Annotated in this window: 117 protein-coding genes, 1 riboswitch and 2 other annotated features (2 of these 120 only partly in view); of the genes, 32 read left to right on the top strand and 85 right to left on the bottom strand. The window is 48.5% G+C overall.

Translation table 11 applies throughout. The features are described from left to right. From recA to EXIG_RS05375, 17 genes are all read right to left on the bottom strand, one after another. Window positions 1–568: the 5' portion of a recombinase RecA gene (recA, locus tag EXIG_RS05455; RefSeq protein WP_012369929.1), read on the bottom strand. Its footprint begins 476 nt before the window's first position; 568 of the gene's 1,044 nt are visible here — the first part of the coding sequence; its start codon is at window positions 566–568; its stop codon lies off the left edge, out of view. 101 nt (window positions 569–669) lie between these two features. Then, the gene (locus EXIG_RS05450) at window positions 670–1,914 is read right to left on the bottom strand and encodes a competence/damage-inducible protein A (protein WP_012369928.1); all 1,245 of its coding nucleotides are present in this window, start codon (window positions 1,912–1,914) and stop codon (window positions 670–672) included. A 70-nt stretch (window positions 1,915–1,984) separates the two neighbouring features. After that, window positions 1,985–2,563: a CDP-diacylglycerol--glycerol-3-phosphate 3-phosphatidyltransferase gene (pgsA, locus tag EXIG_RS05445; protein ID WP_012369927.1), complete on the bottom strand. Its 579-nt coding sequence runs from the start codon at window positions 2,561–2,563 to the stop codon at window positions 1,985–1,987. A gap of 61 nt (window positions 2,564–2,624) precedes the next feature. Beyond that, window positions 2,625–3,515, bottom strand: a complete 891-nt coding sequence (locus tag EXIG_RS05440; RefSeq protein WP_012369926.1) for a helix-turn-helix domain-containing protein — start codon at window positions 3,513–3,515, stop codon at window positions 2,625–2,627. Window positions 3,516–3,542: 27 nt separating this feature from the next. Further along, entirely contained in the window at window positions 3,543–4,358 is an 816-nt protein-coding gene (locus EXIG_RS05435; RefSeq protein WP_251135835.1) for a DUF3388 domain-containing protein, read from the bottom strand. A gap of 61 nt (window positions 4,359–4,419) precedes the next feature. Further along, complete coding sequence (gene ymfI / locus EXIG_RS05430) at window positions 4,420–5,124, bottom strand: elongation factor P 5-aminopentanone reductase (RefSeq protein WP_012369924.1); 705 nt, start codon at window positions 5,122–5,124, stop codon at window positions 4,420–4,422. A 3-nt stretch (window positions 5,125–5,127) separates the two neighbouring features. Further along, window positions 5,128–6,396 carry an EF-P 5-aminopentanol modification-associated protein YfmH gene (gene yfmH, locus EXIG_RS05425; protein ID WP_012369923.1) on the bottom strand — a complete coding sequence of 423 codons (1,269 nt, stop codon included), beginning with the start codon at window positions 6,394–6,396 and terminating at the stop codon, window positions 5,128–5,130. After that, window positions 6,396–7,649, bottom strand: a complete 1,254-nt coding sequence (gene yfmF, locus EXIG_RS05420; RefSeq protein WP_012369922.1) for an EF-P 5-aminopentanol modification-associated protein YfmF — start codon at window positions 7,647–7,649, stop codon at window positions 6,396–6,398. The genes yfmH and yfmF overlap by 1 nt, the downstream gene beginning before the upstream one ends. After that, window positions 7,646–8,197, bottom strand: coding sequence for a cob(I)yrinic acid a,c-diamide adenosyltransferase (locus EXIG_RS05415; protein ID WP_012369921.1), 552 nt, complete (start codon window positions 8,195–8,197; stop codon window positions 7,646–7,648). Before EXIG_RS05415 ends, yfmF begins: the two co-directional genes overlap by 4 nt. A gap of 31 nt (window positions 8,198–8,228) precedes the next feature. Next, on the bottom strand, window positions 8,229–9,956 hold the full coding sequence (locus EXIG_RS05410; RefSeq protein WP_012369920.1) for a sensor histidine kinase: 1,728 nt from the start codon (window positions 9,954–9,956) through the stop codon (window positions 8,229–8,231). A gap of 2 nt (window positions 9,957–9,958) precedes the next feature. Beyond that, window positions 9,959–10,675 (bottom strand): response regulator transcription factor, encoded by a 717-nt coding sequence (locus EXIG_RS05405; protein ID WP_012369919.1) that lies wholly within the window; start codon window positions 10,673–10,675, stop codon window positions 9,959–9,961. A 188-nt stretch (window positions 10,676–10,863) separates the two neighbouring features. After that, window positions 10,864–12,030, bottom strand: a complete 1,167-nt coding sequence (gene ccsB, locus EXIG_RS05400) for a c-type cytochrome biogenesis protein CcsB (protein ID WP_012369918.1) — start codon at window positions 12,028–12,030, stop codon at window positions 10,864–10,866. Continuing rightward, a complete protein-coding gene (gene resB, locus EXIG_RS05395) occupies window positions 12,027–13,568 on the bottom strand; it encodes a cytochrome c biogenesis protein ResB (RefSeq protein WP_234944581.1) in 1,542 nt (513 codons plus the stop codon). The genes ccsB and resB overlap by 4 nt, the downstream gene beginning before the upstream one ends. A 21-nt stretch (window positions 13,569–13,589) precedes the next feature. After that, window positions 13,590–14,180 (bottom strand): redoxin domain-containing protein, encoded by a 591-nt coding sequence (locus tag EXIG_RS05390; protein WP_012369916.1) that lies wholly within the window; start codon window positions 14,178–14,180, stop codon window positions 13,590–13,592. Window positions 14,181–14,306: 126 nt separating this feature from the next. Further along, on the bottom strand, window positions 14,307–15,068 hold the full coding sequence (locus tag EXIG_RS05385) for a pseudouridine synthase (protein ID WP_012369915.1): 762 nt from the start codon (window positions 15,066–15,068) through the stop codon (window positions 14,307–14,309). Further along, window positions 15,068–15,640 carry an SMC-Scp complex subunit ScpB gene (gene scpB / locus EXIG_RS05380; RefSeq protein WP_012369914.1) on the bottom strand — a complete coding sequence of 191 codons (573 nt, stop codon included), beginning with the start codon at window positions 15,638–15,640 and terminating at the stop codon, window positions 15,068–15,070. Before scpB ends, EXIG_RS05385 begins: the two co-directional genes overlap by 1 nt. Beyond that, window positions 15,630–16,385 carry a segregation/condensation protein A gene (locus EXIG_RS05375; RefSeq protein ID WP_012369913.1) on the bottom strand — a complete coding sequence of 252 codons (756 nt, stop codon included), beginning with the start codon at window positions 16,383–16,385 and terminating at the stop codon, window positions 15,630–15,632. Before EXIG_RS05375 ends, scpB begins: the two co-directional genes overlap by 11 nt. 94 nt (window positions 16,386–16,479) lie before the next feature. Between EXIG_RS05375 and EXIG_RS05370 the strand changes: the two genes are divergently transcribed. Beyond that, complete coding sequence (locus EXIG_RS05370; RefSeq protein ID WP_012369912.1) at window positions 16,480–16,944, top strand: DUF309 domain-containing protein; 465 nt, start codon at window positions 16,480–16,482, stop codon at window positions 16,942–16,944. Between the two features lie 32 nt (window positions 16,945–16,976). On the opposite strand, the gene EXIG_RS05365 is transcribed toward EXIG_RS05370, so the two are convergent. The 10 genes from EXIG_RS05365 to EXIG_RS05320 form a co-directional block, all read right to left on the bottom strand. Continuing rightward, entirely contained in the window at window positions 16,977–17,303 is a 327-nt protein-coding gene (locus tag EXIG_RS05365; protein ID WP_234944580.1) for a GNAT family N-acetyltransferase, read from the bottom strand. 251 nt (window positions 17,304–17,554) lie between these two features. Further along, the gene (locus tag EXIG_RS05360) at window positions 17,555–18,082 is read right to left on the bottom strand and encodes a type 1 glutamine amidotransferase domain-containing protein (RefSeq protein ID WP_041261530.1); all 528 of its coding nucleotides are present in this window, start codon (window positions 18,080–18,082) and stop codon (window positions 17,555–17,557) included. Between the two features lie 97 nt (window positions 18,083–18,179). Next, entirely contained in the window at window positions 18,180–18,617 is a 438-nt protein-coding gene (locus EXIG_RS05355) for a peptidylprolyl isomerase (protein ID WP_012369909.1), read from the bottom strand. Between the two features lie 104 nt (window positions 18,618–18,721). Next, window positions 18,722–19,726, bottom strand: coding sequence for a S66 family peptidase (locus tag EXIG_RS05350; RefSeq protein WP_012369908.1), 1,005 nt, complete (start codon window positions 19,724–19,726; stop codon window positions 18,722–18,724). Window positions 19,727–19,812: 86 nt separating this feature from the next. Beyond that, entirely contained in the window at window positions 19,813–21,114 is a 1,302-nt protein-coding gene (locus tag EXIG_RS05345) for a pyrimidine-nucleoside phosphorylase (protein WP_012369907.1), read from the bottom strand. A gap of 51 nt (window positions 21,115–21,165) precedes the next feature. Then, entirely contained in the window at window positions 21,166–21,978 is an 813-nt protein-coding gene (locus EXIG_RS05340) for a purine-nucleoside phosphorylase (protein WP_012369906.1), read from the bottom strand. Between the two features lie 19 nt (window positions 21,979–21,997). Beyond that, window positions 21,998–23,170, bottom strand: a complete 1,173-nt coding sequence (gene deoB, locus EXIG_RS05335; RefSeq protein WP_012369905.1) for a phosphopentomutase — start codon at window positions 23,168–23,170, stop codon at window positions 21,998–22,000. Window positions 23,171–23,293: 123 nt separating this feature from the next. Further along, a complete protein-coding gene (xerD, locus tag EXIG_RS05330; protein WP_012369904.1) occupies window positions 23,294–24,178 on the bottom strand; it encodes a site-specific tyrosine recombinase XerD in 885 nt (294 codons plus the stop codon). A 125-nt stretch (window positions 24,179–24,303) separates the two neighbouring features. Further along, a complete protein-coding gene (fur, locus tag EXIG_RS05325) occupies window positions 24,304–24,786 on the bottom strand; it encodes a ferric iron uptake transcriptional regulator (protein WP_012369903.1) in 483 nt (160 codons plus the stop codon). A gap of 96 nt (window positions 24,787–24,882) precedes the next feature. Further along, the gene (locus EXIG_RS05320) at window positions 24,883–25,419 is read right to left on the bottom strand and encodes an NUDIX domain-containing protein (protein WP_012369902.1); all 537 of its coding nucleotides are present in this window, start codon (window positions 25,417–25,419) and stop codon (window positions 24,883–24,885) included. Window positions 25,420–25,603: 184 nt separating this feature from the next. On the opposite strand from EXIG_RS05320, the gene EXIG_RS05315 reads away from it, so the two are divergent. Together EXIG_RS05315 and EXIG_RS05310 are read left to right on the top strand one after the other, a co-directional pair. Further along, the gene (locus EXIG_RS05315) at window positions 25,604–26,458 is read left to right on the top strand and encodes an aldo/keto reductase (protein ID WP_012369901.1); all 855 of its coding nucleotides are present in this window, start codon (window positions 25,604–25,606) and stop codon (window positions 26,456–26,458) included. A 68-nt stretch (window positions 26,459–26,526) separates the two neighbouring features. Next, window positions 26,527–27,183 (top strand): type 1 glutamine amidotransferase domain-containing protein, encoded by a 657-nt coding sequence (locus tag EXIG_RS05310; RefSeq protein ID WP_012369900.1) that lies wholly within the window; start codon window positions 26,527–26,529, stop codon window positions 27,181–27,183. Window positions 27,184–27,251: 68 nt separating this feature from the next. Here the strand turns inward: EXIG_RS05310 and EXIG_RS05305 are convergent, their stop codons facing one another. The 11 genes from EXIG_RS05305 to EXIG_RS05255 all read right to left on the bottom strand — a co-directional run bounded on the left by EXIG_RS05305 (window position 27,252) and on the right by EXIG_RS05255 (window position 36,760). Then, on the bottom strand, window positions 27,252–27,875 hold the full coding sequence (locus EXIG_RS05305) for a hypothetical protein (protein WP_012369899.1): 624 nt from the start codon (window positions 27,873–27,875) through the stop codon (window positions 27,252–27,254). Window positions 27,876–28,005: 130 nt separating this feature from the next. After that, window positions 28,006–28,542 (bottom strand): PadR family transcriptional regulator, encoded by a 537-nt coding sequence (locus tag EXIG_RS05300; RefSeq protein WP_012369898.1) that lies wholly within the window; start codon window positions 28,540–28,542, stop codon window positions 28,006–28,008. A gap of 133 nt (window positions 28,543–28,675) precedes the next feature. Next, complete coding sequence (locus EXIG_RS05295) at window positions 28,676–29,269, bottom strand: NUDIX hydrolase (protein ID WP_012369897.1); 594 nt, start codon at window positions 29,267–29,269, stop codon at window positions 28,676–28,678. After that, entirely contained in the window at window positions 29,266–29,847 is a 582-nt protein-coding gene (locus tag EXIG_RS05290) for a CDP-alcohol phosphatidyltransferase family protein (RefSeq protein WP_012369896.1), read from the bottom strand. Before EXIG_RS05290 ends, EXIG_RS05295 begins: the two co-directional genes overlap by 4 nt. A 1-nt stretch (window position 29,848) precedes the next feature. Then, window positions 29,849–30,739, bottom strand: a complete 891-nt coding sequence (locus EXIG_RS05285) for an ABC transporter ATP-binding protein (protein ID WP_012369895.1) — start codon at window positions 30,737–30,739, stop codon at window positions 29,849–29,851. Further along, window positions 30,711–31,457: an ABC transporter permease subunit gene (locus tag EXIG_RS05280; RefSeq protein WP_012369894.1), complete on the bottom strand. Its 747-nt coding sequence runs from the start codon at window positions 31,455–31,457 to the stop codon at window positions 30,711–30,713. The genes EXIG_RS05285 and EXIG_RS05280 overlap by 29 nt, the downstream gene beginning before the upstream one ends. Then, window positions 31,454–32,218, bottom strand: a complete 765-nt coding sequence (locus EXIG_RS05275) for an ABC transporter permease family protein (RefSeq protein ID WP_012369893.1) — start codon at window positions 32,216–32,218, stop codon at window positions 31,454–31,456. The genes EXIG_RS05280 and EXIG_RS05275 overlap by 4 nt, the downstream gene beginning before the upstream one ends. Further along, the gene (locus EXIG_RS05270) at window positions 32,205–33,398 is read right to left on the bottom strand and encodes an ABC transporter substrate-binding protein (RefSeq protein ID WP_012369892.1); all 1,194 of its coding nucleotides are present in this window, start codon (window positions 33,396–33,398) and stop codon (window positions 32,205–32,207) included. The genes EXIG_RS05275 and EXIG_RS05270 overlap by 14 nt, the downstream gene beginning before the upstream one ends. Before the next feature lie 15 nt (window positions 33,399–33,413). Beyond that, on the bottom strand, window positions 33,414–34,172 hold the full coding sequence (locus EXIG_RS05265) for an SDR family NAD(P)-dependent oxidoreductase (RefSeq protein ID WP_012369891.1): 759 nt from the start codon (window positions 34,170–34,172) through the stop codon (window positions 33,414–33,416). Beyond that, on the bottom strand, window positions 34,156–35,142 hold the full coding sequence (locus tag EXIG_RS05260) for an MBL fold metallo-hydrolase (RefSeq protein WP_012369890.1): 987 nt from the start codon (window positions 35,140–35,142) through the stop codon (window positions 34,156–34,158). Before EXIG_RS05260 ends, EXIG_RS05265 begins: the two co-directional genes overlap by 17 nt. 178 nt (window positions 35,143–35,320) lie before the next feature. Beyond that, on the bottom strand, window positions 35,321–36,760 hold the full coding sequence (locus EXIG_RS05255; protein ID WP_012369889.1) for an NADP-dependent glyceraldehyde-3-phosphate dehydrogenase: 1,440 nt from the start codon (window positions 36,758–36,760) through the stop codon (window positions 35,321–35,323). Window positions 36,761–36,975: 215 nt separating this feature from the next. Here EXIG_RS05255 and EXIG_RS05250 point away from each other — a divergent pair, with 215 nt between their 5' ends. Then, the gene (locus tag EXIG_RS05250; protein ID WP_041261525.1) at window positions 36,976–37,854 is read left to right on the top strand and encodes a chemotaxis protein CheV; all 879 of its coding nucleotides are present in this window, start codon (window positions 36,976–36,978) and stop codon (window positions 37,852–37,854) included. A gap of 85 nt (window positions 37,855–37,939) precedes the next feature. Here the strand turns inward: EXIG_RS05250 and EXIG_RS05245 are convergent, their stop codons facing one another. Together EXIG_RS05245 and EXIG_RS05240 are read right to left on the bottom strand one after the other, a co-directional pair. Then, window positions 37,940–38,878, bottom strand: coding sequence for an IS30 family transposase (locus EXIG_RS05245; RefSeq protein WP_012369167.1), 939 nt, complete (start codon window positions 38,876–38,878; stop codon window positions 37,940–37,942). A gap of 116 nt (window positions 38,879–38,994) precedes the next feature. Next, on the bottom strand, window positions 38,995–39,351 hold the full coding sequence (locus EXIG_RS05240) for an Hpt domain-containing protein (protein WP_012369887.1): 357 nt from the start codon (window positions 39,349–39,351) through the stop codon (window positions 38,995–38,997). A gap of 120 nt (window positions 39,352–39,471) precedes the next feature. Here EXIG_RS05240 and EXIG_RS05235 point away from each other — a divergent pair, with 120 nt between their 5' ends. Next, the gene (locus EXIG_RS05235) at window positions 39,472–40,407 is read left to right on the top strand and encodes a magnesium transporter CorA family protein (RefSeq protein WP_012369886.1); all 936 of its coding nucleotides are present in this window, start codon (window positions 39,472–39,474) and stop codon (window positions 40,405–40,407) included. A gap of 139 nt (window positions 40,408–40,546) precedes the next feature. On the opposite strand, the gene EXIG_RS05230 is transcribed toward EXIG_RS05235, so the two are convergent. After that, window positions 40,547–41,650, bottom strand: a complete 1,104-nt coding sequence (locus EXIG_RS05230) for a PP2C family protein-serine/threonine phosphatase (protein WP_012369885.1) — start codon at window positions 41,648–41,650, stop codon at window positions 40,547–40,549. Window positions 41,651–41,771: 121 nt separating this feature from the next. On the opposite strand from EXIG_RS05230, the gene ytzI reads away from it, so the two are divergent. Both ytzI and EXIG_RS05225 read left to right on the top strand, forming a co-directional pair. Next, complete coding sequence (gene ytzI, locus EXIG_RS15820) at window positions 41,772–41,942, top strand: YtzI protein (RefSeq protein WP_012369884.1); 171 nt, start codon at window positions 41,772–41,774, stop codon at window positions 41,940–41,942. Window positions 41,943–42,073: 131 nt separating this feature from the next. Further along, window positions 42,074–42,631, top strand: coding sequence for a hypothetical protein (locus EXIG_RS05225; RefSeq protein WP_012369883.1), 558 nt, complete (start codon window positions 42,074–42,076; stop codon window positions 42,629–42,631). Between the two features lie 38 nt (window positions 42,632–42,669). Here EXIG_RS05225 and EXIG_RS05220 read toward each other — a convergent pair whose 3' ends face one another. Both EXIG_RS05220 and EXIG_RS05215 read right to left on the bottom strand, forming a co-directional pair. Further along, window positions 42,670–43,257 carry a YdcF family protein gene (locus EXIG_RS05220; protein WP_012369882.1) on the bottom strand — a complete coding sequence of 196 codons (588 nt, stop codon included), beginning with the start codon at window positions 43,255–43,257 and terminating at the stop codon, window positions 42,670–42,672. 154 nt (window positions 43,258–43,411) lie between these two features. Continuing rightward, a complete protein-coding gene (locus EXIG_RS05215) occupies window positions 43,412–44,233 on the bottom strand; it encodes an endonuclease I family protein (protein WP_012369881.1) in 822 nt (273 codons plus the stop codon). 335 nt (window positions 44,234–44,568) lie between these two features. On the opposite strand from EXIG_RS05215, the gene amyS reads away from it, so the two are divergent. After that, the gene (gene amyS, locus EXIG_RS05210; protein WP_012369880.1) at window positions 44,569–46,110 is read left to right on the top strand and encodes an alpha-amylase; all 1,542 of its coding nucleotides are present in this window, start codon (window positions 44,569–44,571) and stop codon (window positions 46,108–46,110) included. Window positions 46,111–46,169: 59 nt separating this feature from the next. On the opposite strand, the gene EXIG_RS05205 is transcribed toward amyS, so the two are convergent. Further along, entirely contained in the window at window positions 46,170–46,784 is a 615-nt protein-coding gene (locus tag EXIG_RS05205) for an NAD(P)-dependent oxidoreductase (RefSeq protein ID WP_012369879.1), read from the bottom strand. A 226-nt stretch (window positions 46,785–47,010) separates the two neighbouring features. On the opposite strand from EXIG_RS05205, the gene EXIG_RS05200 reads away from it, so the two are divergent. The 9 genes from EXIG_RS05200 (at window position 47,011) to EXIG_RS05160 (ending at window position 56,130) form a co-directional block, all read left to right on the top strand. Further along, on the top strand, window positions 47,011–47,934 hold the full coding sequence (locus EXIG_RS05200) for an AAA family ATPase (RefSeq protein ID WP_012369878.1): 924 nt from the start codon (window positions 47,011–47,013) through the stop codon (window positions 47,932–47,934). Between the two features lie 4 nt (window positions 47,935–47,938). Beyond that, window positions 47,939–49,006 carry a DUF58 domain-containing protein gene (locus tag EXIG_RS05195; protein WP_012369877.1) on the top strand — a complete coding sequence of 356 codons (1,068 nt, stop codon included), beginning with the start codon at window positions 47,939–47,941 and terminating at the stop codon, window positions 49,004–49,006. A gap of 23 nt (window positions 49,007–49,029) precedes the next feature. Then, window positions 49,030–49,896, top strand: a complete 867-nt coding sequence (locus EXIG_RS05190; RefSeq protein WP_012369876.1) for an ABC transporter permease subunit — start codon at window positions 49,030–49,032, stop codon at window positions 49,894–49,896. Then, window positions 49,893–50,915, top strand: coding sequence for an ABC transporter permease (locus EXIG_RS05185; protein WP_012369875.1), 1,023 nt, complete (start codon window positions 49,893–49,895; stop codon window positions 50,913–50,915). The genes EXIG_RS05190 and EXIG_RS05185 overlap by 4 nt, the downstream gene beginning before the upstream one ends. 8 nt (window positions 50,916–50,923) lie before the next feature. Next, window positions 50,924–52,351, top strand: coding sequence for an FAD-binding oxidoreductase (locus EXIG_RS05180; protein ID WP_012369874.1), 1,428 nt, complete (start codon window positions 50,924–50,926; stop codon window positions 52,349–52,351). Window positions 52,352–52,361: 10 nt separating this feature from the next. After that, window positions 52,362–52,958, top strand: a complete 597-nt coding sequence (locus EXIG_RS05175) for an MFS transporter (protein ID WP_012369873.1) — start codon at window positions 52,362–52,364, stop codon at window positions 52,956–52,958. A 15-nt stretch (window positions 52,959–52,973) separates the two neighbouring features. Next, the gene (locus tag EXIG_RS05170) at window positions 52,974–53,675 is read left to right on the top strand and encodes an ABC transporter ATP-binding protein (RefSeq protein WP_012369872.1); all 702 of its coding nucleotides are present in this window, start codon (window positions 52,974–52,976) and stop codon (window positions 53,673–53,675) included. After that, a complete protein-coding gene (locus EXIG_RS05165) occupies window positions 53,675–54,805 on the top strand; it encodes an ABC transporter permease (RefSeq protein WP_012369871.1) in 1,131 nt (376 codons plus the stop codon). The genes EXIG_RS05170 and EXIG_RS05165 overlap by 1 nt, the downstream gene beginning before the upstream one ends. Before the next feature lie 146 nt (window positions 54,806–54,951). Then, the gene (locus EXIG_RS05160; RefSeq protein WP_012369870.1) at window positions 54,952–56,130 is read left to right on the top strand and encodes an MFS transporter; all 1,179 of its coding nucleotides are present in this window, start codon (window positions 54,952–54,954) and stop codon (window positions 56,128–56,130) included. 73 nt (window positions 56,131–56,203) lie between these two features. On the opposite strand, the gene EXIG_RS05155 is transcribed toward EXIG_RS05160, so the two are convergent. The 5 genes from EXIG_RS05155 to EXIG_RS05135 form a co-directional block, all read right to left on the bottom strand. Continuing rightward, a complete protein-coding gene (locus tag EXIG_RS05155; protein WP_012369869.1) occupies window positions 56,204–57,298 on the bottom strand; it encodes an MFS transporter in 1,095 nt (364 codons plus the stop codon). Between the two features lie 203 nt (window positions 57,299–57,501). After that, a complete protein-coding gene (locus EXIG_RS05150) occupies window positions 57,502–60,072 on the bottom strand; it encodes a HAMP domain-containing sensor histidine kinase (protein ID WP_012369868.1) in 2,571 nt (856 codons plus the stop codon). A 394-nt stretch (window positions 60,073–60,466) separates the two neighbouring features. Beyond that, window positions 60,467–61,000, bottom strand: a complete 534-nt coding sequence (locus EXIG_RS05145; protein ID WP_012369867.1) for a hypothetical protein — start codon at window positions 60,998–61,000, stop codon at window positions 60,467–60,469. A gap of 70 nt (window positions 61,001–61,070) precedes the next feature. After that, window positions 61,071–61,487: a hypothetical protein gene (locus EXIG_RS05140; RefSeq protein WP_012369866.1), complete on the bottom strand. Its 417-nt coding sequence runs from the start codon at window positions 61,485–61,487 to the stop codon at window positions 61,071–61,073. Beyond that, a complete protein-coding gene (locus EXIG_RS05135) occupies window positions 61,487–63,604 on the bottom strand; it encodes a DNA topoisomerase III (RefSeq protein WP_012369865.1) in 2,118 nt (705 codons plus the stop codon). The genes EXIG_RS05140 and EXIG_RS05135 overlap by 1 nt, the downstream gene beginning before the upstream one ends. Here EXIG_RS05135 and EXIG_RS05130 point away from each other — a divergent pair. Beyond that, window positions 63,591–64,541, top strand: a complete 951-nt coding sequence (locus EXIG_RS05130; RefSeq protein WP_326930244.1) for a DMT family transporter — start codon at window positions 63,591–63,593, stop codon at window positions 64,539–64,541. The genes EXIG_RS05135 and EXIG_RS05130 overlap by 14 nt on opposite strands. 54 nt (window positions 64,542–64,595) lie before the next feature. Here the strand turns inward: EXIG_RS05130 and EXIG_RS05125 are convergent, their stop codons facing one another. Then, window positions 64,596–66,056: an MDR family MFS transporter gene (locus EXIG_RS05125; RefSeq protein WP_012369863.1), complete on the bottom strand. Its 1,461-nt coding sequence runs from the start codon at window positions 66,054–66,056 to the stop codon at window positions 64,596–64,598. A gap of 156 nt (window positions 66,057–66,212) precedes the next feature. On the opposite strand from EXIG_RS05125, the gene EXIG_RS05120 reads away from it, so the two are divergent. Beyond that, a complete protein-coding gene (locus EXIG_RS05120; protein WP_012369862.1) occupies window positions 66,213–67,025 on the top strand; it encodes an SDR family NAD(P)-dependent oxidoreductase in 813 nt (270 codons plus the stop codon). 66 nt (window positions 67,026–67,091) lie between these two features. Here EXIG_RS05120 and EXIG_RS05115 read toward each other — a convergent pair whose 3' ends face one another. The 7 genes from EXIG_RS05115 to rnz are packed head-to-tail and all read right to left on the bottom strand — an operon-like array spanning window position 67,092 to window position 71,874. Next, window positions 67,092–67,466, bottom strand: coding sequence for a hypothetical protein (locus EXIG_RS05115; RefSeq protein ID WP_012369861.1), 375 nt, complete (start codon window positions 67,464–67,466; stop codon window positions 67,092–67,094). A 32-nt stretch (window positions 67,467–67,498) separates the two neighbouring features. Further along, window positions 67,499–68,065, bottom strand: coding sequence for an ECF transporter S component (locus EXIG_RS05110; RefSeq protein ID WP_012369860.1), 567 nt, complete (start codon window positions 68,063–68,065; stop codon window positions 67,499–67,501). After that, window positions 68,056–69,021, bottom strand: a complete 966-nt coding sequence (locus EXIG_RS05105; RefSeq protein ID WP_012369859.1) for an ATP-binding cassette domain-containing protein — start codon at window positions 69,019–69,021, stop codon at window positions 68,056–68,058. Before EXIG_RS05105 ends, EXIG_RS05110 begins: the two co-directional genes overlap by 10 nt. Further along, window positions 68,984–69,682, bottom strand: coding sequence for a hypothetical protein (locus EXIG_RS05100; RefSeq protein WP_012369858.1), 699 nt, complete (start codon window positions 69,680–69,682; stop codon window positions 68,984–68,986). The genes EXIG_RS05105 and EXIG_RS05100 overlap by 38 nt, the downstream gene beginning before the upstream one ends. Then, window positions 69,660–70,070: a DUF4430 domain-containing protein gene (locus EXIG_RS05095; protein ID WP_012369857.1), complete on the bottom strand. Its 411-nt coding sequence runs from the start codon at window positions 70,068–70,070 to the stop codon at window positions 69,660–69,662. Before EXIG_RS05095 ends, EXIG_RS05100 begins: the two co-directional genes overlap by 23 nt. After that, complete coding sequence (locus tag EXIG_RS05090; protein ID WP_012369856.1) at window positions 70,067–70,963, bottom strand: hypothetical protein; 897 nt, start codon at window positions 70,961–70,963, stop codon at window positions 70,067–70,069. Before EXIG_RS05090 ends, EXIG_RS05095 begins: the two co-directional genes overlap by 4 nt. A 5-nt stretch (window positions 70,964–70,968) precedes the next feature. Then, window positions 70,969–71,874: a ribonuclease Z gene (rnz, locus tag EXIG_RS05085; RefSeq protein ID WP_012369855.1), complete on the bottom strand. Its 906-nt coding sequence runs from the start codon at window positions 71,872–71,874 to the stop codon at window positions 70,969–70,971. A 108-nt stretch (window positions 71,875–71,982) separates the two neighbouring features. On the opposite strand from rnz, the gene EXIG_RS05080 reads away from it, so the two are divergent. Next, complete coding sequence (locus EXIG_RS05080; protein ID WP_012369854.1) at window positions 71,983–72,162, top strand: hypothetical protein; 180 nt, start codon at window positions 71,983–71,985, stop codon at window positions 72,160–72,162. Window positions 72,163–72,219: 57 nt separating this feature from the next. On the opposite strand, the gene EXIG_RS05075 is transcribed toward EXIG_RS05080, so the two are convergent. Together EXIG_RS05075 and EXIG_RS05070 are read right to left on the bottom strand one after the other, a co-directional pair. Continuing rightward, entirely contained in the window at window positions 72,220–73,344 is a 1,125-nt protein-coding gene (locus EXIG_RS05075) for a M20/M25/M40 family metallo-hydrolase (RefSeq protein WP_012369853.1), read from the bottom strand. A 228-nt stretch (window positions 73,345–73,572) separates the two neighbouring features. Next, window positions 73,573–74,526 (bottom strand): aromatic acid exporter family protein, encoded by a 954-nt coding sequence (locus EXIG_RS05070; protein ID WP_012369851.1) that lies wholly within the window; start codon window positions 74,524–74,526, stop codon window positions 73,573–73,575. Between the two features lie 78 nt (window positions 74,527–74,604). On the opposite strand from EXIG_RS05070, the gene EXIG_RS05065 reads away from it, so the two are divergent. The 4 genes from EXIG_RS05065 (at window position 74,605) to EXIG_RS05050 (ending at window position 78,399) form a co-directional block, all read left to right on the top strand. Further along, entirely contained in the window at window positions 74,605–75,690 is a 1,086-nt protein-coding gene (locus EXIG_RS05065) for an N-acetylglucosaminidase (protein ID WP_012369850.1), read from the top strand. Window positions 75,691–75,746: 56 nt separating this feature from the next. Next, window positions 75,747–76,682 (top strand): manganese-dependent inorganic pyrophosphatase, encoded by a 936-nt coding sequence (locus EXIG_RS05060; protein ID WP_012369849.1) that lies wholly within the window; start codon window positions 75,747–75,749, stop codon window positions 76,680–76,682. A gap of 88 nt (window positions 76,683–76,770) precedes the next feature. Beyond that, entirely contained in the window at window positions 76,771–77,535 is a 765-nt protein-coding gene (fadH, locus tag EXIG_RS05055; RefSeq protein ID WP_012369848.1) for a 2,4-dienoyl-CoA reductase, read from the top strand. Window positions 77,536–77,685: 150 nt separating this feature from the next. Beyond that, entirely contained in the window at window positions 77,686–78,399 is a 714-nt protein-coding gene (locus EXIG_RS05050) for a ZIP family metal transporter (RefSeq protein ID WP_012369847.1), read from the top strand. 45 nt (window positions 78,400–78,444) lie between these two features. On the opposite strand, the gene EXIG_RS05045 is transcribed toward EXIG_RS05050, so the two are convergent. From EXIG_RS05045 to EXIG_RS05020, 6 genes are all read right to left on the bottom strand, one after another. Beyond that, window positions 78,445–79,050, bottom strand: coding sequence for an HD domain-containing protein (locus tag EXIG_RS05045; RefSeq protein ID WP_012369846.1), 606 nt, complete (start codon window positions 79,048–79,050; stop codon window positions 78,445–78,447). 59 nt (window positions 79,051–79,109) lie between these two features. Beyond that, a complete protein-coding gene (locus tag EXIG_RS05040) occupies window positions 79,110–79,832 on the bottom strand; it encodes an amino acid ABC transporter ATP-binding protein (protein WP_041261856.1) in 723 nt (240 codons plus the stop codon). Window positions 79,833–79,845: 13 nt separating this feature from the next. Continuing rightward, entirely contained in the window at window positions 79,846–80,502 is a 657-nt protein-coding gene (locus EXIG_RS05035) for an amino acid ABC transporter permease (protein WP_012369844.1), read from the bottom strand. A 60-nt stretch (window positions 80,503–80,562) separates the two neighbouring features. Further along, window positions 80,563–81,339 carry a transporter substrate-binding domain-containing protein gene (locus EXIG_RS05030; RefSeq protein ID WP_012369843.1) on the bottom strand — a complete coding sequence of 259 codons (777 nt, stop codon included), beginning with the start codon at window positions 81,337–81,339 and terminating at the stop codon, window positions 80,563–80,565. Window positions 81,340–81,643: 304 nt separating this feature from the next. Then, window positions 81,644–82,069: a BrxA/BrxB family bacilliredoxin gene (locus EXIG_RS05025; RefSeq protein WP_012369842.1), complete on the bottom strand. Its 426-nt coding sequence runs from the start codon at window positions 82,067–82,069 to the stop codon at window positions 81,644–81,646. Window positions 82,070–82,103: 34 nt separating this feature from the next. After that, entirely contained in the window at window positions 82,104–83,288 is a 1,185-nt protein-coding gene (locus EXIG_RS05020; RefSeq protein ID WP_012369841.1) for a class I SAM-dependent methyltransferase, read from the bottom strand. Between the two features lie 116 nt (window positions 83,289–83,404). Here EXIG_RS05020 and EXIG_RS05015 point away from each other — a divergent pair, with 116 nt between their 5' ends. Beyond that, window positions 83,405–84,178 (top strand): sporulation protein, encoded by a 774-nt coding sequence (locus EXIG_RS05015; RefSeq protein ID WP_012369840.1) that lies wholly within the window; start codon window positions 83,405–83,407, stop codon window positions 84,176–84,178. Between the two features lie 67 nt (window positions 84,179–84,245). Here the strand turns inward: EXIG_RS05015 and tenA are convergent, their stop codons facing one another. Beyond that, window positions 84,246–84,941: a thiaminase II gene (tenA, locus tag EXIG_RS05010; RefSeq protein WP_012369839.1), complete on the bottom strand. Its 696-nt coding sequence runs from the start codon at window positions 84,939–84,941 to the stop codon at window positions 84,246–84,248. 73 nt (window positions 84,942–85,014) lie between these two features. Further along, window positions 85,015–85,120: riboswitch (TPP riboswitch) on the bottom strand. 191 nt (window positions 85,121–85,311) lie between these two features. On the opposite strand from tenA, the gene EXIG_RS05005 reads away from it, so the two are divergent. From EXIG_RS05005 to EXIG_RS04980, 6 genes are all read left to right on the top strand, one after another. Next, the gene (locus EXIG_RS05005) at window positions 85,312–86,193 is read left to right on the top strand and encodes a DUF1002 domain-containing protein (protein ID WP_012369838.1); all 882 of its coding nucleotides are present in this window, start codon (window positions 85,312–85,314) and stop codon (window positions 86,191–86,193) included. A 279-nt stretch (window positions 86,194–86,472) separates the two neighbouring features. Next, the gene (gene abc-f / locus EXIG_RS05000) at window positions 86,473–88,338 is read left to right on the top strand and encodes a ribosomal protection-like ABC-F family protein (protein ID WP_012369837.1); all 1,866 of its coding nucleotides are present in this window, start codon (window positions 86,473–86,475) and stop codon (window positions 88,336–88,338) included. 214 nt (window positions 88,339–88,552) lie between these two features. Then, window positions 88,553–90,028 (top strand): alanine/glycine:cation symporter family protein, encoded by a 1,476-nt coding sequence (locus EXIG_RS04995; RefSeq protein WP_012369836.1) that lies wholly within the window; start codon window positions 88,553–88,555, stop codon window positions 90,026–90,028. Window positions 90,029–90,145: 117 nt separating this feature from the next. Then, the gene (locus EXIG_RS04990) at window positions 90,146–91,036 is read left to right on the top strand and encodes a diacylglycerol/lipid kinase family protein (RefSeq protein WP_012369835.1); all 891 of its coding nucleotides are present in this window, start codon (window positions 90,146–90,148) and stop codon (window positions 91,034–91,036) included. A 325-nt stretch (window positions 91,037–91,361) separates the two neighbouring features. After that, window positions 91,362–92,078 carry an SH3 domain-containing M23 family metallopeptidase gene (locus EXIG_RS04985; protein ID WP_012369834.1) on the top strand — a complete coding sequence of 239 codons (717 nt, stop codon included), beginning with the start codon at window positions 91,362–91,364 and terminating at the stop codon, window positions 92,076–92,078. 125 nt (window positions 92,079–92,203) lie between these two features. After that, window positions 92,204–94,192, top strand: a complete 1,989-nt coding sequence (locus EXIG_RS04980; RefSeq protein WP_012369833.1) for a penicillin-binding transpeptidase domain-containing protein — start codon at window positions 92,204–92,206, stop codon at window positions 94,190–94,192. A gap of 68 nt (window positions 94,193–94,260) precedes the next feature. Here the strand turns inward: EXIG_RS04980 and trpA are convergent, their stop codons facing one another. The 15 genes from trpA to EXIG_RS04905 form a co-directional block, all read right to left on the bottom strand. Continuing rightward, entirely contained in the window at window positions 94,261–95,040 is a 780-nt protein-coding gene (gene trpA, locus EXIG_RS04975) for a tryptophan synthase subunit alpha (RefSeq protein ID WP_012369832.1), read from the bottom strand. Continuing rightward, window positions 95,040–96,239: a tryptophan synthase subunit beta gene (gene trpB / locus EXIG_RS04970; RefSeq protein WP_012369831.1), complete on the bottom strand. Its 1,200-nt coding sequence runs from the start codon at window positions 96,237–96,239 to the stop codon at window positions 95,040–95,042. Before trpB ends, trpA begins: the two co-directional genes overlap by 1 nt. Continuing rightward, entirely contained in the window at window positions 96,239–96,814 is a 576-nt protein-coding gene (locus tag EXIG_RS04965; protein WP_012369830.1) for a phosphoribosylanthranilate isomerase, read from the bottom strand. Before EXIG_RS04965 ends, trpB begins: the two co-directional genes overlap by 1 nt. Further along, entirely contained in the window at window positions 96,801–97,577 is a 777-nt protein-coding gene (gene trpC / locus EXIG_RS04960; protein WP_012369829.1) for an indole-3-glycerol phosphate synthase TrpC, read from the bottom strand. Before trpC ends, EXIG_RS04965 begins: the two co-directional genes overlap by 14 nt. Next, window positions 97,574–98,593, bottom strand: coding sequence for an anthranilate phosphoribosyltransferase (gene trpD, locus EXIG_RS04955; protein ID WP_012369828.1), 1,020 nt, complete (start codon window positions 98,591–98,593; stop codon window positions 97,574–97,576). Before trpD ends, trpC begins: the two co-directional genes overlap by 4 nt. 5 nt (window positions 98,594–98,598) lie before the next feature. After that, on the bottom strand, window positions 98,599–99,165 hold the full coding sequence (locus EXIG_RS04950) for an anthranilate synthase component II (protein WP_012369827.1): 567 nt from the start codon (window positions 99,163–99,165) through the stop codon (window positions 98,599–98,601). Further along, a complete protein-coding gene (gene trpE, locus EXIG_RS04945) occupies window positions 99,162–100,556 on the bottom strand; it encodes an anthranilate synthase component I (protein WP_012369826.1) in 1,395 nt (464 codons plus the stop codon). The genes EXIG_RS04950 and trpE overlap by 4 nt, the downstream gene beginning before the upstream one ends. A gap of 49 nt (window positions 100,557–100,605) precedes the next feature. After that, window positions 100,606–100,849 (bottom strand) — a binding site (T-box leader). A 47-nt stretch (window positions 100,850–100,896) separates the two neighbouring features. Beyond that, window positions 100,897–101,129, bottom strand: a binding site (T-box leader). 61 nt (window positions 101,130–101,190) lie between these two features. Further along, the gene (locus tag EXIG_RS04940) at window positions 101,191–102,474 is read right to left on the bottom strand and encodes a dihydrolipoamide acetyltransferase family protein (RefSeq protein ID WP_012369825.1); all 1,284 of its coding nucleotides are present in this window, start codon (window positions 102,472–102,474) and stop codon (window positions 101,191–101,193) included. A gap of 13 nt (window positions 102,475–102,487) precedes the next feature. Further along, window positions 102,488–103,471, bottom strand: a complete 984-nt coding sequence (locus tag EXIG_RS04935; protein WP_012369824.1) for an alpha-ketoacid dehydrogenase subunit beta — start codon at window positions 103,469–103,471, stop codon at window positions 102,488–102,490. Continuing rightward, complete coding sequence (locus tag EXIG_RS04930; protein ID WP_012369823.1) at window positions 103,468–104,481, bottom strand: thiamine pyrophosphate-dependent dehydrogenase E1 component subunit alpha; 1,014 nt, start codon at window positions 104,479–104,481, stop codon at window positions 103,468–103,470. Before EXIG_RS04930 ends, EXIG_RS04935 begins: the two co-directional genes overlap by 4 nt. Before the next feature lie 13 nt (window positions 104,482–104,494). Continuing rightward, entirely contained in the window at window positions 104,495–105,916 is a 1,422-nt protein-coding gene (lpdA, locus tag EXIG_RS04925; RefSeq protein ID WP_012369822.1) for a dihydrolipoyl dehydrogenase, read from the bottom strand. Beyond that, on the bottom strand, window positions 105,886–106,989 hold the full coding sequence (gene buk, locus EXIG_RS04920; protein ID WP_012369821.1) for a butyrate kinase: 1,104 nt from the start codon (window positions 106,987–106,989) through the stop codon (window positions 105,886–105,888). Before buk ends, lpdA begins: the two co-directional genes overlap by 31 nt. A gap of 16 nt (window positions 106,990–107,005) precedes the next feature. Next, window positions 107,006–108,130, bottom strand: a complete 1,125-nt coding sequence (locus tag EXIG_RS04915) for a Leu/Phe/Val dehydrogenase (RefSeq protein ID WP_012369820.1) — start codon at window positions 108,128–108,130, stop codon at window positions 107,006–107,008. 13 nt (window positions 108,131–108,143) lie between these two features. Then, complete coding sequence (yqiS, locus tag EXIG_RS04910) at window positions 108,144–109,064, bottom strand: phosphate butyryltransferase (RefSeq protein ID WP_041261518.1); 921 nt, start codon at window positions 109,062–109,064, stop codon at window positions 108,144–108,146. A gap of 145 nt (window positions 109,065–109,209) precedes the next feature. Beyond that, window positions 109,210–110,865: a sigma-54-dependent Fis family transcriptional regulator gene (locus EXIG_RS04905; RefSeq protein ID WP_012369818.1), complete on the bottom strand. Its 1,656-nt coding sequence runs from the start codon at window positions 110,863–110,865 to the stop codon at window positions 109,210–109,212. A 121-nt stretch (window positions 110,866–110,986) separates the two neighbouring features. On the opposite strand from EXIG_RS04905, the gene EXIG_RS04900 reads away from it, so the two are divergent. Beyond that, window positions 110,987–111,241, top strand: a complete 255-nt coding sequence (locus EXIG_RS04900; protein WP_012369817.1) for a DUF2627 family protein — start codon at window positions 110,987–110,989, stop codon at window positions 111,239–111,241. An 886-nt stretch (window positions 111,242–112,127) separates the two neighbouring features. On the opposite strand, the gene spo0A is transcribed toward EXIG_RS04900, so the two are convergent. From spo0A to EXIG_RS04880, 4 genes are all read right to left on the bottom strand, one after another. Then, window positions 112,128–112,841 (bottom strand): sporulation transcription factor Spo0A, encoded by a 714-nt coding sequence (gene spo0A / locus EXIG_RS04895; protein ID WP_081432739.1) that lies wholly within the window; start codon window positions 112,839–112,841, stop codon window positions 112,128–112,130. A 3-nt stretch (window positions 112,842–112,844) separates the two neighbouring features. Next, window positions 112,845–114,551 (bottom strand): DNA repair protein RecN, encoded by a 1,707-nt coding sequence (gene recN, locus EXIG_RS04890; protein ID WP_041261515.1) that lies wholly within the window; start codon window positions 114,549–114,551, stop codon window positions 112,845–112,847. Between the two features lie 12 nt (window positions 114,552–114,563). Then, window positions 114,564–115,013: a transcriptional regulator AhrC/ArgR gene (gene ahrC, locus EXIG_RS04885; RefSeq protein ID WP_012369814.1), complete on the bottom strand. Its 450-nt coding sequence runs from the start codon at window positions 115,011–115,013 to the stop codon at window positions 114,564–114,566. Window positions 115,014–115,155: 142 nt separating this feature from the next. After that, on the bottom strand, window positions 115,156–115,343 hold the final stretch of the coding sequence (locus EXIG_RS04880) for a TlyA family RNA methyltransferase (protein ID WP_012369813.1). The gene runs 619 nt beyond the window's last position; only the last 188 of its 807 coding nucleotides appear in the window; its start codon lies off the right edge, out of view; it ends in the stop codon at window positions 115,156–115,158.

The following is a 115,343-nucleotide window of genomic DNA, read 5'->3' as shown; positions in this document are numbered from 1 at the left end:
TGAAGATGACGATTGTTTTGGATTTGTTTGTCGCACCGGACAATTTACGCAACGCCTGACTCATCAAACGAGCCTGGAGACCCATGTGCGAGTCACCCATTTCGCCTTCGATCTCGGCTTTCGGGACAAGTGCCGCTACTGAGTCGACGACGAGGATATCAACAGCACCAGAACGGACTAATGCCTCTGCGATTTCAAGCGCCTGCTCTCCTGTATCCGGTTGTGATAACAGTAATTCGTCAATGTTGACACCGAGTTTGCTGGCATAAGCCGGATCAAGTGCGTGCTCGGCATCGATGAATGCCGCCTGTCCGCCTTGTTTTTGGACTTCAGCAATCGCATGAAGCGAAACTGTCGTTTTACCGGAAGATTCCGGACCATAGACTTCGATTACCCGTCCACGTGGATATCCACCTGCACCGAGTGCTATATCTAATGTGATTGATCCAGAAGAGATTACGGATACTCTCTGATCTGCACTTTCACCTAGTTTCATGATTGAACCTTTACCAAATTGTTTCTCAATCTGACGCAATGCCATTTCAAGTGCTGCTTTACGATCACTCACGTAGCAGGCCTCCTTTTATTTATCTTACTGAGATTATTGTACTTCTTTTGAGACCGAATAACAAGCATTTTACGAACATTTATTCGCATAGTTGAAAGAAATCATTTTTTGTTCATTTCGTCCGCCGGGCTGATATTTTGAAGGAGCATGAAGTAAGCATCCTTGACGGAACGCAATCTAATCATACCACGGTCGAAGGCCGGATACGTCAGTTCAAGTACTTCCGTACCGCCTGAATGTGCTAACGCACAGTAGACCGTTCCGACCGCTTGACCACTGTTACTCGTGGGACCAGCTTCACCGGTCAGGGCGATGGCAAGATCCGTCTGATAGAGTTTGCGTGCTCCTTCCGCCATCGCAACGGCAACGTCCCGGCTGACGGCAGTCTGTTCGTCAAGCAATGTCTGCGGTACTCCGAGGACGTTCACTTTTGCCGCATCTGCGTAGACGACGGCACTGCCGCGGAAGACGGCACTCGCGCCTTGAATGTCGGTCAGACCGCTTGCAAAGGCGCCTCCGGTCAACGACTCCGCTGCTGACAAGGTCAAACCGGCTTCACGGCACCGGTCGAGGACGACTTCGGGTAAACTTGTTTCGCCATAACCGTAAAAATGGCTGCCGACTTCGGCAAGGACTTGTTGTTCCAGCGCATCGAGCATGTCGAGGGCGACTTGTTCGTCAAGCGCCTTCGCCGTCAGACGAAGACGGACTTCTGCCAATTCAGCGTACGGGGCGACGGACGGATTGCGGGCTGTCCGGATGAGATCCGCCAACCGGTCGTTTAATGCCGACTCTCCAATGCCGAAGAAACGTAATGTTCTTGATTTAATCGTTTCCTTGCCTAACAAGTGATCGAAATGGTCGGCAATAATCCGCTTCATTTCCCGGGGGACACCCGGTAACAGGATGTATTGATGATCCGGTGTCTGAACGGACATGCCGGGTGCAAGCCCGGCCTGATTCGTCAGCACATCGGCTTGATCGATTACAAGGGCCTGTTTTCTTTCATTCTCCGTCATTGTACGTCCCCGTGTTTTTAAAAATGCCTCAATCCGGTCGTAAGCCGGCTGATCCACATGAAGCGTCCGGCCGAGCAGTTCCGCTACGACCTCTTTCGTCAAGTCATCTTCCGTCGGTCCAAGTCCTCCGGTAATGACAATCAGTTCCGCCCGCTCCTGAGCCCGCGTAACAACTTCGACCATCCGTTCCCGGTTATCTCCGACGACCGTATGATAATGCACGTCAATACCACATGTCGCAAGCCACTCTGATAAATACTGGGCATTCGTGTTGGCAATTTCCCCTAACAATAATTCACTTCCGACAGCAACGATTTCTGCTTTCATTTTACATCCCCGCTTTCTTGACTATACGAAAAGACTGTTCGGGTTGACGAACAGTCTTGTTTGATCCAATTTACATGGATTTCGTAATTAACTTGATATTTTTTGAGAAATACTCGACTCCTGAATAAATTGTTAAGACCAACGCCAACCACATCGTGATTTCCGCAAAAGGAATGTTCAGTAAGGCAAATCCGATATCATGCAGTAAAAAGGCGATGATGGATGTCAACTGGACCCAGGTCTTCGCTTTGCCGGAATTTCCGGCGGCCAGGACAATCCCCTCGTCTGAAGCGACGAGACGGAGACCTGTCACGGCGAATTCACGGCATAAGATGATGACGACGACCCAAGCGGCGACGAAGTCAAGTTCGACTAAATAGACGAGTGCTGCAGCGACAAGCATCTTGTCGGCGAGTGGATCCATGAATTTACCGAAGTTCGTGACCAGTTTGTTTTTCCGGGCAATATACCCGTCGAGCCAATCGGTGATGGCGGCGACGGAAAAGATCATCGCGGCGACGAAGTGGGAAACCGGCAGTACCGCTCCTAAGACATCCCACTGTCCCCAGTCTGGATTGATGGCTAAGACGGCAACGAACACGGGAATTAGTAACACGCGTAAGACCGTCAATTGATTGGGCAAGTTCATTCTCGTATCCCTCCTTTTCGGGTTATGTATGCCAGCAGGGCTGACATGAAGAAGACACGCCTTATGGCGTGGCTACTTTCTTCAGGTAAATATTTTGAACGAGGAGGGAGCGGTTAAGCTTAAGCTCCTGATTGTTAACGAGAATCCGGTCGATTCCTTTGATGGAACCGATCCGAATCCGAATCACGTCCGTTTTGGCATTTTTGACGACGATTGGATTTGGGTCTGACGCATTGATATGGTCAGGCGCGAGTGCTTGTCCTTCTAAAGACGTGTCCCGTACACCAACAAACGGTGACGGCGAAGCATCTTTTTTGATCCGGATGGATACACTCATTGTACCATCTGCCGGTACTTCATAGGTGATGTCTTGGCCGACTGTCGTTTTGACAGCCAATGGTTTCTTCGTTTCTTTTTTAACAGGTTCTTCTTTTTTCGCCGGTTCTTCTTTCGGCTCTTCTGCTGCCGGTGCATCGGCTTCCTCACTTGGTGCGTCACCTTCGTCAATCGTGACCTCACTTTGTTTCGGCGTCGCCGTTTTTGTTCCGTCACCATCCTGGAATGCCTGGAATCCGTAATACAGGGCAACCCCGATTGCAAAAATCAAAGCAATGATGATGATATTCGGAATCCAACGTTTGGCGACACTTTTCTTCGGTGCCGTTGACTTGGAATACGTAGCCCGGCGAGACAGCTCAACAACAGGTTGTGCTTCCGGTTCCGGGAGGTCACGTTTGTAGGTCGCAAATACTTCGTCGACATCAAGACCAAGTGCTTCTGCATACGTCTTAATGAAGGCACGGGCGTAAAATGCGCCCGGTAATTGTTTGTAATCGCCTTCTTCAATGGCGAGAATATAACGTTTTTGAATTTTTGTCGTGCTTTGAATTTGTTCGAGCGAGATGCCTAACGTTTCCCGCTGCTCCTTTAAGTAGGTTCCGAGCTCAGTCATCGGTAACACACCTTCCATTTTCAATACTTATTCGAAATTGAACCAGTCGTTCCCGCCATGGGCACGAGGTGGTTCGGTGACAATGATTTCTTCTGTCGAGTTGCGTAATTCAATGATGTAATCAAAATCATCCCACGTGTATTCGCTCGATTTAACAAAAGCATCTGGGTGTTCGACGATTTTCGTAGCCGGAAGTCGCATGACTTCACGTAAAATCTGCCAATGCCGTTCGTCGAAATGGCGCTGTGAGACGAGCGCATCGATGATATAAACATAATCGCCTGTCCGTTCATCATCGAACAATGAAGTCCGGACGGTTTGTTTGATTAACGTCGATGAAAGAAATAACCATTTTTTATTGGCACTTACACTCGCCGCTACGATGGATTCGGTTTTCCCAACACGCGGCATGCCGCGAACACCAATCAACAGGTGTCCGTCTTGTTTACAGAGTTCAGCCATGAAATCGACGAGAATCCCTAAATCCTCGCGGACAAAACGAAACGTCTTGATCTCACCGCTGCTGTGGTCGATATAACGACCGTGTCGGATGGCGATCCGGTCACGAAGCTTCGGTTTACGAAGCTTAATCACATCGATAGTCGTCATCGTCTTTAAGATGGCGGCAAGCCGCGGGATTTGATCCGGTTGCTTCGTTTGAAGCAACATGCCCCGACGCTGGTGATCGACACCGTTAATCGTGACAATCGAAATATGTAGCATCCCCATGAGTGACGCGATGTCCCCTAATATCCCGGGACGGTTGACGTTCAGTTCGTACTCCAGATACCACTGTTCGAATTCACTCACGCGCCCAGCCTCCTCTTCAAATCGATTATCCATCCCTCATGTTAAATGATTTTTTGAAAAATGAAAAGCATTCCCCTAAGCAAATTTCACCGGACTACATCCAGCCGCCGTCAATTTTAAGAACGGCACCGTTCATATACGTTGCATCCTGTCCCATTAAATAGGTGATGGCGGATGCGACCTCGTCAACCCGTCCAAAACGACCGGCCGGAATTTCAGCCAATGCCAAGTCCCGGTCTTCCGCCGAAAAGACGGCATTCATCGGGGTCTCGATCCAGCCCGGAGTCACCGCATTCACGCGTCCGTTCATCGCACCGAGCTCTTTGCTGAATGACTTGACGAACCCGAGCTGTGCTGCCTTGCAGGTCGAATAGACGACTTCACCGGCCGCACCAAATTCACCTAACACACTGCTGACGACGACGATCGAAAGTGATGCTGAAAAAGCTTTTCGGCTTGTTAAGGTCTGGGCAATCCGGATCAACGATTCGACATGCAATGTCATCATCGATTCCACCGAGGAACGGGATTGATCGACGAGCAGTCCACTGAAGCTGGTCCCGGCGATATGAACAAATCCTTCTACAGACGGTAAGCCGTCACAAAATGCTGTCAAGTTCTCCCGGTCAGACAGATCGCCTGTGACGATCTCCGTCGTCACAGGCAACTGTCGTATCATCTGTTCGAGCTCATGCTGTTTCCGGTGGGTGTGAAGGATCAAATCGTGTCCTTCAGCCGCCAATCGTAAGACCGTTGCCCAGCCGATTGCTCCGCTGGCTCCCGTAATTAAAATCCGCATCGGTCAAGCGTACGGTTTAACGATTGAAATCGCACGATTTTCAAGCGCAAACAATTCATCGAACCGGGCTTCGATTTCTTCTTTGGTGATCGAGGCAATCAATGTCGGTAACGTAAACAGATTCGTCCCGGCAAGAGCGTGGCGTGAGAATTGATTGGCGATGAATTCCGGCGAGTTCAGCGACCGCAGGAATTTTCCTTGCATCATGTTGCGTTTGCGGACGACTTCCGTTTCCTCGAACTCGGGCCGGACCGCTAATAATTTTTCGTAGGCCGCGATAAAGCGGTCCGGATCTTCCGTTTCCATTCCGAACGTCGCGAACGCAAATTCTTCCTCACTCGAGTAATCGAAGCTGAACGTATCGTCAATCAAGCCGTCTTCATACAGTTCGAGATACGTGGAGGACGTTTGGTCGAACAACAGATGCAACAGCAGTTCACTTGTCAGTTCGCGGCGCAGCTGTTCCTGTCCGCCGAGGGAACTGTCTTTATAACCGATCAGGACTTTTGGTGTCTTGACGTCGAGTTCGAGTTCAACCCGTTTTTTTGCGACTTCTTGCGGTTCCGTACCGTAATCACGTTCGATGGCCGGACGATCCGTATAATCTTTTTTCGCTTGGTTCGCTTTGATCAAGGCCAGCGTCTCGGCCGGATCGATATTCCCGACGACGAACAGGACCATATTCGATGGATGATAGAACGTCCGGTAACACGTATACAGGTCGTCCGCCGTAATTTGATCAATCGATTCCGGAGTACCGGCAATATCGATCCGGACCGGATGTTTCGCGTACATCGATTCAATCAAACCGAAGAATAAACGCCATCCCGGATTATCCTGATACATCTGGATTTCCTGTGTGATGATGCCTTTTTCTTTTTCGACACTCTCTTCCGTGAAATACGGATCCTGGACGAAGTCAATCAGCGTCTCAAGATTTTGTTCAATCAACGAAGTCGCCGAGAACAAATAAGCGGTCCGAGAGAACGATGTGAACGCATTTGCCGAGGCACCGAGGCGCCCGAACTCCTGGAAGACATCCCCTTGCTCCGACTCAAACATCTTGTGCTCAAGGAAATGGGCGATACCGTCCGGGACTTTGACCCATTGGCCATCCTTTTTAAAACGGTTATCGATTGATCCGTAACGCGTCGTAAAAGTCGCATATGTTTTTTCATACCCTTTTTTCTGAAGCAAATACACCGCAAGCCCGTTATCGAGCTGTTCAAAAAATACGGTTTCGTCTGTATCGTGATACGTCAACTGTTCCATTATTCTTCACCTCGCAATAGATAAACTGCCTCGAGTTCAATAGTTGCTGCCAAGCGGACGACATCCTCGCGTGTTGCCGTCTCAATGATGTGAATCTCATCCTCAAGCGTCAATCCGCGCATCTTCGATCCATTTAACCAGCCGATCAATTGTCCCGGCTGATCAAGGATTTGCCGGCGGGCATTGATGAGCATCGCTTTCGTCTGCGTCAGTTCCTCATCCGTGAACTGTCCGGCTTTAAGATCCCTTAATTGTTCGCCGATAATCGTCTCGGCACGTTCCGCCTGTTTCGTTTCAACCCCGGCATAAACGTAAAGCGCACTGTTCAGAGCCGCATACCGTGATGCTGCATAATAGGCGAGACTTTCTTTCTCACGGACATTCATGAACAGTTTCGAATGCGGGAATCCGCCGAACAGACCGTTGACGATTTGCAGCCGAATCGAATCGACGGACGTCGGATCGACACTGACCCGGTAACCTAAATGCAATTTACCTTGTTTGATCGGTTGCGTCTCGGACGAACGTTTGACGCCCGCGACCTGTTTTTGGGCCGGAATATAGTGACTGGCTTTTTCATCATGGGAAGGTAAGAACGACAAGGCATCTTCCATCTCATCTTGCGTGACATGACCGACGACAAAGACATCGATCCGGTCCTGTTCGACCATCGAACGATATGTATCACGTAAGGAAACCGGTGTGATTTGTTCGAGTGCTTCGAGTGTACCGAGTGAGGATAACGATACCGCTTCTCCCGGTGCCATCAGTTCGAGCAACCGTTGCTGGGCAAAACGCATTTTGTCATCGTATAACGAACTGATCCGCAACGCATGCAACCGTTTTTCTTGTTTGACGAATTGTTCCCGGAATCCGCCCTCTGTCAAATCCGGATAAAAAATCATCTGTTCCAGTAAATCGAGCGCTTCCTCGAGCAACGTCTCATGACGTACTAGATCCCCGCGGACGACATCCAACTGGAACGAGATGACGTGTTCTTCCCCGAATTTCGAGGCATCGGCGTACAGACCTGCATCATATAAGGTTTCAAGCGGTTCACGCAACGCTTTCATCGACGGATAGGCCGCTGTCGACTTCTCCATGATATACGGTAACAGAGCACGGCTCGTCAGCGTTTTTTCTTCGAGTGGTGCTGAAAACGTCACGAGGACCGTCGTCGTCTTGAATTTATCGGTCGGAACGAGATGAAAAGTCGTTCCTTGTTTGTTCCACGTTTGAAATGACTGACTCATGCTTCTTCATCCTTTCGTTTAAACACATGGGCACTGCGTAAATATTCGATATCCGCTTTTTCATTGACCGCATTTTCGTAACGGGCCGCCGTAAAGAAGAAATCACTTAGACGGTTGATGAATGGTAACAAATGATGTGCCTGTTCGACATCAATCATCGCCCGTTCGACACGCCGGCAGACCGTCCGCGCCACGTGCAGGCAGGCTGCGGCTTCCGTGCCACCCGGTAAGATGAATTTATCGAGCGGCGGAGACAGTTCCGTCAGACTGTCAATCCAACTTTCCAAATCTTCCGTCGCCGTTAGGCTCAGACGGGATGCTTTCGGTTCAACATACATCAAGTCACTCCCGCAATCGAACAAAACGTGCTGAATGACCGTCAATTGTTCCTTAACCTCGATGGATGTCGCTTTTGTGCGGGCCAGTCCGACAAAACTGTTCAGTTCGTCAAGCTCCCCCATCAGCGTAATCCGGACATCATTTTTTTTGACGCGTCCCCCGACGAGCGACGTGTCTCCCTCATCACCTGATTTAGTATAGATTTTCAATCGACTCACTCCTATAGCGAAAGGAAGCGAATCATAAAGTTCGCTTCCTTTGTTTTTTTGGTAATTGAATTCGGAAAACGGATCCTTTGCCCAGCTCACTTTCGACCTGAACTTCCCCATCATGCGATCGAACGACGTTTGCGACAATCGCAAGACCGATTCCAGTTCCCGTCTTGCCGCGTGTCCGGGCCTTGTCCGCCTTGTAAAAACGGTCAAAGACGAACGGGACATCTTCTTCCGGAATACCGTCCCCTGAATCAATTACAGATAAAGATATAGTTTCCCTATCTTCCGTGATTTCAATCTTGATTTTCCCATCTTCTGTATACCGCAACGCATTTCCAAGCAGGTTCGTCATCACCTGATCCATTTGATCTGGATCAGCTTCAAACTGAACGTCGGGACCGGTTACTTCAAACGAAACCCGCTTTTCAAGCCCCATCTGCTTAAACTTCTTGACCATCCGTTTAGCGAACGGAACGGCATCGATCAGTTCAATCCGCTTTTCCTGATACCCGGCTTCCATCCGTGCCAGATCCAGTAAATCGTTGACAAGACGGGATAGGCGTTGCGACTCGTCATAAATGATTGACGCAAACTCTTTTGTCGCCTCGTCACTTTCCGTCATGCCGTCGACGATCGCTTCCGAATAACCTTGCAGCATGACGAGCGGCGTCCGCAGTTCATGACTAACGTTTGCGACGAAGTCAGCCCGCATCTTCTCCAGTTGCTGGGCTTCCGTCATATCGCGCAGGACAGCAACGGCTCCGATTTGTTCTTCCTGCTCAAGTAGCGGACTGACGATGATAATGTAAAAGCGGCCTTCCCGTTCAAAGGAAACCGTCATTTCTTTTTCTTTACGCATGACCGTCTGGAATAATTCAATCAACTCGTCCGGAACTGGACCACCCGCAAGGAACGCTTCCGCCGGCGGATTGGTCGCCAGTAACTCCCCTGATTCCGAGAAGGTCAAGACACCGTCCGCCATACATCTTAGGATGGACGACAGCAAATGACGTTCCTTATCAAGATCCGTGACATACTGATTGAGTTGACTGCTCATTTCGTTAAATGCCAGCGCCAAATCACCAATTTCATCGCGCGAACGCTGGGTCAGGCTTTGATCAAACTTTCCTTCCCCCGCTTCGACGACCGCCTGGCGAATCGTCCGGAGCGGTGCCGTAATACGGGTCGACAGGAAGAATGCAAAAACGGTCGTTCCGATGATCGCGAGCAACACACACAGCTGAATGATTTGTCGTGCCCCTTCATTCGCCTGTTCGATGTTCGTCAATTGTTCAATCAAATACATCGTCCCGCTACCGCTTTCCGTAATGAACGGAGCACGGTAAGCAAGTGCCGCTTTCCCGTTAAACGTTTCATAGTTCCCAATCGCCGTTTCCCCTTCTTCGCCGTCAACGGCTTTCCAGTTTTGACGTTCGAGCTCCTTGATGATCCGCTTGGCTTTTGCTTCCGAGATATTCGTCTCGACCGTATTGTCCTTCGACGTCGCAATCAAGGTCGCGCCGTAAATATCGGTAATCTCGATCGCGGTCGCCGATCCTTCTTCCAGTCCGCTGTGGGCTTGAAAGACGGTTTCGACCTGCTGACCGAGTTTCGCAAGATGACCGCGTTCCTGTTCGATATGAAACGAATTGAAAAATTCGAGTAATAAAATCGTCAAGGCAATCAAGACGACGGAAACGAGTAATAAAATCGTCCCCCACAATTTAATGACGACGCTCTGTAACCATTTCATCGTCAGGCGGGATTATTCTCGAACTTGTATCCGACACCCCAAACCGTCGTGATCATTTGGGCAGCATTCGGAGACAGACGGTTCAGTTTTTCACGCAGTCGCTTGACATGCGTATCGACCGTCCGTAAATCGCCGAAAAATTCATAGTTCCAGACTTCTTTTAATAACTGTTCCCGCGAAAAGACTTTATCTGTCTGCTTGGCAAGGAAATACAGCAATTCATACTCTTTTGGTGTCAGATTGACTTCCTGCGATTCAACCGTGACGCGGTGGGCATCATTGTCGATCGTCAAGTGCGGGAAGACGATGACATCTTTTGTTTTCGCATCCGTGTGCAGGAATTTCGTAGCACTTGCCCGTCTCAGAATGGCTTTGACGCGGAGCACGACTTCCCGCGGACTGAACGGTTTGACGATATAATCGTCCGCGCCCATTTCAAAACCGTGGACCCGGTTCGTCTCTTCCCCTTTTGCCGTCAGCATGACGATCGGTGTCGCTTTCGTTTTACGCAGTTCTTCACAGACCTGCATGCCATCAAGCTTCGGCATCATCAAATCAAGTAGAATCACATCATATTCTGTTTCAAGTGCCATCTCGAGAGCCGTCTCTCCGTTGTCGGCTTCTTCAATCGTAAAGTTCTCACGTTCGAGATACATTTTTAATAAACGCCGAATCCGTTCTTCATCATCGACGACTAAAATACGCGCTTCTTCTGACATCAGTTGATTCCTCCCATGAACTAATCTGTCTGACTCTATCCTACTACTCTCCTAGTATACTATGAAACAAAAGAAATAGCGTCTCTGACCGCGGAAATCGGTCGCGTCTGCTGAAAAAAGGATGGACAACGGAATTCATCTTCCGTCGTCCATCCTTAAATGATTATTCTACTATTCGGTTTCGTTGCTTACGCGTAAGAGTGAAGTCCGGCAACGACCAAGTTGACGAAGACGAGGTTGAACATGATGACGGCAAATCCGCCGACACATAACCACGCTGATTTTTTACCGATCCAGCCGCGCTGAATCCGCATGTGGAGATAGAAAACGTAAAACAGCATCGTGATCAAAGCCCATACTTCTTTCGGGTCCCAACCCCAGTAACGGCTCCAGGCCATCTGTGCCCAGATCATCGCGAAGATCAATCCACCGAGAATGAAGACCGGCAACCCAATTGCAATCGCACGGTAGCTGATTTCATCCGCCGTCTCAAGATCAATTTTACGGGCAATCGGTTTGAGGCTTTCAGCCAACCGTTTCCGGAGAATGACGAAGCGGAGCAGAATGTACAGAACCAATCCACCGATCAACGACCATAAGACCGTATTGACTTTGTTGGCATTAAGGAAGTTCGGTAATTCAATGACAGCACCTGAGCCGGAAATGATTTTTCCGTTTTCAGGACCGGTCAGAACCGGCATCGTATACTCATGTTGCATCGTCGCTCCGTTTTTCGCGACGTATTCAATCGTCGAGTTCGTTCCGAGTCCGTTGAACAACAATCCGACCAGGATATAACCGACGACACAGACGAGTGAGAACATGACGACTTCAAGCCACGTCCGTGTTTTCGATTCTTTGTTGAAGTCGGTCGCATGGATCAGGTACAACAGTCCGGTCGCAAAGCTGACCGCAAGGATTCCTTCTCCGAGCGCTGCCGTCGTCACGTGGATTTTCAACCAGACACTTTGAAGTGCCGGAATCAACGGTTGGACTTCGTCCGGGAACATCGACGCATAGGCGATGACAAGCAAGGCAACCGGCATCGCCACAAGTCCGAGGACGTTGTTGCGGTAAATACCATAAACGATCAGGAAGCCAAGTACCATCATCATTCCAAAGAATGTCGTGTACTCATATAAATTCGACACCGGTACGTGCCCGGCACCAGCCCAGCGTGTGAAGAAGTAGCCGAGTTGCGCTGCAAATCCGACGATGGCGAGTGAAAAGGCAATTTTCCCTGAACGGCTTGGTCCCTTTTTACCGCTTGTTGCGACGGCAAAGAACCCGGTACTGATCAGATATAAGATAAAAGACGTCAGCAGTAAATTACCGCTTAAACTAAGCAGGTTCATTTCATTTCCCCCTCTTCCCGCAACTTCTGGCGGTCTTCCAGTTGCGGAAGTCCCACTTCAGTCAAGGCGAGATTGACTTCTTTTTGAAGTCCAAGTGCATTTTTATTCGTAAATCCGGCAATGTTAATCTGCCCGTTCCGTTCTTTTAACCAAAGTCTGCGGTGCGGCCAGTACATACCTAGTAACAGCCCGACCATGAAGATCATACCGCCGGCAAACAGGAATGGAAGCGTCAAATCTTTTTTGATCCGGACGCCGGAAATGTTCGACAGTTCTGTACCGGCGAAGCCCATCTTGTATTGGTTCTCATCGCCGCCGACATTCAGTTTAATCCCGATCAGACTGCGCTCACCTTTCGGATGTTCCGGTGATTTGATCGTAAAGACAAATGCCGGATTGACCGGACGCGACGAGTTCGTCGTCGGTTTTCCGTCTTTAACGACAAAGTCCGGCAGGAAGTCTTTTAGTTCGACATCATACCCGTTCTTTAATTTGTAAGTTTCCTGCGGGTTACGCAAGTCGACTTTAATCGTATCGACGACTTTGCCTGTTTTTTGATTCTCGATATTAAAGGACATCGTCTTGAACTCCGGATCCGCTGCATATTGTTCCTGGAAAACTTGATAGTTTCCGAACTCGAACGGCTGGTTGACGGCGGTCTCACCGGATTTAACTTTTTCAAGTTTCGGTTTGAAGTCTTCCGTCATTCCGGTTTTTTTATACAACGTCATCTGGGTATCATAGTTTTTCGGAACACTTCCGCCGGCGCGTTTCAACGCTTCTCTGAATTTCTCAGGCTCTTTTGCCGGATCGTAAAACTCAATGTTAAACGAGTTGTTTTCGAGATAATACTTGTTGTCCGTCGCTTCGACCGGCAGCGTTTCGCCTTCACGAATCCACATCAGCTCGTCTTCGTGCATCCCGGGAACAATCCGTAGCATCGCTCCACCAAAGAACAAGACAAGCCCGATATGATTGATGTATGGACCCCAGCGGCCGAAACGTTGTTTCTCCGCAAGCAGTGCGCCGTCTTGTCGGCGGATCTTATACCCTTTTTTCTTCAGCAACGGTTCAATGGCATCAATCTGTTTAACCGTCCCAGTCGCTTCAGCGCCAAATCGCTGACCGCCCATAAAACGGTCGGACTGGATGACCGGTTGTTTCTTCAGCGCGCGATACAGCGGGAAGAAACGGTCGATCGATACGATGATGATGGATAACAGTAATAATGTGATTAAGCCGATATACCACCAGGATTCAAATAAATTATGGAAACCGAGGGCATAATAAATTTCACCGGCCGTTCCATATTCCTTCCCGTAAAACTCTTCCGGCGGAACTGCTTGCGGAATGTACATTTCCTGCGGGAAGATGGTTCCGACGCCGCTTGCGATGATGATTAAGCCGATCAGCCATAAGCCGACTTTGACGGATGAAAAGAACGTCCATGTCCGGTCGATCCACGATTGATTTTTTCGTTTTGAACGAAGCTCGGCTTCCTCATAACGCATATCCAGTTGCTTATACTCCTGCTGCATCATAAATTCCCCCTCGATGCGTTACTCGTTTGCTTTTTTAATCATTTCTTCTAACTTCGCCTGGTCAATCTCACCTTCATACTTTTCAACGACCTTACCTTCTTTGTTGATGATGAATGTCACCGGCAGGTTGTAGATTCCGTATGCTTTCTCAACGGCACTGTTCGTGTCCATCAAGACCGGATAATCGGTTCCCCCGATTTCCTTGATGAAACTCGATACGCGGACCGGCGTCTCACCGACGTTGACGGCTGCAAAATTAACACCTTCTTTTTGCATCATCTTGTAGTTGTCGTTGATCAACGGCATTTCTTTTTTACACGGTTCACAGAATGTACCCCAAAAATTGAGTAAAAGTCCTTTGCCTTTGTACTCGTCCATCGTATGTTGTTTTTCTCCATACAAATCAACAAGTGCAAATTCCGGCGCATCATCTCCGGCCAGGACTCGACCGTCCTTATCGCGTGTCGCCTGATCGACAAACTGCATGATGACGACCGCACCGGCGAATAATACCATCGTCATGATCATTAACCGCCAAAATGAACGTTTTTTCTTCTTTTGCTTCGCGGCTGCTAGCCGCTCATCCGGGTTCTGATTCGTTTTTTTCATGTTGCACCGCCTCCAACCATATTGTACTTGAAATCGCTTAATTGTTGACAGAATGTGAAATACGTTAATCGTTTTGTCACAAACAAAGAAAACTCAACCCGCAGGCTGAGCTTCTCGCTTTACAAATTAACGTTTTTTTGTGTTCTTACGTCTTTTCGTAGGGGCAGCTACCGGATCCGCCAGCTCACGCAATTGATTGACTTCTTTTTTCGAAAGTTCACGCCAGTCGCCTGATGTTAATCCAGCAAGCGTCAGGAAACCAAACTGTTCCCGCTTCAACTTAATGACCTCTGCGCCGAGTGTTTCGACCATTTGTCGGACTTGGCGGTTATGGCCTTCATAGATGACCATTTCTAAAATTGCCGTATTCTTTTTCTTATCGATATCACGCATCTCGACGCGTGCTTTACCGGTTTTGAATCCGTCCGGTAAGACAACACCTTTTTCGAGACCTTTGACATGATAGTAATCCGGCACGCCTTTGATTTTGACGATATAACGTTTCGGTACTTTGTATTTCGGGTGAAGCAAGAGATTCGAAAACTCACCGTCGTTCGTCAGGAGCAGCAAACCGCTTGTGTTGTAATCGAGACGGCCGACCGGGAATACACGGTGACCCGGTGGGACGAGATCAACGACCGTTTTACGGCCTTTGTCATCTTCCACCGTCGAAACGACACCTGTTGGTTTATACAGCATGTAGTAGACGTGTTCTTCCCGTTCGAGTTTGACGCCGTCGACTTCAACTTCCGCACGTCCGCCGACTTTTGTCCCAAGTTCCGTGATGACTTTCCCGTTGACTTTGACGCGTCCTTCTGTGATCAGTTCTTCTGCCTTGCGTCGCGATGCGACACCGGCTTGGGCAATAATTTTTTGTAGACGTTCCATTAATTTATTCTCTCCTCTAATGACGGTTCATTCCGGAAAAACAAATCCCCATCCGCTTCGAGTGTTTCTTCAAACTCGAGCGGCGGCAACTCTTCGATACTGTTCAGTCCGAAGTGATCCAAAAAATGATCCGTCGTTTTATACAATTTAGCACGCCCGACGCCTTTCGCGCGTCCGGCTTCATCAATTAATCCTTTTGCACTTAACGTGTGGATGACACGCTCCGTCTTGACACCGCGAATGACTTCGATGTCCGCCCGGGTAACCGGCTGTTTATAGGCGATGATGACGAGTGTTTCCATCGCTGCGCGTGACAGGCTGTCTTCTGCAAGCGATCCAGCATATGCCTGCACATACGGCGACATCTCTTTGCGGGTGACCATTTTGAACACACCACCGGATTCGACGATTTGCAACACCCGTTCCTCCGCTTCAAATGTCGTCTGGAGTGCATGTAACTGTTCCCGTGCCGCTGCCTCACTGATTTCAAGAACTTGACTCAGACCACGCGGATCGATTCCATCGTCTCCGACGACGAATAATAAACTTTCAATGATTCGCTCATACGCCAATCTGATTCTCCTCCTTCACTAAGGCACGCAACAGGATATCGTCGCTCATTTGCTCACAGGCGACGACACATTGTTTGACAAGTTCAAGTACAGCCAGGAAACTAACGACCAATTCTTCGACGGTCGGTTGTTCCGTGAAGAAACCAAAAAATGTCGTCCCTTCATTGGCAAAAACATATTCCGAAACATGAATCATCTGTTGTTCAAGCGTCCGTTCTTCCCGTTTAACGGTTTTCGAACGCCGTACTTTCCAGGCGACGCGTTGACGCATTTTCTCATAGGCACGCAACAAGTCGCTAAAAGACAAGTTCCCGCTAAAATCTTGATTGTCCGGATCGAGATACGTCATCAAGTCTTCCGGCTGTTTTGAAAACAGTTCCAGCCGTGCTTCTTCCTTTTCTTTTAAAACAAGCGCCGCTTCTTTGTATGCTTTATATTCAATCAGTTGCTGAATCAACCCTTCACGTGTCGGATCCTCTTCAAAATCCGGAACGTCTTCGAAATCCGTCTGTTCGACAGGTAACAGTTGTTTACTTTTTAATTGCAGGAGCGTCGCTGCCATGACCAGATATTCACTCGCCACATCAAGTTCGAGATGTTGCATGGCCCGGATATAGGACACATACTGATCCGTCACGATCGAAACGGAAATGTCATACAAATCAATCTCCAGCTTACCAATCAAATGCAACAACAAATCCAACGGGCCTTCAAACGCATCCATCTTTACACTGTATGATTCCATGATTCTCCCTGCCCATCAACGTTTTTTGCGCCTTAGTATACCACACATCACCTGATTTCGACTATGCTATATTAAAAGGAAAGGAGATCAATCCATGCATCCGATTGAACAATTTGCATTTGAATTCAATGTCCAACAAGACTATTTCGAATGCCACGAAGTACTCGAAGAACTGTGGCAGGCCGGTCAACGACAAGATGAATCCCTCGTCGCATTGATTCAGCTCGCCGTCGCCCGCTACCATCATCGCCGGGGAAATGTATCCGGGGCGATGCGGACCTATCCGAAAGCTTTCCGAAAACTCGAACGCCATGCCGGATCACTCGCCGGTCAAGGAATCGATATCCCACGCCTGCTCGCTTTACAACCATTGTTCATGCAACCCGACTATACGCATATTCCGTTGCCGCTCGCAGATGGTCTCGAACAACGGGTCAACAGTCTCCCGATTGAACCGGTGCAGGATTTATCGTTCTTGCGGCATAAACATCTGTTGCGCGACCGTCAGGATGTCATCACGGCACGACAGACGGCTCTTGCGGCACGCCAAAAAAAATGAAAAACCGGTCCGTAACTTACATGGACCGGTTTTTATTGATTTTTCCACTTTTCAACAAGTCGACTCGTTTCGTCCGTTGCACCCGTAATTTCCATCCGCAGCATTTTTTCGGCTGCATCCAGTAAGATATACGACATCCGTTCTCCGCGGAACGATGGCGACAAGGCGATATGTTTCAATTCAGCGTGGCCATCCACTAATTGAAATCCGATAATGCCGATAAAATCTTCATCCTGCTTATAGAGATACAACTGTTGATTTTCATCTTGTTCATAGGTTTGAACCGTTTCAAGCAAATACTTCGGATCCTTCACTTCACACGAAAAAGCGATTAACCCCATCGCGGTCCGTTCATTCAACTTTTTATATTTTACTAGCATCTGATTCTACACCTTCCTAGTTTCAACAACTCTCAGGAACATGATCAACTGAGACTTGTTTATTCTACACCTTCTCGGCTCGAATTGCTTCATTTTTCGTGAAATCAAGTAAAAAGACGGCTTGATCCATTTGAAATCCCACCGTCTTTCCCTTACTTCGCAAACGCGACCCCCCTGTCACGAAACAGGGAGGTGGGCTCTGACATTATGCGCTTTTACCGACTGTCTGATTACTTCGATCCTTCGAGGACGCGGATGAATTCCCGCATGTAATCTGGCAAATCGGGCGGACGGCGGCTCGAGATAATATGTCCGTCGACGACGACGGGTTCATCATGCCACGTTGCGCCGGCATTCGTCATATCGTCCTTGATTCCCGGTGTGCTTGTGACGTTGATGCCTTTTAAGACACCGGCTGAAATCAAGACCCATCCGGCATGACAGATTTGACCGATCGGCTGTTTCGTTTCGTTAAAATGACGGACCATCGTGAGGACCGAGTCAAACCGGCGCAGTAAATCCGGTGACCAGCCGCCCGGAACAAGAATCGCATCGTAATCGGCCGGATTGATTTCGTCAAACGTTTTATCCGACACAATCGGAACACCGTATTTTCCGATGTATTTTTCACCGGCTTTCTCGCCGACAATGTCGACCGTCGCCCCTTCTTCGCGTAACCGGTGGACCGGGTACCACAGTTCTAAATCCTCAAAGTCGTTACTGACGAGTTGAATAATCTTTTTTCCTGCTAACCGCATCATAAATCGCTCCTTCATTTTTCAGTTCTTGTTGTCAATTCCCGTATTGGGCGAAAAAAAAACTTCCCTTCTTTAATCAAAGAAGGGAAGAAATCACTTACGCTTCAACGCGAATTTCTTTAATGCCAGCGCCTTGTTTCATTTTTGTCGCATGTTCAAGACCTGATGTCACTTGTCCGAAGACTGTGTGAACGCCGTCGAGATGCGGTTGCGGCTCGTGAACGACGAAGAATTGGCTTGACCCTGTGTTACGACCTGCGTGCGCCATTGAAAGCGAACCGGCTTTATGCTTGTGCGGGTAAGATGTTGATGTTTCACACGGAATTGTTTTACCTGATCCGCCTGTACCGTTTCCGATCGGGCATCCGCCTTGTGAGACGAAACCAGGAATGACACGGTGGAAGTTCAATCCATCGTAGAAGTTCGAGTTCGCAAGGTTCTCGAAGTTTTCTGTTGTGATCGGTGCATCGTCGTTAAACAATTCGAACTCAATTTTATTACCGTCTTCCAGTAAGATATATCCTGTTTTTTGCATGTGTATACCAACCTTTCGCGCTTTTCAGCTGTGGTGTTCGCCGCGGCATCCGCGGCTCCGTTACCTAGTGTATCAAATCTTCGTAAAAAACGCAGGTTTTTTACTCACTTCACTGCGGATTCGAGAATTTCAATCACGACACTTTCACCCGCACTGACCGCTGCCTGAATCCCGTTCGGTAACGGGAAGACCGGATCGGTATGCCCGAAGTCCGCATTAAGCACAATCGGGAAGTCATAACCGCGGGTCGCCCGCAACAGAATGTCCTTCAGCGGGAATTCCGGATCAAACTCGACTTTACTGTGAAAACGTCCGACGACGATCCCAGAAATCTTGTCATACGCTCCGAGATGACGGAGTTGCGTAAAGTACCGGTCAATCGTCTCCGGCGTTTCACTTTCGTCGTCTTCAAGCATCAGAACCGCCCCGTCAAGCGACGGCATGTACGGTGTCCCGGCAAGCAGCAGCAGTGTCCCGAGATTGCCGGCAACGATTGGTCCCGTCCCTTCACCTGTACGGGCAACGACATAGCCGTCATTCGCGACGTGTGTTCGTCTCCGGTCATCATTGACGTCCCAACGCAGACCTTCATCCGTCCATTCATCCGACGCTTCGATTGGACCGATCGGATCCGTCTGCATCAACGTTCTTTCAAACCATTCTTTTGTATAGTCATCGAGACCATGCAGTTGGCCAAATTGCGGTAAAATCGCCGGTCCGACAAATGTCGTCAAACCGGTTTTCGTCTGGATGCCGGACAACAGAGCCGTAATATCGCTGTATCCCATAAAAATTTTCGGATTAGCTCGAATCAAATCGTAATCGAGTTCATCAAGCAGTTGATGCGAGTTGAAGCCGCCGATGGTCGCAAAAATCGCTTTGACATCCGGATTTTTGAATGCCATATGCAGGTCTTGAAGCCGTTCCCCGATCGTACCCGCCGTATGACTGTGAACCGCTGTCGCATTCGGCATTAAAAGGACCTTAAAACCCATCCGTTCCAGTGTTTCAATCCCCCGTTGCAGACGACGCGGTACATAAGCTGCGACCGCAGAAGCCGGCGAAACAATCGCAATCGTATCGCCGACTTTTAATTGAGCTGGTTTCATCTGTGTTCCCCCCTTACATTCTTCATTTCACTATAACAAAAAACAACCGACTGGGAAAGAAACCCAGACGGTTGTAAGAAAAAACCTTATTGAATGACAGCGTGGACAAGCGGACGTGCTTCCGGTTTTGTCTCGCTGATGTGATACGCGTGATCCATTTTCTCGATGGCTTGATCGAGTGTTTCTTTGTTCGAACGGAGTGTCGCGATGACATCACCGACTTCGACTTTATCGCCGACTTTTTTGAACAGGGTAACACTTGCTGCGTGATCGATGACATCGGTCTTCGTTGCACGACCGGCACCGAGGATCATGGCTGCGACACCGACTTCATCCGCGATGATTTCCGAAACGTATCCTGCTTTCGATGCGACGAAATCTTTTTCGAATTTCGTTTCGAGTGCTTTTGTCATATCGTCGACGAGTGACGCATCGCCGCCTTGTGCCGCGATGAATTTCTTGAATACGTCAAGTGCTGCTCCGTTCGCGAGACGTGTCTCGAGATCCGCGTACGCTTCGTCAAACGTCGGGTAGAACTCCCCGAGGACTGCCATGTGTGACGCAATCGTCAAGGCGATGACTTTCAAGTCACGGACATCTTTTCCTTGCAGGACTTCAATCGCTTCCTTGACTTCGTTCGCATTTCCGATTTCATTTCCGAGCGGCTGATCCATGTCCGTAATGACGGCAATCGTCTTCCGGTTCACACTTTTACCGATCGACACCATTTCTGTCGCGAGTGCTTTCGCGTCTTCAAATGATTTCATGAACGCGCCTGAACCTGTTTTCACGTCGAGGACGATACTGTCAGCACCGGCTGCGATTTTTTTCGACATGATTGAGCTTGCAATCAACGGAATCGAGTTGACCGTTGCTGTCACATCACGTAATGCGTAGAGTTTTTTGTCGGCAGGTGTCAGGTTGCCTGTCTGACCGATGATGGCCATCTTGATGTCGTTGACTTGAGAAACGAATGCTTCTTCCGACAATTCCACATCAAATCCAGGGAACGCTTCGAGCTTGTCGATCGTTCCGCCTGTGTGACCAAGACCGCGTCCGCTCATTTTCGCGACAGGAATTCCGATTGACGCGACGAGTGGTGCAACGATCAGACTGATTTTATCGCCGACGCCGCCTGTTGAGTGTTTGTCGACTTTTTTACCGTGGATACGGGACAAGTCGATGACGTCACCCGACTCGACCATCGCCATCGTTAAATCCGCGATTTCACGGTCTGACATGCCTTGATAGAAAATCGCCATCGACATTGCTGACATCTGATAATCTGGAATATCGCCGTTCGTGAAGCCTTCAACCATTGCTTTAATATCAGCAGTCTGTAATTCGCCGCCGTCTCGTTTTGTTGCAATCAAATCTACCATACGCATAATAAGTTCCTCCTCATGGGGTCGTTCGTATTTTTCATCAGTTTTTGATGCTTACATTTTTTTAATCGAACCACGGACAAGTGACAGGAAGTGGGCGCGGACGCGTTCCGTCGTCTCGATGACTTCATCGTGATGAAGCGGTTGATCGAGAATTCCGGCTGCCATGTTCGAAACGCACGAAATTCCGAGCACGCGCATATCTGAGTGACGGGCCACGATGACTTCAGGGACTGTCGACATCCCGACGACGTCTCCGCCGAGTAAACGGGCAAGTTTCACTTCTGCCGGTGTTTCGTATGTCGGACCTGTATTGCCGAAGTAGACGCCTTGACGGACGTTGATGCCGAGTTCGTCAGCCGTTTCCTGTGCAAGACGCAGCAATTCCGCGTCATACGGTTTTGACATATCCGGGAAACGCGGACCCATCTCATCGACATTTTTGCCGATCAGCGGGTTTGTCCCGAAGAAGTTGATGTGATCCGTGATCAACATCAGATCCCCCGGCTCAAATGCTTCGTTACAAGCACCGGCTGCGTTTGTGACGATCAGTGTTTCGACACCGATTGCTTTCATGACTCGGACCGGGAATGTCACCATCTCCATCGAGTAGCCTTCATAGAAGTGGAAACGTCCTTGCATCGCAACAACCTGTTTGCCTTCCAGCGTACCGAAGACGAGTTGTCCGGCATGGCCTTCCACTGTCGAGACCGGGAAGTTCGGGATATCACTGTATGGAATCGCAATCGGATTTTCGATGTCGTCAGCGAGGACACCGAGTCCAGAACCGAGAATCAAACCGATTTCTGGTTTCGCCTGCATTTTGCTTTCTAAATACGTACGTGTTTCATTCCAGTTGACTGTCATCTGAATCGCTCCCTTAAAATTAAAGTTCTGACAAGAAACTCTTTCCGTGTGCCGGCATCTTCACGTTGAAGTTATCGGCAACCGTCGCTCCGAGATCGGCAAACGTTGAACGGATACCGAGATCTTTCGCAGCTCCGCTTTTCGAATAGACCAACAGCGGGACGTATTCACGCGTATGATCAGTTCCAGGATGGACCGGATCATTTCCGTGGTCTGCCGTGATGATCAACAGATCATCCTCTTGCAGGCGTTCAAAGACTTCCAGCAAGCGGGCATCGAATTCTTCCAGCGCCTGACCGTATCCTTGAGGATCACGACGGTGACCGAACAACGCATCGAAATCGACGAGGTTCAGGAAGCAGAGTCCTGTAAAGTCACGATCGAGTTGCTTCACGAGTTGATCCATACCGTCCATGTTTGATTTTGTCCGAATCGCGTCTGTCACACCCTCACCATCGAAGATATCCGCAATTTTACCGAGCGAGATGACATCGAGTCCGGCTGTTTCCAGTTCGTTCATGACAGTCCGGTCAAACGGTTTCAGCGCATAGTCGTGACGGTTCGACGTCCGGACCCATGCTCCTTGCTCGCCGAGGAACGGACGGGCGATGATCCGGCCGAGCATGTAAGGGTCGTCGCGGGTAATATCACGTGCATATTCACAAATCCGGTACAGTTCTTCGAGCGGCACGACTTCTTCGTGTGCAGCGATTTGCAGAACCGAGTCAGCAGATGTATAGACGATCAATGCGCCGGTATCGACGTGTTCCTGTCCGAGTTCATCGAGGATTTCTGTTCCGGATGCCGGTTTGTTCCCGATGATTTTCCGTCCCGAGAATGTTTCCAGGCGACCAATCAAATCTTCCGGGAATTTCTCAAACACGCGGAACGGCGTATCAATCCGCAAACCCATGATTTCCCAGTGGCCTGTCATCGTATCTTTACCGGCCGAGACTTCTTCCATCTTCCCGAAAGAAGCAATCGGTGCAGCATCTGCAGATACACCTTGAACCGGTTCGATATGCGACAAACCAAGCTGAGCGAGATGCGGCATATTCAGACCATTCCGCTGTTCTGCGATATGTCCCAGTGTATGCGCACCAAGATCACCGAATTGTTCTGCATCCGGTGCTTCTCCGATTCCTACAGAATCCATGACGACTAAAAATACACGTTTGAATGATTGAGCCATATTAAAATTCCTCCTATATGCTTATTGCTTATTACTAAAATAAATCCCGTTTGAATTTTCCCGTAAACGGACTAGACAAAACACCCTATTTGTCTGAAGTCAGACCTTTTGATGTTAAAACCATCACGCACGTGGATGATGGTTCTTATAGACATCATGTAATCTGGCTTTATTGACATGGGTATACATTTGCGTCGTCGATAAATCGGCATGTCCCAACATTTCCTGAACGACACGTAAATCGGCTCCGTTCTCGAGAAGGTGGGTCGCAAACGAATGACGCAAGACGTGGGGCGTGATGTCTTTTTCAATTCCCGCTTCTTTCGCCCGGCGTTTGATCATCTTCCAGAAACCCTGACGCGATAACCGATCGCCGCGACTGTTGAGGAACACATAATCCGTTTGCCGTCCTCCGAGACTGTTCCGGGCCAGCTCAAGATAAACCGAGACGCTGTCGATCGCCGTCTGACTGATCGGAATAATCCGGGTTTTGTTACCCTTTCCAAGACAGGACAAGTAACCGAGTTCAAGTTGCAAATCACTCAGCGTCAGTTGTAACAATTCACTGACACGCATACCGGTTCCGTACAGCAATTCAAGCATCGCTGCATCCCGCCGGACGAGCGGATCATTGCCGACGACCGAATCAAGCAGACGGACGATATCGGTTTGACTCCAAACCACCGGCAGTTTTTTATCCGGTTTCGGCAAGTCAAGATGACGTGACGGATCATGCCGGACGATTTGACGTTCCACTAAAAACTGATGGAACGATCGGATCGAGCTCGTCGACCGCCGGACCGTCGCTCGTGATTTTTGTGCCTGTAACAGGGATTCAATATGAAGGACGATGTGGTGGCGTGTGACTTCTTCCGCGGACGAAATCCCCTGCTGTTCAAGCGTCGTCAAATACTGGTTTAAATCATTTCGATAGGCAGCTGCCGTGTTCGCCGACATCTGCCGCTCAATCACTAAATAGTCGATAAAAGTCTCCAGTTGTTGCCTCACTGAACTCATCCTCTATCATTAAGAAATCGCTTACTTTCCTATCATATCAAAGGTGTAAACCGTTGTGAAGAGGTCTGACCTATATTTCTCAAAAAGAAAAACCGCCCTCTTTTAGATGAGGACAGTCAGACGGTTTGTATTTGTGATTGCTCCAGTGCTTCACGTGCATGCCGCTCCTGGCATACCCGGCATACACCATGGAACGTCAAACGGTGATCCTTGATTTTAAATTGGAAACGCGTGACGATTTCTTTTTCGACTTCTTCTAACATATCATCCAAAATTTCCTCGACGGATCCGCATTCGATACAGACGAGATGATGATGCGAGTGACTCGCACCTTCCTGCCGTAAATCAAATCGGGATACGCCGTCTCCGAAGTTGACTTTATCAACGACTTCAAGCTCCGTTAATAATTCAAGTGTCCGGTAGACCGTTGCAAGTCCGATGTCTGAGTTTTTTTCTTTGACCAATAAAAAGACATTTTCCGCACTTAAATGGTCCGACTCATGTTCCAGTAAGATCCGTACGGTCGCTTCACGTTGGGGAGTCAGCTTATATCCTTTACCGCTCAGCTGTTTTTTAATGCGTTCAACACGACTTTCCATCATAGCGCCCCCTTTGGTCGAAACTGATGGTTTTATCATAGCCGATAATCTGTGGTTTTTCAAATTAAAATGATTATCAACTGAAAATCATTCGCTTTAGAATGATTTTAATGTACGAATGTGCCAATGCTGAATCGCCATGATCGTTTTCGCATCGACAATCGTCCCATTCGCTACAAGTTCAAGCGCCCGTTCAAGTGTCAACGTCTGGTTTTCCAGAAACTCATCTGCATCCAGCTGACGCTCTCCCGCAGTCAAACCGCCTGCTTCATAAATATGTACGCGTTCGCTGCAAAACCCAGGAGCTCCGTAAAAATCAAACACGTGGTTCAGCTCAGTTGCCGTGTATCCCGTTTCTTCTTTCAGTTCACGCCCTGCGCACTCTTCCGGATTTTCCCCTTTTTCCAACTTTCCGGCCGGGATTTCAATTGACAATTGCTCGAACGCTTTCCGGTATTGCTCAACGACCAACAAATCTCCTTTTTCATCAAACGCGATGATGGCGACTGCACCGTTGTGATAGACCAGTTCGCGAATCGACGTATTACCGTTCGGCAGACTGACGACATGTTTCTCAACGTTAAATACTTTTCCTTCATAAATAACTTCGCGCTCTAGTGTTTTTTCTTCCATCCTGAACACCTCTTCTAATCGGATTTCTTCTCTTTCACAGTATGCCTGTTTTTTGATTCTTGATGCAAGTCTGTTTCTTTTCCATTGCAATGCCCATTCCGTACAAATCCACCCGGGAACATCGTGGATCAAATATGCTAAACTGATACACAGTAGCACCAGTCGAAAGAAATGAGGGATTGATATGACATTAGGTTTAGGTACGATGACGATTTTAAAACGCGGTCAAGAGGAAGCAGCCGAAATTCTCCGGACAGCGCTCGACGAAGGAATCGTTCACTTCGATACGGCGGATGTCTATGCCAACGGCGCAGTCGAGTCATTGATTGGACAGACATTTTCACCGGAAGACCGCAGCCGGATCTTTTTAGCTTCAAAAGGCGGCAACCGGATGAATGACACCGGGACAGGCTGGACGTGGGACCCGAGTTACGACTACCTGAAAAAAGCATGTTTTGAGAGTCTGAACCGTCTCGAAACACCGTATCTCGATCTCTATTATGTCCATGGCGGAACGATGGAAGACGATCTGGATGCCTCGATTCGTGCCATGAAAGACTTGCGGGAAGAAGGACGCATTAAAGAATATGGAATTTCGTCCCTCCGTCCGAACGTCATCAATTATTGGCTTGACCACAGTGACTTCAGTTATTTGATGACACCGTATTCGCTGCTCGACCGCCGGATCGAGGAGTTATTGCCGCGGCTGCAAGAACGTAACATCAAACTCGTCGCCCGCGGACCGCTCGCGAAAGGTCTTCTGACGACGGAAAGCATGTCACGTCTTCAATCGGTTGACCGGTTTGAACAATATGACAAGGAGCAGCTGGAACACGTCCTGTCGACGTTACAGGATTATCCGCTCCCTGCAATGGCTCTGCAGGCCGTTGATCAACAAGCCGATATCGTGTTGCCCGGCGCATCGAGCGTGTCGCAACTGCAGGCGAATCTGCAGGCGATGCGGGAACCGTTGACTGCTGAACAGATCGCACATGTTTTGTCGCTTCTGCCGGTTCATACGTACACAGAACACCGGTGAGGTTTGAATATTTTATCGGAAGGGAAACTTCTTCTTTGTAACGTTATTACAGAGGAGGAGTTTTTATCATGTCAAAAATTTTAATCGTATCTACAAGTGCTGACGATATGAACGGTCACAAAACCGGTTTATGGTTCGAGGAGTTTGCTGCTCCATACAACCTGTTTAAAGAAGCCGGTCATGATGTCACGGTCGTTTCGGTCAAAGGCGGCGACGTACCGATTGATAAAGCTTCAATGGTTAAAGAAATCCTGCCTAAATTCCAGGAAGCACGTCGTGCCCTGCACGATACGACGCCACTCGCAGACGTCGATCCTGCTTCGTTTGACGCTGTTTACTTCCCGGGCGGCCACGGAGCAGTCGTCGACTTCCCGAACAACCCGCTCGTTGCCGGTGCCATCGAAGCGATGGTCCGAAAAGACGGCGTCGTCGCGTCAGTCTGCCACGGACCTGCTGCCTTTGCGCATGTCACGATTGACGGTAAACCGTTCGTATCAGGTCGTCAAATCAACGGCTTCACGGACGAAGAAGAAAAATCAACAGGACTCGAAGACAAAGTTCCGTTCTTGCTTGAAACTACATTACGCGGTGAAGGGGCAACCTTCCTGACTTCAGATGCCGGAAAAGAATTCGCTGTCATCGATGGTAATGTTGTCACAGGTCAAAACCCTGCTTCAAGTGAAGCCGTCGCTAAGCTTGTCATTGCTAAGCTCGCAATCGTCTAACTTAATCCTGCAAGCAACAAACCCCTTTTCGGTACAGATACCGAAAAGGGGTTTTTGTTGTTTTCACTTTACGGTAAAACCCGTTCATACGCTGCGATTTCACGACTCAGTTCTTCAAGCTTCTGTTTTTGTGTTTCGTACTGTGGCGAAAGCTTGAGATGCTCCTGCTCTAAACTCGTTTGTTCCGCCGGAGTGAAGGCACGGGGAACAATCCGTTCCCGACGGTACCACCGTTTCGGAATAATCGTCGGTTGCGGACCCGATTTCAAAAGCTGATCGACTTGATCGTAGGCTGAACGAACTTCTTCAAACTGATCTTTGACAGACGGATGTTCCTGACGCAATTGTTCGAGACGTGTCGCGACGAACGGTTGCGACTTCAACACCAGCTGTTGTTTAATCGATTGTTTCAGAATCTGTTTGACTTGTGACCGTTGCACATCTGATTCAGCTTCGTCTGCTACGATTTCAAGATTCAACTCTCCCGCTTCATCTAAAATCTGTTCCATTTCCTCAAACGACAACCAGACCAACTGTTGCGTGACAAACCGGTCAATTACTCCGGATTCTTCATAGTAGTCACCGATTTCTCCGCCTAATTTTAATTCTGCGACAGCGTAATGGACTTGATGTTCAATCATCTCATCCGTGACTTCATCCAACCATTCTTCATAATCCGTAAATACACTCACGTTCGTAGTCCTCCTCTAATCCCGTTACAATTCATTTACTGTACCATATCGTCTGTCTCAAATGCTCTTTTGACGACGCAAAAAAACAATCCCCTGTTTTGACAAAGGATTGATGATATCACCGTATGGTTCAGACATTCGCCTGACTTTTCTTTATTTCTTCCATCGCCCAGTCACACCACTCGAGATAATTCAGCATCATGCGTAAGCCGTATTCACTCGTCAAGGTTTCCCCGAGCGTTGCCCCGTTTTCTAAATGATCTTTCCGCCAGACCTTCATCATATCGACGGCAAACTGGTGATGCCGCTTCGATTCTTCCAAATACAAAATCGCTTCATCCGGCGGCAACAGATGCAGCAAGGACACCCGCATCAAGTTTTCATCTTTCATCTTCGGCTTGAACTCACTTGGCGCACGCAACCAGGCGACAAGTGCCGTTTGACCTTCTTCCGTAATCGAATAAACCTTTTTATCGGGTAAGTCTTCTTGGACGATGTACACACTGGTCACAAGCTGATCTTCTTCCATTTTCAACAATTCACGGTAAATTTGTGTATGATGCGCCGTCCAAAAATGGGTCATCTGCTTTTTGAACGTCGTACTTAAATCATATCCGGTCGCTTCTCCCTGAGTTAGCAGTCCGAGCAATGCAAATCGTAACGCCACTGGCTGCACCTTCTTTCATCAAATGTATATATTGTTAATTATCTCAAAGAAATGCCCATTATGCTACTTTTTGCCTAGCTTACCGTAAAAAAACGAAAGAACTGCCGCATAAAAATGCATGACAGCCCTTTCGTTATGTCTGCTGGACACGATATGCTTGAATTCCTTCATTCACCCGTCTAAAGTAGGCAGACGGATGCGGTACGAATTGATCACGGTGGATGATTTCTTGATCCGCGGTCTGAAACGTTTCTGCCGTCTCATCCGTCAGCCGGGCAAACTCGGAAAATGGTAAGGCAATCAATCGACTGACTTCTTCTGTTTGCAACACGTAACGTTCGAGCGGCATCGATTCATCCGTCAGGAACAGATGGACACGTTCACGATCTTTTAAGTCCCCGAGTATCAACTCTTCCAAGAAGACGCCCAGTGGAAACAGTTGCTCAAACTGCCGGACGAGACCGATCTCTTCTTCGAGTTCGCGGATTCCGTCCCTCGGCGTCTCACCTGCGAGCAAATGTCCGGCAGCCGTGATATCAATCAGCCCCGGGAAATCTTTTTTCTGTTTCGCCCGTTGTTGTAAGATCACGTGGCCTTCCTCATGATTGATGACAAAACAATGAAACGTCTCATGCCACAATCCCTCTTGGTGGATTTTCTTACGGGTTGCCGGATACAGCGGTTGACCGGTGGAATCAACGACCATCAACTGTTCTGATTCGCTCATCGCAACACCTTCGAAGCTTGATAAAACCGCTCGCCGACCGTATACAATTCAGCAATCAAAAAGAGGATCGCAATCCAGATGATGGCGCTTGGAAACAGTAACATCGCAGTCAGAAAAAGGAATCCTTCCGTCCGTTCGACGAGGCCCGGTTGATACTGGAATGACTTAAATCCATAATTTTCGCTGACCGCTCCAATCGCAAGAAACATCGTCATACCAATCACGAATGAGGCGACGAGTAATAAAATGACGACTTGCGTCTCCGGAAAACGTAAGGCAATTCCGATCAAAACGGATAATTCCACAATCCGGTCGAGCACTAAATCGAGAATCGTCCCGATCGGTGTCGTTTTTTCCCGGCGTGCCATCGTTCCATCGACGACATCGAGTGCTCCGGACAGCCATAATAATAAAATTGCAATTCCCGTCATATCGTTATACACAAAGAAACCGGTCGAGGCACCGATGATGCCGGAAATGATGGTGACCTGGTTGGCGGAAAGCCCCATCTTCTTTAATAAGGTCGCCATCTGCTCAAAAAGGGGCTGGACGACTCTTCTCGCGCGTGTATCTAACATGCTACCCCTCCTTCCTCACAAGATAAGCTGTCACGTTTTCGAGGAACGTCTCTGTCGTTTGAACAACAAGACGCTCACCTGTCTCGCGTTCGACTTCATAAAAACGAACACCGTACTGCGTCAGCTCTTTCGTAATCGTAACATGTTCCTGTAATCCATTCGTCGGTCTTAAGACCAACTTCACTTCCGATAACGGATACCAATCACCGTCCAGGTACATACCGTCTCCGAAAAACGGACTTTTTTCCGCCAATTTAACCGGATGTCCCTGATCAATGATTTGTCCTTGTTCCATTACGTAGACATAATCCGCCATCGCCATCGCTTCCTCACGGTCGTGCGTCACAAGTAACGTCGTCACGCCTTCGGCGACCGTCAAGCGCCGGATTAGCGTCCGCAGTTCGCGGCGGCGTGGTAAATCGAGACTCGAGAACGGTTCGTCGAGCAACAGAAAATTCGGACCGCTGGCCAACGCCCGGGCAAGGCTGGCCCGTTGTTGTTCTCCACCGGACAGTTCATGGACAAAAGCATCTGCCCGTCCGGCTAATCCGACTTTCTCCAACCATTGTTGCAAATCCTCATGATGACCTTTTGCCATACCAAGACGGATATTTTGACCGACCGTCAAATGAGGAAACAGTAACGGACGTTGAAACAACATTGTCACACCCCGTTGATTCGGAGCGGCATGTGTCATATCGATCTCTCCGAAACGGATGGTTCCGTCCGATACTTTCTCAAGACCTGCAATCAATCGCAGCAGTGTTGTTTTCCCGCTTCCGCTCGGACCGACCAAAGCGACACATTGCCCCGACGTAATGCGTAAATCAACGCCCTGCAAGACTTGTTTCTGACCAAATCGTTTATTGACGTGCTGAATCGTAACGTCCATCTAACAGCCTCCGAACTAATCGCACCCATGCTTCGAGCAGCATGAGTTGCACAAAATAAATCAAAAACGGTAAAACAAGCAGCCAGATCGTCGCTTCTTTCGCTGCAATCAAAGAATTTCCGGAATAAAGCGGAAACGCTTCAAGCGCAATCATTTGAACGACACCGCCTCCAATCAGGGTGACGAGCGCATATTGACTCAAGGCAATGACCGTTACGAGCAGAGTGACGGATTGGATGGCAGAACGCATCATCGGGCCTGTGAGAAAAACAAATCGTTTTATACGGCTCGGTTCAATCAACACCATCTGCTCCATCATCTGTTCCCCCAGTGCCTGAAACGCATTCGTATAGATCCGAATCGTATACGGTAACGTTGGCAGCAGTAAAACCAGCAGCACTCCGACGAATTGATCGGCAAGTCCTAACCGGATCCAGGTCAGATAAAGACCAAACGACAATAACAAAACTGGTAAAAAGAGCGGTAAACTGATCAATAGTTCCATCGAGCGGATGAGTCGTCCCGTGCGAAACGCAATTGCCTTTCCAGTAATATAGCCGATCGAATGATTGAGCAGCGTCAAGGCAACAATCATCGAAATCGTCGTTGCCAAGGTTTCAAACAACCGCGGATTCCAAGTCCAGGTGGACGGAATCAATCCGATCAACGGAACGAGGATCAGGAATCCTGTCACTCCTGTTATGATCCGTCTCCTCATTCGATCCGCCCCTTACTGATCCGTTCCGTTAACGGACGAATCATTCGTGTGAACAGCAATAACAGCAAAAACAGAAGGCCGGTCAAGAGGACACTGATGGCAAAGGCTTCCGGTTGACGCGACAAATCGCCCTGCGTATACAAATCAAACGTATAGACACCAATCAGCTTCGGATACGTCACACCGAGCAATGCCGGGACTTCGTAAGCAAACAAGGTGAAGGCAAAAACGATAAAGGCTGCTTCCAGAACAGGAAACAGTAAAAATACCCCTTTTCCGTGCCAAAACCGTTTTATCCGTGACAAACCGAGCATCAATCCCAGTTCTTCATAGCGATGGTCGAGACGCCGATAGACCGGCAGTAAATAGAAAAAGACAAACGGGATTTCCTTGTAGAGATACGTCAAGATGATACTAAATTGATTCACCTCGTGCGGACCAATGACCGGGAAATCACTCAGGTAAAGAATGGCTAGATAGGCTGCACCAAGATGGGGCAAAAATAACGGGACGGCCAGAATTTGCGCAGCCCATCCCGTCTGTTTCGCAAAAAATCCGGCCAATCCTGCCCCGATCAATACAGCCAGTACGGTACTGCTGACTGCGACATAGAGACTGATGCCGACACTTTCCAAAAATACCGGATCTGCGGACAATTGCTTGTAATCTCCCCAAGTCGTCATCGAAAGACTGATGAACAGACCGTATCCGACCATGCCGACAATCAGCAGCGTTGCAGGCCAGGCATTACCGCGCCACACGTTCCGGCCAGTCTTTCCGAATCATATCAAAGATGGCCGGATCCAGTTCAGCACGGACTTTCCCCTCAAATGCCGCCGGTTTCGGCGTCGATTCCGCTGCCGGAACCTCTTCAAACGCCTGCTGTTCCTTCTGGCTTACCGTCGTCAAATCGAGGCTCGTCCCGTCTCCCCAGTAAGTGCCGTCGAATTTCTTAAGTTGGGCGTCCGGTGACAATAACGTGTTAATCGTAACGAGTGCTCCATTCGGATTCGGTGCGTTAAACGGAATCGACAGGAAGTGGGTCGATGCGATGGAACCGTCTTTTAAGATCAGCGGACGTGTTTCTTTCGGGAATGTCCCTGACTTCACTTCCTGTTCCGCCCGTCGTTCGTTAAAGCCCATCGTGAAGGCGACACTTCCTTTGGCATACAGTTGGTCCAGCTGAGCGAGCGTCTTCGGATACGTTTTGCCTTCTTTCCATAAATAAGGCTTCAATTCGTTTAAATACGCCCATGTTTTCTTAAAGTCCGCTTTCGGGTCCTTTAACGTCTCTTTTGACTCGAGCCCATACATGACGTGGCGGACAAACGCATTCCCCGTAAAGTCCGTCACTTCCGGATACGTAAATTTGCCGGGATTTTCTTTGACCCAGCTTTTTAGTTCCCGCAAGTCTTGGGGCGGATTTTTGACACTGGCTTGATCGTAGTGGAACGTGTATTGAACTTTCCCCCACGCGGCTTCAAGATGATCCGTCGGTGTTCCGCTGTCCGATCCTTGCGCCTGCGGATCGACGTATTTCATGTTCGGCAACACTTTTGTGATTTCACCGTATAACAAGCCGTCCTTTTTGGCGTTCCGGAAGTTGTCGCCGTTAATCCAGACGACATCGATGACACCCTTTTCTTTCCCGGCTTTCTTTTCCGCCCGCAGTTTTTGAATCAAATCGGCTGTTTCAATCGGAACCCGCTTCAATGTAATCTTGTGCTCTTTTTTTAATTTTGGCGCCACGTATTCATCGATATAGGCGTTGATCCCCTCATCGCCGCCCCACATATACATCCGGACAGTCGTCGCATTAGCGTCTTTCGCAATCGACGTATAGGACGATCCTAATACTTTTTCCTGAACCGGCGCTGCCGGAGAGGCACATCCGGCAAGGAGCAGTCCTGTTGCTGCGATGGCAGTCATCTGTTTTATCATGTGTGAAAATCCCCTTTATTTTTTATCGAAGCCTGACTTCCCGAGCCATTCAATGACCCGCGGAAACAATCCGTAGGCCTTTGCCGAACCTTCCATCCAAAACGGCGCATTCACCTCGCGTTTTTCCCGGACCATGGCCCGCGTCACCGTTCGTGCTAATTTTTCTTTTGACAGGACGATGTTCGCAACGTTTTTTTCGTATTTCCGGCTGAGATCCGCCCGGACAAAAAATTCCGTCGCAATCGGTCCCGGATTGACCGTCATGACATGAAGACCCTGCGGCTTCAGTTCGAGACGCAATGCATTTGAAAACTGATATAACGCTGCTTTCGTCATGCAATAAATGCTCGACTTCGGTGTAGGTAACTTTCCGGCCTGACTTGCCACGTTGACAATTATGCCGTGCGGACGAAACAGCGGAAGACAGGCTTTCGTCAACCGGATCGGAGCCAGAACGTTGACTCGGTTCATCGATTCAATGGTTTCAATCGTCGTGTCCTTCAAAAAACTGAACTCCCCAAACCCGGCATTGTTGATCAGTACATCAATCATGCCATACCGGTCGGCGATTTGATCAGCCAGACGCTCCGGTGAATGTTCTAAATCGTAAACGATGTATTCCGCCTGAAGGGTTTTCGCCATCTGTTGGAGCCGATCTTCCCGCCGGGCGACTAAAATCAAATTTGCCCCGTGCCGGTTCAGCTCGTAAGCGAGCGCTTCCCCAAGACCGCTCGAGGCACCGGTCAAGACGACCGTCTTATTGATGAGATTCATGCGCACTGCCCTTTCTCGTATACCGTAAAATTCCGTCTTGTTTTTCGACAACGATCTGTCCGCTGGCTACAAGGTAGTCGAGACGAGCTTTCATCTCACTCATGACAAGCGGGAACGATTTCTTCAACCGGTTCCCGTACGTCACTTGCGCAAGCTCAAACAGCGTTTTTGAACCTGTGATATGCTTCAGCAACTGTTCACCGCGCGCTTTCCGTTGTAACAGACGTTCTTCGATTAAAGACGGAACATCGCGAATCGGTTCGCCGTGCCCTGTATAGGCAATCTGAATCTGTTCGCCCTGCAGTTTACGGAGGGAGCGCATGTACGCGAGGACCGGTCGTTTCATATCCGATTGATCTCCCGGCTGCGGCTGCTCCAGCAACGGATTCGGTTCGACGCGCGCCAACAGATGATCGGCTGCAAACAGAACACCCGATTGACTGAGAATGCCGATTTGATCGCTCGCATGCCCCGGCAGTTCAATGATCCGATACGCGCCTGACGCCGTAATCGCATCCCCTTCCTGCAGGACATAATCGAGTTGTCCTTTGCCAAGCCATTTTAATGCCGATAAGTAACTCGGTAAAAGTGCCCGTATGTCGTCCGGTACTCCGAACGACAAGGCCAGCCGTTGCAGGAAGTCATCCCCTCTGCTCAAAAAGGCTTGGTCTTGTTCTAAGTAGGGACGCAGACGCGCATGTCCATAAATCGGAATCCCCTGTTCAGAAAAACGGTAGGCAAGCCCCGCGTGATCCGCATGGTGGTGAGTCACGATCACTTTATCAAGCATCGAAACCGTCAATCCGATTTTTTGAAGACCGTCCTGCATCGCTTGCCAGGCTTGTTCCGTATCCGGACCACAATCAATTAAAATATTTTCCGAATCGGTCCGTAACACATAACAATTGATATCTCCGACCGGGAATGGTGTCGGAATCGGTAAAGTAAAGATTTCATCCTCTTGTCGCATCGGTAAACCCCTCTTCTCTCTGGATGGTTTCCTTCATTATAGAGAGAAAGAAGCGGCAGCGGCAAACTTTGTCGCCCTCAAACCGTTAAACCTTTAAAAAGAATACGCAATATACTGTCCGTTGGATGCAAAAAAGCGACCTTTCCGCAGATTGAAAGGTCGCTTTGATCAAACTATCTTATTTTAAGTTAAGAACTGTTAATTTATCACGTGTCATTGAAGCGAGGCTTCGTCCGACACCTTGAACGCCAAGACCCGATGATTTAACGCCGATGAACGGGAAGTGATCAGGACCACGTTCCGTTCGACCATTAATTTGGACAGAACCTGTTTCAAGCGCATCCGCGACACTGAATGCTGCATCGATGTTTTCCGTGAAGACACTTGCTTGAAGACCATATTCCGATTCGTTCGCATAAGCGATCATTTCTTCAACCGAGTTGACACGAATGACAGGTAAGACCGGTCCGAACGGTTCTTCCCATGCAATTCGCATATCGCGTGTCACATGGTCAAATAATGTCGGCTCAATCAAGTTAGCGGTCCGGTTGCCGCCTGTGACGAGTGTTGCGCCTTTTTCTTTCGCATCTGTAATCAAACCTTCAACGAAGTCAGCTGATTTTGTATCAATCAACGGCACGACAACACTTTCGTCTTCCGGTGAACCGACTGTCAGTTTCGCGATCCGGGCTGACAATTCTTCCACCAACGCATCCGCCTGTGGTTCAAGAACGAATACCCGTTTGATGGCTGTACAGCGTTGACCGGAGTACGAGAACGCACCGCTGATGATGTGATCTGCCGCTAATGATAAATCGGCATCCTCAAGAACGAGCGCCGGGTCTTTTCCGCCGAGTTCGAGGACGAGCGGAATCATCGCCGACTGACGTGACAAGTGTTGCCCTGTCGCTGTCCCGCCTGTGAACGTAATCATGTTAATTCCCGGATGCGCTGTCAAATAATCGCCGATGACCGAACCGCGTCCTGTCACGAGATTAACGAGACCTGACGGTAATCCTGCTGCGACAAGCGCTTCAACCATCAACGTCCCACTGATCGAACCTTGTGTTGCCGGTTTGAAGACGACGGCATTTCCTGTCATCAAGGCAGGGGCCAGTTTCGCAGCTGCCAGATTGACCGGGTAGTTAAACGGCGAAATCGCAAGTACGACGCCGAGCGGCGCTTTTTTGATGATAGCGATTTTTTTCGCACTTCCGCCCGGGAACGAGTCCCCTTGCATCATTTGACCGTCAAAACGAAGACCTTCTTCTGCTGTGTAACGGATGATTTCTGCCGTCCGTTTGACTTCTTTAATTCCGTCAGCAAGTCCTTTACCGACTTCACGCATGATGACTTCGCCAATCTCGTTCGCACGCTTTTCAAGTTCTGTTGCCCAAGCATGGAGCAATTCAGCGCGTTTATTGGCAGGGACTTTCGCCCATTCTGCCTGTGCTGCCTTAGCAGATGCGATTGCACGATCTACTTCTGTTTTTGTCATCGCTTGAACACGACCGACTGTATCTTCTTTATAAGGCGAAGAAATTTCAATGGTTTCATTGGATTCACTTTCCTGCCATTGCCCGTCTAATAAGTATGTGTATGTTGTTGCTGTAGTCATTCCACTCGACCTCCATTTATTTTTTCTCTCTCACTTCAGTGTGTGGCTGCATAGCCTATTGTAATCAATTGGTCAGACAAATGCCAAACTTTTTGCTTAACATAAAATGAAAGCGATTTCAACAACTTTTTTATTCTTTTTACGGTGGAAGAATTGCTTTTTTCTGCCGATAACTAGTCAGAAGTGTAGTGCAGGATGGAAAGGGGCTCGATTACGTGTACAATCAACACGATATTTTATTAGAAGCTGGAACAAATGAGTTGGAAATCGTTATTTTTCATTGCGGACCTTACACGTTCGGCATCAATGTCATGAAAGTCCGTGAAATCATCGTTCCGTTACCGATGACACCACTCCCCGGCACACCGGATGCCGTCAAAGGTCTGATTGAACTACGCGGTGAAGTCATGACGGTCATCGACTTACCGACGGTCATCGGTGTCGCCCATGAGGAAACGACAGATGACCGGTTGATCATCTGTGAGTTTAACGGTGAAAAAAGTGTCCTCCGCGTCGATTCTGTAACGGAAATCCGCCGTATTTCGTGGGAACAGATTGATACGCCGAATGAACTCGCCCGAGGCATCGAAGGATTAACGAATGGTGTCGTTAAGACGGGAGATAAGATGATCATCTTGCTCGATTACGAGAAAATTGCGCTCGAGCTGTCACGCAAGGATATCTTCGCCCGCGAAGAAGGCCGTCGTGTTTCGCCCCGCAACCGCTCCAATAAAACCATTTGGATTGCGGAAGATTCGGAAATGCTCCGGACGTTAATCATCGAAACGCTGGAAGAAGCCGGTTATGACGGCTTGAAGTGGTTTATCAACGGCAAGGATGCCTTCGATGCGTTTGAGGCAGGCAGCAACTGTGATCTCTTGATCACCGATATCGAGATGCCGAAAATGGATGGACTGCACTTGACGAAACGATTACGTGAAGATGACCGTTACACGGAATTACCGATCGTTGTCTTCTCGTCCTTGATTTCGGATGACCTCCGCCATAAAGGCGAGTCTGTTGGTGTCAACGCCCAGATTACAAAGCCGGAAATCGGTCGATTGATCGAAACCGTCGATACATACGTCCTGTAATCACTATTTTCCTAAACAAAAAAACCGTCTCCTGTCTGATCAGGAAACGGTTTTTTTAAATCTCTTTTATTTTAAAGACGGTTTGTCAAATTAAGTGCAACACTTCTTCCGTGAAGACCTCGTATGCAGTTTTCCAGTTAAGACATTTTCGTGGTCTCCCATTAATCCAGGCGAGCGCTTGAGCGATTTCAGAACGACTGACCTTTCCGAAATCTGTCCCCTTCGGGAAAAATTCACGGAGAAGACCATTGGCGTTCTCGTTACTACCACGCTGCCAAGAAGAATACGGATCTGCAAAATACATGGGTAAGCCTAACGTGTCACGAATTCGTTCATGACAGCTAAACTCTTTTCCACGATCTGTCGTCGCAGTTTGGAACGTTCCCAACGGGAAGGAAAGATGTAATGCTTGAATCGCAGACTCCATCGATTGAGCGGACCGATTTTCCATCGGTACAGCGAGATAAAAACGACTCTTTCGCTCGACGAACGTTGCGACACAGGCTTTTGACGTTCCTCTACCCGATACAACAGTATCAAGCTCCCAATGTCCAAACGTTTGACGCCCTTTGACGTCGGACGGACGTTTACTGATTGGCAGTCCGACGTTGAAGCGTCCGCGCGTCTCACGTGGTTTCTGACGCTTTCCCTTTTGCCGAAGAAGTCCAGAATCGGCCTCGACGAGGCCACTATAAATCCAACGATAAATTGTCTTGAACGAGAGTCCTTCTTCTTGGAATAATCGTCCGGCAATTTGTTCAGGGGACCACGTCTCCCGTAATTTTTCGAGGATGCAGATTCCTTTTTCGAGCGTAAACTTCGTACGTGCACCGCACTTCTTCTTTCGCTCCACATAACGCTGGTCAGCATGAGAAGAATCGTAATGAGGATTTCGTTTCAATTCTCGTGAAATCGTAGAAGGTTGACGCCCCAGGCGTCCCGCAATCTTTCGGACAGAGAAACCTAGCTCGAGATACGTCTCTATTTTGACTCTTTCTGATATGGTAAGATGAATATAGCTCATAACGAATCCTCCGTTGAATTTTGTGTGGTAACTCTATTCTACACGAGGCCGTTATGGGTTTTTTTTGTGTTTTCAGCTAGGTGTTGCACTTAATATTACAATTCGTCTAAACAAAATCACTGTTTTTTTTCGAGAAATACATTCAGCCAAGTTTTTCTGAACCCTGTCATGCAGTCTTCAATCCGGGTTAAAACACCGGCCGCATTCTCGACTGAGCCTGTCTCAGCCTCTTTTTCCAGCAATTCAAAGTCATCCGCTAAGTCATCCGCCGCAACGGAATAGGAGGCACCCTTAAGTAAATGAGCTAATTTTTCTGTCTGTTCGGCATCTTTTGCTTCGACCGCTTCCTTTAATTCCGGAAATTTCCGATCAAACTGGGCAATATACGTCTCACCGATTTTTTGCAAGAATACGTCATCGCCGCCGGCAATCAAACGCAGTTCCGCTAACTTCTTTTCATTAAAAAAAGGCATCTTTTCCCCTCCTCTTTTTCTATATTATCATTAATCGTCTTAAAAAAAAATCGGAGAATCATTTACACGGTCTATAGAGTATTCCTATAATAAAAAAGTGAAGAGCAGGAGGGATAGACAATGTTGACGATTTATCGAAGTGATGTGACGGGGGCAGTCAACGAAATTCAGGAGTTTACGAAAGGTTCCTGGATTCATCTTGTCAATCCGACAAAAGACGAAGCCGATCAAGTCATCGCTGCTACGAAAATTCCTGAGGATTTTATTTATGACCCGCTTGATGTCGAGGAAAAACCTCGTTTTGAGAAAGATGATGAAGGTTTGTTGATGATCGTCGACGTTCCTTATATCGAAGAAGAATCATCCGGACGCCGTTACAATACGATTCCACTTGGTATCATCGTGACCTCAAGACACTTCATCACTGTCTGTTCGCAACAGCTGGATGTCTTGACGTTGTTCTCAGGGGGAAAACTCCGGGCGTTCCGGACGAATTACCGTTCCCGGTTCGTCTTTCAGATCCTCTATAAAGTCAGTTCGTCGTATCTTCGATTCCTGCGGCAGATTGACCGTCGAATGGATGAGCTCGAAGAAGAACTGCAACGTTCCATGCGAAATCAAGAAATTTTCCAATTAATGAACTTACAAAAATCACTTGTGTACTTCATGACTTCCTTGAAGTCAAACGACGGCGTACTCGATCGAATCATCAAAACGCCGAGTCTTGAGAAACATGAAGACGACGAAGACTTACTCGAAGATGTGTTCGTTGAACACCGGCAGGCTATGGAAATGGCCCAAATCTATAAAGATATCATCAGTTCGACGATGGATACGTTTGGTTCTGTCATCTCGAACAACGTCAACTTCGTCATGAAGTTTCTCGCTTCCATCACGATTGTCATCTCGATTCCGACGATGATTTCCGGAATGTTCGGGATGAACGTGCATGTACCGTGGGAAGGCGAAGTCATCGGCTTTTGGATTGTCTTCGGCATGATGATTTTCTTCTCGGGGCTGGCAGCCTTTATTTTATGGCGCCGCCGTTTCTTTTAGTTGAACTCCTTCAAAGTCGTAAAAAAATTAAAAAACCACTTCCTTTTGAATGCTTTAGTTTGAAAAAGAGTTCGGAGACGATTGTCTCTTCAGCTCTCTCCGGCTAAGTTCATCAAAGGAACGTGGTTTTTTGTTTCATTTAATTAATTTCGACGGTCACGAGACATAAATCGTCCGCATCATCACTTTGATCCGGTTGAATCAATTGATGGATGGCAGGACCCTGCTCGTGAATCAATTCACGGATGGCACTGATGCCTTCATCAATGCCTTTACTGTATAACTCCATGAAGCCGTCGGTATACAAGTAGACACAACCTGGCGAAACGAGGTCAATCGTTTGGCTTGTATACTCCGAATCTTCGAACATTCCGACCGGCAGTCCCGTATTCTCAAGCGGAATGATTTGATTTCCCATCCGTAACAAGCCCGGTGGATGTCCGGCATTGGCATAACTGAGTTTCATTTCATCCAGTTCGATGTACAAGTACACGGCCGTAAAATAAATCTCCGTTTCATCGCCCGGGAACAGGCGGCTCATCTGTTTGTTTAACTCCTCAAGGACTTTCGCCGGATCGCCGATGCGGTGTACGAGCTCAAATAAAATCGAACTCATCCCCATCGTGATCAAAGCGGAGGATACACCATGTCCCATGACATCAAACAGAATGATCCCGTATTTTTGCGGCGAAATCCGGTACCAGGCATACATATCACCCGCCAGTTTTTTCGAAGGAATGTACGTCGCCATAATCCGGATGTCTTCGTCCTCGATATTGGCACTCAGGACACTCTGTTGCAACTTTTGTGCTAAATCAAAGTCTTCCTGCAATACCTTTTCATACCGTTTTCGGGCGTCGATCGCTTGTTTGAGTGACATGGCGTTCCGGACACGGGCCAACAGTTCCGTTTTCCGGATCGGCTTCGTCGTATAGTCGGAAGCACCGGCATCCAGTCCGTCCGCAATATCCTCTTCATTTGATCGGCCGGATACGATGACGATCGGCAACTCATCCAAACCAAAGCGTTTACGAATTAAGCGGGTCGCATCGATACCGCTGATTCCGGGCATTTCGACGTCAAGTAATACAACATCCAGTGTTTCGATGAACAATGGATCTTCCATCAGCTCCAGCGCTTCTTCCCCGCTCATCGCTTTGACGACATCGTACCCCTCGTTTTCAAGCAAACGTTCTAAAATCATCAAATTCGTAAACTCATCATCTACGACCAGTATACTCATGTTGTCACCTCACTCTATCCATATATTCATTGAAAATAGTTTATCATACAATTTACATTTTCGTTTAGACGAAAGATGCTTTTTCCGTCATACTAAAGAAGAATGAAAGGAGGAATGGATCATGTGGCTTTATGTCGTCTCCATTCTAATCATCGTCTTCGTCTTAGTCGCTTCAATCCTCGTGATTTCAAAGGGTTACGGCTACAAAGGCAATAAAGATGACATCGAAATTGATTACGATGAAATCAACCGTAAATTATCTGAAAAACACGATGATGAACATCGACCGTAAGACAATTAGACTGTCTCAGACCATCATATCATTGGATGGTCTTTTTGTTGTTTTACAAATGCATGTTTTTAGTTGTGAGATAAGGGTATATTCCTATCATGGTCAAATCATATTCTAAGGGAGTGTCAATCATGCAACCAAACTTACCAAACGATCCACATGCCGTCCACGCTGAAAACCCGAACCGTCAGTTCGATCAGGAAACTTCATCTGGTCGTCAAGTCAGTTTACTTACAGGAATGCTGCTTGGCGCAGTCGTTGGTGGTCTCCTGACGTTACTCAGTTCTTCGAGCCGTCAAAATACGAAACAAAGCCTACGCGGCGCGAAAGACTCGGTCTCGACGCTTGCTTCATCGATTAAAGAAGATCCGTCTGGCAAAGCATCACAAGTCATCAACCAAGTGAAGAGCGCTTCAAGCATCATTCAAGAAGTCGCATCAGACGTTCAAAACGTCTACGATAAAGTCAACACAGAACTCGATACGGTCAAATCAGACGCTTCATCGGTCAAAGAGACTGTCAATGAAGCGAAAGGTGACCTAAACTCCATCAGCAGCAAAGTTGTTGAAGCAAAAGATGTGGCGCTCGGAAAAGAAGAAGCACCTCCTGAGCATCAACCGAACACTACTCATCAAAACGATTCTAATCAAGATGACTCTAAGCCAAATGATTCGCAACTCAACAAATAAATTCGACGACACCTTTCCGGGTAACGGAAAGGTGTTTTTCATTGAAAATATTTTACGACAATCGCGACACGTTCCCGCATACCATAACGCAGTACACCGGACAGTGGTGTCGCAGCGGGAATCGCGTCGGTCTTCAGATTCATTTGCGCTGCCTCTTTCCGGGCCCGGTACAAATGAAAGTCCGACGTCACGATCGAGACACGATTTTCGGATGCCGGCAACAGCCGTTTTGAGAAAGTCAGATTTTCGGTCGTCGAAGTCGATTGATCTTCAAGCAATAAACGTTCTTCGCTGATTCCTGCTTGAATCATCCCCCGCCGCATCGCTTCCGCTTCTGAAATCGCTTCTCCGTCTCCTTGTCCGCCGCTTAAGATGAATGTCGTATCCGGGAACTGCTTTCCGTACCGGGCAGCCGCTTCAATCCGGTTACTTAAAATCAACGAAGGTGTCTCTCCTTTGACACCGGCTCCAAGCACGATAACATATGGATGTTTGCCGTTTGCGAGCGGCCGTTCTCCTTTCGCGACGAACCAGCCAATACTGAACCAAAAGACAGCGAGCAACAGAAGCAGCCCAAGACCAGTCTTATAAAAACGTCCTCCGATACGTTTCATCGCTTTTTTCATTATGCTATCCCCTCAGTAGTAAAAGTCCTGCCGTTTAATTTTCACTTCTTTCTATACGCCGGACCTAAAAAAAGGTTTCACATCGTTTTCTCAGTCAAAAAAAGAGACACGTCCGAAAAAAATCGGTGTGTCCCTCTTTCAGATCTGTCTGACATTAATTTCCCCAAATCGATGTCACGTATTCCGGATGATCGATAAATGGATTCCGGTTTTTTTGCCACTTTTCAAAAATGATGTCATTGCGTCTGATTTCCGTCGCATCGACCGGATCAAGTTTGTTCCATGCTTTTAGCGTCGACAGTTTGCCATGAAGTGGATTTGCGCCGTTGCTGACATTTTCCGATGCTTCCAAATCAATTTCACCGCCGCCTTCATAGCGGACAGCCATATAGAAGATCATACGCGCGATATCGCCTTTGACACGTGTCGGCGGTTCCCATGAATCGCTGTCACGGTAACAGTCGCAACCGGCATACTTCGTGCCGCCGTTATCAAAATCAAGATTCCCCCGTGCGCTGTTGACGACAACATCTTCCGCCCGCAGATGATGCAGATCCGTTCCCGGTCCGTTGCTTGTTCCGAAATCACCGTGCGACTTCGCCCAGACGTGCTCACGGTTCCATTGACCAACGTTCCCGCCGTTATTGCTCTTCGCAATCGATTTCCCCGTGTACAGTTCAATGACATTATTCGCATTGTTCGGATCTTGGTCCGTTTCCTTCAGAGCAGTCCAGACCGTGTCGTACGATACTTGTGTATGGTTATCAATGATGTCATGTAATGAGGCTTTTAATGCCGCACCTGTTTTACCTGACGCCGGCAGATAATATGCGTCGATCGTCGATTGTGACGTGACCATCTGTGGTCCGGCAACGATTTTGGTCGGTTCTGTCTTAGCGATAACCGGTGTAAACGAAATTGACCCGAGTGCAAGTGCAGCGACAAGCGCTCCGCTGATTTTCGACTTCCAATTCATACTGTGTTTCCCCCTTGGTTACATATGTACGAGCTCGTCTTACCTCCTCATTTTTACACCTCCTTTTACCTCTTGAGAAGCTGGACAAAAGACCTTAAAATCCGGCAAATAAAACTGAACCAAAATTCATCATCTCGTTCAAGAGTCCGATGGTCCTGTTTTTTTCTTAAGAACAGGTCAACCGATTGATTATTCTTCTCTTGAAAAAATATTCCAGGTTCAAAAGTCACGAAAACAAGATGTTCAGAAATAAACGTCGCGGATGATACGGTAAATTCCAAGACTTGATATACTGTAAATGCAAACGCTTTCATAAACTTACAGGAGGTCTTTTCATGAAACAAAAACGCTTGATTGTCGCGACTCTCGCGACTGCTACTTTTCTAGCGCCACTTGTGCAACCGATTGCAGTAGGTGCAACGGCGGATAACGGTACGATGATGCAGTATTTCGAATGGTATGTTCCGAATGACGGCAACCACTGGAATCGTCTCGGCAGTGATTCAACGAAACTCGATCAACTCGGAATCACGTCTGTCTGGATTCCGCCCGCTTATAAAGGAACCACACAAAATGATGTCGGTTACGGAGCTTATGATTTATACGATCTCGGCGAATTTAATCAAAAAGGAACCGTCCGGACGAAATACGGAACGAAAGCTCAACTCAAAACGGCCATCAATCAACTACATACAGCCGGCATCGATGTCTACGGGGATGTCGTTATGAACCATAAAGGCGGAGCGGATTTCACGGAAGCCGTCACAGCCGTCGAAGTAAACGGCAGCAACCGGAACCAGGAAATCTCGGGTGACTATCAAATCCAAGCCTGGACCGGATTTGATTTCGCCGCGCGGAACAATACCTATTCGAACTTTAAATGGAAATGGTATCACTTCGACGGAACGGACTGGGATCAATCCCGTTCAAAAAGTGCCATCTATAAATTCCGTGGGACCGGAAAAGCGTGGGATACCGATGTCTCGACCGAAAACGGAAACTATGATTACCTGATGTATGCCGATATTGATTTCGATCATCCGGAAGTCCAGCAGGAAATGAAGAACTGGGGCAAATGGTATGTCAACGAACTTGGTCTCGACGGATTCCGTCTCGATGCCGTCAAACATATCAAACACGGTTACCTTGCCGACTGGCTCGCAAACGTCCGTCAGACGACCGGAAAACCGTTATTCACGGTGGCTGAATATTGGCAGAACGACCTCGGGACGCTGCAAAACTATTTGAGCCGGACGAACTATCAGCAATCGGTCTTCGATGCTCCGCTCCACTATAAGTTCGAGCAGGCAAGTAAAGGCGGCGGCTATTATGACATGCGGACGATCTTTGACGGCACACTTGTCAAAACGAATCCCGTCCAGGCCGTCACACTCGTCGAAAACCATGATTCCCAACCCGGACAGTCGCTCGAGTCAACGGTACAGTCATGGTTCAAACCGCTTGCTTACGCCATGATTCTGACACGTGAACAAGGATATCCGTCGGTCTTCTACGGCGATTACTACGGGACAAAAGGCACGTCGAACCGTGAAATTCCGGCGCTTGCCTCTAAAATCGATCCGTTGTTAAAAGCGCGGAAAGACTTTGCCTTCGGAAAACAAAATGATTATCTCGATAATGCGGACGTGATCGGCTGGACGCGTGAAGGTGTGACCGACCGGGCGAAATCTGGTCTTGCAACGATTCTGTCGGACGGTCCGGGCGGCAGTAAATGGATGTATGTCGGTCTTCAAAACAAAGGTGAAGTCTGGACCGACATCACCGGTAACAACACCGCTTCCGTCACGATCAATCAGGACGGCTACGGTCAATTCTTCGTCAACGGCGGCTCGGTTTCCGTATACCGCCAGCAGTAAGTGCATACAAAAAGCCGATTTTCAAAGGACTTTTTCCGTCCTTTGAAAATCGGCTTTTCTTATTCGGCCAGTCCGACGCTGCTCCGGACATGTTCCCCCTGCTCAATCGCTTCGAGCAAAAAGTGGGCGACGTCCGCCCGGTTGATTTGCTTCGCCTGTTCCGGGACACCATTGTCCGTCTGACGATACAAACCGGTCAACGGACCGTTCATCAATCGAAGCGGTCGCGCGACCGTATACGCTACATCGGCCTGTTTCAACAGTTCAATCGCCTGCCGGTGATCCTTTAGCGGATTCTTGAGAATTTGTTGGGCAAGTAATCCTTGTGCACCCGGAAGCTCCTGATCGACTCCGGCAGAAGCGACATAACCGATCCGGTCGACGCCATTCACCTTCATCGCGTTTACGATTCGTAAGAGACTCCGCTCGAGAAAGCCGCTGTAAGACAGACTCTCGGTTCCGAGGGCTGTCAGCACCGCCTCTTGTCCCTGCATGGCTTGATTCACCGCTTCCTGATTAAGTACATCCCCTTCGATGACTTGCAGTTTTCCGTCCGTCAACTCGAGTTTATCCGGGTTACGAACGAATGCCGTCACCGTATGCCCGTGGGCGATTGCCTGTTTGACCAACTCCTGTCCGGTTTGTCCGGTCGCTCCGAAAATAATCAGCTTCATACAAACTGCCTCCCTTTATCTGTTCTTTTATTCAACTACCCTTCCCTTTCAGTCCGTAATCGTCCGGTCTTTTTTTCTGAATCAGAAAATAGTTTCTTCTTGTTTTCAATTTGTGCTAAAATTCAGTTAATATTATTGGATATTTTTTCCTTAAGATGATGTATTTTCTGGATTTCTGAGAAAAACAGCTGTTTGAATTTTATTTCATGATATGGAGGCGTACATAGTGAAACTACAACAATTAAAAGACCAGCTCAATACGATTTATCTGGGAAAGTCCAATGTCATCGATTTGTGTTTAACGGCCTTGATTGCCGAAGGCCATATTCTGCTCGAAGATGTGCCGGGGACCGGGAAGACGATGCTCGCGAAAGCTCTTGCCAACAGTTTTGACAGTGCCTTTTCCCGGATTCAGTTCACAGCGGACCTCCTGCCGTCTGATGTCATCGGCTCCGACTTCTTTAACATGAAAACACAGGAATTTGAGAACAAACGCGGACCGCTGTTCGCGAACGTCGTGTTGATTGATGAAATCAACCGGGCTGTCCCGCGCACCCAGTCGGCTCTGCTCGAAGCGATGGAAGAACGTCAAGTCTCGATCGGCGGAACGACGTATCAGATGCCGGCTCCGTTTTTTGTCATCGCAACGCAAAACCCGATTGAGTCTTCCGGAACGTTCCCGCTACCGGACGCTCAGCTTGACCGGTTCATGGTGGCGATTGAAGTCGGTTATCCGAATCTTGAACACGAACGGCAACTGTTGAACGAAGTCTTGGCCAATGTCCGGAAACAGGCAATCGGCATCGCAACAGGCGGTGACCTGATTACCTGGCAGGAAGAAGCCCGGCGTGTCCACGCCTCTCAGGACGTCCTCGATTACCTGCTCGCCATCGTCCAAGCGACCCGTCATCACGCCCTTGTCGAAGTCGGAGTCAGTCCCCGCGGGGCGATTGCTTTGCTTCGGGCATCACAAAGCTTTGCGTTTCTGAGCGGCCGCGATTTCATCATTCCGGAGGACGTCAAATACTTGGCAAAACATGTGTTGTCCCACCGCTTGACACTGACACTCGAAGGCGGTATCAAAACGACAAAAGCCGATGTGTTACTTCATCTGCTTGACGATATCCCGGTTCCGGTCGAAATGGAGTGACAGGATGCACATCGAACGTTCCGTTCCTTTTTGGCTCGAGCGCCGGCTCTTTTCCGTCTATGTCATCTTGACGTTCGTTTTCTTATTTATCCCGGGACTCTCGTTGCTCGGTTTTCTGTTTGCTGCCGTTGGAACCATCCATTATGTCGTCGGTCAGACCGAAAAACAATTACAGCGGGACATTGCCTTAGAGTGGAAACATTACGAACCATTGATGTTTAATCAGGAATCGGCCTCATTACGCCTGCAACTTTTGGGTCTCGAAGCCCTGCAAAAGTTGGGGTTAAAAACCACGCTGCGGTTGCATACGGAAGATGGCCTGATTTTTCCCGACATGGACCCGCTCCATCCGCATACCTATCACGCCGTCATTGAATCGGACGAACAACTCGAGATTCCGATTCAAGCGATGCGGCGGGGACCGGCTCATTTTGGTGAACTCACATTAACCATCCGGCTCCCTTGGCGGATGGTTGTCTATCTTTTTACCTTTGATGACTTTCCTCAATTTACGGTTCTTCCTTCGTTGACGGCACAGGCGACACCGCTCCTGTTAAACCGTCTGCGGATCGGGGACCGCGCGGATCGCTACTCACCGCTGAAAAACAAACTGGTTCAACTGGGCGCTAAACCGTATACGTCAGAACCATCCAAAGAAATTGATTGGTATGCGACAGCAAAGACCGGCCGGCTACAGGCAAAAGTCTTTGAGACGAGTAACCAGGATACGTTTACGCTCGCCTTGAATCTGTCCGGACCAAGCGGTTACGGATTGCATACGAATTTCGAGACATTTCTTGATCAGACAGCCTTTCTGGTCAGTGAACTGATCAAGGAAGGATGTAAGGTTGAATTGTTCATCAATCATCTGGATGTAAACAACCGGATGACTCATTTGAAATTGCAAGAAGGACAGCCTCAACTGAAACAAATCTTATTGACGCTGTCGACGCTGTCAACGCGGGATACCTATATTCCGACCGGACAATTCGAACGGTACATCACACGCCGGAAACACCGCAACAGTCAATTGATTCAAATTGGCAATGATCTCATTCAGGCTATCGGTTAAACTGCTAATGTAGGAGGAACAATATGTCGTCGTTTATCATTCGTAAAGCCACTCAACTTGTATTTGCTTTTCTTGTTTTAGTCGGGATCAGTGCTCTGCCGGGTTTAATCGTTCAGATGCGACCGGATTTTCCGGGCTATTTCAAAATGGTCCAACAACAGCTTGGTCTGTTGACGACTTCCGCCCCGTTGACCTATTACAATGTCACCGCTTCTGAAAAAAGACCGCTGATGCCTGATCTCCAGCCGTTCATCCAGGAAACGCTCGTCATTTTCACCAGTGCGCTGATCTGTTCATCGGTCGTGGCGTTGCTTTATGCCTTCTTATTTTACCGGACAGGATCAAAAACCCGGTCCATCCTGACACAATCCGCCCGGCTCCTTGAAATGATTCCCGATTTATTTTGGATCATCGTTTCCCAGTCCATCATCGTTTTTTTATTTAAGATGACCGGATTTAATCAAATTGAAATTGCCGGCGGATTCGCAGATTCGATTCGTTTCCTGCCGATTTTGACTTTATCATTGACGACTGTCTTTTTCTTCATCAAATGGTTGACCGGTCGGATTCAGGAAGAACAGCATGCGAGCTATCTGGAGTTGGCCCGTGCTAAAGGAATGCACTCGACCCAACTGTTTTGGCAACATTTAATGCCCAATCTGTTTTATCGGTTTTATCTGTTTTTCCGGACCAACACTATTACGATTCTGTCGAGCCTGGTCGTCATCGAGTATGCTTTTAACGTCCAGGGACTATTCCGTTTTATCTTGATTAATCAAGATTTTTCGGTATTACTCGTCTTGTTGCTCCTCATTTACGTACCCTTTTTCATTTTGGATACAGTGGCAGAACTTTGTATCCCCCGCTCGTGGAAAGGAGAAATCTCATGAGACGTGTTTTACTGCGTGACCCCGTCTTTTGGATGTGTCTGCTGTTCTTCGGGACCTTACTGATACTCAGTTTTGCCAATTCCGTCTTTCGTGATGGACAGGTCGATCAAATTCAGAACCTCTATTCAAAGGATGGAACATTTATCGCCACCTCACCGCTTGAACCGTCTGCAGAGCGGTGGCTCGGGACGGATCGTTCCGGAAATGATTTGTTTCAGGTGATGATTGAAGGTGCCAAGTGGACAATCGGGATTTGCGTCAGCATTGCCTTCGCCCGAATCGCTCTCGCGCTGCTGATTGGCATCCCGCTCGCTTTTCGGAAGAAACGGTTGTATACGGCCTTACGACTGCTGTTAGACGGTTTCCTGATCCTTCCGATTTCGCTGATCGCGTTATTCATTCTGTTACCGGCGTTCCAGTTCGTCGATCCCGCCGAGATTCCGTCTACGTTCTCAAGGGTCTTCCTTGAGATCAGTGTCTTGACGTTACTCGGTTTACCGGCACTCGTGCTGTATTTCATCGGTGAAACCCGGCAACTGCTCGCTCAAGAGTTCATGCTTGTCGCCCGGACACTCGGCGGGCGTCCGGGCTATCAATTCCGGACACACATCTGGCCGCACCTGTTGCCGACGTTGACGATTGTCTTCATGCAACAGTTTGTCCAGACATTGATGGTCCTGATCCATCTCTCGTTGTTTGGCATATTTTTCGGCGGAACACTTGTCTTGTTCGAAGGTAATGCTGCCCCGACGATTTTTGAATGGGCTTCCCAGTTCGGTTATTATTTCTTTCAGTTCACGGCCGTTTCCTGGATCAACCATCTGTTTTTAGTCCCGGCGATCACCTTGGCTTTGCTCGTGTTCTTTGCCAATCTACTGACGAGCCGCCTCGAGCGTGCTTACCGCTTGCGGCGACAACAAATGATTCCCACTGTTCCGCTTACTGCAGCAGACGCGGAAGCCGCAGCGAGCCGCTTATCCGATCCGTTTGATCCGGTCGACATCTCAATCAAATCTTAGGAGGATGTATGAAACGAATAGCTGTTGGTGCCGTCATTGCAGTGTATATGACGGTTTTTAGTTTTTCACTTTGGACTTATCAACACCCGGTCCTCACCAGTTCCGATCAGTCGAAGTTACTCCCGACCCGTGTCAAACAGATTCGTTCGGCAACATCGACGAACGATCTCAAGTCCTGGGTTGCACAAGCAAAACAGCGGCAGGAAACCGTGTCCGTCGCCGGTATGCAACACAGTCAGGGCGGACAGACCTATCTCCCGGATACGACAGTTCTCGATATGACGGATTACGACCGGATTTTGGCATATACACCGGACAAGCACCGGATTACAGTCCAAAGCGGAATCACCTGGGCCGAAATTCAGGAGCGGATTCAGCCGGACGGACTGGCGGTTCAGGTCATGCAATCCCAAAACATCTTTACGGTCGGTGGTGCCCTCAGCGTCAATGTCCATGGCCGGGATATCCGCTACGGTTCCCTGCTCGATACCGTCGATTCCTTCCGGCTGTTGAAGGCAGACGGTACCGTCGTCCATGTCAGCCGAAACGAAAATGCGGATTTATTCCGCCTCGTCCCCGGCGGATACGGACTGTTCGGCATCATTTTGGATGTCACCCTGAAACTGACCGACGACGAATGGTATACCGAGCAGACCGTCGCTTTGGACTATCATGATTATCCGGCTTATTTCCGTCAACATGTACTCGGTGATGCTGACGTCCGGATGCATATCGGACGTATTTCCGTCGCGCCGGACGGGTTTTTCAAAGAGATGTATGTGACGAATTATCATAAAGCCGAACGAACGGTTCCGATTGAAGAGGAACCGCTTAAGCAGGAAACAATCATTGCTCTGCCGAAAGCCTTACTCGGTCTCTCCCGGTACAGTGACTTCGGCAAAAATAAGTTGTGGTCCTTCCAAAAGTCGTATTTCCTGAAGCAGAGCGGGACGTATGAATCCCGGAATAATGTCATGCGGTCCGACAGTGCTTTCATGGAATATATCAGTCCCGGCCGGACGGAGTTACTCCAGGAATATTTTGTTCCGGTTGATTCGTTTGTTTCCTATATCGATCAGTTGCGGACGATTTTAACGACCGACGAATTAAATGTCTTAAACATTACGATCCGCTATGTCGAGCAGGATAGAACGGCCGCCTTGTCTTATGCCAAACAGGATATGTTTGCCCTCGTCTGGCTGATCAATACGGAAACGGATCCGGCATCCATCAACGAAACGAAGCGGATCGTCCAGAAATTGATCGATGCGACACTCGAACATCAGGGCAGTTACTACCTGCCGTACTATCCGTTTGCGACACGTGATCAGTTCACCGCAGCCTATCCGAATGCCGCTGCTTTTAAAGCCGCGAAACAACGACAGGATCCGAAAGGACTTTTCATGAACCAATTCTATCTGGACTATTTGAAGTAAGGAGACAACGATGAATTATCCACTTTTTGTTCGTATTCAAAGTATGATCTTAATGAGCAGCAGTATCATTTTCCCCTTTTATTTGTTACTCGTCCGGCAAATCGGGGATTCCTATGCCCAGTTCGGTCTGGCCTACGGTCTCTTCACGCTGACGTCAGCGTTCGCCTATCTCGGTATCGGTCGTTTAAGCGACCGGTTCGGCGACCGGTCCCTGCTGATTTTCCATACGTTCGGTATGGCACTGATTTTATTGTATGTTCCGATCGTCACGTCCATCAGTCACGTCTACCTGATTCAAATCATTATGGGAATACTCGGGGCATTCCAAAAGAATACGGAAAAAACCATTCTCGCCCGGCAGGAACTCGCTCTGACAACGGTCGGTCGGACAATCGGCCGCTATCACTTTAAGACGTCCCTCTGGTCGGCGCTCGGCATCATCGCCGCCGGTTATCTGATTGATTTTTTGACGATTGGCAGTCTCTTTTATATCATCTCTGCCGTTTATTTTTATGTAACGGTCCGTTTACTTTGGGATCGGCCGCGTTCCGAAAAAAAACAGGCGGATCCTTCATCGTCAAGCAGCGAAGTGGGTATAAAGAAGTAGAAGGGATGTGATGGCATGATTGATGTAACCCATTACTCACAGACATTCGGAAAACGAACGGTCTTGACCGATGTCCAGTTTTCAATCGGTCGGGGGGAAATCGTCGGATTGATCGGACCAAGCGGCTCCGGCAAAACGACTTTAATCAAGTCCTTGATCGGTCTGCAGCAACCGACGACCGGGACGATTACCGTTCTCGGAACACGACAACCCTCACTCGCACAAGCCGAGAAAATCGGTTATATGGCACAATCTGATGCGCTCTATGAAGACTTGACGGCAAGAGGGAATCTCAAATACTTTGGAAAATTGTACGGTTTGAAAAAAGCACGGCTCCGGGCCCGGATCGAAACCGTCCTTGAATTCGTCGATTTAAAAAAAGATGCTGATCGCCCGATTCATCAGTTTTCCGGCGGAATGAAGCGGCGGCTCAGTCTTGCCATCGCTTTGATTCATGAACCGAGTCTTTTACTGCTCGATGAGCCGACAGTCGGGATTGATCCTGCGCTCAAAAAAACATTTTGGCATGAATTTGAACAACTGCGTCAATCCGGTGTAACAGTACTCGTCACGACACACGTCATGGATGAAGCCGAGCGTTGCGATCGTCTGTTGTTGATTCAGCACGGCCGCCTGATCGAAGCCGGTACACCGGATGATCTGATTCAGCGCTTTGGTTCCATCGACGAAGCTTTCATTCAAAAGGAGCGAGTCTGATGCAAACTCTGACGGTAGCGGAACGTGTCATTTCACAAATTTTTCGGGATAAACGGACGATTGCGATGATGTTTCTCGCTCCGCTGTTTGTCCTGTTCTTACTGTCAACGATTCTCGGCTCGAGCTCAGATGATGTGACGATCGGTACGGTCGATCTGCCGGCATCCTTTCAAGACACGTTAAAAACAAAAACCGATACCCGTACCTTTACAGACAGAGCGACCGGTGTCACCGCTATGAAGGATCGCGAAATCGATTCCCTGATCACCTTTCAACAGAATCAGCCGCAGATTTTGATTGAAGGCGGCGATATTTCAAAAAATGTAGCAGCGCTCCAAGTCATTCAAGAAACCTTGATCACGATTCAAGGACAACAAACGTCTGCTGCCAATACGAAACTTACGGCAGCCGTTAAACAGTTGCAGCAACAGCTGACCCAGTTGACGAATCAAACGTTTGAAACACCGCAACCTGTCGCACCGGCCGTCACTAAACCCGACATCCAGTTTTTATACGGCAATCCGGACGCTGAATTGTTTGACCAAATCGCTCCTGCCTTAATGGGCTTTTTTATCTTCTTATTTGTTTTCATCATTGCCGGTGTCAGCTTTTTACGGGAACGGTCGAGCGGCACACTGGAACGGACACTTGCGACTCCGCTCAAACGGTCGAGCATTGTCTTCGGTTATTTCGTCGGTTTCTTTTTATTCGTCACGATTCAAACGATTCTCATCCAACTGTTCATCGTCAACGTACTTGACGTGACGCAACAGGGGAATTACTTCCTGCTTTTGTTCGTCAATCTTTTGACGGCAAGCGTCGCCTTGTCACTCGGTTTACTGCTGTCGAGTTTTTCCCGGACGGAATTTCAATTGATTCAGTTCATTCCTTTAGCAATCGTACCTCAGATCTTTTTCAGCGGACTGTTTGATTTGAGTGATGCGCCGCTTTGGGTGGAAGTCATCAACCGGTTGATGCCGTTGACTTATGCTGCGCACGCCTTGCAAAATATCATGACTCGGGGCTACGGGTTACAGGACATTTGGGTCGACCTCGTCGTACTGGCAGGATTTGTTGTGTTATTCGTCGCCCTCAACATGCGGGCTCTCAAAAAACAACGCCCGGTCTGAGTTCATTGACCTCATTTTCCCGACTCCATTGACAATCCATTTTTTTCCTTATACAATCAAAAAAAACGCGAAATGAGGCTGACCGATGTAAATTCATCTATTTACCCACCCACTAACTAAATACGAACGATGTGGAGGTTTTATAGATGAACCGATTTACAACTTTACTGGTCAGCCAGTGGGTAGCAAATGCGGGAGATGCGCTCTACATCGTCGCTCTCATCGCTACCCTGTATGCTGAAACCGGACAGGCCAGCACTGCTGCCCTATTCCCGATTGCCGTGACAGCAGGCATGACGATCAGCGGATTTTTCTTTGCCGATCTCGCAAGACGGTTCCGTCATGCTTCGCTTTTGTTATCCAGTCAGCTTTTAAAAACGATCAGCCTCGGTCTGATTGTATTTTTTGATTTACCGTTCGGTTATCTGCTTGGGTGCGTCGTCTGGATTGCCTTTCTCGACGGATTTGCCCGACCGCTCGAAAGTGCCTTCCTGCCGCGCATCACGGATAATCTTCAAAAAGCCAACAGTCTGGTTCAAGGGACAAACCAAGTTGTCCAACTGGTGATGTGGCCGCTCGGTGCGATTTTTGTCAGCCTCGGCTCCCCCGGTCTCGTCCTGACGATTTCATTCGGCTTGTTTGTTTTGGCAAGTCTCTGGACCGGTCTGTTTCGTCATCAGGTCCGTCAACTCGCGGATCCTATCGAAGAAACGCAGGAAACACCATCGTTCCGGTCGAGCTTCCGCTACACATGGACGACTGAACCGGCCCGGCTGAATACGACGTTGCTCGGCATCGACGCCTTTGCTAGTACCGCCTGGATTTCAGCGTTATTCCTTGTTTATATTGATACGCATCTCCATGTGTCTGACAGCTGGTGGGGCATCTTAAATGCCTTTTATCTGCTCAGCATGATCGGCGGCAGTTATTACATGCTCCGCCGGACCAAGTCTGTTTCCCTGTTAACGCTGAGTGTGGCGTTATCGGTCGGAGCCACCGTCTTATTTGCGTTCGCACCGTCTGTCGTCTTTGCCGTTGTCGCCTGTGTGTTGCAGGGCGCCTCAAGCCAACTACGGGCGATTGAGCTGACTACCCGTTTACAGGAAGCGACGCTAGCCGCCCGCTTACCGTATGTCTACAGCATGCAACAAACCGTCTATACGCTCAGCTTTTGTCTTGGGAGCCTGCTATTCGGATTGCTTGCGGACCGGTTGAGCATCGAGACCGTCTACTGGATAGCGGCCGCGGTCGCTCTGCTGATGTTCCCGGCAGCCCGGCGTTTGCATGATGCCGTTGCGATCAAGCAGAAACAGCGCATCTCATAAGATAAGCATAAAAAAGAGAGGGTTTTTCAGGTATCGCACCTGGAAAAGACCTCTCTTTTTTATCTGTTCGTTGCTATCTTTTTTGGTGAAATACCAGCAATCCTGTTCCCATCAACAGACAGACAAATCCAAGCGAGAAATAGGCTCCGTCAAGACCTGAACTTTGACTAATTTGACCAAACACCAATCCGATACCGATCATCACCACACTCTCAAGCATCGAAAGCATTGAACTGCCGGTCGCCCGAACATCATCCGTCAAAATGCCCTGCAACCATGTCGTCAGGACTGGTTCCGACCAGCCGTAAATCAAAAACAGACCTATTAAGACAAGAACGGACCATCGACTGTCCATCACAGCAAGTAAGACAAAACCGCCTGCATACACAAGTAGAAGAACGCTGAGCGGAACGAACGGACGGGCCGGTTTAGGTAAAAGATTACCGAGTCCCTGGGCAACCATCAGACCAATCAAGATAACCCCAAACCAGGAGACGGAAATGCCTTGTTCCTGGACATACAATTGCCAGAACTCATCCAAGAACGTCAATGTCGCTCCAAACGAAATGCTGAGTAGCGTCATCCGGATGAACGAAGGAACAAGATCCCACCGACGCCAGTCGTAACGCGTAACAGAAACTGACGGTCGTCCGGATTTGTCCGGTTCAGTCAACAAGCAACTGACAAAAACAGCCGCCGTCAAACAACCAAGCGAGAGATGATAATGCACCGTCAGCTCGTAGGATGTCGCAAGCCAGGCTCCAATCAGCGCCGCACTACCGGTTGCTGCAAGGCCTGCCGCGTTTATCCGACCAATCGTTTTCTCAAAATGCTCCCTTCCCCCTAGTTGCTCCATCGTTTCGTAAATCAATGCCTCTTCCGCTCCGCTGACAGCAGTACTTCCGATTCCGGCTAACACCATCGCGAGTAAAAAGGACGACAGGTCGTACGCGTGAAGCAAGATTACAAACGATAACGTTTCAAATAGGGTTCCTGTCAGCAGACTGATTTTCCGTCCCAACCGATCAGCGAACAAACCAAATGGGACTTCTAGCATCATCACCGTCAGGGCAAAGGCGATTTCAGCATACACGACGTCCTGCACCGTCATGCCACGTTGTTGCCAAAACAACCGCTCGATGACATACGCCGGCAGACAGGCGGTCAAACAACGATTCAGATACAGCAGTTGAATATTCCGTCGAATTCGAACTTAGCAAGGCGGTCGTATCTGTTTCACAGTGAATTCCTCCTTTTTGAATGATATTCTGTCACCTGTTTTTTACTTTTCCCGTTACTGTTTCTTCCGAATCGTTTTACACCAAAAAGCAGACAACGGATAGTCCGTTGTCTGCTGCTGTTTCAATCTGCTTATCTTTTATGGTCTTTCGCGTGTTCCGTTCCGGTAATCGTTTCAAGCGAACTGATTTGTTCGAACGGCAGTTCAATCGTAAAGATTGAACCGCTCCCTTCTGTTGATTCCACATGGATCAACCCGTCATGGGCCCGGACGATTTCCTGGCAGATCGCAAGGCCAAGACCGGTCCCGCCGATTTTCCGACTGTCGGAATTATCGACCCGGTAAAACTTACTGAACAGTTCCGGTAAGGCGTGTTGCGGAATCCCGATTCCTTCATCGATGATTTGGATCCGTAACCGGTCCTCCAGCTCTTCCAGCTTAAGCTCAATCTCTCCGCCGTCCGGTGAATACTTAATGGCATTATTAATCAAATTCCCGAATAATTGCCGCATTTTTGGTTCGTCCGCTTCAATCCAACGAAGCGGCCGGTCCCCGGTTTCGAGTGTCAATTGGTGATGACTCGTTGAACCGGCATGGAATTCGGCAACTTCCTGAATCAAGTTCCGAAGATCGAGTTTCACGAACTGATACTGTTGCTGACTCGATTCCATGCGCTGAACATCAAGAAAATCATTGACGAGACTCGTCAGACGTTGCGTCTCCGAATGAATCGTCGTCAAGTACCGTTGCTGACGATCGACAGGCAAGTCTTTTGCGAGCATCAACTCGGTATAACCAAAGATCGAGGCAAGCGGCGTCCGCAACTCATGGGATACCGTCGACACGAACTCGGACTTCATCCGGTCGATACCGGTTTCGATCGTCACGTCCCGCAGGACAAGCATCGTTCCCCGGAAACGGCCGCCGTATTGAATGCCTTCCGCGTACACTTGAACGAACCGTTCCTCTTTGTTTAAGGATAAAGACAAGCCTTCAGTCGGAATGTCATGGCGGCAGACTCGGTTCATATATTCGAGAAACGCCTCGTGCTGGTCGACCTGGACAGCCAACTCTTCGATTTTGACATCAAGTGTCATCAATCCCTCGTTAAATTGATCGTGGGACGGATGATGGAATAAGGCCAATAATGGTTTATTGGCAAAAATCTTGTCATCTTCGATGTAAATGACCGCTTCACGGATTGAGTGCAACAACTTCGATGTTTTCTCGCGTTCCCGCTCGATTTCATCAAACACCCGCATCCGAAGCAGGGACAAGGCCAATTGCCGGGAGAAGGACCAAATTTCTTCCGTTTGTTCTTCATTGAACTGGTCCCGGTAACGGACCAGATAAATGCTGGCAATCATCGTATTGGTCGACGGATCCATGACCGGAACGACCGTTTCATACATACTGTACGGATACGGCAACGGATGATCACTCGTCACTTGTTTCGTCGAACGGACAGCATGCTTGTGCATCCGTGCCCGTTCCAGTAACGAAATCGAAGAGTGTAACAACTGATGCTGCTGATCCGGTGTCATACCGTACGATACGATATCCGTATAGCGGTCATCGTCAAGGAAAACAATCGCCCCGAGCTCGGCATCTGTAATCGTAATCAACTTTTCAATGATGGCCGGATACGCCGTCAACGTCTCACGTGAAGCGAGCGTTTCCGTCAACTCATTGCGATACCGCAAATGCGTTTCGTTTCGCAACGTAGTGTCGAGTGCTTCTTCCAGTTCCTCTTGTTGCATCTGCAGCTCTTCCTGCTGGGCAACGAGTTCTTCCTGCTGACTCTGCAGTTCGTCGTTACTCGACACGAGTTGCATTTTCTGCGAAGAGATCGAGGCAGCCATCTGATTGAAGGTGGTCGTCAGTTCGCCGATTTCATCCCGGGCATTTACGACCTTGATCGGTGTCGCGTCCTCGCCTCGGGCAAGACGGCTGCTTTCACGGTTCAATTGACGCAACTGGCCGGTCAACCGCGAAACGAACGGTCGGACGAGCAAGGCAATGATCAACAGCAGGACAGCAAGATTAACAAATCCCAATATCTGTGAAGCGTTAACCTGTTTTCCGAGCTTTTCTTGGGCCGCGAGCTCTTGTTTATTTAATGAGTTGCGGTACTTTGTAAAGACGGTCTCCATGTCGACGATACTTGAGCTCATATCAGCCGCACTTTTCGTCTTGATGTTGAATTTCCGTTTCGGATCGAGCTTAGGCGCCTGCGTGACTTTTCCGAGCGTTGCCATCTGCAGGAACGGTTCGGTTACGTCGCCGTCTTTTTTGGCAGCAACGTAGTTCGTCAGACTCGGCATGACACGTTGTGTGTACGCCGTGTACAGCGATCGGGCGTCTTTTGCATACTGTTTTTCTTCTTTAAAACGGGCATTTTTCTCAAACCAGGTCGTTTGTTGATTGATATTATCCTTTTTCCGTTCAATTTCTTCGAGCATTGCTTCATCGCCCAGTAAGACGAATCCGCGCATTTCATACTGAAGACTTTGCCATGATTCATATAAGTTCGTCGCACGTGTCCGATGATCGTTTAATGTCAGCAGTTCCTGACGTGATGTCTGAACCTGACTTTTCGTATAAAAATAAACGCCGGCTGAGGTCAGCACGAGTGTCAAGATAACCATATAGAAGGCAGACATAATTTGGCGTCCAATCGTTCGATTAAGCCATGACTTCATCTATTCATCCCCCTCTACTTGTAAAAATTTAAACTAATTGTTTCTAAACCTTATTCTAAAGGTTTTTTAGGCAAAACCACTAGATATGCTCAAAAAAGATTACTTTTCATCTAACTTTAATCTAAATGCTTGTATGTTACAAAGAGATTTCAAAAAATGGGGGATTTTAGGACGATTTGTTAAAAGGAGCTGATTCCAAAAGGCATCACTCGTTCTTTCACGCCCTTTTCTCAGGCGAGATACAAGCCGGTTTGTCTCTGACAGCCCAACTTGTACTTTTTCCTGCAGGAGTCGCGTGAACCGGGTGATCTTTTTTAACGAAAAAAGAGTGACGGAATTGGAATCCGTCACCCTTTTCTTTGTAGAGACTGACTCGTGAGTCGGCTCCAAACCATTAAAAATTAGAATGATTAGAGTGATCGTTCTGTTGCTGATTGACGTGCATCTGATGGTGGTCATGGTGATGATGCATACTCGAATGACGGCGGACAGGTTCTTCATCCGCGAGCGGATCCCCCATCAACACACCGAGTCGTGCATATTGTGCCGCGATGTCTTTTTTCGTTGCCTCCTGTACCTGATCCGTCTGTTGAATCAACGATAGAATCCCTTTCGCCAAACGAATCGGTTCGAGATTCGTCTTTTCGACCGGAAACGATGACAAGGAGCGGAGATAATCCAGATACCGCTGTGCACTTTCCTCCGACGGTGTCACGAGTTCCGAGGCATGATGCCGGAGCGACTTCGTCAGACTGTGTGTCGAGGCACCCTGTGTAATCATCGCAAACAGACCGATGACGAAAATACATACGATGATTCCAAAAAAGATCATCATAAAAACCGGCATTCCGGAAAAAAAACCGTCACCTTCGATATACAGCAACAGTCGGTTGCCGTTAAGCAATGAAGCGATTCCTGAAAACGACATAAAAGCCCTCCTCGTTTCGTGTGATAGTTACTCTTACGCAACACGAACCAGGAGGGTTTCCGTTTTTTTGTTAAGTTTCTAAGGAAACTTCCGCATTAAACCAATCTTCGACGAATAAAAAGCCATCCGGCCGGTCAATCCGGTACGAATAGAGGACGGCGAAATCACCGTCTGTCATCATCGGCAAGGTCAATTCCCGTAAGACTGCTTTCACCTCTTCCGTCATCACCGTTTCGTAACGGACGAAATCGTCTTCCCGGGTTTCCTGCTCCGTTAAATACGGCAACAGCAAGGATTTTCCGAACGATTGCGGATCATCGATGACTTCGGCCGTCACCCCGAACAATTCCTCGGCTTCTTCGATCAAAGCATCCGCCTGCCCGATCGTCACTTCGTTCGGAAACCAGACCGTCAGCTTTGTCCCCTCTTTTAAAAATTGTTCAAACATCGGGATAAAGGTTTTATTCTCCATTAAATCGTAATACATCAAGCTTCTCCCTTCACGAACTCAAATTTCAATTGGTGTTGTTCCAAATACAGCATCGCCTGGAAAGTCCGCCCGTTCTTTTTCATCTCAAGCGGTTTTGTTTTTCCGTTCGCGAGCATTTTTTTCAGCTCGGTTTGTGTCAGACGCGCCCCGAGTATCGTCTTCGGCAGGGTAAACCCGCAATTGTTTTTCTGATAGGCACTGCACCCGTAAAACTTTCCACGATCAAGCAGTTCCGCCTGACAAACCGGACAGATGCCGACCGGCCGGTTCGTGGCGCCGCGCGCCCGTTTAGCCGGAACTTGCGTCGGATCGACTTCCAGTTGTTCCACCCGTGTTTTCGCATCCTGGACTAAATGCTGGGACAGCTTCTTCGCCTGATCGACAAATTGGGCCGCGGATGCTTCCCCTTTGCCGATTTGGTCGAGCCGGCTTTCCCACTTTGCCGTCATCTCCGGGGAAGCGAGGATACTGCCGCTGACGGCTTCAATCAAAATCCGCCCTTTTGCTGTCGGATGGAGTTCTTTTTTCTTGACTTGAATGTATTCCCGGCGTTTCAGTCCGTCGATGATGCCGGCGCGTGTCGCTTCTGTTCCCAGGCCTTCGATTTCCTTCATGATGGCTTGCAGTTCATTTTCGAGCACTTTCCCGGCTGTCTTCATTCCGAGAATCAGCGTCCCTTCCGTATAGCGTTTTGGCGGTTCCGTCTGTTTCTCGAGCAGCTTTGCTCCTTTGATTGGTACCGGCTGACCGACTTCCACTGCCGGCAGCTCCTGCTCTTTTGCTTCGATTTTCAAGACTTTCTTGAAGCCGAGTTCAAGCGACCGGCTGCCTTTCGTCAGGAAACGGTCCTGTTCCCGTTCCGTGATGATTTCCGTTTTTTCCGACCGGGCATCCGCTGCAAAGGCAGCTAAGAAACGGCGGACGATTAAATCATAGACTTGCGCATCGCGTCCGGACAGTTTCGCAACGGCTCCCGCTTCTTCCGTCGGGATGATGGCATAGTGATCACTGACCTTCGCGGAATTGACGTACCGTTTATTATTCATCAGATTGTTCGTCACGAGATCCGTCAGTTCGGTATACTCCGGCTGTTTCAGGAGCCGGTTTAAAATCGCCGGAAACTGGCTCGCCTCGTCTTTTGAGACGAAAGACGAATCCGTCCGCGGATAACTGATCCAGCCCCGGATATACAGTTTTTGCGCGATATCGAGTGTTTCCTTTGCCCCGAGTCCGAAACGGCGACTGGCTTCCGTTTGCAACAGCGATAAACTGAACCAGAACGGCGGTTTTTCGACTTGTTCCGTCTTTTCGACCGCTGCAACGGTACCGGTTCCTGTTGTTCGGGCAACGATTGCTTCCGCAAGGCTCCGTTCCGTAATCTTCGTTTGTTTTTTCGGATTGATGTACTTTCCGGTATACCGGGTAAAATCGGCCTCGACTTCAAAAAACGTTTCCGGACGGAAGTTCTCAATTTGTTTTTCCCGTTCGACGATCAATGACAATGTCGGCGTCTGCACCCGTCCTAGTGAAAAGACATCGGCGATGCCTTTTTTCTTGAGCAGCGTCGTATAGGCCCGGGAAGCATTCATCCCGATTAACCAGTCGGCACAGGCGCGGCTCATCGCCTCATGAAACAGATTCTCGGTTTCTTTGCCGTCGAGCAGGTTCGCGAAACCGTGATCAACGGCCTGTGGTGTCAGACTGGAAATCCAAAGGCGCTGAATCGGTTTTGCGTTATTGGCCAATCGGAGAATCAATCGGACGATTGCCTCTCCCTCTCGCTCGGCATCCGATGCTATAATGATGGAAGTTGTCGTCCGTTCGTTCAGTAACTTCTTGATGACTTGAAAGGTTTTGCTTTTTCCCCGGGATAACCGGTAGTCGAACCGTTCCGGGATGATCGGAAGATGGTCATAGTTCCATCGTTTCCATTTGGCATCGTAATGGGCCGGTTCCTGGAGTTCACATAAATGGCCGACGGCATAAGCAAGCTTTGCCCCCGCCGGAAACCGGTCACACGGTTTGATTTCAATATATCCGTCCCGCTTGACCGATGGATACGGTGCTGCGAGTTTTTCAGCTTGTTTTGGTTTTTCCGCAATGATTAATTGCATTGGTTCACCCTCATTTCCTTACTTCAGACACGCGGAGGTTAACATGCCCTATTTCACTTTATTCATGGCACTCTTTTTTATCTCGACATCTGCAATTTTCGTTAAATGGGCCGAAACCCCAATCGAAGCGGTTGCTTTTTACAGAATGTTGTTTTCGACACTGTTACTGTTACCGTTGATTCACCTGAAAGAATTACTTAGTCTCAGTTCAACGACCATCCGACATATGATTTTAAGCGGAATTCTCTTAGCCGGTCATTTTTGGCTGTGGTTCCTGTCCCTTGATTATACGACAGTTGCTAGCTCGACGCTCTTCGTAACCGCGAGTCCAATTTTTGTTTTGATCGGCAATGCCGTCTTCTTCAAACAGCATCCGTCGAGAAAAGCTCTCTTTTTCGTCGGTGTCGCTTTAATCGGCGGCGGACTTGTCGCTTATGGTGACATCGCGGTTGGTCCAAGAGCACTGATCGGAGATGGACTCGCCTTGCTTGCGACGATTCTTGTCGCCGGTTACTGGCTGCTCGGTCAACACGTCCGGACAAGCGTCTCGACGAATACGTATTCATTCGGCGTCTATGCCGTGTCTTCCGTCGTTCTGTTACTGTTTTCGCTCATTCAATCGGTCAATCTAGTCGGTTCATTCCAAACCGATTGGAAAATCTATATTTTACTCGCTGTTTTCCCGACACTGCTCGGCCACAACTTATTCAATTGGGCCTTGTCACGTGTCAGTGCCAGCATCGTCAGTATTACGATTCTCGGGGAAGCCGTTTGGGGAATGATTTTCGGATACTTCCTGTTCCAGGAATCATTGACGTGGATTCAAATCACCGGTGCTGCCTTACTGCTCGTCGGAATCGGTCTGTTCCTGCGCCGCAATGAACGTGATATCCGGGAACAATTTGCCAAACAAAATGCCGCGACGACTGCGGAATAAAAAATAAATACCAGTCAGCAGTCTTCTGTTAGAAGATTGTCTGACTGGTATTTTTTAATTGGTCGGATCTTCCGGACGGACTTTCGGCAGTCGGAAGGTCATGAAAAAGGCAAGAATGGCACAGACGAGGCCCCCGATGAAGACGAGATGCAGTCCGTTTGCGAGTGCTTGTTCCGCGGCCGATTGAACGTCTGCTCCGTAACGGGAGGCCGTACCCGACTGGAAAAACGGATCAATCGAGTAGCCAGAAAGCAGTTTCGAGTCGGAAAATGCCTGGATAATCGACACATTAAACAAGGTGCCGAAGATCGCCACACCAAGCGTTTGTCCGGTCGTACTCAAAAACGAGTTGACGGCAGTCGCTGATCCGCGGAGCGACCAGTCGACCGAAGTCTGCAGGACGACCATAAAGACGGGTTGCGCTAGTCCGAAACCGATTCCGATCAACGAAACGGCAAGGTAGATAAAGACATCACTCGATTCCCGGCCGATTCCAATTAAAATCGCCATCCCGATGACGAGTAAACCCATTCCGGTCATCGTCCGGTAGCGCGGCGAGGCAATTCCGATCGTCCGTCCGCCGACGATTGCCGTCAGTGTCCAAAACAACGACAGCGGCATCAGCATAAAACCAGCTTCCGTCGGACTTTTTCCGAGCACGCCTTGCGCGAAAATCGGGATGTAGGCCGACATCGAGACGAGTACCCAGGCAGAAAAGAAGACCGCCAAATTGATGACGAGAATGACCGGATGCCGGATGACCGCCGGTGGCAACAGCGGATCCGACGCTTTTTTCTCGACCCGGTAAAACCAGAACAGCAGGATCACACTGACTGCAAAACTGATTAAAATCAGCGTCTCGGCAAATGATTCGGATTCACTTCCCGATAATAATCCGTACAGTAACGCGCTCATGCCAGTCGCAAATAAAATGGCTCCCCGGTAATCAATCTTCCGTGACGTCTCGGTGACATTTTCTTTATAAAACAAAACAATCATGATGAATGAAATCAGAGCAAACGGTACATTTAATAAAAAGATGTAACGCCACGATAACGTCTCGACTAAAAAACCGCCGACGAGCGGACCGGCGACACCCGAGATTCCCCAAACCGCACTTAAAACGCCTTGAATTTTTCCGCGTTCCTCGTATGTATATAAATCCCCGATGATCGTCATCGCAATCGGCAAGACGGCTCCCGCTCCGATTCCTTGCGCGGCACGGAACAGAATCAGCATTTCCATCGATTGCGCCAATCCACAGGCGAGCGACGCGACCGTGAAGACACCGATTCCGAATAACAGGACACGTTTTCTTCCGTACAGGTCTGCCATCTTCCCGTAAATCGGTGTTGAGACGGCCATGAACAGTAAGAAACCGGCGAAAATCCAGCTGACGAGTTTCGCGCCGTTTAACTCACTTGCCATGACCGGTGTTGCCGTCGCAACGATCGTACCTTCAATCGCCGCTAAAAATGTAGCTAATAACAAAGCAATCGTGACATTTTTTCTCAAGAGACTCAGCTCACTTTCTGTAGGTGTATCCTTTCTTTATCATACCTTGAATCGGCGGACTTCTAAAAGGAGATGCTTATCGAGCAGGAATCAAGGGAACAATAGGGAATGATAAAGATTAGAGAATGAGTCATCAATTGAATGGAGGAGTATGATATGTTACGAAAAACCGCTTTGATTACAGGTGCTTCCGGTGGAATCGGTCTTGATTTGGCTGTTTTGGCGGCACGCGACGGGTTTGATTGTGTATTGATTGCCCGCAATGAAAAGAAACTGACGGAGCTTAAGCATGTCCTTGAAAAACGTTACCAAATCAAGGCTTATACATTCGCAGCCGACCTTTCAAAACCGGACAGTGTCTCGCGGATCCTCAGTTTCCTTGAGGAACATGAGCTGACGGTCGATCTGTTGTTCAACAATGCCGGTTTTGCGACATCCGGCCGCTTTGCAGAAATCGATCCGTCCGAAGATTTAAATTCCATCCATGTCAACGTCGTCGCCCTGACGGAACTGACGAAACGGTTGGTGCCGGGAATGCTTGACCGCGGATTCGGCCGGATCTTGAATGTGGCCTCTGTTGCTGCCTTCATGCCGGGACCTTACATGAGTGTCTATTACGCGACAAAAGCGTATGTCCTGTCGCTGTCTGAAGCACTCGCTTCTGAACTGGACGGTTCGGGTGTGACGGTCACCTGCCTTTGCCCGGGACCGACGGATACGAACTTTTTTGACCGTGCACAGATTACGTTACCTTTCAAAAGCATGCCGTCCCACCTCGTCGCCTTTGCCGGATACCGGGGAACGTTGAAAGGTAAACGGGTTGTCGTACCGGGAGCGAGCAACCGCGCCATGGTGACATTTGCAAAATTCCTGCCGCGCCGCCTTTTGACGGAAGTCACGGGACGCATTCAAAATCCGGATCAGCAACAACAAGAAACGCCGGTTGAAGAATTCGCTGTCTCCAACTGATCTAGACATTAATAAAAAAGACGTCCGTTCTTTCCATACCGGAAAAGAACGAACGTCTTCTTTGATTCAGTTCGGTTTCGGACGATGCACATGATCCGTCATCCATTTTTGAACATTTTTCGGAATCGAGGTGTAGCGGTATACATACCGAAGAGTGACTGCTCCCGTCACCATGACCAAATAACCGCTCGACAGGACTAATAACCAGGCGACAATCGACAAGAAGAGATCCGTTTCAAAAAAGAGATGTCCGACTAATCCGCCTTCTGCAGATGTAATCAGCATCGCTCCGGGAAAAATGGCTGCTGCCAGTAAATAAAATCCTGCATACCGCCCCCGAATCGTTCCCTTCAACAATAAAATACTACCAAATGCCAGACCCAAACCAGCGATAAGTAACAACCCGACGAGATACGTTATGGACAGCGGCGAACTCAGCATTACGCTTCACTCCAATCGAATGGGATTACTTATCATTTACCCTTTTTTCCATCAAACGAGTGCAGAATCCGTAAAAAAATCGGATACAGCAACCAGATGAAAATAGCATTCGAAACCCCATGCAACAAATCAAAAAAACCGCCTGTCAAAAGGAGTGTAAAAAACGCTTCCCGCGAAAAGTCCGTAAAGATCAAAAAACCCAAATTGCTGATCCATCCATAAAAAAAACCTGCCGCCAGTCCATAAGCCGTTAGAATCCACCGCGTCTGCATGCCCGGCAAAATACAGAAAAGACTGATGACCGAATAGGCAATGATTTGAAATAATACGAAAGGACCACTTCCTAAAAATAAACTCGTCAACACGACTACAAGCATCCCGACAATGGCGCCGGTGACCGGTCCTACACAGGCAGCGACCAAAAGGACCAGTGCCGTCGCCGGCTGGACGTTCGGAATACTTGCAAAAATCAGCCGTCCGACAATCGCTGCCGCTGTGACCAGCGCAATGAACCGAAGCATCGCCTCTGACATCGGACGCTTTTCAAAAGATAAAACAACTACACTAATGATGAGGACTGCTGCTCCGATCAGTTCCATTCGTATAACCTGCTTTGCTCGATGAAAGTCGAAGTTGGACCGTCAAAAGCAATTTCCCCCTGAACCAGATAGACGACTCGGGTCGCATAAAAAATCAAATCAGGATCGTGCGTAGCGAATACAATCAATTGATCCGGATGATCGAGCATATTTTGAATGAACGCAGACCGTTGCCGATTGGTTAATCCGGCCGTCGGTTCATCAAAATAACAGGCTACTTCCTTCCAGGAGAGCCGTTCCATCAATTGTTGTTTTTGTTCGGAAAACGTAGCAATCGGCTCATCGAGAACAGGTGCAAGCGCCGGATGCGCCGGAACATAACATTTTTCGCCGGTCCGCTTGACCTTTCCGTACAGCGGCCGTTCCACACCGAGTAACAGACGGAGCAAGGTTGATTTTCCACTCCCGTTGGCTCCGATCAGTGCCACCCGTTCCCCCAGGTGAAAGGACATTCGTTCAACCGACAAGGCATACTTTTCCTGTAACGGATAGCGGTGCCGGATGCGCCATATCTCATCGATGACCTTTCCTTTGCCCGGTTCTATTCCTTCTAGCTTTTCAAGCGGCTGCTGTTGAATGACGGAATAGGTGATCTGGCAGGAAAAACGGTGTTCGATTTCCTCGAACAACAGCATCAGCCGGGTTTTGCGGACTTGATCTAAAAATAAAAACGGCTCTGCCAAGAAGATTTTTTCCGGTAAGCCGGACAAGGTATACCCGAGCGAGACCAGTTGCTGTTCCCCCGAGGATAATTCACTTGTCTCCCGGTCAAAGAAAGCTTCTAAGCCGAGTAACGTTGCCAGTTCTCCAGCGACAAACAGACTGGTTGTCGCCAACATATCGCGGACACGACCATGCAGCAGGCGATCCGGTTGAATCACTTCTGCCCCGGCCGCACGAGCCAGTTGTTCCAGCCGCTTACGTGACCCTGCTTCGTCGGTAATAATGGTAGGCATCGCGTACCCCTCCTTTCGAGAACATCAACAGTCCGGGTAACACTAAAGCGGCTATTACTGCTACAGGAGACCAGAAGGCAAGATAGATTCCTGTAATTAAAAGCCCGATCATCCAATCAGAAAGTGTCAAATGCCGTAACGGACTGGGGACCGCTTCGATGGGCAACAGGTGGTACAGTGCCACCCGTTCCATCTTTTCTGTCAGCGGTTGTTTGGTATGGCTCATTTTCACTTCCGGCCACGTCCGGAGCAATGAAGGTAAGATCGCCAAAACCATTCCCGTCAAACGGGTCAGGCGCGGCAAAATACGGAATAACGGCCCCATTTGATCGAGCCGGACCAGGGTGAAGGTCAGTTGACTGGATGTCACGAACAACGCCACCGTCAGACCAGTCAACCAAATTCCGTATGGATCAACGGAAGCACCGACAAGCAAAGGAACATACATCATTCCGATATAAACCAAGGGTAAGGTTAAATAACGCAGGACACTCCATTGCCGGATCCACGTAAAGAACAGTATATGTCCGCTCAAGACAATCAAGATACTGATATGTGTCTGCAAAAAGAAAGGGACCGATAACATCGCCACTAAAAAAAGAGCGACATTCAGTGGATGAAGTCGCTCCCGTTCCGCCTTACTGAAAATAAGCCATTGCATCTTTTTCAAATCGCCATTCCAGACGGTCGCCGTCTTTTAATTGATACGCTCCTGCCCCGACTTGTGCCGGTTTGTCATTGACGCCGAACACCCAACCGCTGCTTGCTCCGGCTGATTTTTCACGGATGCCGTCAACGGCCGTCACGTATGCCATCTCACCCTTACCGGTTTTGACGACCGGAAGATCCGTTTCTTCTAACGCATCAAGTGCCGTCTCTGATTTCTTGAGACACATGTCTTTTTCATATAATGTCTTATCACTCGTATGATTGACGACCGATACTTCTACCAAACGTTCACACTTCTTTGATTCAGCAGCTTGATCTGTCGGTTGTTCCGCACACCCTGCCAGGAGGAGGACTCCCCCGATTAATATCCATTTTTTCATCGTACGACTCCTTTTCGTCTTGAGGTCTCAAAACTGTAATTATATAAAAGTATGGTTTTCTCCCGTAACGATTGACCGTCAGAACGCAAGTACGTCAATCGAATCGCGTTGGCTAACACATCGTCTCCCGTATTGACATACGGAATCAGTTCGCCTTGATCGTTAATCAAGAGAACTGTCGCATCCTGTAAGCTGAACGTTTCATACAACCCGTCCAAATCCATCTCGACATACGGAGTCTTCGATTCATGAAGAATCTGTTTGATGGATAACGTCTTCAATGTCTGAAACGAGGTTGAAGCATCAATTAATTTTTGATAATAAACCTCGAGCGAACGCGTCAAGACTTCTTCCCGGGGACGATACGTTAATGTGCCCGTCACTTCTTGATACGTTACTTCGTACCGGATGAACCGTTTCGGACTTTTCGCAATCAACTCAAATGTCGCATTCCGCAAGTTACCTCCCTGATCAAATAACAACTGACTTTGTTCAAGTCGCAAAGAGTCATCTCCGATCCGCCGATCAATGTGCGTCATCAGCGTATCAAACGATTCATCCGTAATCGTGACCTGTCCCATTTGTTGAGTTTCTTCCCGCAGCGTAAACGTATCAAACGGTCCCATGATGAGCTGAAGCAGAAAAAAGAGGAATCCGAATAAGGCCATATATCGTTTGTACCTCGAATTTTTTTTCGGATGCAGGACAATCAGGAACAAAATAATGCCAAGCGGCAATTGGATATCGTAAACAGGAAACGACACTGATCCTAAGCAAGCATAAAAAACAAACTTCAGGTAAAGATATTGTTCCTTTTCGGTCCGTTTTTCTAAAAAGAAACCGAGCAGGATACTTGCTAACAGAAACAATGACCATTGGATAAGAAAGTCCATGTTGGTTACCCCTTAATCACGACAGATTGATGATCCGTCATGAGGTATGACTCTTCAAATACTTCCCGCGCCTCCGCTTCCAACCGTTGTTCCTGATCGACATATCGCGCCGAAATATGCGTCAACAACAGTTTCTTCACCCCTGCTTTCAAAGCGATTTCAGCCGCTTGTCTAGCTGTTGAATGACCAAATCGTCCTGCATGATCCTGTTCCGAATCGGCAAATGTCGCTTCGTGGACAAGAACATCGACTTTTTCCGCCAACCGAAGGCTTCCTTCACATGGTACCGTATCTCCTAACACCGCCAACTTGATGCCCGGCTTCGGTTCTCCGAGAAAATCCGTTGACTGATATTCCGTTCCCTCGAAAACAAACGTTTCCTTCTGTTTGATTTGTCGATAGAGCGGTCCTGAAGGGACACCCAGTTGTTTCAGCGCTTCAACGTGCAGAGCTCCTTTTTCTTCCTGACCTTCAATCCGGTAACCGTAGGCTAAAAAGCGATGTTCCAACGCTTCAACGTGAATGTGAAATCCTTCCTGCTCATAGGTCTGACCGGCTTCGACTTCAATGACATCAAGCGGATAACGTAAGTACGTACCGGTGATACGCAAAGTTGCCTCGAGCCATTCCTTGATTCCTTTTGGACCGAAAATCGTTAATAACGTCGTTCCTTCGAGTGCAGCCCGCGTACTGATGAAGCCGGGAAGACCGAAAATATGATCTCCATGCAGATGTGTAATAAAAATCGTACTGACTTTGCGCGGTTTAATCGGACTGTGCAACATTTGGTGTTGTGTCGCTTCTCCACAGTCAAACAACCAGGTCATTTTCGGATGTAAGAGCGCAATCGCAGACACATTCCGTTGTTTGGACGGCATTCCTGCACCGGTCCCTAAAAAATAAAATTCCATCTTTTTCCCCTTTTCGTAAAATTAGCATTTTTTATACATAAAATACACCTTTCTCGGTCCGAAGCATGCTAAAATGGGCCTATACTGATTCGAAAGGTGGTTTTTTCCATGACCAAAATCGAACGGACTTATGCACGTGTCGTACAAGCTGCTCGTTTATTGAACGAGAACTATCGGCAACAGTACGGAAAATCGATTCAACTTCAAGAAATCGCAACGACTTTACTCTGTACCGAGGAACTCATTCTGGAGTCGATGGAATTTTTCGAACGTCCTCAATTAACTTAATCGTAAACGAACAAAGAGTGTACCGCAATGTCGCGGTACACTCTTTTTAGTCTGTCATCATTTATTTGTGATGTAATCGACTAACGTCACGCACAATTCTGCTGTTTTCACGAGTTCTTCAATCGGCATTTTTTCGTTCGTTGTATGGATGTCTTCATAGCCGACAGCCAGGTTGACAGTCGGAATACCGAAACCGGCAATCACGTTTGCATCTGATCCCCCGCCAGAGTGCAAGAGACGTGGTGTCCGACCGAGTTGTGTAATCGCTGCTTTCGCAACCTCGACAACTTGATCACCGTCTTCAAATTTGAAACCAGGATACATGACTTTAACTTCGACTTCGGCACGTCCGCCAAATTCAGCGGCAACCTCTTCAAACGCCGCTTTCATTTTCGCTGTTTGAGCTTCCATTTTAGGCGCAACGAGCGAACGGGCCTCGGCAAAGATTTCCACGTAATCACATACGATGTTGGTCGATGGACCACCACCGCTGAAGCGTCCGATATTTGCTGTCGTTTCTTCATCGATGCGGCCGAGCGGCATTTTGGCAATCGCTTTTGCTGCAATCGTGATGGCCGAAATTCCTTTTTCAGGTGCCACACCGGCATGAGCGGTTTTACCGTAAATTTTGGCATTTACTTTCGCTTGGGTTGGTGCAGCCGTAATGATGTCTCCGACTTTACCATCCGAGTCCAAAGCAAAACCGTAATCCGCATCAATCTTCGAAGGATCGAGAACCATAGCGCCGACTAAGCCTGATTCTTCCCCTACCGTGATGACGAATTGAATTTTCCCGTGCGGCTGGTTCGTTTCGTTTAAGACATGGACCAGTTCGATCAACGAAGCAAGCCCCGTTTTATCATCTGCCCCAAGAATCGTCGTTCCGTCCGTCTTCACGTAACCGTCCTCGATGATTGGTTTGATTCCCTGTCCCGGGAAAACCGTATCCATATGGGAAGTGAAATAAATTTTATCGACGCCGTCTTTTGTTGCCGGAAGCGTGATGATTAAGTTGTTCCCTTTATGCTCGGTTTTCGATGAAGCGTCATCTTCGAATACGTCACACCCCAGTGCCGTAAACGTCTCTTTCAAATGGGCACAAATTTGTGCCTCTTCTTTTGATTCCGAATCAATCTGGACCAGTTCTAAAAAGGTGTCGAGCACACGTTGCTCATTAACCATGTTGCATTCCTCCTCATTTTTTCAGTTCATCTAGCGCTTTTTTAGTATACCATCTATAGGCAGATTTGCACTTCGCAAGCGTTGTTTGTACAATGGCTATAATCAATGGAAGTATGAAAGGAGCGGTCTTGCTATGGCAAAACCATCAAAACAACAACGAATCATTAAGTGGACGACGATTACGATTTTGACGATTTTCCTGCTCGGCACCTTTGCCTCGACGATGTTTTACCTCTTCTGATTGACGAATCGTTGCTTTAATTGCAAATACTGCTCTGCTTCCTGCAACATATGCAGTAATGCGGACCGGACTTCAAACTCATCCCGTGTCTTCGGGAGCGGTGACTCGCGAAACTCTTCGAGCAGTCGTTCAAGTTCCGCTAAAAATAACGTTGCGTCGGCATCGGGTCGGACATTGTCACCAATTGTCCGGAACAGGCCGGCGACTTTTTTTCCTTCTTCTACGACGAGGACAAGATCATCGACGTTGCGGACGATTCCGTTTAATAATTCAAACTGTTGTTCACGCATTCGGAAATACAGGTAGTCTTCATCATCATTCCGTCGGCCGATGGCATTGCCCATCCGTTTCAGCGAAGCATCCTTTCCTTCCTTCAACAGCCGTTCCGTCTCGTGCAGTGTCAACGAATGCCGATTGATCCATCCCGTTTCAATCGCGGCTGCGACTTCAAAGAACAAGGCGGCAATCCGTTGATCGATCTGCAACCGTCGCTCGGCAATCGTCCGGTCGAGACTCGGCATATACATGTTCACGAGTAGTCCTACACCGACACCGATCAGCAGCAAATAAATTTCGTTTAAAAAGATGGCCAGATTCAATTGCTGTGCGACGTAAAGATGGGTGAGAATGACGACACTCGTGATAAAACCGTCCTGCAGGCGGAGGCGTTGCGTCAGTGGAAGAAATAGAATGAAATAAAGTGCAATTGCAATCGGACGGTAGCCGATGACTTCGAAGATGACAAAACCAAGTCCAATCGCGAGAATGGACGCCATGATCCGTTCATATGACGACCGAAATGATTTTTTTCTTGTCGCTTGAATACTCAAAATGGCGATGATGGCTGCAAAGACGTAGTAATCCAGTTGCATCTTTTCCGCAATCCACATCGCCAGTGCCGCTGCGACAGCGGTTTTTAACGTTCGATATCCGATAAACACAGACTTCCCTCCATTCTTTGTTAGGTTACCTATTCTTTACCCAGGTTGTCGATTGATTTTTTTGAAGGACGTGATTTTTTGACTAAACGTACAATTCGCCCCGCCCGCCCGGTCCGTCGAACGGGTTCTTTCAAGGGGCTTGTCTTCTTTTTCTTACTCGGTTGCGGATTGTTCCTGCTGTTACGGGAGAAACCGCAAACCATTCTTCCCCCGGCTTCTCCTTATGTTGCGGAATTATATCGGGACGGGAAAGTCATCCGGGAAGAAGAATTCGATTCTGCCGAAAAAGCGAAGGCCTTTATCGACGGACGCCGCGGGGCCGTCAAACGGACGGCGGATGAACGTTATATCTATTTGACCGGCAGCGGGATCGGCATCGTCAAGCCGAATCAGACGCTGAACATCTACACCGACCGCGCTCTAAAAAAACGACATACGTATATCGCCCCCGGCAGCCGTGTTTCCCTGCTTGCGTACACAGATTCCGTCAGCCGGGTTGAAATTGCCGGTCTGACCGGTTACGTTGCTTCCGATCGGCTGACTCTTTACCCGCTTGAACAATCCAGTAACCGGTCCTATTATGAAAAGCAAGGCGATCGTCTGTTGCATTACATCGTCGCCGATGCCGGACTCGGCGGTTTGATCACAGCCGGGGAAGCACCAGCGTCGTTAGATGACCGAACGATGCAGTACATTGAATCGAAAACACTAACGCAGGATTTACGGAAACCGACCGCTTTGACAGCGAAACAACTCGATGCCTACATTAAAAAAAATGCTCCCGACAGTCCGTTGATCGGGAAAGGAAAGACCTTTAAGCAAGTTGAACGCACCTATCGAATCAATGCGGCTTATCTGCTTGCCCATGCGATTCACGAGTCCGATTACGGACGGTCGGACATCGCAAAAGACAAGTTCAATCTGTTTGGCGTCAATGCAACGGATATTGCTCCCGGTCAAAATGCGACGTCATATGATTCGTTTGAAGACTCCATCCGGAAAACAGGCCGCTTCATTGCCCGCGACTATCTTTCGAAAGACGGGAAATACTACCGCGGTCCGTTTCTTGGAAACAAGGCACGTGGAATGAATGTTTTTTACGCATCCGATCCGTATTGGAGCGAAAAAATCGCCGGCATACTCTTGAAAATGAACGCCGTCTAAAACGGACTTATGGTACACTAATGGTCGAGACATCAATCATTTAGGAGTGAATACACATGGAAAAAGTTTTAGTATTTGGTCATAAAAATCCGGACACGGATACGATTGCATCGGCGATCGCCTATGCCGAATTAAAAAAAGAGCTCGGTGTTCATGCTGAAGCCGTTCGTCTTGGTGAAGTCAACGGGGAAACACAATTTGCCCTCGACTACTTTAAAGTTGCTCGTCCCCGCCTCGTAACGGAAGTATCAAAAGAAGCACAACACGTCATTCTTGTTGACCACAATGAACGTCAACAAAGCGCGGATGATATCGATGCTGTCAAAGTGACGGAAGTCATCGACCATCACCGGATTGCCAACTTCGAGACATCTGATCCGGTTTATTACCGTGCGGAACCAGTCGGTTGCACGACGACGATCCTAAACAAAATGTACAAAGAACACGGTGTTGCGATCAAACCGGAAATTGCCGGTTTGATGTTGTCAGCCATCGTTTCCGATTCCTTGTTGTTTAAGTCGCCGACATGCACGGAGCAAGACGTCATCGCAGCACGTGAACTGGCGACGATTGCCGGTGTCGATGCCAACGTCTATGGTCTCGACATGTTAAAAGCAGGTGCTGATCTATCTAAGAAAACGATTGACGAGTTGATTGCACTTGATGCAAAAGAATTTTCAATGGGACCATTCAAAGTCGAGATTGCCCAAGCCAACACGGTCGATACAGCGGAAGTCTTGCTTCGTCAGGCAGAGCTCGAAACGCGGATCGAAGCCTTGATTGCCGAAAAAGATTTGAATTTATATATGTTACTCGTTACGGACATCCTGACGAACAATTCGGTGGCGCTCGTCCTCGGACCTGAAGCTTCGCTTGTCGAACGGGCCTTCGGACTTGAAGCGACGAACCATCTTCTTTATCTCGAAGGTGTCGTGTCACGTAAAAAACAAGTTGTTCCTGTCTTGACAAATACGGCAGCAGCTGTCGAATAATTTCTGTCCAAAAGAAGGAGTTTACTCCTTCTTTTTTGAATACTTATATTGAATGGCTATTCATTCAGTTTATAAGGGGGTTTTGGAAATGGCAAAAACAGTACTTGTCACAGGTGGAACGAGCGGAATGGGGAAAGCGATGGCGATCGCTTTAAAAGAGGCCGGGTGGAATGTCGTCGTGACCGGTCGGAATGCCGAACGGTTGCAGCAAACCGATCAGGATTTACAAGCGATTGACGGACACCACAGTGTCATTCAAATGGACGTCCGGGATCCGGATGCCTGTATCGCTGCTGTCAATCAAACCCGACAACAGTTTGGACAACTGGAAGCCCTCATCAACAATGCTGCTGGTAACTTCATCTGTCCGACGGACGAACTCTCGCCGAACGGATGGAAAACGGTCATTGATATCGTCTTGAACGGGACATTCAACTGTTCCCATGCCCTCGTCAAAGGCTGGCAGGAAGACAACGTATCGGGCGGACAAATCTTGAATATCGTTGCCTCATACGCGTGGCAGGCAGGTGCCGGTGTCGCACCGAGTGCTGCAGCAAAAGCTGGTGTCCTGAACCTGACACGAACACTTGCTGTCGAATGGGGATACAAATACGGAGCCCGCATCAATGCAATCAGTCCGGGACCGATTGAACGGACCGGCGGCGCCGATAAACTTGCCATGTCACCGGAACATGCGGAACGGATTCGCCGCAACGTCCCGCTCGGCCGATTCGGCACACCGGAAGAAATCGCCGGACTAGCGACCTGGATGTTGTCCGATCAAGCGAGTTACTTAAATGGGGAATGTATTGCCCTCGACGGCGGGCATTGGTTAAATAAACAACCGTTTTGATCATACAACACGCCTCTCGCCTTTTCAGCGAAAGGCGTTTTTCCTTGTTTCCGGATTACCTTTTCTGCTTTTTTAACTAGCTATGTTTATCAATCATTTTTTTAGGAAAATAGTAATACAGATAGGGAAAGAGCTAAGGAGGATGTTTACATGGGAATCGCTTTTATGTGGGGGGCAATCGCTGGAGGAGCCGTCGTCATTGGAGCTTTGATTGGTTTGTTTCTCCCTCTTAAACAACGGTTGATCGGATACGTGATGTCGTTTGGAACAGGGATTTTAATCGGGGCGGCAACGTTTGAGTTATTGGATGAAGCCCTAAATAAATCCACGACGAAGATTGTCGGCATCTCCTTCATCGTGGGGGCACTCGTGTTCACTGCTTTTGATATGTTTGTTTCCTCACGTGGGGCCAGTAAACGAAAACGCTCATCCGGCGGAAACGAAGGGACAGGAACTGCCATCTTTTTCGGAACGATTCTTGATGCGATTCCGGAATCGATCATGATTGGTGCCAGTTTATTATCGGGAAATGTCAGCGCCGCGCTTGTCGCAGCCATTTTCGTCAGTAACATCCCGGAAGGTTTGTCGAGTACGACCGGCTTACAAAAAGACGGTTTCTCGAAGAAAAAAATCCTGGTCATGTGGGGAGTCGTCTGGTTGATTTCCGCGCTCGCTTCCCTTGCCGGATATTCGATTTTATCAGAATTGCCGGATATGCAGTTTGCGATGATTGGTGCTTTTGCCAGTGGCGGTATCATTGCCATGCTCGCTTCGACGATGATGCCGGAAGCGCATGAGGAAGGCGGAGCCATCGTTGGTCTGTTCGCTTCTCTCGGCCTGATTACAGCTGTCATCTTAAGCTAACGAACAGGGATCTGCTCCTGATGGAGCGGATCCCTGTCTTTATCATTACTGACCGTTCCATTCCTGCTTAAACCGTTCGACGAAATCCAGCATATACTGATGACGATCTTCAGCAATGATCTTCGCTGTGTTCGTATTCATCAAATCTTTTAAACGGAATAATTTTTCATCGAAATGGTGTAAGGCACTTGTCGTCCCTGTCCGGTCACCCGGCTCGCGGGGAGCGAGTCCCGGTACATACATCGGTTCCTTAAAGTGACCGGCAAATTGAAATGTCCGGGCGATCCCAATCGCACCAATCGCGTCCAAGCGGTCCGCGTCCTGGACAATCTTCCCTTCCAGTGTCTTCATCGGCGGACGGTCACCTCCTTTAAACGATAAACTGTTGATGATGTCGAGGATATGGAGGCGGTCCTGTTCCGAGACGCGTGGGCGCAAATACTGATCGACGCTGTCACTCGTTCCGCCGAGTTTATTGTCTGCTACATCGTGCAGGAGTGCAGCGAGTTCAATGATGCGTGCGTCGCCTCCCTCAGCTGCTGAAATCCGTAACGCCATCTTCCGGACACGTTCGATGTGGGCAAAGTCATGTCCGGAAAAATCAGCGGCATGAAACGCTTGGACAAACCGTTCCGTTTCTTCGTTTCCCATAGTCTACCTCCTCTGTCTTAAAAAAGCGCCGACTCGTTGAATCGAGTCAGCGCTTTTCCTCATAACACTTTTTCCAAGAATTTTTTGGCGCGATCAGTTTTCGGATGATCAAACAGTTCAACCGGACTGCCTTCTTCCATCAGAATGCCTTCATCGAGGAACAGGACACGGTCTGCAACTTCTTTTGCAAAGCCCATCTCGTGCGTAACGATGACCATCGTCATTCCGCTTTCCGCCAGTTGTTTCATGACATCAAGCACTTCGTTGACCATTTCCGGGTCAAGCGCCGATGTCGGCTCGTCAAACAGCATGACGTTCGGTTCCATCGCGAGAGCTCGAGCAATCGCGACCCGTTGTTTTTGACCGCCCGACAGCTGGTTCGGGAAGTTGTCACGCTTTTCGGCCAAACCGACACGTTCGAGCAGGACTTCCGCCCGTTTGACAGCCGCATCTTTCGAGAGACCAAGCACGTTAATCGGTGCATAAATCAAGTTATCGAGGACCGATTTATGCGGGAACAGATTAAACTGTTGGAACACCATGCCGATGTTTTGACGGGCCTTGGCGATGTTTGCTTTCGGTTTCGTCAATTCAAAACCATCGACGTTAATCGTGCCGCTTGTCGGCTGTTCCAACAAATTAATGCATCGTAAGAACGTTGATTTCCCGGATCCCGACGGACCGATGACGGCAACGACTTCGCCGCGTCCGACCGTCGTCGTAATGCCTTTTAAGACTTCTAGTTTTCCAAACTGCTTATATAGATCAGTAACTTGAATCATAGGTTCCATCTGATTACCCACTCTTTCTCATAGCTTTTTCGACTTGTTGACCAATCAAGGACAATCCCATGACAAGTACGAAATAGACGAATCCTGCAAACAATAACGGTTCAAAATACAAGGCCTTCTCTCCACCGACGACTTGCGCCCGGCGCATGACGTCGAGGACACCGACGGTCGAAATCAAAGCGGATTCTTTTGTTAATGTGATCAGCTCGTTCATGATCGCCGGCAGGATATTTTTGAACGCTTGCGGCAAGATGATCGACCGTAACTGTTTCATGTAAGGAATACCAAGGGCGTCTGCTGCTTCCCACTGTCCGCGGTCAACGGCTTGAATGCCGGCCCGGATGATTTCCGAAATGTAAGCCCCGGAGTTTAAGGAAAAGGCGATGATGGCGGATTGATACCCCGTCGTCACATACCCCGTCAACTGCGGTAACCCAAAGTGAATGATCGCCAGTTGTAAAATGAGCGGCGTTCCGCGGAAAACTGCCGTATAGGCATGACCAATAAATCGAACAAATCCGTTTTTCGTAATTTTTAATGCCGCAACGACGATCCCGATTAACATACCGGCAATCGCAGCGACGATGACAACTTGAAATAGAACTGGAATTCCTTGCAGAATATATGGGATTGAATCTTGAATCTTTGTAAAGTCTATCATAACCAATCTCCTAACGTCGCACAAAAGGGATGAGGTTACCCCCACCCCTATGCACTACTCTTATTTTGCTTCTTTTTGGAACCATTCTTCAGCGAGTTTATCGATGTCGCCGTTGTCGATCATCTTCTTCAACTCTTTGTTGAAGTCGTCACGCATTTTGTCCCCTTTTTTGAAGGCGACGGCAGAACCGGTTGGCCCGTCTTCTTTGATTTCATACGTTTTTAATGCTTTGTCCTGATCCATGTATTTGACGGCTACTGCGTCTTCAATGATCAAGGCGTCGATCCGGCCCGTATTCAACTCCTGAATGATTTCCGGAATTTTATTTAATGAAACAGCTTCACTGTCTTTGTAACGGTCCTTCGCCAACGCTTCCTGGATCGATCCGAGCTGGACACCCAGTTTCTTGCCTTTTAGCTCGTCATCTGACGCGATCGCTTTATCTTTCGTCATGACCAGGTTTTTGGACTGGAAATAAATATCCGTGAAGTCGGCGTTTTTCTTCCGCTCGTCGGTCGGCGTCATTCCCGCCATGACGAAATCAACACGTCCCGCACTGAGCGCTCCAAGCAGACTGCCGAACTCCATGTCCTCAATTTTCAAATCATATCCGAGATTTTTTGTGACTTCTTTGGCGATTGCCACATCAAATCCGACGATGTCATCACCTTTTGCTGTATCGATATACTCGAATGGGAAATAATCTGCTGACGTTCCCATCGTCAATACTTTATCGTTCTTTTTGGTCGTATCCCCTGTCGATTCCTCCGAAGCGCCACATGCTGCCATTGTGACTGCTAGAATGCCTGCCATTGCCGTTGCTGCTAATTTCTTCATCAATAAATTCCCCTTCCAACGCTCAATTGTCAGAACTTTAACAATAGTATGACTTATGTTTTTTTCTAATTCAATACTAAAAAGTTCGACCTGATTTATTGCTTTTAGAATATACGAATATTTATTCATTGTAAAGCATAATAATCTGTAAAAATTGCATAAAATACGGATTTATTCATGTTTGATGAGTAATCACTTATTTTGATAACGCTTACATTCATTTCAGGAGAAGCGACTTTCGTTCAACGGACGGTGTTCATAAAAAAAACCTGCCCCCTCAAGCAGGAGCAGGTTTTTGATGTACTTAAGCGTAGATTTCAATCAATGATTCTAACTTCTCGACGACTTCTTCCGCTGTAAACGATTCGATGTCAAACCGTTCGACCATCGACAGGATGTTTCCATCCTGCATCAAAGCGAATGATGGCGATGATGGCGGATATCCTTCGAAGTATTCACGGGCCCGATCGGTTGCTTCCCGGTCTTGTCCTGCAAATACCGTTACAAAATGATCCGGTTTGACACCTTCCATACGGTTGACGTAGGCAGCTGCCGGACGGGCAATACCGCCGGCGCATCCACAAACGGAATTGACGAGGACAAGCGTCAGTCCTTCGCGTTTCATTGCCTCATCAACGCTCTCAGCCGTTGTTAATTCTTCAAAACCGGCTGCTGCTGCTTCTTTACGTGCCGTTTGAACGACATCTTCAAAATACATTTGGAAATCCATTGTATTTGTTTCCCCCTTTAATTCGTTGTCTTCTTTATTGTACGAGTTTCGATGAAATCTGTCCAAGTCTGCCGCTCAATTCACGTTCTAAATACGGCTTTGCATGCAACAGCTCACGGAAAGCGATATACCGGTCGATTTTTTCTTCTGTTGGCCGTTTCGGATTTTTGTAAGCCCGAATCAGGATGTTTTTCGGCGTGTTTTCTAAATCGATGAATTCAAGCAATTGCGTCTCGTATCCGACAAGTGTCAATAACTCGGCCCGAATCGAATCCGTCGCGAGTGAAGCAAACTTTTCTTGAATCAACCCATGTTGCAGCATGACATCAAGCGGTGAACAATCCAGTTGACGGTTTAATTCCTTTTGACAACACGGAACACTGAGAATGACCGAGGCATTCCAATCGACGGCACGTGCGAGCGCAACATCGGTCGCAACATCACAGGCGTGAAGCGTCACCATTAAGTCGACTTCCGTATCCTGGTCGTAATCGTGGACATCACCGACACGGAAGGACAAATCATCATACCCTAAATCAGCAGCGATCGCGGCACATTCCTCAATGACTTCTTTTTTTAGATCAAGACCGGTGACATTTAAATCAAAACCTTTAACGATCTTCAAGTAATGATAAAGAGCAAACGTCAGATACGATTTTCCGCATCCAAAATCTAAAATCCGCAATGTACGTCCTTTCGGCAACACCGCGATACTGTCTTCGACAAATTCCAGAAACCGATTAATTTGTTTGAATTTGTCGTATTTTTGGCGTTTGACCTGTCCTTCTTCCGTCATGACACCTAAACGGATTAAAAACGGCACCGGTACACCGTCTTCTAACAAGTGACTTTTCTTGCGGTTATGAGACAACTCTGCCTGAATCGGTTCTTTGACGGTCGTCTTAATAGAGACTTTCATTTTCTTCGAGAGTTGAAACTGGACTTCTTCCGTTTCGAACCGGAATAAAAATTGACGGAATTCGTCAAAGAATTGGTCCATTCTTACAATAAATTCTTCTATACTTAAATTCTCATGCTTAATGATCCGTTCATGTTGAAACTCTAACTGGATTGCATACGTATCTCTAAGTAGAATCGGTTTTACCTTGATTCGGCGGAGATCATTTGATTTCAGACGCGGAGCGCTGATCGTCGCGTGTATGAGTGAAGTCGCCTGCAGTTTTTCCGTGAGCAAGTCTTTTAATTGATGTAGTTCCACGTATCGTCCCGTCCTTTTTTGTTTGGTCTTTCGAAACTGTAGCAAATTCATCCGTGTTCGACAAGCAAGTCAGCTTTCTTTTCAGTCGTCATACTTAATTTAAGGAGGAACACAACATGTTTAAAAAAATCCTTTCCCAAATCGGTATCGGTGCCGCAACGGTCGACACACGCCTCGAGCAAGAACACTGTGAACCCGGCGGTACGATTCAAGGAGTCGTCCATATCAAAGGCGGTAACGTCGATCAGGAAATCGCACGGATTTATCTCGCCTTCAATACCCAGTACAAACAGGAAGTTGGGGACAGCAAGACATTCACGACATTCACACTGGATCGGTTTGTGTTAAATGAAGCACCGTTTACCATCGAAGCCGATGTCGAACGCGAAATTCCGTTCACGCTGCAGGTTCCTTTTAATACACCCCTCTCCGTCAGTCAATCGAAATCCTGGATCGAGACCGGTCTTGATATCGCGCAAGCGGTCGACCCGTCCGATCATGATGCGGTCGTCGTCAAGGCAAATGACTATCAATCCGTCATTCTGGAAGCGATGGAAGATCTCGGATTCCGTTTGAAGAAAGCAGATACAGAAAAATTACCGGGCCGCTTCCGAAAAGATTTACCGATCGCGCAGGAACTCGAATATTCTGCCCGCGGCACGCATTATGCGCATAAACTGGATGAAATCGAAGTCATCTTGCTGCAGGACCGGTCCGGAATCGATATCGTTCTTCAAATCGACCGTCGTGCCCACAGCCTCGGCTCTTTGTTCAGCGAAATGGCGGGTACGGACGAAACGATGACGAAACTTTCATTATCCAATCAGGAGTTAACCAATCCGTCGCTGGTGAAACAACGCCTCGCAGATTTGATTGAACACCACAGCTGATTTATCTTTTCTATATAAAACACCGGATCCGCCAACAAGCGAATCCGGTGTTTTACGTTGTCCTGTCTTATTTCAATGATGTCGTTGTAATAATCTGTGCCAGGCTTTTTTCAAATGTCTCTTCCGTCCAGCCCATTTCCCAAAACATCAATTCGTAATAACAGCTTCTGACGAAATGCTGCTTCATCCGGGTGCGTTCTTGATCACTTGCTTGCGCTGCCAGCTCATTCAAACGCTCGATCTGCTCAAAGACTACCCGCTCGAACCAGTCCGAACTGTATGTCGCAATCCATTGTTGATAAATCGGTGAAGCCGGTACAGCGCTCTGTAACTGTTGTCCGATTTCATAATAGAGCCAGTAACACGGTAAGATGGCAGCAATTGTCTCCCCGAGCGTCCCTTCGCTCGCATGGTGCATATGTGAAATATAGGCGTATGCGGTCGGAGCCGGCTCGAACCGGGCTAATGTTTCGTCCGAAATCCCAAGCGGTTTAAAAAACGACTGGTGCAGACTCAGTTCTGCGGCATAGGTCGATGTCGCATGTTCCGCGAGCTCTGCAATCGTCACGAAATCCTGTGCCTTGGACGCGGCACGGGCCTGAATTTTCGCGAAATGTTTTAAGTAATAGGCGTCTTGGAGTACGTAATGTCGGAATTTCTTCTCCGGCAATGTCCCGTCTGCAAGACCGGTCACGAACGGATGCGTAAAACTGCTGTCCCAATACTGTCCTGCCGCTTGCCGGATTTCTTCACTGAATTTCATATTTCTTCCCCCTTTTTTCATCAAAAAACGCCACACCTGATGTCAGATATGACGTGAAAAGACCAGAAAAAGAGGATCTGTCACGCCACTTCCCTCCGTAAGTCCAAACTTAATCAGGTTCAAAGGGTCCGCACGTCTCCGTCGTCTCAGTCAGCCTACTGACTCCCCTAGTGGTCGCTATTTGATTTGTTTCAAGTGTAACATGATTTCATTCAATTCTGAACCCGCCCCCCTTCTTTCCATTGTTTTTCTGTACAATGAACATGACGGAAGGTCGATGCCGGCTCGTCCTTGAGACCGATTCTCTTCCATCACCGGTCGATTAGACTGAAATTAGTACCTGATACTTAACTTACGGAGGAATCTGACAATGAATAAAACCATCACATGGACTGCTTCGGCATTACTTGCCACGACGTTATTACTGCCTACTGCCGCATCTGCCGAGCAGGTCGTCGACAAAACGATCATCACACTCGGTGAATCGCTCGGAGCAAAGGATAAAGCATGGGTCTTGTCCCGCCTCAATGCGCCGGAAGGCATCACTCCGATAATCGCGACGTCTGCCGATGAGGAAAAATATCTCGGAAAAAACATTCCCCAATCCCAGCGTGGCGGCAATATGTATTCCTCCGCCAAGATTGAATTGGCTGAAAAAGGCGACGGTCTGTCCGTCGCAACCGAAAATATCACGTGGGTCACAAAAGACATGTATTTGAATGCGCTGGTCACGGCCGGTGTGACCGATGCCGACATTACGATTACTTCCCCTTATAAAGTAACCGGTACGTCTGCCTTGACCGGTATCATGAAAGCCTATGATCAAACGTCAAGTGAGACCGGTATCAAACTGACGGATGAACGGAAAGATTTAGCCCAACAAGAATTATCGGTCACATCAGATGTCGGAAAAACCGTCGGAACGGATAAAGTCGCCGACTTGATGAACGAAATCAAAGCCGAAATCGCGAAGCAAAAACCGGAGACGAAAGTCGAAATCGAGAATGTCATCGTCCAAGTCATTCAAAACAACAATATCAATCTGTCCGATGCCCAAATGGAACGCTTGACCGGTCTGTTTAATCAAATGGAAAAAGCTGATCTTAACTGGGGACAAATTGAGACGGGACTGAAGGATGCCGGACAAAACATCCAGTCCTTTGCGACATCGGAAGAAACAAAAGGATTTTTCGCCAAACTGTTTGACGGCTTAAGTGCCTTCTTTAATTCCATCGCCGGTTTATTTAAATAATCTGCTCTTCCTTTCATTCCAGGCGGCATGGTAAAATAGAGTCATCGAATGAGAAAAGGTGGTGTGGAGAGATGGGTTTTGCTGCGTGTAAGCATTGGTTGATGGAACAACTGTATCTGTTGCGCGCGATTTTTCATGGAATGGCGTTCTAAGGGACTAGTCTGTCCTTTTTTCGAAGAACTCTATACTTGAAAAATAAAGCAAAGCGCATCTTCCACTGGTGAAGGAGAGTGCTGTTTGCGCTCTCCTTTTTTTGATGCGTCAGAGAGGAAAATTCATATGATGATCTGCGACATCCAACACCTGTCCAAACAATTCGGAGGCGACGATATCTTAACGGATGTGTCCCTCTTTATCCAGTCACACGACCGTATCGGCTTGATCGGACGTAACGGGAGCGGGAAAACGACTTTCCTGCGTTTACTGGCCCGGCTTGATTCACCTGACGCCGGAACCATCTACCAAAAAAGCGGGCTATCCATCGGTTATTTGGAACAATTGCCGGTATACGATCACCACATGACCGGTCTTGACGTCCTGTGGACCGCGTTCGCCTCTTTACTCGACTTACGGCAATCGTTGCACCAGCTCGAACAAGAGATGGCAACGAAAACCGATCAACTCGAGTCATTGCTTGTACAGTATACGAAGGTGACCGAAGCATTCGAGCGGCAAGGCGGCTATTTACTGGAGTCTAAAGTCGATCGGATGATTAACGGTTTACGGCTTCATCCGTTACTTAATCGTCCGTTCAATCAGCTCAGCGGCGGTGAACAAACGAAAATCTGTCTCGGACGGATGCTGTTGAGTGAACCCGACTTGTTGATTCTTGACGAACCGACCAACCATCTCGATCTGGAAGCCGTCGAATGGCTTGAGTCATTTTTAGCACACTACGCCGGTGCCGTCCTACTCGTATCTCACGACCGCGTTTTCCTTGATACGGTCGTGACGAGCATCGCTGAACTCGAAGATGGTGAAGTCCGGCTTTACCAAGGAAACTATACGTACTACATGATGGAAAAAGAACGTCTTTTACTTGAACAATTCCATGCCTATCAGGAACAGCAAAAAAAGATCAAGCAAATGAAGGACGCAATCCGCCGCTTACGGCAGTGGGCCAATGAAGCTTCTCCTCCAAGCGAAAAGCTGTTCCGGAAAGCAAAATCAATGGAACGTGCGCTGGAACGAATCGAACGGATCAAACGTCCGAAGCTTGAGGCTGAGACACCGGATCTTATTTTTACGGCACAAGGTAAAACAAGCCGGACGGTCTATCGTCTGGAGGACGTCGGCGTTTCCTTCACCGAGTCGCCGTTGTTCCATTCTTTAACCGTCGATATCGTTGCCAAGGACCGCTTGGCCATCGTCGGTGCCAATGGCAGTGGAAAAACGACTCTGTTGCAATTGTTGTTAGGTCATATTCAACCGACGAGCGGTCTCATCTCCCAAGGTCCTTCGGTCAAAATCGGCTATTTATCCCAACACATCGACTTTCCTGACGATCAACGGTTAATTGATGTCTTCCGGTCAAACATCGTATGTGATGAAGGGACAGCCCGTAAACGGCTCGCCCAGTTTTTATTTTTCGGTCCCCGTGTCTTTTTACCTGTGACCGCTTTAAGCGGAGGCGAGCGTATGCGGCTGATGCTTTCAATCCTCGTCAACTCGGAATTAAACGTCTTGATCCTTGATGAACCGACGAACCATCTCGACATCGAATCACGGGATGCTCTCGAAGAGGCGCTTGAATCGTTTAACGGAACGCTGATCGCTGTTTCCCATGACCGCTACTTTTTAAATCGGCTGTTTACGAAAACACTCTGGCTCGGACAAACACCGACACTGTATCACGGTCCTTATGCATATGCGGTAAGCAAACGGACTGTCGCGTCCCCTTCCGCTGAACCGAAACAACTCTCTTTAAATAAAAAATCACCTCAACCGACACCTTCGATGATTCCGATGCAAACCTCCCGGCAACTCGAAGAGACAATTCAGCAAGCAGAGCAAGAGTTATTTCTACTGGAGTCGCAACTCGAACAGACAAGCGATTACGAAAGATTGATGAAACTTTCTACCAGTCGGGAAGAGCTGGTTCAAAAGATTGACGAACTGTACGAACAATTCCTTGCCGTAGAATGATTCTCTAACCATACATCACCCTGTTTTGACCTGTCGTAATCATCGACAGGTCTTTTTTTCTCATTCTGAATCAAGTTTTCTTTTTACATTCTAAATAATTAATTCGATTAGTTTCCGAAAAAAAGTTTTAAAATTTCTCTTGTTAATTATCTGAAAATTCGTATAATTTAGCTTATAGCCATTTTACCACAACACATGAGGAGGAATTTTTCAGATGGATGCCTTTCAGCAAGCAGTACAATCAGGAGTCGATTTTGCCAACAACTTATTATGGTCTTATGTTTTAATCGCGGCACTAATCGGCGTCGGCATCTACTTCACCATCCGGACAAAATTCATTCAGTTCCGGTACTTAAAAGAAATGTTCCGTGTCACACTCGATAAAAATGAGAAAACAACGGATGATGAAGGAGAAAGCATCACTTCACTGCAATCGTTCTTCATCGGCGCCGCTACCCGGATCGGGACAGGTAATTTAGCCGGCGTTACGATTGCCATCACGCTTGGCGGTCCCGGTGCCGTCTTCTGGATGTGGATGGTCGCTTTGCTCGGTGGAGCAACGGCTTTGATTGAAAGCACGCTCGCTCAGGTCTACAAAGTCCGCGACAGTAAGACCAACGCTTACCGCGGCGGACCGGCCTACTACATCGAAAAAGGATTGAAAAACCGTGCTCTCGGTGTTGTTTTCGCCATCTTGATTGCCGTCACTTTTGGTTTGATTTTCAACTCGGTTCAATCGAATACGATCGCAGCTGCCTTTGACAATGCCTTTGGAATCAACAAAGCCGTTATCGGCGGTGTCCTCGTCGTCTTGACAGGACTCGTCATCTTCGGCGGTGTTCACCGCGTTGCGAAATTCTCTGCTGTCGTTGTCCCGATCATGGCGGGTCTTTATCTGATTGCTGCCCTCTTCGTTGTCGTCACGAACTTCACAGAACTCCCTGCTGTCTTCATGATGATTCTCAAAAGCGCATTCGGCATCGAACAAGCCGTCGGCGGATCTGTCGGAGCAGCTATCTCACTTGGTGTTAAACGGGGTCTCTTCTCGAACGAGGCCGGAATGGGTTCAGCACCAAATGCTGCGGCTGCGGCTGAAGTCTCGCACCCTGCAAAACAAGGGTTCCTCCAGACACTGGGTGTTTTCCTCGATACACTGATCGTCTGTACAGCAACTGCTGCCATCGTCTTGTTGAGTGACAGCTATGCTGCCGGAAACGGTGAAGGAATTGCGATGTTACAAAATGCTTTAGGCGAACAGCTTGGAGCTGTTGCCCCGGCTTTCATCGCAGTCTGTGTTTTCCTGTTTGCCTTCAGTTCCATTGTCGGCAGTTATTACTACGGCGAAACGAACATTGAATTCATCAAAAACAGTCCGGCTGCCGTCTTCGGATTCCGGATTGCGACAATGGCTTTCGTTTTCATCGGATCTGTTCTCAGTCTCGGAATGGTCTGGAGTTTTGCCGATCTCTTCATGGCCGGTATGACCTTGATCAACTTGACGGCCATCTCACTTTTAGGTGGCATCGCGCTGAAAGTCATCAACGATTACCAGGAACAACGGAAAAAAGGACTTGATCCTGTTTTCTCGGCGAAAGCTCTCGGTATCGAAAATACAGAGTGTTGGGACGAAGAAGAAACGGTTCGTCCGGCAGCTGGAGAAGCATCCCCACCGCCAATCGCCCGCCGCTAATTTCAAAATCGCCTTGGACATGACGTCTGTCGATGTCCAAGGTTTTTTTCTGTCCAGGATTATGTTTATGTAATCTTGGGAAAATAGGAACAGGTAGAATTAAAGGAGGAATCATTTGTGTCAAAAGTCATGCTCATTATCAATCCATCGTCCGGTAAAGAACTCGGTAAAAAACATGCGGAACTCGCTGAAGGAACATTGGCTCAACGGTTTACGGAAGTTGATGTACGCTTCACGGAAAAAGAACTTGATGCAACTGAATTCGCCACACAAGCTTCACTCGGCCACTATGATGCCGTCGTCGCCATGGGCGGGGACGGAACAGTGAATGAAGTCATCACCGGTATCGCGGAACAGGCGCATCGTCCGACTCTCGGAATCGTACCTCTCGGGACGGTCAATGATTTAGCACGCGCTTTACACATCCCGACTGATCCCGAGGAGGCGATCAGTATTTTAGAGGATGCCCCGTCCCGTCCACTCGACATCGGGAAATATGATGACCATTATTTCATGAACGTCATCGCGGTCGGGTTAATCGCTGAAGCTGTCGAAGAAGTCAGTGTCGAACAAAAAACATCACTCGGTTCCGTCGCCTACTTCATCGAAGGATTAAAAGCTTTTAAGGACCACAGTCCGTATCCGATTCGCCTGACGGCGGAAGAAGAATCGTTTGATGGTGAAACTCCTCTTTTGATCATTTCCCTAACTAATTCTGTCGGTGGTTTCGAATCATTCGCAAAGGATGCCCGTGTGGATGATGGTTTGTTACACGTCTTCATCGTTAAACAGCTTGGTTTCTTTGATGCCTTACAGGCCTTACCAAAATTATTGACCGGAAAAATTTCCGATGCCGATCAAGTCGAATACTTTACGACAAAAGAAGTTCATGTCGATTCAAAAGAACGTCTTCCGATTAATGCCGACGGTGATACAGCCGGTCATCTGCCGGTGACAGTCCAAGTGTTAAGTCAACATTTAACAGTCTTTGCTCCTGTATCTAAATAATCCTTATTGCCTATATTCGTGATGATGTGCCTGGCGCATCATCACGTTTTTTAATATTTTTTCAAAAGAGGACTTTTAATTTCTATTTTTATAAAAACAAATTCAGATACTAAATGAAATATTATCCATTACAATATATGTTATACAACTATAACTTTGCAATGAAATTGAAATATTTTTGTGTTATTCGCGATGCTATAATCATTCTAGCAAGAAAATATTTATACATATTAAGTATATGAACTTCATATCTTACAACTTTGAAAGGGTCTTGTTCCCTTACATAATCGTCCGTCGTCTTTCACATTTTAGGAGGAACTTCCACATGAAACGTTTACTTACAACTATGACAATGACAGCCCTGATGGTTTCTGGTTTTTCTGCTCTTCCCACACAAAAAGCGGAAGCAGCAACGACGTATAAAGTAAAAATAACGGCAGACGGTGTCCGCGTCCGGACCGGTCCTTCAACGGCTTACCGAGTTGTCGGAAGTGTCAATTCCGGCCAAACGTTCAATTATCTGGGTGTTTCGGGATCTTGGACAAAAATTTCTTACGGCGGCACTGCCCGCTATGTGTCTTCTACATATGCAAAAAAATACAGTGTCACGACTTCTACTAAAGCGTCAAGCGGATTTTCCCGCCCGGCAAGTGGTCCGATTACTCAGGGATATGGCGGAGCAAGCGGTGTCTACGGCTATACCTTCCATAACGGAATCGACATCGGCGCACCAACGGGCACACCGGTTTATGCTTCTGCCGGCGGTACCGTCATCACTTCCCGGTATTACGGGGCCTACGGTAATCACATCATGATGAAACATACTGTCAACGGTGTCTCATATACGACAGTCTATGCTCATTTAAACAGCCGTTCCGTGTATGTTGGGCAAACGATTGCCAAAGGCACAAAGATCGGAACGATTGGTGCAACAGGTAATGCTTTCGGTGCTCACCTTCACTTCGAAATGCATCGCGGTAGTTATGTCTACAGCGGTACATATGCAGCAAACAGCGTCAACCCATTAAACTACTTCAATTAAGATGTAAACTCCACTCACACGAATGTTTGTCTTCGTGTGAGTTTTTTGTCGTTCGTTCAAGATGAAATCCTTCCGAAAGAATGGTACGGTTGTAAAATAGACTGCTCGTAAAAGGAGGATTTCCCTTGAAGAAGACACTCCCGCTTCTGCTTTCAACCAGCTTCGTGCTGACGATACTTGCCGGATGTCAGGATCAACCGACACCGGAAGAACGACTGGACGCCTATATTAAGTTATGGGAAAAACAGGATTATGAAAAAATGTACGCGGAGTATGCCAGTACAGAAACGAAAAAAACATACGGTAAAAAGGAATTCATCGATCGGACGAAAAAACTAGCAGCGTCTCTTGCGATTGAAAACATTTCCGTCACACGGACGAAAACAGACAAAAATGAGGATGAGAAACAGGCAAGTTTACCGGTCACGATTTCTTTTGAGACATTGGCCGGACCCGTTTCCTACAAAAAAGAAATTCCGTTAACGTTCGAAAAACAGAAAGATACAGAAAACTGGTACATCAACTGGGATTCTTCTTTTGTTCTAAAGGATTTCAAGAAAGAAGACAAGATTCAATTGACGACACTCGAGGCGAAACGCGGTGATTTGCTTGATACGAAAAAGCAACCTCTTGCTACAACGGGAACCGGATACGTGGTCGGTGTGGTCGCAGGCAAAATCAACGATCTTAAGACGCTCGCCAAACAGTTGAACCGTCCTGTCTCAGCGATTGAAGAGGCGCTCGCCGCCAGCTGGGTCAAAGACGGACAGTTCGTTCCGTTGAAAACATATGCAGCAAACGACAAAACACAAATCAATCGTCTGAAACAGATTGATGGTGTCAGCGTCAAGGAAACGGAAGTCCGGGCGTATCCGTTCGGCAAAGCGACTTCCCATTTAATCGGCTATACCGGTTCGGCGACTGCGGATGACATCAAACAATCGAAACAAACCATTCAGGCCGGTGAACAAGTCGGAAAACGTGGGCTCGAGCAGGTACTCGACGAAACATTACGCGGGAAATCGGGTGCCCGAATCGAAATTGTTAAACCAGATCAATCAACGGTTGATGTCGCAGAGACGAAAGCAAAGGATGGACAAGACATCCAGCTGACGATTGACGGCAAGTTGCAGCAAACGACCTATGCAACGATGAAAGACGATCCGGGAACCGCAGCCGTCATCGACCCACGGACGGGTGAAACACGGGTCCTGCTAAGTTCACCGGGATTTGATCCGTCCGAGTTTACGACGGGCATTTCTCAGGCTCGGCTCGATACATTGACGAACGATCCCGACCAACCGCTCTTAAACCGGTTTACAAGTGCTTTTGCACCCGGATCGACCCAAAAACCGTTGACGGCTGCAGTAGGTTTAAACAGCAAGACACTTGATCCGGAAAAAGCTTATACGATTGACGGGTTAAAAACGAAGATCGACGGGTTTAACGTTACCCGGATTCATGAAACACCGGATCCGGTCAATCTGCATAATGCGCTCGTTTACTCGGATAATGTCTACTTTGCAAAATCAACACTCGAACAGATCGGGACCAAAACGTTTACTTCGGGTCTTGAAGCACTCGGATACGGTGAAAAGATTCCCTTCACCTATCCGATGCGGGCATCACAAATTTCAAACGACGGCTCGATTGCTTCCGACGGACAGCTGATGGATACGTCTTACGGTCAAGGACAAATGCTGACGAACATCCTGCACCTTGCGTCGATGTACGAAATCTTCCTGACGGACGGAACGATTTACCGACCAACATTGCTCGCTGAGGAAGAAACCAAACAGGTCTGGAAAAAAGATCTCCTCGAAGCAAAAGATGCCGCCTTGATCCGCAACGATCTGTATGACGTCGTCCATGCCGGTTATTCCTTACCGGCCGAAATTCCTGAGATTAAAGTCGCCGGTAAGACCGGTACGGCCGAATTGAAAAAAGCAGGCGAAGAAAACGGACAGGAAAACGGATTTTTCGTCGGTTATGACAATGACAGAAAAGATCTGCTCGTCGCCATCATGATTGAATCGGTCGAACAGGAAGACCGGGGCAGCCCGTATGTCTCGGGACTCGTCGCGGACGTCTTAAAAAGTCATGCCAATAGGTAAAAACTGAGCCTAAAAAAATAAGGGTGCCGGAAATCAATCCGGCACCCTTTGATTTTGATTGTCTGATCTTACACCGTCACGTCCGGCAGACGGGCCGCCATCAACTGTTCGATGGTCGCTTCATCTCCCTGTTGCAACAATTCGACGATCTTACTGCCGACGATGACACCGGCAACACTTGTACTTAGTTGACGGACATGTTCCGGCGTACTGATTCCGAAACCGGCCATAACCGGCACCGGACTCAGCTGTGCCACTTTTGCCAAATGCTGTTCGAGCGAATCCCCGAAGTTTGTCTGTCCACCGGTCGTTCCGTTGACAGTCACAGCATAGAGGAATCCTTCACTGTGCGCCGCCAGTTTCTCAATCCGTTCCATCGGACTTGTCAACGACACCAGTTGAACGAGTGCGATGTCCTGTTTATTGCGTCCGGCAAAAAACTGATCGCTTTGCTCGAGCGGTAAATCAGGAATAATCAGTCCGTCGACGCCGACTTCACGACAGGTCGATAAAAAAGTATCAATGCCGAAGCGGAAAATCGGATTCAAGTAAGTCATGACGACAATCGGCACGCCCGTCGACTGACGGGCAATCCGGATTGCTTCGAGAACATCCTTCAGACTGATATTATCCGCCAGTGCCCGCAAACCTGCCTCCTGAATGACCGGACCATCGGCGACCGGATCGGAAAACGGGACACCGACTTCAATTGCCGTCGCACCCGATCGTTCGAGGAACGCTAAAATATCCGGCAGACGGTCGATGCCTCCGTCTCCTCCCATCACATACGGGATAAAGGCTTTTTCACCACGTGCATTGACTGTGCGAATCGCTTGTTCTAATCGCATCATGCTTCCCCCTTTAAGGCATTTCTGACGGTCATGACATCCTTATCGCCGCGTCCTGAGAGACAGATGACGACGACTTCTTCCGGTTGCATCCCTCTCGCAAGTTCCTTTGCATGGGCAACGGCATGAGCTGATTCGAGTGCGGGAATGATGCCTTCTTTTTGGCAAAGCAGTTGCAAGGCATCCAGTGCCTGCTGATCGGTCACCGCTTCATACTGGACGCGGCCGATGTCTTTTAACAGGCTGTGTTCCGGTCCGACGCCCGGATAATCAAGTCCCGCTGAAATCGAGTGTGCTTCCGTCACTTGACCATGCTCATCCTGCAACAGGTACATCATCGAGCCGTGCAAGACTCCGACTTCACCTTTCGACATCGTCGCGGCGTGTTTCTCCGTCTCGAGTCCGCTACCGGCTGCTTCGATGCCGTACAAGGCAACCTCTTCATCATCGATAAACGGGTGGAACATTCCGATTGCATTACTGCCGCCGCCGACGCAGGCGACGATAGCTTCCGGTAACTTGCCTTCTTTTTCAAGGATTTGTGTCCGGGTCTCTTGTCCGATCACTGCCTGGAAGTCACGGACGATTTCCGGAAACGGGTGTGGTCCGAGAACGGAGCCCATCAAGTAATGCGTATCGTCGACATGTTTGACCCAGTAGCGCAATGCTTCATTGACGGCATCTTTTAACGTCCGGCTTCCTTGGGTGACGGACACGACTTTCGCGCCGAGCAACTCCATCCGGAAGACGTTTAGTTCCTGGCGGCGGATATCCTCTTCGCCCATGAAGATGACACATTCGAGATCAAGCAGTGCACAAACGGTTGCTGTCGCGACACCGTGTTGTCCCGCTCCGGTCTCGGCGACGATTTTACGTTTCCCCATCCGCTCAGCGAGTAAGGCTTGCCCGATCGTATTGTTGATTTTGTGCGCTCCGGTATGATTTAAGTCTTCCCGTTTCAGGTAGATTTTGGCGCCGCCGATTGTCCGTGTCAAATGTTCCGCATAATAAAGCGGAGTTTGCCGGCCGACGTAGTTTTCCAGCAAATCATTCATCCGTTCACGAAATGCCGGGTCTTCCTTCACTTCGGCATAGGCTTGTTCCAGTTCGAGAACAGCCTGCATCAACGTTTCCGGGATATAACGTCCTCCGTAAATCCCGTACTGTCCTAAAGCGTCCGGTTGTGAATAACGTGTCATTAGAAAGTCTCCTTTACGGCATCATGAAATGCCTGCATTTTTGTTTGATCTTTTTGACCATCCGTTTCGATTCCGCTCGAGACATCGACGGCAAACGGTTCGTATCGGTCGATTACTTGTTTGACATTATCCGGATTCAGACCGCCTGCGACAAACATCGGTTGATCGATCTGTAACTCGGTCGTCCAATCAAAGGTTTGTCCGCTGCCGGCTTCCGGCGCATCAAACAAGACATAATCCGCTTCCGGATGAATCATAGCCTGTGATCCGGCTGCGAGTGCCTGAATGACCGGCACCTGTTTTTCGTGATAGATTTCGTCCACGACCGGACCATGAAGCTGAATGAAATCCAGTCCGACTTGTTCCACCGCTTCTTCGACTTCCTGTTTCGTCAGCGAGACGAATACGCCGACGACCTGAACCGTCTCTGGAATTTCTGTCCGAAGCCGTGCCGCTTCCGTCACTGTGACCTGACGTTTGCTCGGGGCAAAGACGAATCCGATATAATCCGCCAGTCTTACAGCGTACCGGACGTCTTCCGCCCGCTTCAGCCCGCAGAATTTAATACGTGTCATGTTTGACTCCGTTGACGGCTTCAATGAAATCTGCCGGATTCTCCGCCCGCATCAGTGTTTCTCCAATCAGAATCCCGTCCGCTCCTGCTGCATGAAGCATCTGTGCTTCTGCAACGGTCTTGATGCCGCTCTCACTGATATAGCGGACACCCGGTGACTTCGTCTTCAGCAATTCGAGTGATGTGTCGAGACTCACTTCGAATTTTTTCAGATTCCGGTTGTTGATTCCGAGGATTTTCGCCTGCAACCGCTCTGCCCGTTTGAGTTCTAGCGCATCGTGAACCTCGACCAACACTTCGAGACCGCTTGCATAGGCATACGCGTATAAATCCTCTAACGTCTCGTCATCAAGCGCTGCAACAATCAATAAAATCAAACTCGCACCATGCGCTTTCGCAAGATCAATCTGAATCCGGTCAATCATAAAATCCTTGCATAGGACCGGGACGTCGACTGCTTTCGTGACAGCCGCCAAATCTTCCATGCTTCCTTTAAAATAGGTCTGGTCGGTCAGAACGGAAATGACTGTCGCCCCGCTTTCGGCATATCGTTTCGCCTGTGCCACCGGATCAACGTTTAATGAGATATCGCCCTTTGACGGGGATGCCCGTTTGATTTCGGCGATGACGGACAAATCGGTTCCGCCGAGTGATTGATGAATCGATTGGTTGAGTTGTCGCGCCTCTGCTTGCGCCACACCGTCGATCTTCAAGCGGGCGACTTCCTGTCGTTTCGTTTCAATGATACGGTCTAAGATATTCATCCGATCGCCTCCTGTTGTTTCATCCGTTGTAAATACTGTAATTTTTCAAGTGCCCGGCCGGAATCGATGCTTTCCGCCGATCGTTCAATTCCTTCTCGGATCGTTTCGACCCGTCCTTCGGCAAACAGGGCGATTCCGGCATTGAGTAACACCGTATCCCGGTATGGACCCGCTTCCCCACGCAGAACCCGTAACAGAATTTCTGCATTTTCCGCTGCCGTTCCGCCGCGGATTGCTTCGATTGGAGCGACCGATAATCCGACTTCTTCCGGGTGCAGACTGAACCGGATCAACTCACCTTGATCAAGCAACACCAATTGATTGGTTCCGGCGAGTGAAGCTTCATCCATGCCGCATGCGCCGTGCAGGACGATGGCACGTTTTCGTCCGAGACGATGCAATGTCAAAGCTATCGTCTCCAGTAAATCTTCCCGGTAAATACCGAGCAACTGTGTTTTAAGGGGTACCGGATTCGTAAGCGGACCAATCAGATTAAAAATCGTCGGAATCCGTAAATCACGGCGGACTTTCATGATTTGTTTGACACGGGGATGCATCCGTTGGGCGAACAGAAAGGCAATCCCGTTTGTCTCAAGTAATGTCGCAATTTCTTCCGTCGAGACATCAAGCGGGACACCAAGTGATTCCAGGACATCGGCACTGCCGGTCTTACTCGATACACTCCGGTTTCCGTGTTTCGCGACCTTCGCCCCGGCACCGGCTAAGACAAACGCCGCTGTCGTGCTGATATTAAAGGACTGGGATCCGTCACCGCCTGTACCGCAATTGTCGATGAAATCTGTTCCCGATACCGGAATGTCGACGGCGACTTCACGCATGATTGAGGCGAGACCGGCCAGTTCTTCCGCTGTTTCCCCTTTTGCTTTTAAGGCAATCAAAAAAGCTGCGATTTCGCTGTCCGTGACGTCTTCCGCAAACAGTTCACGGGCAGCTTGTTGCATTTCTTCAAAACGAAGATGATTGGCGTTTGCCAGTTTTGTTAATACGTCCTTCATTCCTGTCACTCCTTCATCAATTCGATAAATCGTTGAATCATGTCTTGTCCAAATGGTGTTCCGATCGATTCCGGGTGAAACTGAATCCCGTAGGTCGGATGGTCACGGTGTTCGAGTGCCATGATTATGCCGTCATCCGTCGTTGCCGTTACTTCAAGTACTTCGGGTAAGGTCGTCCGGTCGACAATCAACGAGTGGTAACGCATGACATCGAATCGTTCCGGAAGACCGGTAAACAGGCGTCCGGTTTGTTTGATGGTTGAGGTTTTCCCGTGTCGGATTTCATCCGCTTCAATGACGTGTCCGCCAAAGGCTTGACCGATCGCCTGATGTCCGAGGCAGACACCGAGAATCGGGATTTTTCCGGAATAGGTCTTAATCACGTCGAGACAGATGCCGGCGTCATTCGGATTTCCCGGACCCGGTGATAAGATGATACCGTCGGGATGCAAGTCAGCAAGTGCAGTCACTTCAATCGCATCATTTCGGATGACCTGGATGTCATCGTAGACAGCCGCATATTGATACAGGTTATAGGTAAAAGAATCATAGTTATCAATCAGTACAATCATTTCCAAACCTCCAGTAGTGACTTCGCTTTGTGCAACGTCTCTTCATACTCCAAGGTCGGATCAGAGTCATACACTATACCTGCTCCGGCCTGAACATACGCTTTTCCGTGCTGGATGACCATCGTCCGGATCGCAAGCGCAAAATCAAGATTCCCGCTGACATCAAAATATCCGACGGCTCCGGCATACACTTCGCGCTTTTTTGTCTCGTATTGATTGATCAGTTGCATCGCCCGAATTTTCGGAGCTCCGGAGACCGTACCTGCCGGCAGACAAGAAATCAAGGCGTCTGCCCCTGTCTTTCCTTCCGCCAGTGTCCCTTCGACGACGGAAACGAGATGCATGACATTTTTAAAGCGTTCGATTTCCATTTGCCGTGAAACATGAATGCTGCCAATCTGACAGACTTGACCGAGATCGTTCCGGCCCAAGTCAACGAGCATCCGGTGCTCAGCCTGCTCTTTTTCGTCGTTCAGTAACTCATCCGCCAGTTGTATGTCTTCCTGTTTTGTTTTGCCGCGGGGGCGTGTCCCGGCAATCGGATTCGTCGTGACATGACGACCTTTGACTTGAACCAGGCTTTCCGGGGATGCGCCGAGGACGATGACTTCTCCCAAATCAATATAAAAGAGGTACGGGCTCGGATTGTCCTGCCGCAACTTCCGGTAAAAGTGGAACGGATCACCGGCGAATGTTGCGTCTAACCGTTGTGACAGCACCAGTTGGAAGACATCACCCTGCCGAATATGCTGTTTTGCCTGCTCGACGAGCGAGATGAACGTTTCTTTCTCAATCTGCGGTTGGTAGACGATATTTTCAAGCGGCAGTTCGATCCGCGTCTGTTGACCGGTTTGTTCGAGCTGCGTTTTACGGATATGCAGCTTCCGTACCATCTCCTGCCGGTCGGTCAGCCCGCCGAGTGACGTATGAATCAAATGCACGCGGTGTTCCAAATGATCGTATAAAATGATTTCGTCATAGACCGCAAGCAGTGCGTCCGGTAAATTCCGATCACTGTCCGGCACAGGTCCGATGTTTTCATAGGCCCGAATCGCATCATAGCCGACATAGCCGATTGCGCCGCTTAAAAACGGAAACTCGAAATCCGTTGTTCCCCGTGTCACAGACTGTTGCAGAAGTTGGACCGGATTTCCTGTCATCGTTACGGTTTCTTCCGTCTGAAGATGATGTCGTGTCACTTGACTGCCTTCCGCCCGAAGCAGTTCAACCGGATTAACGCCGATGATCGAGTAGCGACCGTTCCCACCGCTCGCCGAACTTTCAAGCAGACATTTCCGGTCTCCTTCCAGATGTAAAAAGATCGAAATCGGTGTTAACTCATCGCCGTTCATTTCGATTTGTTCGATTATCAATTGTTCTGTCTCGATCATCCTGTTCGCCTCCTGATATAAAAAAAGTCCTCCATACAGCAAATGCCGTATGGAGGACGATAGACTCGCGGTGCCACCTCACAATTGGAACGAAGTACGTTCCCACTCTTTCCGATGCGTCTTGACGAGACATCGTAGCCTGAGATAACGGGGGCTTCCGTCACGACCTACTTACCTTTCAGTCCTGCTCTCATGAGACCATTCATCACACATCCTTGTACGGAAGTCCCACCATTCTTCCGCTCTCTGAAACAACGATTTGTCTGATTACTTAACTCATTCATCGATTTATTTATTCAATTAAATACGAAAAGGGTTTTCCCGTCCATTCATGATAAACATGAAGGACGGGAAAACCCGCGGTACCACCTTCGTTGACTAATGCTAGTCCCCTCGAACGAACCGGTCACCCTGATTCGTCGTCCTTGATAACGGAAGGTACCCGTCAGAGCCTACTATAAGTTCGGTCTGATGCTCAGAAGTCCATTCACCTGTTTCCCGATACTGATTCGCACCATCCATCAGCTCTCTTGAATCGTTTCATAGGTTACTTCTCTTCGTCATTGCGTCTGTATTGTTTAATTGTTTTTTATATTACGTTGGAAACCGTTTTCTGTCAACAGATTTGTCTGAATCAATATAAAGACAGTTGATTCGGGTCAATTGATTCGAGTGACTGTTTGACTGTCTGCAGGAATTGACCGGCCACGAGTCCATCGAGCACCCGGTGGTCAATCGACATACAGAGGTTGACCATATCGCGTGCTGCGAACATACCGTTGATCCAGACCGGACGTTTAACGATCGATTCGACGGATAAGATTGCCGCTTGCGGGAAGTTCAGAATCGGTGCTGACTGAATCGATCCAAATGATCCGGTATTGTTGACCGTAAACGTTCCGCCCTGCATTTCGCTTGATGACAAGCGTCCGGCTTGCGCGCGTTTACCGAAATCATCAATCGACCGGGCAAGTCCTTTAATGCTGAGCTCGTCGGCATTTTTGACGACCGGTACGAATAGTGCTTCCTGTGTTGCGACTGCCAGTGACAGGTTGATCGCTTTTTTCTGAATGATCTTGTCACCCGCCCACGTCGAGTTCATGATCGGATGTTTCTTTAAGCCTTCAACCGTTGCTTTCATGAAGAACGGTAGGAATGTCAATTTTACGCCTTCTTGTTTGAAGAAGGCGTCTTTATGACGGTTCCGGGCTTCAACCAAGTTTGTCACGTCAACTTCAATCATTAACCAGGCATGCGGTGCTTCGTGCTTAGAACGGACCATGTTCGTTGCGATTGCCTGACGGACACCTGCTGTCGGAATTTCGATGTCTCCGTCTTCCGTCGTGCTTGCTGTTGATTTAGCTGCTTGCGGACGTGACGGTTGCGCCGATTCCCGTTGCTCAGCCGGTTTTGCTGCCGGAACCGACTCAATCGTCGGTGCTTCGACTGTATCCGGTTGCTTGATTTGTCCGGTTTCGACGATTTTTAACAAGTCTTTCCGGGTAATCCGGCCGCCGGCACCTGTTCCCGAAACCTGTTCCAAATCGATGCCGTGTTCAGCCGACAATTTCAAAACGGCTGGTGAATAACGTTTCTTCATCGACTGATCACTCGAGACTGGCGTTTCTTCAATCGCCGGAACAGCTTCTTCCGTTGCCGCGACTTCTGTCGATCCGCCGCTGACTTGCAAGGTTACGATTGCTTCCCCGACTTGCAGCGTATCTCCTTCTTCAGCAAGCAGTTTGTCGATGACGCCGTCAAACGACGACGGTACTTCTGCCGTGACTTTATCAGTAATGACTTCCGCAATCGGATCATACTTTTTGACCGTATCACCTGGTTTGACGAGCCAAAGGGAAATCGTCCCTTCCGTTACACTCTCACCAAGCTGTGGCATCGTTAATGTTTCGGTTTTCATTGACGTTTCCCCCTTAGTACGCGTGCAGCGTCCGGATTTTGTCCTCGATTTTTTCACTCGAGACGTTAAAGAATTTCTCCATCGTCGGAGCGTATGGCATCGCCGGTACATCCGGACCGCAGAGACGCTCGATTGGTGCATCGAGATCAAACAACGCTTCTTCCGCGATGATGGCAGATACTTCACTCATGACACTGCCTTCTTTGTTGTCTTCTGTAACGAGTAAGACTTTTCCGGTTTTCCGGGCTGCCGCGACGACCGCTTCCCGGTCAATCGGATAAACCGTCCGTAAATCAAGAATATGAACATCGATGCCGTCTTTCTCAAGACGCGCCGCTGCTTCAAGGGCAAACTGAACACAAAGACCGTACGTGATGACCGTTAAATCTTCACCTTCCCGTTTGACATCGGCTTTACCGATTTCAACAGTATAGTCTCCTTCTGGCACTTCACCTTTGAGCAGACGATAGCCGCGTTTATGTTCAAAGAACAGGACAGGATCGTTTGAACGGATGGCTGCTTTCAGCAAACCTTTCGCATCATATGGATTAGACGGAATGACGATTTTTAAGCCCGGCGTCGAATTGAACATCGCTTCGACGGATTGGGAATGGTAAAGGGCACCGTGAATCCCGCCGCCGAATGGTGCGCGGATGACGATTGGGCATGACCAGTCATTGTTCGAACGGTAACGGATTTTTGCCGCTTCACTGACGATTTGGTTGACGGCCGGCATGATGAAATCCGCAAACTGCATTTCAGCAATTGGACGCATTCCGTACATCGCTGCGCCGATTCCGACTCCGGCAATTGCACTTTCAGCGAGTGGCGCGTCGATGACACGTTCTTCCCCGAACTGCTCCAACAATCCTTGTGTCGCGCGGAAAACACCGCCGCGGACGCCGACGTCTTCTCCGAGGACGAAGACGGATTCATCGCGTTCCATCTCTTCTTTGATCGCACTGTTAATGGCTTCGATTAAACTTAATGTCGTCATTTCGTTTCCCCCTCATCGTACACGTAACGGAGTGCATTTTCCGGTGCATCGTAAGCTGCCGCTTCCGCATACGCCGTCGCTTCATCGACTTCTTGTTCGAGTTTCGTTTCGAGTTCCTGTGCCGTTTCTTCTGTCAGGACACCCATTTGAATCAGTTTTTCGCGGAACAGTTTGACACCGTCGCGTGTTTTCAGTTCAGCCAGTTCTTCTGCCGAACGGTAAGATTTATCATCATCATCGGACGAATGCGGTACGAGACGTTCGACTTCAACTTCAATCAGTGTCGGACCGTCACCGCGCAGACCGCGTTCACGTGCCTCTTTGACCGCTTTGTAGACAGCAAGCGGATCGATGCCGTCAATCGTCACACCCGGCATCCCGTATCCGATCGCCCGGTCGGCAACGTGTTTCGCCGATAATTGTTTCGAGAGTGGTGTCGAAATCGCATATTTATTGTTTTCACAGAACAGAATGACCGGTAATTTGTGAATGCCGGCAAAGTTTGCTCCTTCATGGAAGTCTCCTTGGTTCGACGACCCTTCACCAAACGAAACGTAGGCGACAAGCGGTTCCCGACGCATCTTCGCAGCAAGGGCAATCCCGACCGCATGCGGTACTTGCGTCGTGACCGGACTTGATCCTGTCACGATGTTCAGGGCACGTGAACCGTAATGACCCGGCATTTGACGTCCACCTGAGTTCGGGTCTTCCGCTTTTGCGAAAGCGGACAACATGATATCACGTGACGTCTGTCCAAAATGCAGGACAACTCCGAGATCGCGGTAGTACGGCAAGATATAGTCTGTTCCTTTTTCAAGCGCGAAGGCAGCACCGACTTGTGCTGCTTCCTGCCCCTGACAGGAAACGAGAAATGGAATTTTACCCGCCCGGTTTAATTTCCACATCCGTTCGTCGATTTTCCGTGCGCGGACCATCGTTTCGAACATTTGAATCGCGTCCTGCTCCGTCAAACCCAGTTCGACGAGTTCTTTGAATTCTATTTTTTCCATCTGTTTTTCCTCCTTAGGCGTGAACCGCTAATCCGTCGACTGCCAGTGCTGCTTCCCCGAACGCTTCTGAAAGTGCAGGGTGTGGATGGACAAGCTGTCCGACTTCCCATGCCGTTGCATTCAGCACAAGCGCAAGACCACCTTCACTGATTAATTCCGTTGCTTTAGGTCCAACGATATGAACGCCGACCAGATCATCCGTCTTGGCATCGGAAACGAGTTTAATGAATCCGGCTGCTTCCCCTTCAATCCGTGCTTTTCCAAGACCGTTAAACGAGAACATCCCCGTTTTGACATCGAGTCCTGCTGCCTTCGCTTCGGCTTCCGTCAATCCGACGGAGGCGGCTTCCGGCACACTGTAAATACAACGCGGAACAAAGGCATAGTTCAGCGGTGTCGTTGAACCGTTGACAATCGTTTCGACCGCTTTTGCCCCTTCTGCTGACGCGACGTGTGCGAGTTGCAGGCGTCCGATGACATCACCAATCGCAAAGATATGATTGTCCTTCGTGCGGAACTCATCATCGACTTGGATGAATCCGTTTTCGACGATGATATTCGTATTCTCAAGTCCGATTCCTTCGACATTTGCCATCCGGCCGATTGCGACCAGCAGCTTGTCTGCTGCGAGCGTCGTCTTGTCCCCGTTACGGTCGACATCGATCGTCACACCCGACTCGGTCAGCTGGAAGCTGTCGCTTTGCGCCGCTGCACTCGTCATGATTTTGACACCGCGTTTTTTGAGCTGACGGGCCACTTCCCGACTGACAGCTTGATCTTCCGTCGGTAAAATCCGGTCGCTGAATTCAACGACTGTAACCTCGACGTCAAAGTCCGTCAACATCGACGCCCATTCGATTCCGATGACGCCGCCGCCGATGATGACAATTGATTTTGGTAAAGCGTTCATGTCGAGTGCCTCATCCGAGCTGAGCACATATTCGGAGTCAAACGCCAGACCGTTTAACGGACGCGGTCGTGAACCGGTCGCAACAATCAATTGGCGCGGTAAAATCAATTCGCCGTCACCTTCTTCCGGCTCGACGCTAATCGTTCCCGGCATCGGTGAAAAGATGCTTGGTCCGAGAATCGAACCGCGGCCGTGAAAGACTTCGATTTTTCCTTTTTTCATCAGGTGCTGGATACCAGATTCGAGACCATCAATGATGTCCTGTTTCCGTTGTTTGACCTGTTCGAACCGTAAAAACGATTCCGGTACGTCGACGCCGTATGTAGCGGCGTGTTTTACTGTCTGATAGACGGCAGCCGACTTTAAAAATGCTTTGGATGGGATACATCCACGATGCAGACAGGTTCCCCCGAGTTTTCCTTGTTCTACGATTGCTACCGTCTTCCCGGCTTGCGCAGCGCGGATCGCTGCGACGTATCCACCGGGTCCACCACCTAGGACAACGACGTCGAATTCTCTAGCCATGTTAATTCGCCTCCATATTCCTTCACTTGTTCCTCTTGACGCAGTACACGTATTACGCCTTCTGCAAGCGCCCGTAACTCATCTTCTCCCGGTATCCGGATGATAGATCCGATATGGGCAATCCGTTCTTCAATCGCTTTCGTCAACCGATCACTGTATGCGAGACCGCCCGTTAAGATGACAGCATCGACTTGACCGTATAAAACAGCACTTTGGGCCGCGATTTCTTTTGCAACTCGATACGCCATCGCCTCATACAGTAGAGCGGCTTTTTCATCTCCGTCGTCAATCCGACGTTCGATTTCAACCGCATCATACGTGCCTAAGTGCGCGACAAGTCCGCCTGACCCAACGACCAGACGCTTCATTTCCTCGAGTTTATACTTGGTACTATAACATAGTTCTACTAGTTGACCAACAGGCAGGGATCCGCTTCGTTCCGGTGAAAAAGCCCCTTCTCCGTCGAGTCCATTGTTGACATCAATCACGCGTCCGTTCAGATGGGCACCGACCGTGATCCCGCCACCCATATGGGCAACAATCAGCCGTAATTGCTCGTAGGGTATTCCATTTTCTTTCGCATACCGTTTCGCGACTGCCTTTTGATTTAAGGCATGGAAAATACTTTTCCGTTCGAGTTCAGGCAATCCTGTAAGACGGGCAATCGGCTCCAGTTCATCGACGACGACCGGATCAACGATGAATGCCGGAATCGATAACGTTTGACCAATCTCATCTGCAAGCAGTCCACCGAGATTCGAAGCATGAATTCCGAATGTGCCGTTCAGTAAATCCTCACGCATTTCCTGATTGACGCGGTATGTCCCGCTGACGAGCGGACGAAGCAGACCACCGCGACCAACAATCGCCGTAAGCGCTTTCAAATCAATCTGTTCTTGTGCTAACACATCGAGGACGACTTGGCGTCTGATGTTCAGCTGATCTGAAAGCGGTCCTCCGACCGCTTCAGCTGAATGGCGCAACGTTTTCGTAAACACTTGCTCTGTTCCATCAAAGATTCCGATTTTCGTTGAGGTTGAACCCGGATTGATGGTTAAAATACGTTCGCTCATTGAAATCCTCCTCTGATTAACCGCGTGATCCTAAAATGTTTTTATCCCGGCGTAAGAACTGGCTGCGGGCACTGCCCATTGTCGCGATCCGTTCTTCTGCCATCTTCTCTGCTGCCCGGTAAGTCGGCAGATGGTCACGTTTGGCAATTTCGATGACTTTTGCTACCGCATCATAGACGAGTTCGACTTTTTTCATCGCCCGCTCACGGTTGTACCCGTCGAGTTCGTCGGCCACATTGATGACACCTCCTGCGTTGATGACGAAGTCCGGTGTATATAAAATACCGCGTTCCTGGAGCATATCTCCGTGACGATCTTCTTTGAGTTGGTTGTTTGCTGCTCCGGCAATGATTTTCACTTTCAGTTGTGGAATCGTCTCATCGTTCAATGTCGCACCTAAGGCACACGGCGCAAAGATATCGGCATCGACGCTGTAAATTTCATCCGGTCCGACGACGAGAGCGCCAAACGCTTCTTCTGCACGGCGTAATGCATCTTGATTGATGTCTGTGACAATCAATTTTGCGCCTTCTTCATGCAAGTGACGGCATAGGTTGAAAGCAACGTTACCAACACCTTGAATCGCAACTGTTTTTCCTCCGAGTGAATCTGTGCCATATACTTCTTTAGCGGCTGCCTTCATTCCGCGGTAAACGCCATAAGCCGTGACTGGTGACGGATTGCCGCTTGATCCGAATGCCGGGCTGACACCGGTTACGAAATCTGTTTCCATGTGGATATAATCCATGTCGGCGACTGTTGTGTTGACGTCTTCCGCAGTGATGTAACGTCCGTTTAACGACTGTACGTAACGACCGAATGCACGGAACAGAGCTTCTGATTTTTGCGTTTTCGCATCACCGATGATGACCGCTTTCCCGCCGCCAAGGTTCAGACCGGCTGCCGCATTTTTATACGTCATGCCTTTTGCCAAACGAAGCGCGTCGATCAATGCTTCCTCGTCAGACGCATAGTTCCACATACGGAGTCCGCCGAGTGCTGGTCCGAGTGTCGTATCATGAATCGCGATAATCGCCTTTAATCCTGAGACTTTATCGTGACAAAATACGACTTGTTCGTAATCTTCCATTGCCATCGTTTCGAAAATACTGAATCGTGCTTCTACGTTTGTTTCAACCATTGTTAGTTCCCCCTTAGATTGTTTGTTTGATTTTTTTGGTAGGTTGCGCATTAAGTAAAGCAAAGGCTAATGAATAGAGTTTCGCTTCCGCCGTGTCGGCTCGACTTGTTAAGACGACAGGTGCTTTAGCCCCGACTAAAATCGCTGCAACCGATGCCTGAGCAAAGTACATCAGGGATTTATAAATTACGTTTCCGACCTCGATTTGTGGCACGACGAGTAGATCCGCTGCCCCCGCAACGTCTCCTGTCAGTCCCTTTTGTTTCGCCGCTTCTAAATTGACGGCGTTATCTAGAGCAAGCGGACCGTCAACAAGGCAATCCTTGATTTGTCCGCGTCGATTCATTTGTGTCAGTAAGGCGGCATCAATCGTCGCCGGCATCGTCGGATTGACGACCTCGACAGCAGCAAGTACTGCCACTTTCGGCAAGGAATATCCGACGGCTCGAAGTGCGGTCACACCGTTTTCAATGATGTGGACTTTATCCTCCAGCGTCGGAGCGATATGAATCGCAGCATCCGTCAATCCAATGGCGGTCTCCCGTCCCGGTACTTCAAACAAAGCGACATGAGACAACACTTTTCCTGATCGTAAGCCGGTCTCCTTGTTCAAGACAGCTTTCATGAACGTCGCTGTCGGAACGAGTCCTTTCATCAAGACATCCGCGTCCCCTTTGCGGACGGCATAGGCGGCACGCTCTGCTGCTTCTTGTGCCGTAGCCGTATGCGTGATGACGAACTGTGATTCGCTCAACTGTCGATCTTGAATCATTTTTTGAATACGTGTCGCATCCCCGAACAAATGAAAACGGGCTAAATCATTCTCAATTGCCAACGACACTGCATCCATTACCTCTTCATCATCAGCGGATGCAATCGCAACGACTGCATCTTCAAGACCTGCTGCTTGTTGAACCATTTGTTCAAACCTCAAGCCATTTCCCCCCTTACCTGTCGTTCTCTTTATTTAATAGCAATTTCCATGCCAACTCTAAACCGACGGTATACCAACATCTTCGTCTTTATTTTTGCATGGAATTGCATTTATTTGCAATATATTGCACGCAACATTTTGCAAATCAACATTGGATGTTAAACCGTTCCACTTTGTAATAGAGTGCCCGTAAAGAGATGCCTAACTGTTTGGCAGCTTCGGTCTTATTTCCATTTACGACATCAAGTGCTTCCCGAATCAATTGTTCTTCGACGTAGGACATCTCATCCGACAGATGCTTGATTTCTTTTTTTGGACGTTCCGACCGTTTAGACGGTGTCGGGGAAACGAGTTGCAGGTGGCCTTTGCGTAAAACCTGTTCCGTTTTATCCGTAAAAATCAACGCGCGTCCGATGACATTTTCGAGTTCCCGGACGTTTCCTTTCCACGTCTGTTGTCTGATCGCTTCCAATGCATCTTCAGAAACACGTTCGACGGACCGGCCGTAACTTTGGTTCAATTTACGCAACAGATGTGTCGACAGCGGAGCAAGATCATCCGGTCGTTCGCGAAGAGCAGGAATATGGATCGGCAGCCGGTTGATCCGGTAATACAAATCTTCCCGGAACTCCCCGGTGATGATTTTCTGTTCAAGATTGGCATTTGTCGCGGCAATGATTCGGACATCGACCGGAACCGCTTTGGCTCCACCGACGCGAACGACTTCATTTTCTTGCAGTACCCGTAATAATTTGGCTTGGACATCAAGCGGCAGTTCACCAATCTCATCTAAAAACAAGGAGCCGCCATGCGCCTCTTCAAAATAGCCTCTTTTTCCGCCACGGCGGGCGCCGGAAAAGGCGCCTTCTTCATAACCAAACAATTCACTTTCAAGTAGGCTCGGCGCAATCGCTGCACAGTTGACCCGGACGAATTGTTCGTATCGGCGATCGCTTGCAGCATGAATCGCATGGGCAAACAATTCCTTCCCGGTACCAGACTCTCCCCGGATCAAGACATTGACCGGCATCGTCGCGGCAAGCTTCGCCTGATCGACGACAAAACGCATTGACTCACTTTCGGCAATGATGTCATCAAACGTGTATTTCGCCTCCAGTGTCCGGATTTTTTGTTTGGCCGCCTTCAATTCTTTTGTTAACGCTTTCATTTCTGAGATATCGCGAATGACACCGACTGATCCTCGTACTTGACCATCCACGACGACCGGTGCGGCATTGACAATGATATCCCGTCTGTCTTGACCAATCTTCATCCGGGCATCCCGAACACTTTCGCCTGTTTCGAGCACCCGTAAATGGACCGATTCCTGCATCCCGATATCTGCGCTTGCCGGCTTACCGATGACGTCTCCCTCTGTATATCCGGTCATCCGGGTATACGCAGGATTGATCAGCATCGTTTCCCCCGCCTGATTGGCTACTGAAATCGCTTCACTCGTACAGTGAATGATAGCTTCGAGCATCCGCTCTTTTTCTGCCAAACGCTCGAGTAACACACGGACAAACTCTCCCGGTAAAACCGCGGCTTCCGGAAAATAATGAATCAATTGCTCGAGCACACCGTGTTCTCCGGTCGCATCAATAATAAAGTCAATGGCCGTGCCTTGAAAAGCCGTCCATGTTTTTTCCACCCGGATATGTCCCCGTTTTGCGAGTTGAACGCCAATCGCGTGTTCGTCTGGATCGACGACCCCGATTACCGTCAACAAAGGCGAACGTTGAAAAGCATGTAATACTTCTGTTCCACCGCGCCCCGCACCAACGATCAAAAGATGATGCATTCTAATTCCCCCTTTGAAACTGCTTACATCTTTATCCTACCTGTATTAAAACAGGAGGGCAAATCGAATTCGCAGTCATATGGATTTTCTGATACAATACGCTTGGAAAGGGGTCACAATCATGCGAATCATCGGTCTATTATCTTTACTCATTCCGGGTATCATCGGTGCCATCGGCATCAAGCTGATGCGGGACAGTGTTTTCTTAAAAGCGCAATTCCCCTTCCGGTATCTAGGGGATTCTGCCTATGTATATGTATTACAAGGATTTTCCGGCCTGGCGTTAGCCATCGGCGGAATCGGCTTCGTCGCCGGTTATGTCTTTTACCGCGATCGTAAACGAGGCAAAGTATCGGAGCGCTATCAAAAAAAATAAACACACAAAAAGGTCCCCATCTCTTGAACTCATTTCAAGCGCGGGACCTTTTATTCATATAAAGTTGGTTTCACTTACGGATGAACTCCTCTCATAGCAGAACTATTCGTGTACTTCAAAACCATAGGTTGTCCTCTTAATGAAGAGGTTGAAAGAAATCAGATTTGGCTATCGAGCGATCGATAGAAAGGTAAAACTACTCCAGTATCTGACTTTACTTGGACCTAGGTGAAGCGTAATGTCATCCGCTTGTTGCAGTCGATCATTCGGTTGCTAACATTCACTGCTAGACAACACTCCTTTTCACGAACTGTACTTGTTACTGGTCTTGCTTGGTCTTGCTTGGTCTTGCTTGGTCTTGCTTGGTCTTGCTTGGTCTTGCTTGGTCTTGCTTGGCCTTGCTTGGTCTTGCTTGGTCTTGCTTGGTCTTGCTTGGTCTTGCTTGGTCTTGCTTGGTCTTGCTTGGTCTTGCTTGGTCTTGCTTGGTCTTGCTTGGTCTTGCTTGGTCTTGCTTTGGACGTTTAATTTACGTTACCCTTCACTTTTTCCTTGCTTCGAAATCATGAAGTCTCATATCTGTTTGAGATAAATCATCCGAAAAAGATATGAAATGCCTTGATAAGAATTCTACCAAGAGAATGTCATCCATCATTCTTGAGCCGTTTACAGGTGGCGACCTGAGATGAAATTCGTTGAACGGTTTTCCGGGAACCAATTCGACTCGACGTTCATCTGACGTCTTTCCAAATCATTTGGTACCTTTATTATAACAAACATTTCAGTTTGTGCAACATTTATTTAATGAATATTTAGTTTTTTATTTGTATTAAAAAAAACCAGGCTTCTCCGGATTTTCTTCATCCGTCAAAACCTGATTACCGCTCTATTAAGATCCGTTCATATGGTTCGATACATAAGAGATGAACTCGGAATTTTTCGGACTTTTCTCCTGTTCAATTCGTCCGTTAAACAATGTATGTTCATTCATGCCTTCTTTCCAGGCCGACTTAATCGCATGGCGCATCGCCCGCTCGACACGCGAAGCAGTCGTTTGATGTTTTCTAGCAATCGTCGGGTATAGCTCTTTTGTAATCAGCCCCAATAAATCTTCCCGTTCCAGCACCAACAAGACCGCCTCTTTCAAGTACGTGAATCCTTTGATGTGCGGCGCAATTCCGATTTCCCGGAGCGTGGTGCCGACTTTCGTTTCGACCGGTTCTGCTTGGCTTGGCTGTACGCCGTTCACGACCAGACGAATTTTGTTGACGAGTTGATCTAAACTGAACGGTTTCAATAAAAAGTAGGCAGCGCCCAGTGAAACAGCCTGTTGCGATACTTCATCCTTCCCGAACGCACTTAACATGATGACAGCCGGACTGCTCTTTTGGTTCATCAAGGCCTCCAAGACACCCAGTCCATCGAGATGGGGCATGATGATATCCAATAACAGCACATCGGTCTCGACATGTCCTAATTTTTCAAGACAACTTTCTCCGTTATAGGCAACGCATACTACTTCCATGTCTTCTTGGGCAGATAGATGTTGCCGAATCAATTCGACCATTTCTCGGTTATCATCCGCAATCCCGACTCTAATCAATTGTTACACCCCATTTTTAAGCGATTCCTTCATGTTCATTGCCTGTTCCATCAGTTCTTCCGCATGACGCAACGTCAAATCCGTCATATGTGTGCCGGAAATCATCCGTCCCAGTTCATTTCCGCGCTCGGAGTCCGTCAGTACGTTGACCTGTGTCGTCGTCCGGTCCGTTTCTTCGATTTTACGGATATACAAGTGTTGATCCGCAATCGATGCAACTTGCGGCAAGTGGGTGATACACAAGACTTGACTGTCGATTGACAGACGATAAATCTTTTCTGCCATCGCTTGTGCGACACGTCCGGATACCCCTGTATCCACTTCATCAAAGATGATGGAAGCCACACCGACCGAACGTGAGAAAATCGATTTCAGTCCGAGCATGATCCGAGACAATTCGCCGCCGGAAGCGACTTTCCCGAGTGATTTAAACGGTTCTCCGGCGTTCGTCATAATGTAGAACTCGACGAAGTCGATTCCGTTTTTACGTAAAGTCGGCGCCTTTCCATCTTGGAGGAAGCGGATTTCAAAGCGGGCTTTTTCCATATACAACTGACGGAGTTCAAGGTGAATCGCTTCACCTAAATGATGCGCTGCTTTTCTCCGGGCCTGAGACAGTTCTCCGCCGATGTCGAACAGTTCCGTCTCCAACTGTTCCACTTCTGTTTTCAGTTTTTCAATCCGCTCATCGCGATTCGTCATCGTATCCAGTTCCACACCGATTTTTTTACCGTAAGCGATGACTTCTTCTATCGTTGCTCCGTATTTCCGTTTGAGTTGTTGGAATACAGATAAACGAAGCTCGATTTCGTCGAGCCGGTTCGAATCAAACTCCAAAGTTTCAAGTTGATCCCGGACCGCATAGCCGACTTCCTCAAGCGCATAAAATGCATTGGCCAATGTATCGCTTTGACCCGAAAATTCATCATCGATACTTGAAGCCTGTTGCAGTTCACGCATGGCGTCTCCGACGGAATCAATCCCGCGCCGTTCGTCATGTAACGCATCGTAAGCGGCGCTGAGAGAAGCATGAAGCTTTTCAAAGTTTGCCAACCGGTTTCGTTCGCTCAATAAATCTTCTTCCTCACCTGTTCGGAGTTTCGCACTGTCGATTTCTTCCGTTTGAAAAGACAACAAGTCAATACGTTGGGCTAACTCCTGTTCACTTTGCGCCAGTGCCTGCAAGGCATCCCGTTTTTCTTCATACTGCTGAAAACGTTCCTGATACCGTTCGAGAATCGGAGCAATCGTCGCATGTCCAAAGTCATCCAAAATCGTTTGATGATACGTACTTTCCATCAGATGTTGATGTTCATGCTGACCATGGAGATCGACAAGAGCCCGGCCGAATTCCCGTAAAATCGTCAAGGTGACTAATTTATGATTGACGCGACAGACACTTTTTCCGGAAGCAAACAAATCACGGCGTAAAATGATCATGCCGTCTTCCATGTCGATCCCGTACTCTTCTGCTAACGTATAGGCCATATGACCGTCTTCAATCATGAAGAGACCTTCTAATTCCGCCTTGTCCTCACCGTACCGGACAAATTCAGCAGAACCGCGACCACCGATCAGTAATCCAATCGCATCCAGCACAATCGATTTACCGGCTCCCGTTTCTCCGGTCAAGACCGTCATGCCTTTTTTGAAATCAATCTGTAGCTGGTCAATGATTGCAAATTGTTTTATCGATAGTTCAGCTAACATCATGTCAACTCCTTACAACATTCCTAAAATACGTTCGGTCACTTCCGTTGCTGCTTCTTCATTTCGTGTAATCATCAGGATCGTATCGTCACCACAGACTGTCCCGAGTAACTCCGGCCAGTTTAAATGATCGAGCAAGACACCTAATGCATTTGCGTTTCCGGGTAAGACATGCATGACAATCAAGTTTTGTGCGGAATCAATCGAGATGAAGCTATCTCCGAGCAATCGGCGTAACTTTCCGAGTGGATTGAACCGCTGATCGGCAGGCAAGCTGTATTTGTATCGGCCATCATTGAGCGGCACCTTCACGAGATGAAGTTCTTTAATATCTCGAGAGACGGTCGCCTGGGTTACTTTATAGCCTGCATTTCGAAGTTCCTCGACTAACTCATCTTGTGTTTCGATTTCTGACTGCGTAATGATTTCCCGAATCTTGATTAACCGTTGCCCCTTTGTCATCCTTGCACCTCACAGTTTTTCTTCACTGATACTATTGTAATCCAATAATTCGATAAAAGTCCATGCTTGCCCTATTCATTCCTGACAAATCAAAAACAGACTCCATCATCTTTGACGGAGCCTGTTTGGAAATCGATTAGACTTACAACGCGGCATGGGCCAGACGAACGGTTTCAAGCGGATCAACCGATTCTTCCATCCCCGGTGTCTCAAGCTTGGCGTGCAGGAGAAACTCGATATTTCCCTCACCGCCGGTAATCGGTGAAAAATCCAATTGTTGAACGTAAAATCCTTCCCGGACAAAGAAATCTACCATCTCTTTGAGTACCC

It is taken from the genome of Exiguobacterium artemiae 255-15 (assembly GCF_000019905.1).
GTDB lineage: Bacteria > Bacillota > Bacilli > Exiguobacteriales > Exiguobacteriaceae > Exiguobacterium_A > Exiguobacterium_A artemiae.
Note: the sequence above shows the minus strand (reverse complement) of the source record. Positions and strands in the feature narration are given on the sequence as shown.

What these genes read in the sequence shown, in the direction of transcription:
- EXIG_RS05450 (WP_012369928.1), bottom strand. Translation starts at nt 1,914, where the DNA reads ATGAAAGCAGAAATCGTTGCTGTCGGAAGTGAATTATTGTTAGGGGAA.
- pgsA (WP_012369927.1), bottom strand. Translation starts at nt 2,563, where the DNA reads ATGAACTTGCCCAATCAATTGACGGTCTTACGCGTGTTACTAATTCCC.
- EXIG_RS05440 (WP_012369926.1), bottom strand. Translation starts at nt 3,515, where the DNA reads ATGACTGAGCTCGGAACCTACTTAAAGGAGCAGCGGGAAACGTTAGGC.
- EXIG_RS05435 (WP_251135835.1), bottom strand. Translation starts at nt 4,358, where the DNA reads ATGGATAATCGATTTGAAGAGGAGGCTGGGCGCGTGAGTGAATTCGAA.
- ymfI (WP_012369924.1), bottom strand. Translation starts at nt 5,124, where the DNA reads ATGCGGATTTTAATTACGGGAGCCAGCGGAGCAATCGGCTGGGCAACG.
- yfmH (WP_012369923.1), bottom strand. Translation starts at nt 6,396, where the DNA reads ATGGAACAGTTGACGTATCACGATACAGACGAAACCGTATTTTTTGAA.
- yfmF (WP_012369922.1), bottom strand. Translation starts at nt 7,649, where the DNA reads ATGAGTCAGTCATTTCAAACGTGGAACAAACAAGGAACGACTTTTCAT.
- EXIG_RS05410 (WP_012369920.1), bottom strand. Translation starts at nt 9,956, where the DNA reads ATGAAATGGTTACAGAGCGTCGTCATTAAATTGTGGGGGACGATTTTA.
- EXIG_RS05405 (WP_012369919.1), bottom strand. Translation starts at nt 10,675, where the DNA reads ATGTCAGAAGAAGCGCGTATTTTAGTCGTCGATGATGAAGAACGGATT.
- ccsB (WP_012369918.1), bottom strand. Translation starts at nt 12,030, where the DNA reads ATGAACCTGCTTAGTTTAAGCGGTAATTTACTGCTGACGTCTTTTATC.
- resB (WP_234944581.1), bottom strand. Translation starts at nt 13,568, where the DNA reads ATGCAGCAGGAGTATAAGCAACTGGATATGCGTTATGAGGAAGCCGAG.
- EXIG_RS05390 (WP_012369916.1), bottom strand. Translation starts at nt 14,180, where the DNA reads ATGAAAAAAACGAATCAGAACCCGGATGAGCGGCTAGCAGCCGCGAAG.
- EXIG_RS05385 (WP_012369915.1), bottom strand. Translation starts at nt 15,068, where the DNA reads ATGGAACGTCTACAAAAAATTATTGCCCAAGCCGGTGTCGCATCGCGA.
- EXIG_RS05375 (WP_012369913.1), bottom strand. Translation starts at nt 16,385, where the DNA reads ATGGAATCATACAGTGTAAAGATGGATGCGTTTGAAGGCCCGTTGGAT.
- EXIG_RS05370 (WP_012369912.1), top strand. Translation starts at nt 16,480, where the DNA reads ATGCATCCGATTGAACAATTTGCATTTGAATTCAATGTCCAACAAGAC.
- EXIG_RS05360 (WP_041261530.1), bottom strand. Translation starts at nt 18,082, where the DNA reads ATGCGGTTAGCAGGAAAAAAGATTATTCAACTCGTCAGTAACGACTTT.
- EXIG_RS05355 (WP_012369909.1), bottom strand. Translation starts at nt 18,617, where the DNA reads ATGCAAAAAACAGGATATATCTTACTGGAAGACGGTAATAAAATTGAG.
- EXIG_RS05350 (WP_012369908.1), bottom strand. Translation starts at nt 19,726, where the DNA reads ATGAAACCAGCTCAATTAAAAGTCGGCGATACGATTGCGATTGTTTCG.
- EXIG_RS05345 (WP_012369907.1), bottom strand. Translation starts at nt 21,114, where the DNA reads ATGCGTATGGTAGATTTGATTGCAACAAAACGAGACGGCGGCGAATTA.
- EXIG_RS05340 (WP_012369906.1), bottom strand. Translation starts at nt 21,978, where the DNA reads ATGACAGTCAACTGGAATGAAACACGTACGTATTTAGAAAGCAAAATG.
- deoB (WP_012369905.1), bottom strand. Translation starts at nt 23,170, where the DNA reads ATGGCTCAATCATTCAAACGTGTATTTTTAGTCGTCATGGATTCTGTA.
- fur (WP_012369903.1), bottom strand. Translation starts at nt 24,786, where the DNA reads ATGGAAAGTCGTGTTGAACGCATTAAAAAACAGCTGAGCGGTAAAGGA.
- EXIG_RS05320 (WP_012369902.1), bottom strand. Translation starts at nt 25,419, where the DNA reads ATGGAAGAAAAAACACTAGAGCGCGAAGTTATTTATGAAGGAAAAGTA.
- EXIG_RS05315 (WP_012369901.1), top strand. Translation starts at nt 25,604, where the DNA reads ATGACATTAGGTTTAGGTACGATGACGATTTTAAAACGCGGTCAAGAG.
- EXIG_RS05310 (WP_012369900.1), top strand. Translation starts at nt 26,527, where the DNA reads ATGTCAAAAATTTTAATCGTATCTACAAGTGCTGACGATATGAACGGT.
- EXIG_RS05295 (WP_012369897.1), bottom strand. Translation starts at nt 29,269, where the DNA reads ATGAGCGAATCAGAACAGTTGATGGTCGTTGATTCCACCGGTCAACCG.
- EXIG_RS05290 (WP_012369896.1), bottom strand. Translation starts at nt 29,847, where the DNA reads ATGTTAGATACACGCGCGAGAAGAGTCGTCCAGCCCCTTTTTGAGCAG.
- EXIG_RS05285 (WP_012369895.1), bottom strand. Translation starts at nt 30,739, where the DNA reads ATGGACGTTACGATTCAGCACGTCAATAAACGATTTGGTCAGAAACAA.
- EXIG_RS05280 (WP_012369894.1), bottom strand. Translation starts at nt 31,457, where the DNA reads ATGAGGAGACGGATCATAACAGGAGTGACAGGATTCCTGATCCTCGTT.
- EXIG_RS05270 (WP_012369892.1), bottom strand. Translation starts at nt 33,398, where the DNA reads ATGATAAAACAGATGACTGCCATCGCAGCAACAGGACTGCTCCTTGCC.
- EXIG_RS05265 (WP_012369891.1), bottom strand. Translation starts at nt 34,172, where the DNA reads ATGAATCTCATCAATAAGACGGTCGTCTTGACCGGTGCCTCGAGCGGT.
- EXIG_RS05260 (WP_012369890.1), bottom strand. Translation starts at nt 35,142, where the DNA reads ATGCGACAAGAGGATGAAATCTTTACTTTACCGATTCCGACACCATTC.
- EXIG_RS05255 (WP_012369889.1), bottom strand. Translation starts at nt 36,760, where the DNA reads ATGACTACAGCAACAACATACACATACTTATTAGACGGGCAATGGCAG.
- EXIG_RS05245 (WP_012369167.1), bottom strand. Translation starts at nt 38,878, where the DNA reads ATGAGCTATATTCATCTTACCATATCAGAAAGAGTCAAAATAGAGACG.
- EXIG_RS05240 (WP_012369887.1), bottom strand. Translation starts at nt 39,351, where the DNA reads ATGCCTTTTTTTAATGAAAAGAAGTTAGCGGAACTGCGTTTGATTGCC.
- EXIG_RS05235 (WP_012369886.1), top strand. Translation starts at nt 39,472, where the DNA reads ATGTTGACGATTTATCGAAGTGATGTGACGGGGGCAGTCAACGAAATT.
- EXIG_RS05230 (WP_012369885.1), bottom strand. Translation starts at nt 41,650, where the DNA reads ATGAGTATACTGGTCGTAGATGATGAGTTTACGAATTTGATGATTTTA.
- ytzI (WP_012369884.1), top strand. Translation starts at nt 41,772, where the DNA reads ATGTGGCTTTATGTCGTCTCCATTCTAATCATCGTCTTCGTCTTAGTC.
- EXIG_RS05225 (WP_012369883.1), top strand. Translation starts at nt 42,074, where the DNA reads ATGCAACCAAACTTACCAAACGATCCACATGCCGTCCACGCTGAAAAC.
- EXIG_RS05220 (WP_012369882.1), bottom strand. Translation starts at nt 43,257, where the DNA reads ATGAAAAAAGCGATGAAACGTATCGGAGGACGTTTTTATAAGACTGGT.
- EXIG_RS05215 (WP_012369881.1), bottom strand. Translation starts at nt 44,233, where the DNA reads ATGAATTGGAAGTCGAAAATCAGCGGAGCGCTTGTCGCTGCACTTGCA.
- amyS (WP_012369880.1), top strand. Translation starts at nt 44,569, where the DNA reads ATGAAACAAAAACGCTTGATTGTCGCGACTCTCGCGACTGCTACTTTT.
- EXIG_RS05205 (WP_012369879.1), bottom strand. Translation starts at nt 46,784, where the DNA reads ATGAAGCTGATTATTTTCGGAGCGACCGGACAAACCGGACAGGAGTTG.
- EXIG_RS05195 (WP_012369877.1), top strand. Translation starts at nt 47,939, where the DNA reads ATGCACATCGAACGTTCCGTTCCTTTTTGGCTCGAGCGCCGGCTCTTT.
- EXIG_RS05190 (WP_012369876.1), top strand. Translation starts at nt 49,030, where the DNA reads ATGTCGTCGTTTATCATTCGTAAAGCCACTCAACTTGTATTTGCTTTT.
- EXIG_RS05185 (WP_012369875.1), top strand. Translation starts at nt 49,893, where the DNA reads ATGAGACGTGTTTTACTGCGTGACCCCGTCTTTTGGATGTGTCTGCTG.
- EXIG_RS05180 (WP_012369874.1), top strand. Translation starts at nt 50,924, where the DNA reads ATGAAACGAATAGCTGTTGGTGCCGTCATTGCAGTGTATATGACGGTT.
- EXIG_RS05175 (WP_012369873.1), top strand. Translation starts at nt 52,362, where the DNA reads ATGAATTATCCACTTTTTGTTCGTATTCAAAGTATGATCTTAATGAGC.
- EXIG_RS05170 (WP_012369872.1), top strand. Translation starts at nt 52,974, where the DNA reads ATGATTGATGTAACCCATTACTCACAGACATTCGGAAAACGAACGGTC.
- EXIG_RS05165 (WP_012369871.1), top strand. Translation starts at nt 53,675, where the DNA reads ATGCAAACTCTGACGGTAGCGGAACGTGTCATTTCACAAATTTTTCGG.
- EXIG_RS05160 (WP_012369870.1), top strand. Translation starts at nt 54,952, where the DNA reads ATGAACCGATTTACAACTTTACTGGTCAGCCAGTGGGTAGCAAATGCG.
- EXIG_RS05150 (WP_012369868.1), bottom strand. Translation starts at nt 60,072, where the DNA reads ATGAAGTCATGGCTTAATCGAACGATTGGACGCCAAATTATGTCTGCC.
- EXIG_RS05145 (WP_012369867.1), bottom strand. Translation starts at nt 61,000, where the DNA reads ATGTCGTTTTCAGGAATCGCTTCATTGCTTAACGGCAACCGACTGTTG.
- EXIG_RS05140 (WP_012369866.1), bottom strand. Translation starts at nt 61,487, where the DNA reads ATGTATTACGATTTAATGGAGAATAAAACCTTTATCCCGATGTTTGAA.
- EXIG_RS05130 (WP_326930244.1), top strand. Translation starts at nt 63,591, where the DNA reads ATGATTAATTGCATTGGTTCACCCTCATTTCCTTACTTCAGACACGCG.
- EXIG_RS05135 (WP_012369865.1), bottom strand. Translation starts at nt 63,604, where the DNA reads ATGCAATTAATCATTGCGGAAAAACCAAAACAAGCTGAAAAACTCGCA.
- EXIG_RS05120 (WP_012369862.1), top strand. Translation starts at nt 66,213, where the DNA reads ATGTTACGAAAAACCGCTTTGATTACAGGTGCTTCCGGTGGAATCGGT.
- EXIG_RS05115 (WP_012369861.1), bottom strand. Translation starts at nt 67,466, where the DNA reads ATGCTGAGTTCGCCGCTGTCCATAACGTATCTCGTCGGGTTGTTACTT.
- EXIG_RS05110 (WP_012369860.1), bottom strand. Translation starts at nt 68,065, where the DNA reads ATGGAACTGATCGGAGCAGCAGTCCTCATCATTAGTGTAGTTGTTTTA.
- EXIG_RS05105 (WP_012369859.1), bottom strand. Translation starts at nt 69,021, where the DNA reads ATGCCTACCATTATTACCGACGAAGCAGGGTCACGTAAGCGGCTGGAA.
- EXIG_RS05100 (WP_012369858.1), bottom strand. Translation starts at nt 69,682, where the DNA reads ATGCAATGGCTTATTTTCAGTAAGGCGGAACGGGAGCGACTTCATCCA.
- EXIG_RS05095 (WP_012369857.1), bottom strand. Translation starts at nt 70,070, where the DNA reads ATGAAAAAATGGATATTAATCGGGGGAGTCCTCCTCCTGGCAGGGTGT.
- EXIG_RS05090 (WP_012369856.1), bottom strand. Translation starts at nt 70,963, where the DNA reads ATGGACTTTCTTATCCAATGGTCATTGTTTCTGTTAGCAAGTATCCTG.
- rnz (WP_012369855.1), bottom strand. Translation starts at nt 71,874, where the DNA reads ATGGAATTTTATTTTTTAGGGACCGGTGCAGGAATGCCGTCCAAACAA.
- EXIG_RS05080 (WP_012369854.1), top strand. Translation starts at nt 71,983, where the DNA reads ATGACCAAAATCGAACGGACTTATGCACGTGTCGTACAAGCTGCTCGT.
- EXIG_RS05075 (WP_012369853.1), bottom strand. Translation starts at nt 73,344, where the DNA reads ATGGTTAATGAGCAACGTGTGCTCGACACCTTTTTAGAACTGGTCCAG.
- EXIG_RS05060 (WP_012369849.1), top strand. Translation starts at nt 75,747, where the DNA reads ATGGAAAAAGTTTTAGTATTTGGTCATAAAAATCCGGACACGGATACG.
- fadH (WP_012369848.1), top strand. Translation starts at nt 76,771, where the DNA reads ATGGCAAAAACAGTACTTGTCACAGGTGGAACGAGCGGAATGGGGAAA.
- EXIG_RS05050 (WP_012369847.1), top strand. Translation starts at nt 77,686, where the DNA reads ATGGGAATCGCTTTTATGTGGGGGGCAATCGCTGGAGGAGCCGTCGTC.
- EXIG_RS05045 (WP_012369846.1), bottom strand. Translation starts at nt 79,050, where the DNA reads ATGGGAAACGAAGAAACGGAACGGTTTGTCCAAGCGTTTCATGCCGCT.
- EXIG_RS05040 (WP_041261856.1), bottom strand. Translation starts at nt 79,832, where the DNA reads ATGATTCAAGTTACTGATCTATATAAGCAGTTTGGAAAACTAGAAGTC.
- EXIG_RS05035 (WP_012369844.1), bottom strand. Translation starts at nt 80,502, where the DNA reads ATGATAGACTTTACAAAGATTCAAGATTCAATCCCATATATTCTGCAA.
- EXIG_RS05030 (WP_012369843.1), bottom strand. Translation starts at nt 81,339, where the DNA reads ATGAAGAAATTAGCAGCAACGGCAATGGCAGGCATTCTAGCAGTCACA.
- EXIG_RS05025 (WP_012369842.1), bottom strand. Translation starts at nt 82,069, where the DNA reads ATGGATTTCCAAATGTATTTTGAAGATGTCGTTCAAACGGCACGTAAA.
- EXIG_RS05015 (WP_012369840.1), top strand. Translation starts at nt 83,405, where the DNA reads ATGTTTAAAAAAATCCTTTCCCAAATCGGTATCGGTGCCGCAACGGTC.
- tenA (WP_012369839.1), bottom strand. Translation starts at nt 84,941, where the DNA reads ATGAAATTCAGTGAAGAAATCCGGCAAGCGGCAGGACAGTATTGGGAC.
- EXIG_RS05005 (WP_012369838.1), top strand. Translation starts at nt 85,312, where the DNA reads ATGAATAAAACCATCACATGGACTGCTTCGGCATTACTTGCCACGACG.
- abc-f (WP_012369837.1), top strand. Translation starts at nt 86,473, where the DNA reads ATGATGATCTGCGACATCCAACACCTGTCCAAACAATTCGGAGGCGAC.
- EXIG_RS04995 (WP_012369836.1), top strand. Translation starts at nt 88,553, where the DNA reads ATGGATGCCTTTCAGCAAGCAGTACAATCAGGAGTCGATTTTGCCAAC.
- EXIG_RS04985 (WP_012369834.1), top strand. Translation starts at nt 91,362, where the DNA reads ATGAAACGTTTACTTACAACTATGACAATGACAGCCCTGATGGTTTCT.
- trpA (WP_012369832.1), bottom strand. Translation starts at nt 95,040, where the DNA reads ATGCGATTAGAACAAGCGATTCGCACAGTCAATGCACGTGGTGAAAAA.
- trpB (WP_012369831.1), bottom strand. Translation starts at nt 96,239, where the DNA reads ATGACACGTTATTCACAACCGGACGCTTTAGGACAGTACGGGATTTAC.
- EXIG_RS04965 (WP_012369830.1), bottom strand. Translation starts at nt 96,814, where the DNA reads ATGACACGTATTAAATTCTGCGGGCTGAAGCGGGCGGAAGACGTCCGG.
- trpC (WP_012369829.1), bottom strand. Translation starts at nt 97,577, where the DNA reads ATGAATATCTTAGACCGTATCATTGAAACGAAACGACAGGAAGTCGCC.
- trpD (WP_012369828.1), bottom strand. Translation starts at nt 98,593, where the DNA reads ATGAAGGACGTATTAACAAAACTGGCAAACGCCAATCATCTTCGTTTT.
- EXIG_RS04950 (WP_012369827.1), bottom strand. Translation starts at nt 99,165, where the DNA reads ATGATTGTACTGATTGATAACTATGATTCTTTTACCTATAACCTGTAT.
- trpE (WP_012369826.1), bottom strand. Translation starts at nt 100,556, where the DNA reads ATGATCGAGACAGAACAATTGATAATCGAACAAATCGAAATGAACGGC.
- EXIG_RS04940 (WP_012369825.1), bottom strand. Translation starts at nt 102,474, where the DNA reads ATGAAAACCGAAACATTAACGATGCCACAGCTTGGTGAGAGTGTAACG.
- EXIG_RS04935 (WP_012369824.1), bottom strand. Translation starts at nt 103,471, where the DNA reads ATGACGACATTAAGTTTAATCGAAGCCATTAACAGTGCGATCAAAGAA.
- EXIG_RS04930 (WP_012369823.1), bottom strand. Translation starts at nt 104,481, where the DNA reads ATGGAAAAAATAGAATTCAAAGAACTCGTCGAACTGGGTTTGACGGAG.
- lpdA (WP_012369822.1), bottom strand. Translation starts at nt 105,916, where the DNA reads ATGGCTAGAGAATTCGACGTCGTTGTCCTAGGTGGTGGACCCGGTGGA.
- buk (WP_012369821.1), bottom strand. Translation starts at nt 106,989, where the DNA reads ATGAGCGAACGTATTTTAACCATCAATCCGGGTTCAACCTCAACGAAA.
- EXIG_RS04915 (WP_012369820.1), bottom strand. Translation starts at nt 108,130, where the DNA reads ATGGTTGAAACAAACGTAGAAGCACGATTCAGTATTTTCGAAACGATG.
- EXIG_RS04905 (WP_012369818.1), bottom strand. Translation starts at nt 110,865, where the DNA reads ATGCATCATCTTTTGATCGTTGGTGCGGGGCGCGGTGGAACAGAAGTA.
- EXIG_RS04900 (WP_012369817.1), top strand. Translation starts at nt 110,987, where the DNA reads ATGCGAATCATCGGTCTATTATCTTTACTCATTCCGGGTATCATCGGT.
- recN (WP_041261515.1), bottom strand. Translation starts at nt 114,551, where the DNA reads ATGTTAGCTGAACTATCGATAAAACAATTTGCAATCATTGACCAGCTA.
- ahrC (WP_012369814.1), bottom strand. Translation starts at nt 115,013, where the DNA reads ATGACAAAGGGGCAACGGTTAATCAAGATTCGGGAAATCATTACGCAG.